Annotated in this window: 116 protein-coding genes, 1 tRNA gene and 2 other RNA genes (2 of these 119 only partly in view); 56 read left to right on the top strand and 63 right to left on the bottom strand. The window is 69.9% G+C overall.

What is annotated here, in order from left to right:
* From CKY28_RS02705 to CKY28_RS02650, 12 genes are all read left to right on the top strand, one after another.
* Positions 1-625 carry the final stretch of an acyl-CoA ligase (AMP-forming), exosortase A system-associated gene (locus tag CKY28_RS02705; protein ID WP_095996770.1) on the top strand. 1,115 nt of this gene lie to the left of the window's left edge, so 625 of the gene's 1,740 nt are visible here — the last part of the coding sequence; its start codon lies off the left edge, out of view; its stop codon occupies positions 623-625.
* 3 nt (positions 626-628) lie between these two features.
* The gene (locus CKY28_RS02700; RefSeq protein WP_095996911.1) at positions 629-1,846 is read left to right on the top strand and encodes a pyridoxal-dependent decarboxylase, exosortase A system-associated; all 1,218 of its coding nucleotides are present in this window, start codon (positions 629-631) and stop codon (positions 1,844-1,846) included.
* A 351-nt stretch (positions 1,847-2,197) separates the two neighbouring features.
* Positions 2,198-2,839, top strand: coding sequence for an XrtA/PEP-CTERM system exopolysaccharide export protein (locus tag CKY28_RS02695; RefSeq protein ID WP_095996769.1), 642 nt, complete (start codon positions 2,198-2,200; stop codon positions 2,837-2,839).
* 1 nt (position 2,840) lies between these two features.
* Positions 2,841-4,373 carry an XrtA system polysaccharide chain length determinant gene (locus CKY28_RS02690; protein WP_095996768.1) on the top strand — a complete coding sequence of 511 codons (1,533 nt, stop codon included), beginning with the start codon at positions 2,841-2,843 and terminating at the stop codon, positions 4,371-4,373.
* Positions 4,374-4,375: 2 nt separating this feature from the next.
* Positions 4,376-5,305: a P-loop NTPase family protein gene (locus CKY28_RS02685; RefSeq protein WP_095996767.1), complete on the top strand. Its 930-nt coding sequence runs from the start codon at positions 4,376-4,378 to the stop codon at positions 5,303-5,305.
* Positions 5,302-6,912, top strand: a complete 1,611-nt coding sequence (locus tag CKY28_RS02680; protein ID WP_245841519.1) for a hypothetical protein — start codon at positions 5,302-5,304, stop codon at positions 6,910-6,912. The genes CKY28_RS02685 and CKY28_RS02680 overlap by 4 nt, the downstream gene beginning before the upstream one ends.
* A 10-nt stretch (positions 6,913-6,922) precedes the next feature.
* Positions 6,923-7,939, top strand: a complete 1,017-nt coding sequence (locus tag CKY28_RS02675) for an ExeA family protein (protein ID WP_095996766.1) — start codon at positions 6,923-6,925, stop codon at positions 7,937-7,939.
* Between the two features lie 12 nt (positions 7,940-7,951).
* A complete protein-coding gene (locus CKY28_RS02670) occupies positions 7,952-8,773 on the top strand; it encodes an XrtA system polysaccharide deacetylase (RefSeq protein WP_095996765.1) in 822 nt (273 codons plus the stop codon).
* Positions 8,770-9,816 carry a FemAB family XrtA/PEP-CTERM system-associated protein gene (locus CKY28_RS02665; RefSeq protein ID WP_095996764.1) on the top strand — a complete coding sequence of 349 codons (1,047 nt, stop codon included), beginning with the start codon at positions 8,770-8,772 and terminating at the stop codon, positions 9,814-9,816. The genes CKY28_RS02670 and CKY28_RS02665 overlap by 4 nt, the downstream gene beginning before the upstream one ends.
* Positions 9,813-10,991: a TIGR03087 family PEP-CTERM/XrtA system glycosyltransferase gene (locus CKY28_RS02660; protein ID WP_245841517.1), complete on the top strand. Its 1,179-nt coding sequence runs from the start codon at positions 9,813-9,815 to the stop codon at positions 10,989-10,991. Before CKY28_RS02665 ends, CKY28_RS02660 begins: the two co-directional genes overlap by 4 nt.
* On the top strand, positions 10,988-12,493 hold the full coding sequence (gene xrtA, locus CKY28_RS02655) for an exosortase A (RefSeq protein WP_245841515.1): 1,506 nt from the start codon (positions 10,988-10,990) through the stop codon (positions 12,491-12,493). Before CKY28_RS02660 ends, xrtA begins: the two co-directional genes overlap by 4 nt.
* Complete coding sequence (locus tag CKY28_RS02650) at positions 12,493-14,379, top strand: XrtA/PEP-CTERM system amidotransferase (RefSeq protein ID WP_095996761.1); 1,887 nt, start codon at positions 12,493-12,495, stop codon at positions 14,377-14,379. The genes xrtA and CKY28_RS02650 overlap by 1 nt, the downstream gene beginning before the upstream one ends.
* Here the strand turns inward: CKY28_RS02650 and CKY28_RS02645 are convergent.
* The 6 genes from CKY28_RS02645 to CKY28_RS02620 all read right to left on the bottom strand — a co-directional run bounded on the left by CKY28_RS02645 (position 14,360) and on the right by CKY28_RS02620 (position 19,226).
* The gene (locus CKY28_RS02645; protein WP_095996760.1) at positions 14,360-15,328 is read right to left on the bottom strand and encodes an alpha/beta hydrolase; all 969 of its coding nucleotides are present in this window, start codon (positions 15,326-15,328) and stop codon (positions 14,360-14,362) included. The two genes, CKY28_RS02650 and CKY28_RS02645, sit on opposite strands and share 20 nt — an antisense overlap.
* 206 nt (positions 15,329-15,534) lie before the next feature.
* A complete protein-coding gene (locus CKY28_RS02640) occupies positions 15,535-15,720 on the bottom strand; it encodes a hypothetical protein (RefSeq protein WP_095996759.1) in 186 nt (61 codons plus the stop codon).
* Entirely contained in the window at positions 15,720-16,145 is a 426-nt protein-coding gene (locus CKY28_RS02635) for an MAPEG family protein (RefSeq protein WP_095996758.1), read from the bottom strand. The genes CKY28_RS02640 and CKY28_RS02635 overlap by 1 nt, the downstream gene beginning before the upstream one ends.
* A 52-nt stretch (positions 16,146-16,197) precedes the next feature.
* The gene (locus CKY28_RS02630) at positions 16,198-16,668 is read right to left on the bottom strand and encodes a GreA/GreB family elongation factor (RefSeq protein WP_095996757.1); all 471 of its coding nucleotides are present in this window, start codon (positions 16,666-16,668) and stop codon (positions 16,198-16,200) included.
* 146 nt (positions 16,669-16,814) lie between these two features.
* Entirely contained in the window at positions 16,815-17,870 is a 1,056-nt protein-coding gene (locus CKY28_RS02625) for a 1,9-bis(guanidino)-5-aza-nonane synthase (RefSeq protein WP_095996756.1), read from the bottom strand.
* Between the two features lie 135 nt (positions 17,871-18,005).
* A complete protein-coding gene (locus tag CKY28_RS02620) occupies positions 18,006-19,226 on the bottom strand; it encodes a type III PLP-dependent enzyme domain-containing protein (protein ID WP_095996755.1) in 1,221 nt (406 codons plus the stop codon).
* 137 nt (positions 19,227-19,363) lie between these two features.
* Here CKY28_RS02620 and CKY28_RS02615 point away from each other — a divergent pair, with 137 nt between their 5' ends.
* Together CKY28_RS02615 and CKY28_RS02610 are read left to right on the top strand one after the other, a co-directional pair.
* Positions 19,364-20,326 carry a threonine ammonia-lyase gene (locus CKY28_RS02615; RefSeq protein ID WP_245841513.1) on the top strand — a complete coding sequence of 321 codons (963 nt, stop codon included), beginning with the start codon at positions 19,364-19,366 and terminating at the stop codon, positions 20,324-20,326.
* Positions 20,323-20,502 (top strand): hypothetical protein, encoded by a 180-nt coding sequence (locus CKY28_RS02610; RefSeq protein WP_095996753.1) that lies wholly within the window; start codon positions 20,323-20,325, stop codon positions 20,500-20,502. The genes CKY28_RS02615 and CKY28_RS02610 overlap by 4 nt, the downstream gene beginning before the upstream one ends.
* Here CKY28_RS02610 and CKY28_RS02605 read toward each other — a convergent pair.
* Both CKY28_RS02605 and CKY28_RS02600 read right to left on the bottom strand, forming a co-directional pair.
* A complete protein-coding gene (locus CKY28_RS02605; protein WP_095996752.1) occupies positions 20,499-20,753 on the bottom strand; it encodes a hypothetical protein in 255 nt (84 codons plus the stop codon). The two genes, CKY28_RS02610 and CKY28_RS02605, sit on opposite strands and share 4 nt — an antisense overlap.
* The gene (locus tag CKY28_RS02600; protein WP_095996751.1) at positions 20,750-21,406 is read right to left on the bottom strand and encodes an alpha/beta hydrolase; all 657 of its coding nucleotides are present in this window, start codon (positions 21,404-21,406) and stop codon (positions 20,750-20,752) included. The genes CKY28_RS02605 and CKY28_RS02600 overlap by 4 nt, the downstream gene beginning before the upstream one ends.
* An 84-nt stretch (positions 21,407-21,490) precedes the next feature.
* Between CKY28_RS02600 and CKY28_RS02595 the strand changes: the two genes are divergently transcribed.
* The 6 genes from CKY28_RS02595 to CKY28_RS02570 all read left to right on the top strand — a co-directional run bounded on the left by CKY28_RS02595 (position 21,491) and on the right by CKY28_RS02570 (position 26,383).
* Positions 21,491-22,579 carry a cysteine desulfurase family protein gene (locus CKY28_RS02595; RefSeq protein WP_095996909.1) on the top strand — a complete coding sequence of 363 codons (1,089 nt, stop codon included), beginning with the start codon at positions 21,491-21,493 and terminating at the stop codon, positions 22,577-22,579.
* Positions 22,576-23,658 carry a cysteine desulfurase family protein gene (locus CKY28_RS02590; protein WP_095996750.1) on the top strand — a complete coding sequence of 361 codons (1,083 nt, stop codon included), beginning with the start codon at positions 22,576-22,578 and terminating at the stop codon, positions 23,656-23,658. The genes CKY28_RS02595 and CKY28_RS02590 overlap by 4 nt, the downstream gene beginning before the upstream one ends.
* The gene (locus CKY28_RS02585) at positions 23,655-23,960 is read left to right on the top strand and encodes a 2Fe-2S iron-sulfur cluster-binding protein (RefSeq protein WP_095996749.1); all 306 of its coding nucleotides are present in this window, start codon (positions 23,655-23,657) and stop codon (positions 23,958-23,960) included. The genes CKY28_RS02590 and CKY28_RS02585 overlap by 4 nt, the downstream gene beginning before the upstream one ends.
* Positions 23,961-23,995: 35 nt before the next feature.
* Positions 23,996-24,093: signal recognition particle sRNA small type (gene ffs / locus CKY28_RS02580), an RNA gene on the top strand.
* 326 nt (positions 24,094-24,419) lie between these two features.
* Positions 24,420-26,063: a DNA polymerase III subunit gamma/tau gene (locus CKY28_RS02575; protein WP_095996748.1), complete on the top strand. Its 1,644-nt coding sequence runs from the start codon at positions 24,420-24,422 to the stop codon at positions 26,061-26,063.
* Positions 26,060-26,383, top strand: coding sequence for a YbaB/EbfC family nucleoid-associated protein (locus tag CKY28_RS02570; protein ID WP_095996747.1), 324 nt, complete (start codon positions 26,060-26,062; stop codon positions 26,381-26,383). The genes CKY28_RS02575 and CKY28_RS02570 overlap by 4 nt, the downstream gene beginning before the upstream one ends.
* A gap of 145 nt (positions 26,384-26,528) precedes the next feature.
* Here CKY28_RS02570 and mtgA read toward each other — a convergent pair whose 3' ends face one another.
* The 4 genes from mtgA to CKY28_RS02550 form a co-directional block, all read right to left on the bottom strand.
* Entirely contained in the window at positions 26,529-27,206 is a 678-nt protein-coding gene (mtgA, locus tag CKY28_RS02565) for a monofunctional biosynthetic peptidoglycan transglycosylase (RefSeq protein WP_095996746.1), read from the bottom strand.
* A 9-nt stretch (positions 27,207-27,215) separates the two neighbouring features.
* Entirely contained in the window at positions 27,216-28,436 is a 1,221-nt protein-coding gene (locus tag CKY28_RS02560; protein WP_095996745.1) for a flavin monoamine oxidase family protein, read from the bottom strand.
* Positions 28,437-28,518: 82 nt separating this feature from the next.
* Complete coding sequence (rpoH, locus tag CKY28_RS02555) at positions 28,519-29,424, bottom strand: RNA polymerase sigma factor RpoH (protein WP_095996744.1); 906 nt, start codon at positions 29,422-29,424, stop codon at positions 28,519-28,521.
* A 59-nt stretch (positions 29,425-29,483) separates the two neighbouring features.
* A complete protein-coding gene (locus tag CKY28_RS02550) occupies positions 29,484-30,431 on the bottom strand; it encodes an RluA family pseudouridine synthase (RefSeq protein WP_095996743.1) in 948 nt (315 codons plus the stop codon).
* Between the two features lie 11 nt (positions 30,432-30,442).
* Between CKY28_RS02550 and CKY28_RS02545 the strand changes: the two genes are divergently transcribed.
* From CKY28_RS02545 to CKY28_RS02500, 10 genes are all read left to right on the top strand, one after another.
* On the top strand, positions 30,443-30,889 hold the full coding sequence (locus CKY28_RS02545; protein ID WP_425442478.1) for a M67 family metallopeptidase: 447 nt from the start codon (positions 30,443-30,445) through the stop codon (positions 30,887-30,889).
* A gap of 9 nt (positions 30,890-30,898) precedes the next feature.
* The gene (locus CKY28_RS02540) at positions 30,899-31,543 is read left to right on the top strand and encodes a histidine phosphotransferase family protein (RefSeq protein ID WP_095996742.1); all 645 of its coding nucleotides are present in this window, start codon (positions 30,899-30,901) and stop codon (positions 31,541-31,543) included.
* 52 nt (positions 31,544-31,595) lie between these two features.
* Positions 31,596-33,890, top strand: coding sequence for a chemotaxis protein CheW (locus CKY28_RS02535; RefSeq protein WP_095996907.1), 2,295 nt, complete (start codon positions 31,596-31,598; stop codon positions 33,888-33,890).
* The gene (locus CKY28_RS02530) at positions 33,887-34,315 is read left to right on the top strand and encodes a chemotaxis protein CheW (RefSeq protein ID WP_095996741.1); all 429 of its coding nucleotides are present in this window, start codon (positions 33,887-33,889) and stop codon (positions 34,313-34,315) included. The genes CKY28_RS02535 and CKY28_RS02530 overlap by 4 nt, the downstream gene beginning before the upstream one ends.
* A gap of 81 nt (positions 34,316-34,396) precedes the next feature.
* Entirely contained in the window at positions 34,397-34,762 is a 366-nt protein-coding gene (locus tag CKY28_RS02525) for a response regulator (protein WP_095996740.1), read from the top strand.
* A 17-nt stretch (positions 34,763-34,779) separates the two neighbouring features.
* Positions 34,780-35,862: a chemotaxis-specific protein-glutamate methyltransferase CheB gene (gene cheB, locus CKY28_RS02520; protein WP_095996739.1), complete on the top strand. Its 1,083-nt coding sequence runs from the start codon at positions 34,780-34,782 to the stop codon at positions 35,860-35,862.
* A complete protein-coding gene (locus tag CKY28_RS02515) occupies positions 35,856-36,692 on the top strand; it encodes a CheR family methyltransferase (protein ID WP_095996738.1) in 837 nt (278 codons plus the stop codon). The genes cheB and CKY28_RS02515 overlap by 7 nt, the downstream gene beginning before the upstream one ends.
* Before the next feature lie 47 nt (positions 36,693-36,739).
* Complete coding sequence (locus CKY28_RS02510; RefSeq protein WP_095996737.1) at positions 36,740-37,429, top strand: N-acetylmuramoyl-L-alanine amidase; 690 nt, start codon at positions 36,740-36,742, stop codon at positions 37,427-37,429.
* 10 nt (positions 37,430-37,439) lie between these two features.
* Positions 37,440-37,846: RNase P RNA component class A (gene rnpB, locus CKY28_RS02505), an RNA gene on the top strand.
* A 46-nt stretch (positions 37,847-37,892) separates the two neighbouring features.
* A complete protein-coding gene (locus tag CKY28_RS02500; protein WP_095996736.1) occupies positions 37,893-39,854 on the top strand; it encodes a hypothetical protein in 1,962 nt (653 codons plus the stop codon).
* Positions 39,855-39,856: 2 nt separating this feature from the next.
* On the opposite strand, the gene CKY28_RS02495 is transcribed toward CKY28_RS02500, so the two are convergent.
* Together CKY28_RS02495 and CKY28_RS02490 are read right to left on the bottom strand one after the other, a co-directional pair.
* Positions 39,857-40,537: a carbonic anhydrase gene (locus tag CKY28_RS02495; protein WP_095996735.1), complete on the bottom strand. Its 681-nt coding sequence runs from the start codon at positions 40,535-40,537 to the stop codon at positions 39,857-39,859.
* A complete protein-coding gene (locus CKY28_RS02490) occupies positions 40,534-42,114 on the bottom strand; it encodes a SulP family inorganic anion transporter (protein WP_095996734.1) in 1,581 nt (526 codons plus the stop codon). Before CKY28_RS02490 ends, CKY28_RS02495 begins: the two co-directional genes overlap by 4 nt.
* A 157-nt stretch (positions 42,115-42,271) precedes the next feature.
* On the opposite strand from CKY28_RS02490, the gene CKY28_RS02485 reads away from it, so the two are divergent.
* Positions 42,272-42,814, top strand: a complete 543-nt coding sequence (locus CKY28_RS02485) for a J domain-containing protein (RefSeq protein ID WP_095996906.1) — start codon at positions 42,272-42,274, stop codon at positions 42,812-42,814.
* A gap of 7 nt (positions 42,815-42,821) precedes the next feature.
* Here CKY28_RS02485 and CKY28_RS02480 read toward each other — a convergent pair whose 3' ends face one another.
* From CKY28_RS02480 to CKY28_RS18490, 9 genes are all read right to left on the bottom strand, one after another.
* Positions 42,822-43,235 (bottom strand): SufE family protein, encoded by a 414-nt coding sequence (locus CKY28_RS02480; protein ID WP_095996733.1) that lies wholly within the window; start codon positions 43,233-43,235, stop codon positions 42,822-42,824.
* A 91-nt stretch (positions 43,236-43,326) separates the two neighbouring features.
* Positions 43,327-43,566 (bottom strand): hypothetical protein, encoded by a 240-nt coding sequence (locus tag CKY28_RS02475; RefSeq protein ID WP_095996732.1) that lies wholly within the window; start codon positions 43,564-43,566, stop codon positions 43,327-43,329.
* A gap of 11 nt (positions 43,567-43,577) precedes the next feature.
* Entirely contained in the window at positions 43,578-43,817 is a 240-nt protein-coding gene (locus CKY28_RS02470; protein ID WP_176472937.1) for a hypothetical protein, read from the bottom strand.
* A 32-nt stretch (positions 43,818-43,849) separates the two neighbouring features.
* Positions 43,850-44,092 (bottom strand): hypothetical protein, encoded by a 243-nt coding sequence (locus CKY28_RS02465; RefSeq protein ID WP_425442479.1) that lies wholly within the window; start codon positions 44,090-44,092, stop codon positions 43,850-43,852.
* 41 nt (positions 44,093-44,133) lie between these two features.
* A complete protein-coding gene (locus tag CKY28_RS02460) occupies positions 44,134-44,457 on the bottom strand; it encodes a hypothetical protein (RefSeq protein WP_095996731.1) in 324 nt (107 codons plus the stop codon).
* Positions 44,458-44,487: 30 nt separating this feature from the next.
* Entirely contained in the window at positions 44,488-44,862 is a 375-nt protein-coding gene (gene pspC / locus CKY28_RS02455) for an envelope stress response membrane protein PspC (protein ID WP_095996730.1), read from the bottom strand.
* Between the two features lies 1 nt (position 44,863).
* Complete coding sequence (pspB, locus tag CKY28_RS02450; RefSeq protein WP_095996729.1) at positions 44,864-45,163, bottom strand: envelope stress response membrane protein PspB; 300 nt, start codon at positions 45,161-45,163, stop codon at positions 44,864-44,866.
* Between the two features lies 1 nt (position 45,164).
* A complete protein-coding gene (pspA, locus tag CKY28_RS02445) occupies positions 45,165-45,842 on the bottom strand; it encodes a phage shock protein PspA (RefSeq protein WP_095996728.1) in 678 nt (225 codons plus the stop codon).
* Between the two features lie 20 nt (positions 45,843-45,862).
* Complete coding sequence (locus CKY28_RS18490; protein ID WP_176472923.1) at positions 45,863-46,003, bottom strand: hypothetical protein; 141 nt, start codon at positions 46,001-46,003, stop codon at positions 45,863-45,865.
* 171 nt (positions 46,004-46,174) lie between these two features.
* On the opposite strand from CKY28_RS18490, the gene pspF reads away from it, so the two are divergent.
* Both pspF and CKY28_RS02435 read left to right on the top strand, forming a co-directional pair.
* Complete coding sequence (gene pspF, locus CKY28_RS02440; protein WP_095996727.1) at positions 46,175-47,224, top strand: phage shock protein operon transcriptional activator; 1,050 nt, start codon at positions 46,175-46,177, stop codon at positions 47,222-47,224.
* Positions 47,225-47,304: 80 nt separating this feature from the next.
* Complete coding sequence (locus CKY28_RS02435) at positions 47,305-47,919, top strand: superoxide dismutase (RefSeq protein ID WP_095996726.1); 615 nt, start codon at positions 47,305-47,307, stop codon at positions 47,917-47,919.
* A 144-nt stretch (positions 47,920-48,063) separates the two neighbouring features.
* On the opposite strand, the gene CKY28_RS02430 is transcribed toward CKY28_RS02435, so the two are convergent.
* The 3 genes from CKY28_RS02430 to CKY28_RS02420 form a co-directional block, all read right to left on the bottom strand.
* Complete coding sequence (locus CKY28_RS02430) at positions 48,064-48,753, bottom strand: inner membrane-spanning protein YciB (RefSeq protein ID WP_095996903.1); 690 nt, start codon at positions 48,751-48,753, stop codon at positions 48,064-48,066.
* A gap of 136 nt (positions 48,754-48,889) precedes the next feature.
* Positions 48,890-49,825 (bottom strand): signal recognition particle-docking protein FtsY, encoded by a 936-nt coding sequence (gene ftsY / locus CKY28_RS02425; protein ID WP_095996725.1) that lies wholly within the window; start codon positions 49,823-49,825, stop codon positions 48,890-48,892.
* Complete coding sequence (locus CKY28_RS02420) at positions 49,822-51,015, bottom strand: MiaB/RimO family radical SAM methylthiotransferase (RefSeq protein ID WP_095996724.1); 1,194 nt, start codon at positions 51,013-51,015, stop codon at positions 49,822-49,824. Before CKY28_RS02420 ends, ftsY begins: the two co-directional genes overlap by 4 nt.
* Here CKY28_RS02420 and CKY28_RS02415 point away from each other — a divergent pair.
* The gene (locus tag CKY28_RS02415) at positions 51,014-51,589 is read left to right on the top strand and encodes a DUF924 family protein (protein WP_095996723.1); all 576 of its coding nucleotides are present in this window, start codon (positions 51,014-51,016) and stop codon (positions 51,587-51,589) included. The genes CKY28_RS02420 and CKY28_RS02415 overlap by 2 nt on opposite strands.
* Here the strand turns inward: CKY28_RS02415 and CKY28_RS02410 are convergent.
* Positions 51,564-53,174, bottom strand: a complete 1,611-nt coding sequence (locus CKY28_RS02410; protein WP_095996722.1) for a putative bifunctional diguanylate cyclase/phosphodiesterase — start codon at positions 53,172-53,174, stop codon at positions 51,564-51,566. The genes CKY28_RS02415 and CKY28_RS02410 overlap by 26 nt on opposite strands.
* 202 nt (positions 53,175-53,376) lie before the next feature.
* Between CKY28_RS02410 and ffh the strand changes: the two genes are divergently transcribed.
* The 5 genes from ffh to CKY28_RS02385 all read left to right on the top strand — a co-directional run bounded on the left by ffh (position 53,377) and on the right by CKY28_RS02385 (position 58,057).
* Positions 53,377-54,861, top strand: coding sequence for a signal recognition particle protein (gene ffh / locus CKY28_RS02405; protein ID WP_095996721.1), 1,485 nt, complete (start codon positions 53,377-53,379; stop codon positions 54,859-54,861).
* A gap of 37 nt (positions 54,862-54,898) precedes the next feature.
* Positions 54,899-55,297, top strand: a complete 399-nt coding sequence (gene rpsP, locus CKY28_RS02400) for a 30S ribosomal protein S16 (protein ID WP_176472922.1) — start codon at positions 54,899-54,901, stop codon at positions 55,295-55,297.
* A gap of 383 nt (positions 55,298-55,680) precedes the next feature.
* Positions 55,681-56,127: a ribosome maturation factor RimM gene (gene rimM, locus CKY28_RS02395; RefSeq protein WP_245841510.1), complete on the top strand. Its 447-nt coding sequence runs from the start codon at positions 55,681-55,683 to the stop codon at positions 56,125-56,127.
* A gap of 84 nt (positions 56,128-56,211) precedes the next feature.
* The gene (locus tag CKY28_RS02390; RefSeq protein WP_095996719.1) at positions 56,212-57,327 is read left to right on the top strand and encodes a sensor histidine kinase; all 1,116 of its coding nucleotides are present in this window, start codon (positions 56,212-56,214) and stop codon (positions 57,325-57,327) included.
* The gene (locus CKY28_RS02385; protein WP_095996718.1) at positions 57,317-58,057 is read left to right on the top strand and encodes a LytR/AlgR family response regulator transcription factor; all 741 of its coding nucleotides are present in this window, start codon (positions 57,317-57,319) and stop codon (positions 58,055-58,057) included. Before CKY28_RS02390 ends, CKY28_RS02385 begins: the two co-directional genes overlap by 11 nt.
* A 32-nt stretch (positions 58,058-58,089) precedes the next feature.
* On the opposite strand, the gene CKY28_RS02380 is transcribed toward CKY28_RS02385, so the two are convergent.
* Positions 58,090-58,428, bottom strand: a complete 339-nt coding sequence (locus tag CKY28_RS02380) for a UrcA family protein (RefSeq protein WP_095996717.1) — start codon at positions 58,426-58,428, stop codon at positions 58,090-58,092.
* 162 nt (positions 58,429-58,590) lie between these two features.
* Positions 58,591-59,508: an NAD(P)/FAD-dependent oxidoreductase gene (locus tag CKY28_RS02375; protein ID WP_095996716.1), complete on the bottom strand. Its 918-nt coding sequence runs from the start codon at positions 59,506-59,508 to the stop codon at positions 58,591-58,593.
* Between the two features lie 73 nt (positions 59,509-59,581).
* Here CKY28_RS02375 and trmD point away from each other — a divergent pair, with 73 nt between their 5' ends.
* Positions 59,582-60,310 (top strand): tRNA (guanosine(37)-N1)-methyltransferase TrmD, encoded by a 729-nt coding sequence (gene trmD, locus CKY28_RS02370; RefSeq protein ID WP_095996715.1) that lies wholly within the window; start codon positions 59,582-59,584, stop codon positions 60,308-60,310.
* 1 nt (position 60,311) lies between these two features.
* Entirely contained in the window at positions 60,312-60,704 is a 393-nt protein-coding gene (rplS, locus tag CKY28_RS02365; protein ID WP_095996714.1) for a 50S ribosomal protein L19, read from the top strand.
* Positions 60,705-60,766: 62 nt separating this feature from the next.
* Here the strand turns inward: rplS and CKY28_RS02360 are convergent, their stop codons facing one another.
* Complete coding sequence (locus tag CKY28_RS02360) at positions 60,767-61,402, bottom strand: carbonic anhydrase (protein ID WP_095996713.1); 636 nt, start codon at positions 61,400-61,402, stop codon at positions 60,767-60,769.
* An 87-nt stretch (positions 61,403-61,489) separates the two neighbouring features.
* On the opposite strand from CKY28_RS02360, the gene lipA reads away from it, so the two are divergent.
* Together lipA and CKY28_RS02350 are read left to right on the top strand one after the other, a co-directional pair.
* Positions 61,490-62,419 (top strand): lipoyl synthase, encoded by a 930-nt coding sequence (lipA, locus tag CKY28_RS02355; RefSeq protein ID WP_176472921.1) that lies wholly within the window; start codon positions 61,490-61,492, stop codon positions 62,417-62,419.
* A gap of 28 nt (positions 62,420-62,447) precedes the next feature.
* Entirely contained in the window at positions 62,448-62,924 is a 477-nt protein-coding gene (locus CKY28_RS02350; RefSeq protein WP_095996712.1) for a type II toxin-antitoxin system RatA family toxin, read from the top strand.
* On the opposite strand, the gene CKY28_RS02345 is transcribed toward CKY28_RS02350, so the two are convergent.
* The 3 genes from CKY28_RS02345 to CKY28_RS02335 are packed head-to-tail and all read right to left on the bottom strand — an operon-like array spanning position 62,867 to position 65,075.
* Entirely contained in the window at positions 62,867-63,397 is a 531-nt protein-coding gene (locus tag CKY28_RS02345; RefSeq protein WP_095996711.1) for a CinA family protein, read from the bottom strand. The two genes, CKY28_RS02350 and CKY28_RS02345, sit on opposite strands and share 58 nt — an antisense overlap.
* On the bottom strand, positions 63,397-63,924 hold the full coding sequence (locus tag CKY28_RS02340) for a hypothetical protein (RefSeq protein ID WP_095996710.1): 528 nt from the start codon (positions 63,922-63,924) through the stop codon (positions 63,397-63,399). Before CKY28_RS02340 ends, CKY28_RS02345 begins: the two co-directional genes overlap by 1 nt.
* A complete protein-coding gene (locus tag CKY28_RS02335; protein ID WP_095996709.1) occupies positions 63,921-65,075 on the bottom strand; it encodes a bifunctional 2-C-methyl-D-erythritol 4-phosphate cytidylyltransferase/2-C-methyl-D-erythritol 2,4-cyclodiphosphate synthase in 1,155 nt (384 codons plus the stop codon). Before CKY28_RS02335 ends, CKY28_RS02340 begins: the two co-directional genes overlap by 4 nt.
* A gap of 80 nt (positions 65,076-65,155) precedes the next feature.
* Here CKY28_RS02335 and dusB point away from each other — a divergent pair, with 80 nt between their 5' ends.
* The 7 genes from dusB to hflX all read left to right on the top strand — a co-directional run bounded on the left by dusB (position 65,156) and on the right by hflX (position 74,251).
* A complete protein-coding gene (dusB, locus tag CKY28_RS02330) occupies positions 65,156-66,154 on the top strand; it encodes a tRNA dihydrouridine synthase DusB (protein ID WP_095996708.1) in 999 nt (332 codons plus the stop codon).
* Positions 66,123-67,190 (top strand): two-component system sensor histidine kinase NtrB, encoded by a 1,068-nt coding sequence (locus CKY28_RS02325; protein WP_095996707.1) that lies wholly within the window; start codon positions 66,123-66,125, stop codon positions 67,188-67,190. Before dusB ends, CKY28_RS02325 begins: the two co-directional genes overlap by 32 nt.
* Positions 67,187-68,611 (top strand): nitrogen regulation protein NR(I), encoded by a 1,425-nt coding sequence (ntrC, locus tag CKY28_RS02320; RefSeq protein WP_095996706.1) that lies wholly within the window; start codon positions 67,187-67,189, stop codon positions 68,609-68,611. The genes CKY28_RS02325 and ntrC overlap by 4 nt, the downstream gene beginning before the upstream one ends.
* Before the next feature lie 54 nt (positions 68,612-68,665).
* On the top strand, positions 68,666-70,897 hold the full coding sequence (locus tag CKY28_RS02315) for a sensor histidine kinase (RefSeq protein ID WP_095996705.1): 2,232 nt from the start codon (positions 68,666-68,668) through the stop codon (positions 70,895-70,897).
* Between the two features lie 7 nt (positions 70,898-70,904).
* Positions 70,905-72,281 carry a nitrogen assimilation response regulator NtrX gene (gene ntrX / locus CKY28_RS02310; protein ID WP_095996704.1) on the top strand — a complete coding sequence of 459 codons (1,377 nt, stop codon included), beginning with the start codon at positions 70,905-70,907 and terminating at the stop codon, positions 72,279-72,281.
* A gap of 180 nt (positions 72,282-72,461) precedes the next feature.
* Complete coding sequence (hfq, locus tag CKY28_RS02305) at positions 72,462-72,956, top strand: RNA chaperone Hfq (protein ID WP_095996703.1); 495 nt, start codon at positions 72,462-72,464, stop codon at positions 72,954-72,956.
* On the top strand, positions 72,953-74,251 hold the full coding sequence (gene hflX, locus CKY28_RS02300; RefSeq protein ID WP_095996702.1) for a GTPase HflX: 1,299 nt from the start codon (positions 72,953-72,955) through the stop codon (positions 74,249-74,251). Before hfq ends, hflX begins: the two co-directional genes overlap by 4 nt.
* Here hflX and mazG read toward each other — a convergent pair.
* Genes mazG through CKY28_RS02255 form a run of 9 tightly spaced genes read right to left on the bottom strand, consistent with a single transcriptional unit; the run spans position 74,226 to position 82,546 of the window.
* A complete protein-coding gene (gene mazG, locus CKY28_RS02295) occupies positions 74,226-74,963 on the bottom strand; it encodes a nucleoside triphosphate pyrophosphohydrolase (protein ID WP_095996701.1) in 738 nt (245 codons plus the stop codon). The two genes, hflX and mazG, sit on opposite strands and share 26 nt — an antisense overlap.
* A gap of 42 nt (positions 74,964-75,005) precedes the next feature.
* Positions 75,006-75,590 carry a retropepsin-like aspartic protease family protein gene (locus tag CKY28_RS02290; protein WP_095996700.1) on the bottom strand — a complete coding sequence of 195 codons (585 nt, stop codon included), beginning with the start codon at positions 75,588-75,590 and terminating at the stop codon, positions 75,006-75,008.
* On the bottom strand, positions 75,587-76,351 hold the full coding sequence (locus CKY28_RS02285; RefSeq protein WP_095996699.1) for an MBL fold metallo-hydrolase: 765 nt from the start codon (positions 76,349-76,351) through the stop codon (positions 75,587-75,589). Before CKY28_RS02285 ends, CKY28_RS02290 begins: the two co-directional genes overlap by 4 nt.
* The gene (locus CKY28_RS02280; protein WP_095996698.1) at positions 76,348-77,124 is read right to left on the bottom strand and encodes a TatD family hydrolase; all 777 of its coding nucleotides are present in this window, start codon (positions 77,122-77,124) and stop codon (positions 76,348-76,350) included. Before CKY28_RS02280 ends, CKY28_RS02285 begins: the two co-directional genes overlap by 4 nt.
* Positions 77,124-78,674, bottom strand: coding sequence for a methionine--tRNA ligase (gene metG / locus CKY28_RS02275; protein ID WP_095996697.1), 1,551 nt, complete (start codon positions 78,672-78,674; stop codon positions 77,124-77,126). Before metG ends, CKY28_RS02280 begins: the two co-directional genes overlap by 1 nt.
* Before the next feature lie 24 nt (positions 78,675-78,698).
* Positions 78,699-79,682, bottom strand: a complete 984-nt coding sequence (locus CKY28_RS02270) for a DNA polymerase III subunit delta' (protein ID WP_095996696.1) — start codon at positions 79,680-79,682, stop codon at positions 78,699-78,701.
* Positions 79,679-80,320: a dTMP kinase gene (gene tmk / locus CKY28_RS02265; protein ID WP_095996695.1), complete on the bottom strand. Its 642-nt coding sequence runs from the start codon at positions 80,318-80,320 to the stop codon at positions 79,679-79,681. The genes CKY28_RS02270 and tmk overlap by 4 nt, the downstream gene beginning before the upstream one ends.
* Positions 80,317-81,483: a D-alanyl-D-alanine carboxypeptidase family protein gene (locus tag CKY28_RS02260; RefSeq protein WP_095996900.1), complete on the bottom strand. Its 1,167-nt coding sequence runs from the start codon at positions 81,481-81,483 to the stop codon at positions 80,317-80,319. Before CKY28_RS02260 ends, tmk begins: the two co-directional genes overlap by 4 nt.
* Before the next feature lie 28 nt (positions 81,484-81,511).
* Positions 81,512-82,546, bottom strand: a complete 1,035-nt coding sequence (locus tag CKY28_RS02255) for a lytic murein transglycosylase (protein ID WP_095996694.1) — start codon at positions 82,544-82,546, stop codon at positions 81,512-81,514.
* Between the two features lie 112 nt (positions 82,547-82,658).
* Between CKY28_RS02255 and CKY28_RS02250 the strand changes: the two genes are divergently transcribed.
* Positions 82,659-82,748: transfer RNA gene (locus CKY28_RS02250), tRNA-Ser, on the top strand.
* A gap of 2 nt (positions 82,749-82,750) precedes the next feature.
* Here CKY28_RS02250 and CKY28_RS02245 read toward each other — a convergent pair.
* The 13 genes from CKY28_RS02245 to rpsB form a co-directional block, all read right to left on the bottom strand.
* The gene (locus tag CKY28_RS02245; RefSeq protein ID WP_095996693.1) at positions 82,751-83,068 is read right to left on the bottom strand and encodes a PilZ domain-containing protein; all 318 of its coding nucleotides are present in this window, start codon (positions 83,066-83,068) and stop codon (positions 82,751-82,753) included.
* 35 nt (positions 83,069-83,103) lie between these two features.
* Positions 83,104-83,334 (bottom strand): 50S ribosomal protein L31, encoded by a 231-nt coding sequence (gene rpmE / locus CKY28_RS02240; protein ID WP_095996692.1) that lies wholly within the window; start codon positions 83,332-83,334, stop codon positions 83,104-83,106.
* 74 nt (positions 83,335-83,408) lie between these two features.
* Positions 83,409-83,879, bottom strand: coding sequence for a 3-hydroxyacyl-ACP dehydratase FabZ (fabZ, locus tag CKY28_RS02235; protein WP_095996691.1), 471 nt, complete (start codon positions 83,877-83,879; stop codon positions 83,409-83,411).
* 2 nt (positions 83,880-83,881) lie between these two features.
* Complete coding sequence (locus CKY28_RS02230; RefSeq protein ID WP_245841507.1) at positions 83,882-84,544, bottom strand: OmpH family outer membrane protein; 663 nt, start codon at positions 84,542-84,544, stop codon at positions 83,882-83,884.
* Positions 84,544-87,234 carry an outer membrane protein assembly factor BamA gene (bamA, locus tag CKY28_RS02225; protein WP_095996898.1) on the bottom strand — a complete coding sequence of 897 codons (2,691 nt, stop codon included), beginning with the start codon at positions 87,232-87,234 and terminating at the stop codon, positions 84,544-84,546. Before bamA ends, CKY28_RS02230 begins: the two co-directional genes overlap by 1 nt.
* 121 nt (positions 87,235-87,355) lie before the next feature.
* Positions 87,356-88,489, bottom strand: coding sequence for a M50 family metallopeptidase (locus tag CKY28_RS02220; protein ID WP_095996690.1), 1,134 nt, complete (start codon positions 88,487-88,489; stop codon positions 87,356-87,358).
* A 13-nt stretch (positions 88,490-88,502) separates the two neighbouring features.
* Positions 88,503-89,657, bottom strand: coding sequence for a 1-deoxy-D-xylulose-5-phosphate reductoisomerase (locus CKY28_RS02215; RefSeq protein WP_095996689.1), 1,155 nt, complete (start codon positions 89,655-89,657; stop codon positions 88,503-88,505).
* On the bottom strand, positions 89,654-90,409 hold the full coding sequence (locus tag CKY28_RS02210; protein WP_095996897.1) for a phosphatidate cytidylyltransferase: 756 nt from the start codon (positions 90,407-90,409) through the stop codon (positions 89,654-89,656). Before CKY28_RS02210 ends, CKY28_RS02215 begins: the two co-directional genes overlap by 4 nt.
* Before the next feature lie 47 nt (positions 90,410-90,456).
* Positions 90,457-91,191 carry a polyprenyl diphosphate synthase gene (uppS, locus tag CKY28_RS02205; RefSeq protein WP_095996688.1) on the bottom strand — a complete coding sequence of 245 codons (735 nt, stop codon included), beginning with the start codon at positions 91,189-91,191 and terminating at the stop codon, positions 90,457-90,459.
* The gene (gene frr, locus CKY28_RS02200; RefSeq protein ID WP_095996687.1) at positions 91,188-91,745 is read right to left on the bottom strand and encodes a ribosome recycling factor; all 558 of its coding nucleotides are present in this window, start codon (positions 91,743-91,745) and stop codon (positions 91,188-91,190) included. Before frr ends, uppS begins: the two co-directional genes overlap by 4 nt.
* Entirely contained in the window at positions 91,732-92,475 is a 744-nt protein-coding gene (gene pyrH, locus CKY28_RS02195) for a UMP kinase (RefSeq protein ID WP_095996686.1), read from the bottom strand. Before pyrH ends, frr begins: the two co-directional genes overlap by 14 nt.
* 134 nt (positions 92,476-92,609) lie before the next feature.
* Entirely contained in the window at positions 92,610-93,563 is a 954-nt protein-coding gene (gene tsf, locus CKY28_RS02190; protein WP_095996685.1) for a translation elongation factor Ts, read from the bottom strand.
* Between the two features lie 94 nt (positions 93,564-93,657).
* Positions 93,658-94,482: a 30S ribosomal protein S2 gene (rpsB, locus tag CKY28_RS02185; RefSeq protein ID WP_095996684.1), complete on the bottom strand. Its 825-nt coding sequence runs from the start codon at positions 94,480-94,482 to the stop codon at positions 93,658-93,660.
* Between the two features lie 328 nt (positions 94,483-94,810).
* On the opposite strand from rpsB, the gene CKY28_RS02180 reads away from it, so the two are divergent.
* The gene (locus CKY28_RS02180) at positions 94,811-95,047 is read left to right on the top strand and encodes a hypothetical protein (protein WP_095996683.1); all 237 of its coding nucleotides are present in this window, start codon (positions 94,811-94,813) and stop codon (positions 95,045-95,047) included.
* Here the strand turns inward: CKY28_RS02180 and CKY28_RS02175 are convergent.
* Complete coding sequence (locus CKY28_RS02175) at positions 94,986-95,804, bottom strand: CDP-alcohol phosphatidyltransferase family protein (RefSeq protein ID WP_095996682.1); 819 nt, start codon at positions 95,802-95,804, stop codon at positions 94,986-94,988. The two genes, CKY28_RS02180 and CKY28_RS02175, sit on opposite strands and share 62 nt — an antisense overlap.
* A complete protein-coding gene (locus CKY28_RS02170) occupies positions 95,801-96,532 on the bottom strand; it encodes a phosphatidylserine decarboxylase (protein WP_095996681.1) in 732 nt (243 codons plus the stop codon). The genes CKY28_RS02175 and CKY28_RS02170 overlap by 4 nt, the downstream gene beginning before the upstream one ends.
* Positions 96,533-96,819: 287 nt before the next feature.
* Between CKY28_RS02170 and CKY28_RS02165 the strand changes: the two genes are divergently transcribed.
* The 3 genes from CKY28_RS02165 (at position 96,820) to CKY28_RS02155 (ending at position 100,672) form a co-directional block, all read left to right on the top strand.
* Positions 96,820-98,040 (top strand): NADP-dependent isocitrate dehydrogenase, encoded by a 1,221-nt coding sequence (locus tag CKY28_RS02165; protein WP_095996680.1) that lies wholly within the window; start codon positions 96,820-96,822, stop codon positions 98,038-98,040.
* Between the two features lie 41 nt (positions 98,041-98,081).
* Positions 98,082-99,851: a cation:proton antiporter domain-containing protein gene (locus CKY28_RS02160; protein ID WP_095996679.1), complete on the top strand. Its 1,770-nt coding sequence runs from the start codon at positions 98,082-98,084 to the stop codon at positions 99,849-99,851.
* Between the two features lie 68 nt (positions 99,852-99,919).
* Positions 99,920-100,672 (top strand): hypothetical protein, encoded by a 753-nt coding sequence (locus CKY28_RS02155; RefSeq protein ID WP_095996678.1) that lies wholly within the window; start codon positions 99,920-99,922, stop codon positions 100,670-100,672.
* A gap of 77 nt (positions 100,673-100,749) precedes the next feature.
* Here CKY28_RS02155 and alaS read toward each other — a convergent pair whose 3' ends face one another.
* Entirely contained in the window at positions 100,750-103,398 is a 2,649-nt protein-coding gene (alaS, locus tag CKY28_RS02150) for an alanine--tRNA ligase (RefSeq protein WP_095996677.1), read from the bottom strand.
* Positions 103,399-103,434: 36 nt separating this feature from the next.
* A complete protein-coding gene (locus CKY28_RS02145) occupies positions 103,435-104,679 on the bottom strand; it encodes a M24 family metallopeptidase (protein WP_095996676.1) in 1,245 nt (414 codons plus the stop codon).
* A gap of 82 nt (positions 104,680-104,761) precedes the next feature.
* Between CKY28_RS02145 and CKY28_RS02140 the strand changes: the two genes are divergently transcribed.
* Positions 104,762-106,081, top strand: coding sequence for a dicarboxylate/amino acid:cation symporter (locus CKY28_RS02140; protein WP_095996675.1), 1,320 nt, complete (start codon positions 104,762-104,764; stop codon positions 106,079-106,081).
* 3 nt (positions 106,082-106,084) lie between these two features.
* Here the strand turns inward: CKY28_RS02140 and CKY28_RS02135 are convergent, their stop codons facing one another.
* From CKY28_RS02135 to CKY28_RS02120, 4 genes are all read right to left on the bottom strand, one after another.
* On the bottom strand, positions 106,085-106,708 hold the full coding sequence (locus tag CKY28_RS02135; RefSeq protein WP_095996674.1) for a glutathione S-transferase family protein: 624 nt from the start codon (positions 106,706-106,708) through the stop codon (positions 106,085-106,087).
* A 106-nt stretch (positions 106,709-106,814) separates the two neighbouring features.
* Positions 106,815-107,636: a class I SAM-dependent methyltransferase gene (locus CKY28_RS02130; protein ID WP_095996673.1), complete on the bottom strand. Its 822-nt coding sequence runs from the start codon at positions 107,634-107,636 to the stop codon at positions 106,815-106,817.
* Between the two features lie 232 nt (positions 107,637-107,868).
* Positions 107,869-108,939: a recombinase RecA gene (gene recA, locus CKY28_RS02125; protein ID WP_095996672.1), complete on the bottom strand. Its 1,071-nt coding sequence runs from the start codon at positions 108,937-108,939 to the stop codon at positions 107,869-107,871.
* Between the two features lie 347 nt (positions 108,940-109,286).
* Positions 109,287-109,966, bottom strand: the 3' portion of a protein-coding gene (locus CKY28_RS02120) for a 4-(cytidine 5'-diphospho)-2-C-methyl-D-erythritol kinase (RefSeq protein ID WP_095996671.1). The gene runs 145 nt beyond the window's last position; the window shows 680 of its 825 coding nt (coding positions 146-825); its start codon lies beyond the right edge, outside the window — the gene reads right to left on this strand; it ends in the stop codon at positions 109,287-109,289.

Raw genomic sequence — 109,966 nt, 5'->3', positions numbered from 1 at the left:
GCCGGGGGAGCTGGTTCATGCGGGGCCGCTGGTGGCGCAGGGTTACTGGCGCGATCCGGCGCGGACGGCGGAGCGGTTCCGGCCGGCGCCGGCCTGGTCGCGCTACGGGGGCACGGCGGTGTGGTCGGGCGATACGGTCGTGGAGGGTGCCGGCGGGCTGTTCCGGTTCGTCGGACGCGACGACGAGATGATCAAATCGGCGGGCAATCGCGTGAGCCCGGCCGAGGTGGAGGAGGCGGTGCTGGCGGGCGGCGAAGCGCGCGAGGCGGTCGCGGTGGGCGTGCCGGACGAGCGGTTGGGGCAGGCGGTCGTGGTGGTGCTGGCGGGGGACGAGGCGGGCGAGGCGGCGCTGCGGGAGCGGCTGCGGCGGGAACTGCCGGCGTGGATGCAGCCGGTGCGGTACGAGTGGCGGGCGGAGCTGCCGCGGAATGCGAATGGGAAGTTGGATCGGGCGGGGGTGAGGGAGGCTGTTCTGGGTTCCTCCCCCGCTTACAGCGGGGGAGGGGGACCGCGCCCGCGGGGCGTGGTGGAGGGGGTGCAGGGCGATGCCGCATCCCGTAGCTCCCCCTCCACCATCGGCGAAGCCGCTGGTCCCCCTCCCCCGCTGAAGCGGGGGAGGAATTAGATGGTGAAGCCGATCGGGCCCTTGCCGCCGGAGTTCGCGGGGCGGTCGGGCGAGCTGGTCGTCGCGGGGCGCACGGCTGGCGAATGGGTCGCGGAGCATGGGTCGCCCGTGTTCGTGTATGATCGCAGCGTCGCGGCGGCGCGGGTGGGGCGGTTTCGGGCGGCGTTTCCGGGAGTCGACCTGCATTATGCGATCAAGGCGAACCCGTTTGCGCCGCTCGTCGAGGCGATGGCGGGGATGGTGGACGGGTTGGACGTCGCGTCCGCGGGCGAGTTGCGGCTGGCGCTCGCGCACAAGCCCGCGGACGCGATCAGTTTCGCCGGGCCGGGCAAGCGCGACGCGGAGCTGGAGGCGGCGGTCGCGGCGGGGGTGACGGTCAACCTGGAGTCGGAGAACGAGGCGGAGCGGGCGCTCGCGATAGCTGAGCGGCTGGGCGACACGCCGCGGCTCGCGGTGCGGGTGAACCCCAGCTTCGAGTTGCGCGGGTCGGGGATGCGGATGGGCGGGCGGCCATCGCCGTTCGGGGTGGACACGGAGCGCGTGCCGGCGCTGGTCCGGCGGATCGTCGCGGCGGGCGCGGACTGGCGCGGGTTCCACGTCTACGCCGGCAGCCAGACGCTCGACGCGCAGGCGGTCGCGGACACGCAGGCGGCGACGGTGGCACTGGCGGCGCGGCTGGCCGAGGAGGCCGGGGCGGAGCCGCCGCTGGTCAATCTGGGCGGCGGGTTCGGCGTGCCGTACTTCGCGGGCGACGCGGCCCTGGACGTCGAGCGGGTCGGGGCGGCGCTCGTCGAAGCGCTCCGCGCCCGGCCGGGAGTGCTGGCGCGGAGCCGGTTCGCGATCGAGCTGGGACGCTGGCTGGTGGCCGAGTGCGGCGTGTACCTGACGCGCGTCGTCGACCGGAAGGAGAGCGGGGGCGAGACGTTCCTGGTCGTGGATGGCGGGTTGCATCATCAACTCGCGGCCTCGGGCAATTTCGGGACGGTGGTCCGGCGCAACTACCCGATCGCGGTTGCGGGGCGGATGGAGACGGAGCCGGAGGAGGTCGTGTCGGTGGTGGGGTGCCTGTGCACGCCGCTGGACCGGTTGGGGGACAGGGTGGCGCTTCCTCGGGCAGACGTGGGGGACGTGATCGCGCTGTTCCTGGCGGGGGCGTATGGGGCGAGCGCGAGTCCGGCGTCGTTCCTGGGGCATCCGCCGGCGGCGGAGGTGTTGGGGTAAGCCCTCCTTCCGCCTAGTCCGTCATGCCGGGCTCGACCCGGCATCCACGCGCGTCCGCTATTTGCGTGCGCACCGCTTGCAAACACGGACGCGCATGGACCCCGGATCGGGCCCCCAGCAAAGTAGTACTTTGCTGGGGTCCCATGTCTGGGGTGACGGAGGGTGGTGCGAAAAGCGCTCCCACGCAGGCGAAACGCCCGGAAATAGGCCAGAAACGGGACACTCCCGATCGTAGCCGAGCCGGTAGCACTAACGCTATCTTCACCTCTCGGGGGCATAGCCGAAGTCGTCGCCGAGCCGTGACCGGGGTGCGCACCCCGCGACGGCGCGCGACCGGAGGAGGTTTGTTCGATGCGTGCCGTTGCCCGTGCCCTAGGCCTGGCGGGATTGTCCGCCGTCACCCTGACCGCCTGCGGGGGCGGGGGTGGAGGACGGCCGGTGCTGCCGCCCGCCTCCTATGTCGCGACGCAGGAGCGGCCGGGCGAGGAGTATGTCATCGGCCCGCTCGACAGCTTGCAGATCTTCGTGTGGCGGAACCCCGAGCTGTCGGCCAAGGTGCAGGTGCGCCCCGACGGCCGCATCACGACGCCGCTGATCAACGACATGCCAGCCGTCGGCAAGACGCCCGCGGTGCTCGCCGACGACATGAAGAAGGCGCTGTCGGAATATATCAGCAACCCGCTGGTGTCCGTGATCGTAGAGGAGTTCTCCGGCACGTTCAGCCAGCAGGTCCGCATCGTCGGCGCGACGGAGAAGCCGGCGTCCATCCCGTTCCGCGCCAACATGACGCTGCTCGACGCGATGATCGCGGTGGGCGGCCTGAGCGAGTTCGCCGCGGGCGACCGGGCGCGGCTCGTCCGCTTCGACCGCGACACGGGCAAGCAGCGCGAATACGCGCTCCAGATCTCGCGACTGCTGAAGAAGGGCGACTCGAACGCGAACGTCCGGCTGGAGCCGGGCGACGTCATCATCATCCCCGAGTCGATGTTCTAGGATGGGCGGGATCTACGACGAGGTCCGCGTCGCGCTGCACGCGATCTGGACCCGGCGCTGGTTGGCGCTGGCGGTCGCGTGGGGCGTGTGCGTGCTCGGCTGGCTGGTGGTGAGCTGGATCCCCAGCCGCTACGAGGCCAAGGCGCGCGTGTTCGTGCAGATGCAGTCGATCCTGCCGCCCGACCTGTCAGGCGGCGCGGGCGAGCAGCAGCGCGCCGTCGACCAGATCCGCCAGACGCTGGTGTCGAACGTGAACCTGCAGAAGGTGGTGCGGGCGACCGACCTGGCGCAGACGGTGTCGAACGACCGCGAAGTCGCGGATCGCGCGGCCGGGCTGGCGCAGTCGATCAAGGTCACCGCGGCGCAGGATAACCTGTTCGAGATCACGACCACGGCCGCGACGCCCAAGCTGGCGCGCGACATCACGCAGAAGCTGATCGACATCTTCGTCGAGCAGAACCTGATCGGCGACCGCACGCAGACGTCGCAATCGATCCGCTTCCTCGACCAGCAACTGGCCGAACAGCAGAAGCAGCTCGCCGAGGCGGAAGCGAAGCGCGTCGAGTTCCAGAACCAGTATCTTGGCGCGCTGCCCGGCACGGGCTCGATGGCCGACCGGGTGAGCGCGGCGCGGACGCAGATGGCGCAGGTCGACGCCGACCTCGCAGCCGCATCGTCCAGCCTGGCCGCCGTGCAGGGGCAGCTCGCGGGCACGCCCGCCACGATCGCGCAGCCGGGCACGGCGGGCGGGGCGGGGCCGGCGCGGGCCAGGCTGAACACGGTGCAGGGCCAGCTCGCAGACGCGCGGGCGCGGGGCTATACGGAGAGCCACCCGGACGTGGTGGCGCTGAAGGGCCAGCTCGCCGCCGCCCAGGCCGCCGCGCGCGGCGAGCCGCTGGTGGGCGGCACGGCGGGCGCCGGCACGCCCAACCCGCTCTACCTGTCGCTCCAGTCGATGCTGGCCGAGCGGCAGGCGCAGGCGGCGGCGCTCCGGATGCGCCGCGCGCAGATCCAGGGCGACCTCGACGCGCTTAACGCCAAGCTGGGCGCGGACCCGGCGGTCGCGGCCGAGCAGGGCGAGGTCGAGCGCCGTTACCAGGTGCTGAAGGACCAGTACGACCAGCTCTTCGCGCAGCGCGAGCAGCTGCGCCTGCGCGGACAGGCGCGCGCCGAGGCGGCGCCGATGACGTTCCGCGTCATCGACCCGCCGCGCGCGCCGAGCACGCCGTCGGCGCCCAACCGCTTCCTGCTGCTGACGGGCGTGCTCGTCCTGGGGCTCGCGGCGGGCGTGGGCGCGGCGTTCGCGATGGGGCAGCTGCGGCAGACCTTCCCGACGGCCGGAGCGCTCGAGCGCGCGGCGGGGATGACGGTGATCGGCTCGATCGGCGAGGTCGTGACGCGCGTCCAGGCGGAGCAGCGCAAGCGCAAGCTCCGGCTGTTCGCGGGCGGGGTCGGCGGGTTGGTGGCGGCATACGTGCTGCTGCTGGGCGTGGAAGTGCTGCAGCGGGGGCTCGCCCAAGGGCTGATGTCATGAGGATGGATCGCGTGACCAAAGCTCCTGCAGGCGGATCGCTGCTCGAACGGGCGGCGGAGCGGTACGGGTTGAACGCAAGGGCGCGGCCCGCGCCGGCCGTAGCCGCGGACGAGCCGACGCTGGCGGCGATCCCGCCCGAGTTCCTGGCGGCGGGCGACCATGACGACTTCACGCCGCCGCCGTTCGTCGACACCGGCCTCGCGACGGTCGATCGGGCGATGCTGGCGGAACGCGGCATGATCGTGCCGGGCGCGCCGATCGGGCCGCTGGCCGAGGAGTTCCGGTTGGTGAAGCGGCACCTGCTCGGGTGCAAGCGGCGGATCGCGGAAGGCGGGGACGAGGCGCGGGCGCGCACGATGCTCGTCTGCTCGGCGCGGCCGGGCGACGGCAAGACCTTCTGTTCGATCAACCTGGCGCTGTCGATCGCGGCGGAGCGCGACACGGAGGTGCTGCTCGTCGACGCCGACTTCGCGAAGCCCGACGTGTGCCGGCAGCTGGGCCTGCCCGACGGTCGCGGGTTCCTCGACGCGTTGGACGACGGCGCGGTCGATCCCGAGACGCTGGTGATCGAGACGGACGTGCCGGGGCTGGCGGTGCTGCCCGCGGGCACGCGGACCACGGCCGACACCGAGCTGCTGGCGAGCGCGCGGACGCGGACCGTCATCGCGCGGCTGCTCGGCGCGAACCCGAAGCGCGTGATCCTGTTCGACTCGCCGCCCGCGCTCGCCGCCTCGCCGGCGTCGGTGCTGGCGACGGTGGTCGGCCAGGTCATGCTGGTGGTGCGCGCCGACCGGACCGCGGAGGCCGAGGTGCGCGAGGCGGTGGGGCTGCTCGACGGGTGCGAGCACATCCAGCTGCTGCTTAACGCGCAATCCTTCGTGTCGGGCGCGCACCGGTTCGGCACCTATTACGGTCAGGAGGACCCGAGGTGAGCCCTCTCATCCCGCTCGGGCTCGGCGCGTCGGCGCTGGCGCTCGCGAGCCCCGCCGCGGCGCAGGAGCGGCCGCGCACCTTCGTCCAGCCTTACGTCGAGGCGTCGCAGACGCTGGCGGCGGACTTGGAGGGCGACGACGTGGTGACCTTCACCACGCTCAGCGCGGGCGTGGACGCCGCCGTCCAGACCAAGCGCGCCGAGGCGCAGGTCAGCTACCGCTACGACCGCTTCTTCTCGTGGGACGAGGACGACGGCGACGGCGACGCGCATACGGGCCTGGCGCGCGGGCTGTACCGCATCACGCCCAATATCGGCATCGAAGGCGGCGCGCTCGCCACCCGCACGCGCGTCGACAATCGCGGCGCCGCGCCCGGCCTGCTGATCGGCGACGACATCGACAACGTGTCGCAGCTCTATTCGCTGTTCGGCGGTGTCGCGATCTCGCAGCCGATCGGCCCGACGCAGCTCGATACGGCGTACCGCATCGGTTATACAAAGGTGGAGGCGCCCGACAGCGTGCTGCTCGCGCCCGGGCTCGGCCGCCGCGATTTCTACGACGACGCGACGAGCCATATCGGCACCGTCCGCCTCAGCACGGCACCCGGCCAGGTCGCGCCCGTGGGGCTGGCGCTGTCGGGCGCATTCGACCGCGAGCGGGCGGGGCAGCTCGACCAGCGCTACGACGGCTGGTTGGTGCGCGGCGACGTGCTCGCGCCCGTGTCGCCCACCGTCGCACTGACGGCGGGCGTCGGCTACGAGGAGATCAGCGTGTCGAGCCGCGACCCGCTGCTGAGCCCGGGCGGCGCGCCCGTGCTGGACGAGGACGGCCGGTTCGTGACCGACCCGGACTCGCCCCGGCGCATCGATTACCTGACGGACGGCGTCTATTACGACGTGGGCGTGATCTGGCGGCCGAACCGCCGCACCCAGGTGACCGCCGCGGTCGGCGAACGGTTCGGCGGGTTCAGCGGCACGGGGTCGATCAGCTACCAGTCGCCCAAGGGCGTCGGCGTCGGCGTCGTGGTGTATGACGGCATCCAGACCTTCGGCCGCCAGCTGCGCCAAGGGCTGGCCAACCTGCCCACCGAGTTCGTCGCGGTGCGCGACCAGCTGACGCAGCAGTTCAACGGCTGCGTGTTCGGTTCGGACGTGCAGACGCCGGGCGGCTGCCTGAACGCGGTGCTCCAGTCAGTGAACGCCACCAGCTTCCGCGCGCGCGGCGTCGACGGGGTGGGCTCGGCCGCGCGCGGGCCGCACCAGTTCGGCGTCGGCGCGGGCTACGCCAACCGGCGGCTCCACACCGACCGCCTGCCGCTGGGCGTCGCGGTGTTCGGCACCGAGGACGAGAGCGCCTATCTGTCCGGCTTCTACTCGCGCTCGCTGACGGAGGTGTCGGGGTACAGCCTCCAGGCGTTCTTCAACTACTTCAACACGATCGGCGTCGGCGACGACGAGGTGTACGCGACGGGCGCGGTGGCGAGCTACTTCCACAGCTTCGGCCGCCTCCAGACGACGGCGTCGGCGGGGCTCTACAGCTTCCAGGTCGGCGACTTCGACGACCGGCTGACGGCGCAGGCGCTGCTCGCGGCGCGGTACAATTTCTGAGGTTCGGCCCATGTACGAAGAGCATTTCGGCCTTTCGGGCCGCCCCTTCCAGCTCACGCCGGACCCGCACTTCTGGTACGAGACGGCGACGCACCGCAAGGCGATGGCGTATCTCGGCTACGGCCTGGCGCAGGGCGAGGGCTTCATCGTCATCACCGGCGACATCGGCGCGGGCAAGACGACGCTCGTCGGGCACCTGCTCGACGAGATCGACCGGACGGCGTTGAATCCGATCACCGTCATGTCGAGCGCGATCGAGGCGGACGACCTGCTCCGCATCGTGGCGACGGGGCTGAATGTCGATCCCGCGGGGCTCGCCAAGGCGCAGCTCCTCCTCGCGATCGAGCGCGGGCTCCACGCGGTGGCGCGGTCGGGGCGGCGCACGCTCCTGATCGTCGACGAGGCGCAGGCGCTGCCCGTCTCCGCGCTGGAGGAGCTCAGGATGCTGAGCAACTTCGGGGCGGGCGGGCACGCGCTGCTGCAGATCGTGCTGCTCGGCCAGCCCGAGTTCCGCGACCGGTTGCAGGGTGAGGAGCGGCTGGAGCAGCTGCGCCAGCGCGTGATCGCGATCCACCATCTCGACCCGATGAACGAGGACGAGGTCGCCGATTACATCGCGCACCGGCTGTCGCTGGTGGGCTGGAACGGGCGGCCGGACTTCGCCGACGACGCGTTCCAGGCGTTGTACGAGGGATCGGCGGGCGTGCCGCGGCGGCTCAACCAGCTAGCCGGGCGCGTGATGCTGCACGCCGCGATGCAGGAGCTGGAGCTGATCGACGCGGGCGCGGTGGCGGCGGTGCTGGCCGACATGCGCGCGGACATGCGCGTCGTCGAGTCGGTCGCGGCCGAGCCGGCGGGCGCGGTGCCGCTCCGCCCCGACGTCGAGCGCAAGATCGCCGCGCTTGAGAAGCGGATCGAGGTGCAGGAAGCCGCGCTCAAGCGCGTGCTGGCGCTGCTGGTCGAGTGGATCGAGGGCGACCTGGAGCCGCCCGCCTCCGCCGAGCCTTTCCGCGGCCGCGCCGCGTAACGGAGCCGCCCCATGCTCAACGGCATGAGCGTCGACGTGGAGGACTGGTTCCAGGTCGGCGCGTTCGAGCGCGTCATCGATAAGGCCGACTGGGACGGGCTGGAGCGGCGCGTCGAGCGCAACACGGACGCGGTGCTGGAGCTGTTCGCGGAAGAAGGCGTGCACGCGACCTTCTTTACGCTGGGTTGGGTCGCGGAGCGGCATCCGGAGCTGATCCGGCGGGTCGTGGGGGCGGGCCATGAGGTGGCGAGCCACGGCTGGGATCATCGGCGCGTCTTCACCATGACGGCGGACGAGTTCCGGGCGGATATCCGTCGCGCGCGGGCGGCGCTGGAGGACGCGGGCGGGATGCGGATCACCGGCTACCGCGCGCCGAGCTTCTCGATCGACGCGCGCACGCCTTGGGCGCACCAGGTGCTAGCGGAGGAGGGCTACGCCTACTCCTCCAGCGTGGCACCTGTCCGGCACGACCATTATGGCTGGCGCGACGCGCCGCGCTATGCGTTCCGGCCGCTCGCCGACGCTTCGCTGGTCGAGGTGCCGGTCACCGTCGCCGAAATCGCCGGGCGCAGGCTGGCGACGGGCGGCGGCTTCTTCCGGCTGCTGCCGGCGGCGATCACCGACTATGCAGTGCGGCAGGTGAACGGGCAGGGGCGGCCGGCGATGTTCTACTTCCACCCGTGGGAGATCGACCCGGACCAGCCGCGCGTGCGCGGTGCGCCGCTTAGGTCGCGAGTGCGGCACTATTCGCGGTTGGGCGCGATGGCGGGCAAGCTGCGCGGGCTCCTGCGGCGGCATCGGTGGGGCCGGGTCGACGCGGCTGTCGCGGCGTGACGTTCCAGTCGGCCATAGCCCGCGCCGCCGTGCGCGAGGCGGACCTGCGCGACGACCGCGAGTGCGCGCGCATCGACGCGTTCGTGAGCGAGCGGGCGGGCTCGCCTTTCCACCTCACCGCCTGGAGCCGCGCGGTCGAGCGCGGGTGCGGGCAGCGGGCGCGGTACCTAGTCGCGGAGCGGCCCGGCGGCGTGATCGCGGGCGTTCTGCCGCTGACCGAGATGCGCTCGGCGCTGTTTGGGCGCGCGCTGGTGTCGGCAGGGTTCGCGGTGGACGGCGGCGTGCTGGGCGACGCGGTCGAGCCGTTCGCGGGCGCGGCGTGGGACTTGGCGCGGCGGCTCGGCGTGCCGGAGGTGGAGCTGCGCGGCGGGCCGGCGCCGGCCGGCTGGACGGTCGACTATGACAGCTATCTCGACTTCGCGCGGCCGCTCGCGGCGGATGAGGAGGCCGAGCTGAAGGCGATCCCGCGCAAGCAGCGCGCCGAGGTGCGGAAGTCGCTCGGGTTCGAGCTGGAGGTGGCGATCGGGCGCGACCGGGCGGCATTGATGGAGCATCACCGCGTCTACGCCGAGTCGGTCCGTAACCTGGGTACGCCCGTCTTCCCCGCCGCGCTGTTCCGCGCCGTCGCGGAGACGATGGACGCCGACGTGCTGACCGTCAGGCACCGGGGCCGGGCAGTCGCGAGCGTGCTGAGCCTGTACGCGAACGGGACCGTTTACCCCTATTGGGGCGGCGGCACGCTGACGGCGCGCGAGCTGCGTGCGAACGACCGCATGTACTTCGCGCTGATGGCGCATGCCCGCGCGCGGGGCTGCACGCGCTTCGACTTCGGCCGCTCCAAGGTCGGCACGGGCGCGGCGGCGTTCAAGAAGAATTGGGGCTTCGAGCCGACGCCGCTGGCCTATGCCAAGCGGAGCGACGGGCCGGCGCGGGCGGTGAACCCGCTCAACCCAAAGTACGCGCTGATGGTGGCGACGTGGAAGCGTCTGCCGCTGCCGATCGCCAATGCGCTGGGGCCGTGGATCGCCCGAGGTCTGGGGTGAGCGACCTCCTGTTCCTGGCGCACCGCGCCCCGTTCCCGCCCGATCGCGGGGACAAGATCAGGAGTTTCCATGTGCTGCGGCACCTGGCCGAGCGGGCGCGGGTGCACCTGGTCGCGTTCGGCGAAGGTGAGACCGATCGGGAGCCGACGCGCGAGCTGGCCGAGCGACTGGCGTCCTGGACCATCGTGCCGCGCGTGAAATCGCGGGGGCGAGCGCTGGCCGAGGCGTTGGCGACGGGCAGGCCCGTGTCGCTGACCGTCTTCGCCGACCGGCGACTCGCGGCGGCGGTGGAGCGGGTACGGCGGGAGCACGCGGTCGCGACGACCTACGCCTTCTCCGGGCAGATGGCGCAGTACGCGTCGGGCCGCATAATCATGGATTTTGTCGACGTCGATTCGGCCAAGTTCGCGCAGATGGCCGAGCGCGCGCGCGGACCGATGCGCTGGGTGCTTCGGCGCGAGGCGCGGCTGCTGGGGGGGTACGAGCGCGCTGTCGCCGAGCGGGCGGAGGCTAGTCTGTTCGTGACCGACGCCGAAGCGGCGCTGTTCCGCGCAGGCGGGGGCGGGGGCAAGGTGCTGGCGGTCGAGAACGGGATCGACTCGCGGCTGTTCGATCCCGCAGCCGTAGAGCCGGTGCGGAGAGCCGGGCCGCTGATCGTGTTCACGGGACAGATGGACTATCCGCCTAATATTGAGGCGGTCGCCTGGTTCGCTGAGCGGGTGCTGCCGACCGTGCGGGCGCGTCACCCTGACGCGACGTTCGCGATCGTCGGTCGCGCGCCGACGACGCGCGTACGGGCGTTGGCGGGCGAGGGCGTGCTCGTGACGGGCGAGGTGCCGGACGTTCGGCCCTGGCTCGCGGCGGCGAACGTCGTCGTCGCGCCGCTCCGGCTCGCGCGCGGGGTGCAGAACAAGGTGCTCGAAGCGATGGCGATGGCGCGGCCCGTCTTGGCCTCGCCCGCCGCGGCGGAGGGGATCGACCACGCGGGCACGCTCCGGTTCGCGGACGAGGATTTCGCGGGAGCGGTATGCGACCTGCTGGGCGACCGCGCCGCCGCGGAAGCGCTCGGGACCCAGGCGCGGGCGCAGGTGATCGCGCGCTACGGCTGGGACGCGCGGCTCGCGCCCCTCGACACATTGCTGGGCCTCGCCGAGCCGGTGCGGTGGGCGGCGTGACGGTCGCCGTCCCTGTAGGGGCGTTCGCGCCGGCGTCGGCGTGGCGGGCGCACGAGGCCGCGCTCGCGTTGGCGGTGCTGGCGATCATAGCGCTGTTCTGGGCCGACGCGGCCGACCTCGCGCGCATCTGGTGGACGAGCACGACCTATGGCCATTGCTTGTTCGTGCCACCGGTGGTGGGGTGGCTCGTCTGGCAGCGGCGGCGCGAGCTGGCGCAGCTGACGCCGATCGCGTGGTGGCCGGGATTGCTGGGCGTCGCCGCGGGCGGGTTCGCGTGGCTGCTGGGCGACGCGGGCGGTGTGGCGCTCCTCCGACATCTCGGGCTGGTTGTGGCGCTGCAGGGCGCGATCGTCGCGCTGCTCGGGCCGAATGTTGCACGCGCGCTGCTTTTCCCGCTCGGCTACGTGCTGTTCGCCGTGCCGTTCGGGCAGGACATGGAACCGCCGCTCCAGCGGGTGACGGTCGCGATCGTCATGCCGCTGCTCGACCTGGTTGGCGTGCCCGCGCGGGTCGACGGCGTGCTGATCCAGGCGGGGCGCTACTGGTTCGAAGTGGCGGAGGCGTGTTCGGGGTCGAAGTTCGTGCTCGCCATGCTGGCGTTCGGGACGCTGGTCGCGGGGACGTGCTTCCACTCGTGGCGGCGACGGGCGGCGTTCATGCTGGCGTGCGTCGTCGTGCCGGTGCTCGCCAACGGGGTGCGGGCGTTCGGGACGATCTGGGCGGCGGAGCTGACCTCGATCGAGGCGGCGGCGGGGTTCGACCACATCGTCTTCGGCTGGGTGTTCTTCGCGCTCGTCATGGCGGGCGTACTGGCGCTGGCCTGGCCCTGGTTCGACCGCGCGCCGGACGAGCCGGCGTTCGATCCGGCGCAGCTGCAGGGCCCCGTGCGCCATAGGCTCGACCTGCTGCCGGCGGCATTGCTCGTCGTCGCGACGGGGGCCGCGGCACCGGCCTGGAGCGTGGCGATCGGCGGGCGGGCGCAGTCGCTCCCGAGCCGCATCTATCTGCCCGACCTGCCCGGCTGGACGCGCGCGTCGCTGAGCCGGACGGCGGCGTGGGAGCCGCGCTATCTGGGTGCGGATCACCGCTTGCTCGGCCGCTACGTCGACGGGCGCGGGCGCGCGGTAGACATGGCGGTCGCTGTGTACGGCGTCCAAGAGGAAGGGCGCGAGCTCGTCGCGTTCGGCGTCGGCATTGACGAGCGCTGGCGGCGCGTGGCGGACGAAGCGCCGGTCGCGGGCGGATCGGTGACGCGCATCACCGCACCGGGCCCGGTGGAGCGCACGGTCGCGACATGGTACCGCGTCGGCGGAGTGACCACCGCCGACCCCGCCCGCGTCAAATTCGAGACCGCCCGCGCCCGCCTCCTCGGCGCTCGCCAGGGCGCGGCCGCGCTGCACCTGTCGGCCGAGGGACGCCAAGCGCGTGAAACGATCGAGGCGTTCGCGCGCGATCTCGGCGACCTCGACCGCGCGATCGACCGGACGGCGGGCCTCGACTGATGTGCGGCATCGCCGGCATTTTCCATCCCGGCGTGGCGAAGCCTGTCGATCCCGCCCGGGTCGGCGCGATGATCGCCGCCATGCCGCACCGCGGGCCGGACGGGGAGGGCGTGTGGACCGCGCCGGGCGTCGGCTTCGGCCACCGACGGCTGTCGATCATCGACCTGGAGGGCTCGCCCCAGCCCATGTCGGACGGGCACCTGACCGTCACCTATAACGGCGAGATCTACAACTTCGCCGAGCTGCGGGCGGAGCTGCAGGCGGGCGGCGCTCGATTCTGGACCGAGGGCGACACCGAGGTGCTGCTCCACGGCTGGCGCGCCTGGGGGCCGGGCATGCTCGATCGGCTCAACGGCATGTTCGCCTTTGCGCTCCACGATGGCCAGGCGCGCACGCTGTTCCTCGCGCGCGACCGGCTGGGCGTGAAGCCGCTCCACTATGCCGAGCTGTCCGACGGATCGCTCGCCTTCGCGAGCGAGCTCAAGGGCCTGCTCGCCCACCCGCTGCTCCGGCGCGAGGCGGACCTGTCGGCGGTCGAGGACTATCTGGGGCTCGGCTACGTCCCGGACGACGCGTGCCTCGTCGCGGGCGTGAAGAAGCTGCCCGCCGGCCACTTCCTGCTCGTCGAGCGCGGCAAGCCCGTGCCGCAGCCCCGGCGCTGGTGGGAGGTCGATTTCTCCAACCGCGCCGCGGGCAAGGCGGACGCGCTGGGCGAGGAGCTGGTCGAGCGCATGCGCGCCGCCGTGCGCAGCCGCATGGTCGCCGACGTGCCGCTCGGCGCGTTCTTATCGGGTGGTGTGGACAGCTCGGCGGTCGTGGCGCTCATGGCGGAGGCGTCGACCGCTGCGGTTAAAACCTGCACCATCGGCTTCGACGAGGCGGGTCACGACGAGCGCGCGCACGCCGACAGCGTGGCGCAGCGCTTCCGCACCGACCACCGCACGCGCGTCGTCCGGCCCGACGACTTCCAGCTGATCGATACGCTGACGCACCACTTCGACGAACCTTTCGCCGATGCGTCCGCGCTCGCGACCTATCAGGTGTCCGCGCTCGCCCGCGAGAACGTCACGGTGGCGCTGTCGGGCGACGGCGCGGACGAGGCGCTGGCGGGCTACCGCCGCTACAGGTTCCACGCCGCCGAGGAGCGCGTCCGCAACCTGCTTCCCGCCGACACGCGCGGGCGGCTGTTCGGGACGCTCGGCCGCTACTATCCCAAGGCCGACTGGGCGCCGCGCCCGCTGCGCGCCAAGTCGACGCTGCTCGCGCTCGCGGCGAGTGGGGAGGAGGGATACGCCCGCGCCGTCGGCGTCACCGCGCCCGAGTTGCGCGGCCGCCTCTTCTCCGACGCGGCGCGCCGTGCGCTCGGCGGCCACCGCGCCGAGGACCGCTACGTCCAGACGATGCGGTCCGCACCCGGCCGCGACGCGCTCGACCGCGCGCAGTACGCCGATCTCAAGCACTGGCTGCCGGGCGACATCCTGACCAAGGTCGACCGCACCAGCATGGCCGTCTCGCTGGAGGCGCGCGAGCCGCTGCTCGACCACCGGCTGATCGAGTTCTGCGCGACGCTCCCCGCCGACCTCCGCCTGCGCCGCGGCGAGGGCAAGTGGCTGATGAAGCGCGGGCTGGAACGCCACCTGCCGCGCGACATCCTGTACCGGCCCAAGATGGGCTTCGTCACCCCGATCAGCGCCTGGTTCCGCGGCCCGCTCGCGGACGCGGCGGCGGGCCTCGGCCGCTCGCGCGTGCTGGAGGGGACCGGCTGGTTCGACATGCCCGCGCTTACCGCCCTCGCCGCCGACCACCGCGCCGGCCGCGCCGAGCACGGGCGCACGCTCTGGCAGTTCTTGATGCTCGAACGGAGCCTCAGCCGCCTGTTCGGCTGACCGCGTCGCGCGTCCAGCGCTCGAACAGCTCGGTCCAGAGCCGGGCGGGCGAGCGCTCGGGGGCGTTGAGCGCGCCGAAGCCGTGCCCGCCGCGGTCGAACAGATGCGTCTCCACCGGCACCTTGGCCGCGCGCGCGGCGGCGACCATGTCGAGCACCTGCTCCACGGGTACGACCGTGTCGTCCATGGCGTGCACCATGAACAGCGGCGGCGTGGCGGCGGTGACGCGGCGCGGCGTGTCGTAGCGCGCGGCGATGGCCGGGTCGGGCGTGGGGCCGATCAGCGAGTCGCTCGACCCGCGATGCGCGGAGAGCGTCGTGAGGCTCGTCACCGGATAGACCAGCCCGGAATAGGCGGGCCGCGCCGATTGACGGTCGGCCGCGTCCAGCGGCCGGTACACGCGGTCGTCGTGCCCGACCGTCAGCGACGCCGCCAAGTGCCCGCCCGCCGAGAAGCCGAGCACGCCGAGCCCCGCGGGATCGACGCCGTACCGGCGCGCATCGGCGCGGATCAGCCGCATGGCGCGCTGCGCGTCCTGGAGCGGCACGTCCGCCCGGTCGGCCCAGCCTTCGCCCGGCAGCCGGTAGGCGAGCGCGAACACCGTGATCCCCGCCGGGTTTAGCGCGCGGGCGACGTTGATCCCTTCGTTCTCGATGGAGACGAATCGGTAGCCGCCGCCGGGGATCGACAGCACGGCGCGGCCGTCGGGGCGGGCGGGTCGGTACACGCCGACGACCGGCTCGGCGACGCCCGTGAGCCACAGCTCGCGCTCGCTGCGGGGATCGCCGGGCCGCGGCGCAGGCAGGCGCGCGCCGGCGCCGGGTGGCCGACCGGGCCAGAGCTTGAAGTGCTCGGCGGGCGGCCAGGCAGGCGACGCGCCCTGCGCGCGGGCGGGGGAGGCGAAGGGCAGGGCGGCCGTGGCCCCGAGCAGCGTGCGACGGTCGATCATGCCGCCAGCTTGGCCCTGTCAGGGCATACCGGGCAAGATCCTGATCACCGTCACCCCGGACTTGTTCCGGGGTCCATCGCTGTCCGAGCGAACTGTTCGCGGTTCAAGGTGCCGACGGTCGTGCGCACTTCCGGGCGTACCATGCGCACGACGATGGACCCCGGAACAAGTCCGGGGTGACGGCAGGAGTGTGGGTAGGGGCAGGTCTACCGCAGCTTCGCGATCGACAGCCCGTCTTGCTTGGCGCGATCCTTGGTGGACTCCTCAGACCGCTTCAGCGCCTTGGCGATCGCCTTTAGCGCCATGCCCTTCTTCGCCATGGTGTGGAGCTTCTGGATCTCGTCGGGCGTCCAGGGCTGGCGGTGGCGCTCGAAACCTTCACCCTTGGCCATCAGAACACCGCCATCGCGGCGTGCAGCGTCAGCGCCGCGAGCGCGAGCGTCGAGAGCACGAAGAACAGGAAGCGCCAGGCGACCCGGTTGACCGTCGTCTGCACAAGGCTGTGCAGGATCCGGAACGCGACATAGGCCCAGGCGAGCGCGACGTTGAACGGATGGGCCGGGCCGACCGCAGTCAGCACCAAGCAGATAGCGTAGAACAGCACCGGCTGCTCGACGAGGTGATTGTAGTTGTGCGCCTTCCACTGCGCCGCAGAAGGCAGGACGCGGTCGGCGTCGGATCCCTTGGAGCCGACCAGCTTGCGAAGGTCGACCCCCGCCGCCTTCATGGCCGGGAGCCGAACGGCGATGGCCCAGGCCAAGATGACCAACGTCCAGCCGATCAGGACCACCATCGGCTGCAGCATCGTGCGGTCCATCAACTCTCCCCCGATCACCCCGGGGAGAGGCTGGCGCATCGCGACGCCGATCTCAAGCCTTCTCGTCGGATGCTACCTCAAGTATCTCCAGCGCTTCGACGACGCCGTTGAAGTCCACGCGCTCGCCCTCGACCGCGCCCAGCAGCACGCGGGCGAGCGGCGCCTGGAAGCCGATCCGGCCCGTCGCCGGGTCGGCCTCGTCGGTCCCGACGATCTCGATGGTGCGGGCCTGCGTGCCCTGTCGGAAGGTCACGCGCGATCCGATGCCGACCTCGCCGGGCGCGGGCGGCTCGGCGAGCTCGGCGGTCGCGCGTCGCGTCCGCCAGTAGCGCAGGTCGCGCTCGAACGACTGGCGGCGCGGCTCGTCCGCCTCGGCCGCGACCGCCGCCTCCAGCTCCTCGACCTTAGCGTCGATGAGCTGCTTACCGCGCGGCGTCACCAAGTTCGGGCCGGGCGGGATCGGCAGCTCGAATTTGGGCTCCAGATGCTCCTCGTCGCTCTCGCGACGGAACGCCACGCTCATTCACACCTCCCGACCTAGGGGGCGTAGGATCATCCCACGCCCGTAGGCCGTCACGGGAGTCAATCCCGTGACGTCGAACGCGAGCGGACGCTCGCGCCGGCCGGCCTTCGCGGCCTCGCGGACAGCTCTCGCTGTCCGCGTGCCGCTCAGGCGAACAGCTTCGCCCAGCGCCGTACCGGGCGATCCTTCCAGAGGCCGCGGTGATACGCGTCGGACGCCAGCAGGGGCATCACCGACCCGGCTTCCGCGAACACCATCTGCTCGAGCGCGGTCGAGACCTTGCCCCAGCTCGCCGCCTCCTTGAGCGTCGAGGACGAGCAAGCGCCGTCGCGCACGTCGGCCACCGTGATCTGCACGGCGTACTTGTGCACTTCCACGTCCTCATGGCCCAGGATCTCGGCGCAGACGACCGTGTCCTGGATGAAGTTCTTCGGCACGCCGCCGCCGATCATCAAGAGGCCCGTCGAGCCCGCCGCGATCTTGATGTCCGTCAGCTCGCGGAAATCGGCGATCGCGTCGATCGTGAGGTAGGGCTTGCCGGCCTTCATGGCGTCGACCTGGTGCTTTACCAGCCCGAAGCCCGCCGAGGAGTCGACGAACGCCGGGCAGAAGATCGGCACGTCATGCTCATAGGCGAGCTTGACGAGGCTGTTCTCCTTCTTGCCGTGCTCGACCAGGTACTTGCCCATCTCGCGGATGAACGCGCGCGAGGAGTACGCCTTAGGCTCCAGCGAGTTCGCGATCGCGTTGATCGTGAAGTCGCAGTCCTGGAGCTGCTCCTCGTCGATATACGTGTCGTAGATGCGGTCGATGTAGAGCGAGCGCAGGACGTTGTCGTCCGGGATCTCGTTCGCCTGGTAATGCTTGTGGCCCAGGCCCTCGAAGAAATCCATGTCGACGACCGTGGCGCCGGTCGCGACGATGCCATCGACCATGTTGTTGCGCACCAGCTCGGCGTACAGGTCCATGCACCCGCCCGCCGAGGTCGAGCCCGCGATGACGAGGAAGATGGAGCAGTCGGGGTCGGCGAGCATCTGATTGTAGATGCCCGTCGCGCGCGCGAGGTCGCGGCTGGTGAAGCTCATCTTGTCCATCGCGTCGATGATCGGACGCGCGTCGAAGGACTTGATATCGATATGCTCCACCTGGCGCGACAGCAGCTCGGCCTTGCGGGTGTCGTTGATCTTGCTGATCTCGTTCATGTCAGTTCCGTTTGCTTCACAAGAACCGCCGTCGTTTTGGGGACGCGGAAACCCAATGCAGGCGGGCGCGCCCGCCGCTATTCTTTCGTCACCCCGGAGCGCGGCCCCGGGTTGACGTCGTTTGGCTGAGCGCCGTTACAGCTTGACGACGTTCGCGGCCACCCGGGGCGCGGCCTCGGTGTACATGCTCACCATCGGCTCGTCCTCGACGACCACCGTCTCGTCCGATCCGAACCCGTTGAACGCGGTCCGCATCGCCGATCCGTAGGCGCCGAGCATCCCGATCTCGAGATAGTCGCCCGCCTGCACGTCGGCCGGTAGGTGGAACGGACCCGCCATGCGGTCGAGATCGTCGCAGGTCGGCCCGTAGAAGGAGAACGCCATCTCTTTCGCCCGGCTGTCCGGTTCGCGGAGCAGGGTGACGGGAAAGCGCCAGCCCAGATGCGCCGCGTCGAACAGCGCGCCGTACGCGCCGTCGTTAATGTACAGCTCGTTGCCCCGACGCTTCTCCACGCGCACCACGACCGAGCTGTACTCGGCGCAGAGCGCACGGCCCGGCTCCGCCCAGAGTTCCGCCGAGTAGGAGATCGGCAGGTTCTCGAACGCGCGGTGGATCGTGTCGAAGTAGCGCTCCAGCGCCGGCGGCTCCATGCCGGGATAGTGCGACGGGAAGCCGCCGCCCACGTCCACGACGTCGACCACCACGCCGGCCTCGACGATCGCCGCGCGCACGCGGTCCATCGCGAAGGCGTAGGCGTCGGGCGTCATCGCCTGGCTGCCGACATGGAAGCAGACGCCGAGGCTGTCCGCCACTTGGCGGGTCGCCATCAGCAGCGGCTTCACGTCAGCACCCGACGCGCCGAACTTCGCGCCCAGCGACAGCTTCGAGTAGTCGCTCGACACCTGCAGACGGACGCAGAGCGTCAGGTCCTCGGCCCCGCCGGTCGCGCGGACGATCTTGTCCAGCTCCTCGAGCGAGTCGAGCGAGAAGACGCGCACGCCGTGCTCGTGATACGCCTCGCGGATGACCTCCTCCGCCTTGACCGGGTGCATGAGGCACAGCGTCGCGCCCGGCAGGGTACGGCTGAGCAGCCGCACCTCGCCGATCGAGGCGACGTCGTAGTGCGTCACGCCCGCATCCCACAGGACGCGGAGCAGGTCGGGCGACGGATTGGCCTTTACCGCATACATTGTACGGCCCGGAAACTTCTCCGTGAAGAAGCGGGCCGCGCGAGCGGCGGCGTGCGGACGAACGAGCGTGACCGCTTGGACCGGGCGTTGCTTAGCGATTTCGTATCCGGTGATACCGGTCGAAAGGGTGGTCGCTAACCCCAGCGCGCTATGATGCTTGTGCAACTCAAGGGACCTCCAATGCCCGTAGGCGACGACAGAAAAAGCTGCCTTGCGGTTGGAAGTCCCATGGGGCAGCGGAGGCGCGATTTATGAGGGGGGACCCCCCATGTAAAGACCCTTGTGCCGGTCGGAGACAGATTGTGACGTTTGTGCGACAGCCTACCCGGGCCGGGGTCCGCGACGCGGCAGACAAGCTCGCGAAAACGCTGCCGCCCGCGCCGCTTTTCACGGCCGACTTCAAGGGCATGACGGTCGCTTTTAAGGCCGAGTCGCTGCAGCCCATGGGTGCCTTCAAGGTACGCGGCGCGTGGCACCGTTTGACGGCGCTCGACGGCGACGCGCGGCGGCGGGGCGTGGTGGCCTTTTCATCCGGCAATCACGCGCAGGGGGTGGCCTGGGCGGCCAAGCGACTCGGCATCGCCGCCACGATCGTGATGCCGCACGACGCGCCCAAGGTGAAACGCGACGCGACCATGGCGTTGGGCGCGGAGGTCGTCGGCTACGACCGCAAGACGGAAAGCCGCGAGCAGATCGCCGCCCGCCTGGCGGAGGCGAGGGGCGCGACTTTGGTGCCGAGCTTCGACGATCCCTGGATCATCGAGGGCCAGGGCTCGGCGGGCGTGGAGGCGGCTTGGCAGATGGAGCGCATAGGCTTGCCCGCGCCCGCCCACGTCGTGGTGCCGTGCGGCGGCGGCGGACTAGCGGCGGGGATCGCGCTGGCGCTGCCCGACGCACGCGTGACGGTGGTCGAGCCGGAGGGCTGGGACGACATGCGCCGCAGCCTGGAGGCGAGCTGGATCGAGCCCGTCGGTGCGAACCCGCCCGCGACCGCCTGCGACTCGCTCCAGACGCTGGAAGTGTCGCCGCTGACGTTCGACGTCCTCTCCCGCCGCGACGCGCAGGGCGTCGCCGTGTCGGAGGCGGAGACGGCGGCCGCGCAACGCTGGGCGGCGGAGCGCCTGCGGCTCGTGATCGAGCCCGGCGGCGCGGTCGCGCTCGCGGCGCTGCTCGCGGGCAAGGTGCGGCCGGAGCCGGGGCTGCTGGTGGTGCTGTCGGGCGGGAACGTCGACCTCGACGCCTATGCGCGGGTGCTGGCCGGGTGAACGGGCCGCTCGGTACGATCGCCAGCGCCGCGCCGGGCGTCGCGATGCTCGGCTTCTTCGCGTGCCTGGCGGGCGGCGGCTACCTCGTCGTGAAACGGCGCGACGTGAAGAAGGGCGCGCTGATGCTGGTGATGGCGGCGGTGCTGCTGACGAACGTCCTTATCTGGACGCTCTAGCCGTCCACGCGCTCGCCCTTGCGCCGGACCAGCGGCACGAGCACGGCCCACGGTGCCGCGATCGCAAGCAACAGCGCCGCGACGCCCAACGCCGGATTAGTGAGCATCAGCTCCCGCACGATCGGCATCGGCAGAAGCGGTAGAACGATCAGAGCAGCGAGCGCGGCCCAGCCTTGCCACCTGACCGGCCAGGCGCGGAAGTAACCCCGGCCGACATAGTAGCGGAACCAGGGCTCGCCCTCGCGGCTCACTTGATCGGCGACTTCGGATCCAGCCGCATATCCAGATACTTATCCACGCTTTCCATCAGCTCCGGCATCTCGTTCTCGAAGAAGTGGTTCGCCTTCGGAATCGTGTCGTGATGAATCGTGATGTGCTTCTGCGTCCGTAACTTGTCGACGAGCTTCTGAATCGCCGGCGGCGTCGCGACCTCGTCGTTCTCGCCCGCGATCAGAATGCCCGACGCGGGGCAAGGGGCGAGGAAGGTGAAGTCGTACATGTTGGCCGGCGGCGCGACCGAGATGAAGCCGCGCACCTCGGGACGGCGCATCAGCAGCTGCATGCCGATCCACGCGCCGAAGCTGACGCCCGCGACCCAGGTCGTCGACGCCTCCGGATGGAAGCTCTGCACCCAGTCGAGCGCGGAGGCCGCGTCCGAGAGCTCGCCCACGCCGTTGTCGAACACGCCCTGGCTCTTGCCCACGCCGCGGAAGTTGAAGCGCAACGTCGCGAAGCCGCGGCGCTGGAACGTCTTGTAGAGCGCCTGCACGATATGGTTGTTCATCGTGCCGCCGGACTGCGGGTGCGGGTGCAGGATCATCGCGACGGGCGCGCGCGGGCGGGCGGCGGGGGCGAAACGCCCTTCGAGTCGGCCCTCGGGGCCGGGGAAGATGACTTCGGGCATGTTGTTTCCTGCAACGGGACGGTCGGGGTGAACCCCCGAGAATGGCGCGCTATATAGGCGCAGCCCGTGTGATTGGAACCTGTGTTGCCGGACCGCATCTACCTAGACCACGCCGCGACCACCCCCGTCCGTCCCGAAGCGGTACGCGCGACCGCCGAGGCGATGGCGCGCTGGGCGAACCCCAGCTCCCCGCATGGCGAGGGCAGGGCGGCGAGGCGCGAGCTGGAGGACACGCGCGCCGCGATCGCGTCGGCGTACGGCTGGACCGGCTCCGTGCTGCTGACGAGCGGCGCGAGCGAGGCGCTGGCGATCGCGCTCGGCCGCGCGCAGGTCGAGCGGCGCGCGATCAACGCCGTCGAGCACGACGCCGTGTTCCGCGCCGCGGACGACGCCGAGGTGCTGCCCGTCGGGGCCGACGGCCTGCTCTCGACTCAAGCGCTCGACGCGTTCCTCGCCCAGCCCGGCCGGGCGCTCGTCGCCGCGCAGTGGGCGAACAGCGAGACGGGCGTGCGCCAGCCGATCGCCGCCATCGCCGATCGCGTACACGCGGCCAGACACCTGCTGCTCGTCGACGCGGCGCAGATGCCCGCGGGCGCGGACCCAGACGTCATGGCGCACGCCGACTTCGTCGCCGTCTGCGCCCACAAGCGCGGCGGCCCGCCGGGCGTCGGCGCGCTGCTGGTCCGTGACCTGGGCGCGCTCGCGCCGACGGGCGGTCAGGAGTTCGGCTACCGCGCCGGCACGGAGAACGCGCCCGCCGCCGCCGGCTACGCCGCCGCGCTTAAGCTTCCCGAGCCGATCGAGCGCTGGACGGCCCTTCGCGAGCGACTGGACGACGCGGTGCGCCGGTCGGACGGGCAGGTGGTCGGCGACGGTTCGCCCCGCCACCCCGCGGTCGGCGCGTACCGCATGCCGGGCACCGCGTCGGCGGCGCAGCTCATCCGCTTCGACCTAGCGGGCTTCGCGGTCTCGGCGGGCAGTGCCTGCGCCAGCGGGAGCATGAAGCCGAGCCACGTGCTGGCCGCTCTGGGCTGGACGGAGAAGGCCGGTCGCGAGGTCGTGCGCGTCAGCTTCGGCCGTGACACGAGCGAGGAAGAGATCGAGGCGTTCATCATCGCCTGGCGCCGCATCGCGCGTGAGACTCGAAGCGTTCTCGGGAACTTCGCCGCGTGACCTATCTCGACTATCAGGCGACCACGCCGCTCGCGCCCGAAGCGTTCGACGCCATGCTGCCCTGGCTCCGCGACCAGCACGCCAACCCGCACTCGCCGCACCGCGAAGGCCGCCGCGCCCGCGCCGCCGTGGAGGTCGCGCGCGGCCAAGTCACGGCGCTGCTCCCGGCGGGCGGCAAGCTCGCCTTCACCAGTGGTGCTACCGAGTCGCTCAATTGGGCGATCAAGGGCACGGCCGGCCCAATCGTCACGCTAGCGACCGAGCACGCGGCGACGCTCGACACGGTCGCCGCGACGGGGCGGCCGGTGACGGTGCTGCCGGTGCGGCCGGACGGGCTCGTCGACCTGAACGTCGCGGTGGAGGCGATCCGGCCCGGCACGGGGCTCGTCGCGGCGCTGCTGGGCAATAATGAGATCGGCGTCATCCAGCCGATCACCGAATTGGCGGACCTCGCGCACGCGGCCGGCGCACTGTTCCTGTGCGACGCCGTCCAGGGCTACGGCCGCGTGCCCATCCCGCATAATGTCGACCTGGTCGCCGTCTCCGCGCACAAGGTGCACGGGCCCAAGGGCGTCGGCGCGCTCTGGATCCGCGACGGCGTCCGACTGGCGTCACTGCTCCACGGCGGCGGGCAGGAGGACCCGGGCCGATCCGGCACGCTCAGCCCCGCGCTCTGCGCCGGCTTCGGCGCGGCGGCGAGGTTGATGCGCGAGCGGGCTAACGAAGACCGCGCCCATGTCGAGCGCCTGTTCGCGGCCGCGCTCGAACGGCTCGGGCCGGACTGGACGGTCAACGGCTCGGTCGAGCGGCGGTACAAGGGCAACCTCAACGTGCGCCGCCCAGGGCTCGACGTGGCGCGGCTCATGTCCGAGCTGCGCGACGTCAGCTTCTCGGCCGGCTCCGCCTGCGCCAGCGGCTCCGGCCGCCCTAGTCACGTGCTCCGCGCAATCGGCCTGTCGGACGCGGAGGCGCGGAACAGCATCCGCCTCGGCTTCGGCCGCTACACGACGGAGGAGGAACTGCTGGACGCGATCGACCGCATCAACGCCGCCGCGGCGGGCCAGCGGATCGCGGCATGATCCACGTGCGGTTCGTGGGTGCCGACGGCTCGGTGCAGGAGGCGGGAGGCGTCGAAGGCGTGCGCCTGCTCGACGTGGCGCAGGCCGCGGGGCAGCCGCTCGAGGGCACGTGCGACGGCGACATGGCCTGCGCGACGTGCCACGTGGTCGTCGATGCGGCCGACTTCGACCGCCTGCCGCCTGCGGGCGAGGAGGAGGAGGAGCTGCTCGACCTCGCCTACAACGCGACGCGGACGAGCCGGCTGGCGTGCCAAATCAGGCTCACGCCCGCGCTGGACGGGCTGACGGTGCGGGTGCCCTGAGCTTGCCTTTCGGGCGCGGTCCCGCCATATGCGGCGGCGGAAGTCGGGCGGACGTGGTCGTCGCCAACCCGGTCAGATCCGGAAGGAAGCAGCCGTAACGATTCCGCCACGGGTCGTTCCGGCTTCCACCGCGCAGCGCGCACGCGGCCAGCAAAGCTGGCCACGAGACGCGCAAGCGCGGCCGGCGGGTCGCCCAGCCGACCCGTCCGACGACGCGGCTTCGCCGCGGCGCTGCTTACCCCTTCCATTTTCCTCCTTCGTCATGCCGGACTTGTTCCGGCATCCATCGTCGTGCGTACGATCCCGCCGGTGTGCGCGTCCGACGATGTACTCCAGAACAAGTCCGGGGTGACGGGTGGGGGCGTGCACAAGTAGGCTCGCCTCCAACAAACCCCTGTCCTACCGCCCTCGCATCCGCCAGAGTCCCCCCGTGCCCCACTCGAATCGCCTTCACACCTGATGGCCACCTCGCTCGGCCTCGACGAACCCCCGCAGCCCCAGACCGCGGCTTACCGCGTCCTCGCGCGTAAATACCGGCCGCAGACCTTCTCGGAGCTGATCGGCCAGGATGCGATGGTCCGCACGCTCGGCAACGCTATCAAGCGCGGTCGGCTCGCCCACGCCTTTTTGATGACCGGCGTCCGCGGCGTCGGCAAGACCTCGACCGCCCGCCTCATCGCCAAGGCGCTGAACTGCATCGGCCCGGACGGGCAGGGCGGCCCGACGATCGACCCGTGCGGGCTTTGCGAGCCCTGCCGCGCCATCGCGGAAGGCCGCCACATCGACGTGATCGAGATGGACGCCGCGTCGCACACCGGCGTCGACGACGTCCGCGAGATCATCGAGGCGTCGCGCTACGCCGCCGTCTCCGCGCGCTACAAGATCTACATCGTGGACGAAGTCCACATGCTCTCCAAGAACGCGTTCAACGCGCTCCTGAAGACGCTGGAGGAGCCGCCCGCGCACGTGAAATTTCTGTTCGCCACGACCGAGGTGAACAAGGTCCCGATCACCGTCCTGTCGCGCTGCCAGCGCTTCGACCTGCGCCGCATCCCGGCAGAGCTGCTGGCCGAGCACTTCGCCGAGGTCTGCCGCAAGGAGGGCGTCTCCGCCGAGCCCGAGGCGCTGATGCTGGTCGCCCGCGCCGCCGAGGGCTCGGCGCGCGACGGCCTGTCGATCCTCGACCAGGCGATCGCGCACGCCGACCTGGAGGGCGGGGGTGTCTCCGCCGACGCCGTGCGGCAGATGCTGGGCCTATCCGACCGCGGCGCGGTGCGCGACCTGTTCGCGCTGCTGCTCGCCGGCGACGGGGCGGGGGCGCTTCAGGCGCTCAGGCGGCAGTATGATTACGGCGTCGACCCGCTCGGCGTGTTCCGCTCGTTGCTCGAGACGGTGCACGGCGTCACGCTCGTCAAAGTCGGCACCGCGCCCGACCTGGCGCAGCCCGACGAGGAACGCGCGGCATACGCCGACTGGGCGGCCAAGCTGTCCTTCCCCGCGCTCCACCGCCTCTGGCAATTGATGCTGAAAGGTCATGAGGAGGTCGCGCGCGCATCCCTGCCGATCGAGGCGGCGGAGATGGCGCTGCTCCGCGTCGTCCACGCCTCGACGCTCCCCGATCCGGGCGAGCTCGCGCGGCGGATGGCGGGCGAAGGTGGGACAGCGATTCAGTCTCACTCCGCGTCAAGCTCGTCAAAGTCGTCACCTTCGGAGCCCGCCGCGGCGCCCCAGCCGACCGCGCCCGCCGAGTTCGCCGGCCTCGTCGCGCTGCTGGAAAACGAGAAGCAACATGCGCTTGCGGAACGGTTGAAAATTTCTGGAAGCGTAATTCGGTATGCGCCGCCTGAACTCGTGCTGTCGAGCACGCGCCCGCTCCCCGCGGACTTTACACGTGTTCTTTCCGAGGCGCTGCGCGGTGCGACTGGTCAGAACTGGCGCGTTGCACTCGAGGATACTTCCGGGCAGCCAACGTTGCGTGAACAAGAGAAGTCAGAGATGGAAGCGGAACGCCGGGCGGTGCTCGATAGTCCTCTCGTCAAGGCCGCGTTCGACGCGTTCCCCGACGCCGAGCTGATCGACTGGAAGAACGGAGTAGCACAGTGAAGAACTTGGACGAGATCATGGCCATGGCGCAGAACGTCCAGGCCCAACTCCAGGAAGCGCAAGCGAACCTTGATAAGATCGAGGTCGAGGGCCAGTCCGGTGGCGGTATGGTGAAGGTCCGGGCATCCGCCAAGGGCCGCATCATCGCCGTCGACATCGACCCGTCGCTGCTCCAGCCGTCCGAGAAGCAGATGCTGGAGGACCTGGTCGCCGCCGCCTTCAACGACGCCCGCGCCAAGGCGGACGCCGCGTCGGGCGAGGAGATGAGTAAGATGTCCGCAGGCATCCCGCTCCCGCCGGGATTTAAGCTTCCTTTTTAACTTCTTACCCCTCTCCTGCTTTCGCGGGAGAGGGTGGCCGAGCGCAGCGAGGTCGGGTGAGGGCCTGTTCATCGGGATGCGCCCTGCTCAGGCCCTCACCCTGCGGCTGCGCCGCTGTCCCTCTCCCGCGAAAGCGGGAGAGGGGCTAGTCGTACAAGCACCGATCCAACCCCTCGCGCCGCACCACGGCCACCTGCCGCGCGAGCCGGTTCCCGTGCCGCCGCGTGAACCCGCTAGGCGAAACAGCCTCTCGCTTCTTCGGCAGCGGCAGCACCGCCGCGATCCGCCCCGCCTCGGTCGGCGACAGCTGCTTGGCCGAGTGCCCGAAGTAACGCTGCGCCCCGGCCTCCGCCCCGTAGGTGCCGATCCCGGTCTCGGCGACATTGAGGTACACCTCCATGATGCGTCGCTTGTCCCAGATGAGCTCGATCAACACCGTGAACCATGCCTCCAGCGCCTTCCGGAAATAGCCACCGCCCTGCCACAGGAACGCATTCTTCGCCGTCTGCTGGCTGATCGTCGACCCGCCACGGATGCGCCCGCCCTTCATGTTGCTCGCCGCCGCCCCGGCGATCGCGCGGAAGTCGAAGCCGTCGTGGGTGCAGAAGCGCGAGTCTTCGCCCGCGATGGCGGCGCGCGCCATGTCGGGGTCGATCCGGTCGAGCGAAGTCCAGTCCTTGGTCACGCCCCGCCCGGCGAACAGGTCGCCCGCCATCGTCGCGGTGAACGGCACGGGCACGAAGCGGTAGATTAGGACCCAGAGCACGGAGATCAGCACGAACCCGATCACGGCCTTGAACAGGATGCGGAAGAACCGGAACATGGCCGCGCTCTAACGCGATCCCGCCAGGATCGCACGCGCCGCCGCGACGCCCGTCGCGTACGCCCCGTGCGCCGTCGAGAAGTCCTGGGTGGAACATGCTTCACCTGCGAAGAAGATGCGATCGTCGACCGGCTCGGCAAGCGTCGCTCGCGACGTAGCGCAGCCGACGCGCGCGTGGCTGTAGCTGCCCCGGATGAACGGCTCTCGCCGCCATCGCGTCGTCGCGATCGGCCGCAGGCGGTCGCGCCACCCGCTCCCGAGCAGCGCGACCAGCTCGTCGATTGCGAACGCCGCCGCGTCGCCGCCCTCCAGTGCCTCCGCGCAGTCGCCGCCGAAGAAGCTCTCGATCACCGGCCAGCCAAACGGCGACAGGCGATGGCTCGCGGTGCAGGCGCTGTGCGGGTTCCCGATCAGGTGCTGGTTCGCGGACCACTCGGCCCTGTCTACGGCCAGGAACACCTTGTCCGCCAGCCCGAGCGGCAGGTCGTCGGCGGCCTGCTGCTTGTCCGGCAACGGCGGATCGAACGCGAGCGCGCCGCTCGCCAGCACAGGCGTCGGCACGGCGACGATCACGCGGTCGGCTTCGATCGTGCCGGCGGGCGTGTCGAGCCGGAGCGCGCGGCTGCAATGGTCGATGCGGGTGACAGGCGTGTTCAGCCTTGTGGGCACGCCCGCGGCATGGGAAGCGACGAGCGTCCCATAGCTCTCTCGCACCGTCCAGTTATCCTCGGTTGCAGCCTCCTCGTACGCCGCCCAGTCGTGGAGCGAGACGCGGGCGAGGGGCGCCCCGTTCACATAGCCGGAGATGGCGTCGATCAGCGGTCGCCAAGGCTCGTCCTCAGCGAGGAAGTCGGACAGCGGTCGGTCGGGCCCGTCCCGCGCGTCGAGCGCCGCCCGCTCAAAATAGTCCCAGGCCGTGCCGAACGCCTCGCGTTCTTCGGGCGAAAAGTCGAGATCGCGCCACTGCTGGTCCCAATTCGCCGGCGAGCGGTCGACGGTGAAGTCGGATGCTTCCGCAATCCCGACCCACGGGTTCCGCCCGCCCGAGTGCAGCCACCCGCACCCGAGATCGACAGTCGCGCCCAGTTCGGGAAGCGGCAGGCTCCGAGCCCGCCCGCCGAGCCGGTCCGACGCCTCGACGAGCAGCACATCGCATCCAGCGACGTGCAGCGTCCGCGCCGCCGCGATCCCGGCCGCACCGCCACCGATGACGACGGTCGAGCCGTTCATCCGAGGCAGCGTCGCGGCGAAGCCGCGTCGTCGGTCGTAGCTCGCGCTACGCCGGCCGGGCTCGCGGGCGCCTGCGGCACCGCTACGCGGCTGCGAGCAGCCGCTTCTCTCCCGCGAGCCGCATCATCGCCTTTTGCAGCTTCTCGAAGGCGCGAACCTCGATCTGCCGCACGCGCTCGCGGCTGACGCCGTAAACCTGCGAAAGCTCCTCAAGCGTCTTCGGGTCATCCGTCAGGCGGCGCTCGGTTAAGATGTGCCGCTCGCGGTCGTTCAGGTCGCCCATCGCGTCCATCAGCATCGCGTGGCGGACGTCCGCCTCCTGCGCCTCGGCGACCGTCTGATCCTGCAACGGCGCGTCATCGGCCAACCAGTCCTGCCATTGACCCTCGCCGTCCTCGCGCATGGAGACGTTGAGCGACGTATCGCCGCCCATCGCCATACGACGGTTCATGGAGACGACGTCCTGCTCGGTCACGCCCAGGTCGGTGGCGATCTTGGTGACGTCCTCCGGCTTGAGGTCGCCATCCTCGAACGCGTCGAGCTTGGATTTCATGCGTCTAAGGTTGAAGAACAGCTTCTTCTGCGCGGCCGTGGTGCCCATCTTCACCAGCGACCAGGATCGCAGGATGTACTCCTGGATCGACGCCCTGATCCACCACATGGCGTAGGTCGCCAGGCGGAAGCCGCGGTCGGGCTCGAACTTCTTCACGCCCTGCATCAGGCCGATATTGCCCTCCGAGATGAGCTCGGACGTGGGCAGGCCGTAGCCGCGATAGCCCATCGCGATCTTCGCGACGAGGCGCAGGTGCGACGTCACGAGCTGCGCCGCGGCCTCCGTGTCGCCATGCTCTTGGAAGCGCTTGGCGAGCATATATTCCTGCTCCGGCGCCAGGATCGGAAACTTTTTGATCTCGGCCAGATAACGGTTCAGGCTCTGCTCGCCGCCGAGCGCCGGGATCGTCGCCGGTACGTTGCTAGCTGCTGCCATGGAAGTATCTCCCGTTATGCTGGAGGTGAACCGCAGGCGACCCGCGCGGTGCACGCATCCTATACGTTAAGACTAATGAACAGTTCCTGCATGTCGCCCGGCCAAGCGCTTTCAAACGCCATAGGACGGCTTGTCACCGGATGGGTGAAGCCCAGATATGCGGCGTGCAGGGCCTGCCGCTGAAACCCAAGTTGCTTCGCGACCGCGCCCACGCTCCCCTTGGCGCGTCCATAGACCGGATCGCCGATAAGCGAGTGGCCGATCGACGCCATGTGGACGCGGACCTGGTGCGTCCGGCCCGTCTCCAGCCGGCATTCGACCAGCGCGGCGTCGCGCAGCTTCCGCACGGTCCGGTAGTGCGTGACCGCCCGCTTGCCGGTCGAGACGATCGCGACCTTCTTGCGATTCTGCGGCGACCGTGCGAGCGGCGCGTCGACCACGCCCTCCGCCGGCCTGGGCACGCCATAGACGATGGCGAGGTAACGCCGGTCGATGCTGTGCGCCGCGAACTGCTTGGCCAAGCCTTCATGCGCCCGGTCCGTCTTGGCCGCGACCATCAGGCCCGACGTGTCCTTGTCGATCCGATGCACGATGCCTGGCCGCGCCACGCCGCCGATGCCGGACAGACTGCCGCCGCAATGGTGCAGCAGCGCGTTGACCAGCGTGCCGTCGAGATTGCCCGCCGCCGGGTGCACCACCAGCCCGGCGGGCTTGTCGACGACGATCAGATGCTCGTCCTCGAACGCGACCGAGAGCGGGATGTCCTGCGCCTCGTTATGCGCCGGCTCGGGCTCCGGCACGGCGACGGCGAAGGTGTCGCCCTTGCGCGCCTTCCGCGCCGGATCGCGCAATTGCTCGCCCGCGCGGGTGACCGCGCCGGCCGAGATCAGCACCTTCAGCCGCTCGCGCGACAAGGTGGGGATCGCGTCCGCCAGCGCGCGGTCCAGACGCCAACCGTCCGCACCTGCGCCGATGCGCGCTTCGATGATGGAAACCCCCCGGTCCATGTGCGACGGATATGGGGATGATCGTGCGGATTACAACGGAAACGCTGGATGCGATCGTGACCGAAACGATTGCGGAAAGCGGTCGCGAGGCGTGCGGCCTACTACTTGGGGCGGACGATCGGATCACCGCGCACCGGCCCGCCCGCAACGTCGCCGACGACCCGCACCGTCGTTTCGAGATCGACCCCGCAACCCTCCTCGCCGCGCACCGCGCCGCTAGGGCGGACGGGCCGGCGATCCTCGGCTGCTACCACTCTCACCCGACCGGCTCGCCCGACCCGTCGGCACGGGACGCCGCCGATGCGGAGCCGAACGGCTGGCTATGGCTGATCGTCGGGGCGGGAGAGGCGAGGCTCTGGCGCGCGGTCCGCGACGGGGCGGTGCACGGCCGCTTCGAGCCCGTGCCGTTCACTTGCGTTAGTGGCCCGCCCGCGCCAGAGAGCGCGCTTTCCGGATAAGGCCCAACGATGACCGTCAGCCCCGTCGACCTCGCGAGCCTGCTCTGTTCGCGTCTGTGCCACGACCTCCTGTCGCCGGTCGGCGCGCTCAACAACGGGCTGGAGCTGCTCGCCGACGAGACCGACCCGGCGATGCGCGAGCGCTGCATGGACCTGCTCGCCGAGAGCGCGCGCGTATCCGCCAATAAGCTGAAATTCTATCGTCTCGCGTTCGGCGCGGGCGGCGGTTACGGCGAGGCGGTGGACGCGCGCGAGACGCAGGCCGCGGTGCGTGGCCTGGTCGCCGACAACAAGCGCGTGGAGCTCGGCTGGTACGTCGAGGAGCCGACGCTGACCAAGCCCGCCACCAAGGTGCTGCTGAACCTCGTCCTCCTCGCCGCCGACGCGCTGGTCCGCGGCGGCAGCCTGGACGTCGGCGCGGAGGAGAATAACGGCGTCACGGAGATCGTGGTGAAGATGGAAGGGCAGCGCATCGTGCTCGACCCCGAGCTGCGCCGCATGCTCGTCGACGGCGAGGCGGAGGGCGGCGTCACCGCCCGCTCGGCCGCCGCTTATGTCACGCACGAGCTCGTCCGAAACAGCGGCGGCCGCATCCAGGTGTCCGAGCCCGCCGACGACGTGATGATACTGGGCGCGGCGCTGCGCGCGGGGTAAACCCGCTGGTAACCGGCTCTCGTCCATGAAGCGCTCCGAATACGGGGAGCCCATGGACGAGCTGCTGCAGGAATTTATCGCGGAGACGCGGGAGACGCTGGAGGCGCTCTCCGGCGAGATCGTCGCGTGGGAGGCCAATCCCACGGACCGCGCGCGCTTGGACGCCATCTTCCGCTTCGTCCACACGGTGAAGGGGAGCTGCGGCTTCCTCGACCTGCCGCGCCTCGCCCGCCTCAGCCACGCGGCGGAGGACGTGCTCGCGGCGGTGCGCGACGGCAAGCGCGCGCCCGACACGCAGCTCGTCAACGCGGTCCTCGCCATCGTCGACCGCATCGGCGAGATCGTGGAGGCGATCGACGCCGGCCACGCGCTGGACGACTCGGCGGAGGACCTGTTGATCGCCGCGCTGGCCGAGGACGCCGCGCCCGCAATCGCCGCCGGCGGGTCCGGCAACCTGCGCGCGCCCACCCGCAGCGTCCGGCTCAACGTCGAGCTGCTCGACCGCATGATGAGCGGCATGTCCGACATGGTGCTCGCCCGCAACGAGCTCGCCCGCCGCATGCGCGAGGGCGACGCCGACCCGCGCACCGAGGCCGCGCTGGAGCGCCTGTCCGCCACCGTCGCCGAGATGCGCGACACGGTGACGCGCACGCGCATGCAGAAGATCGAGGCGCTCTTCTCCGCGCTGCCCCGCATGGTGCGCGACACCGCCGCATCGCTCGGCAAGGCGGTGCAGCTCCAGATCGAGGGCGCGGACGTCGAGCTCGACCGCGAGATGATCGAGATGATGCGCGACCCGCTGGTCCACATTATACGCAATGCGATTGATCACGGCGTCGAGGCTCCCGCCGTCCGGCGCGAGGCCGGCAAGCGCGAAACCGGAAGGCTGCGCGTCTCGGCGCGGCAGTCGGGCAATCGCATCATGATCGAGGTCGCGGACGACGGCGCGGGGATCGATGTCGGCCGCGTTGTCGCCAAGGCCGCCAAGGTGGGCCTTCACGACGTGCAGACGCTCGCCGCCATGCCGGAAGCGGCCAAGCTCGACCTGATCTTCGCGCCCGGCCTGTCCAGCCGCGACGTGGCGTCCGACATCTCCGGCCGAGGTGTCGGGATGGACGTGGTTCGCGCCAACGTCGAGCAGATCGGCGGGCGCGTGTCGCTCGACAACAGGCCCGGCCGCGGTCTCACCGTCGTTATGGAGGTGCCGCTCACGCTCTCCATCCTGTCCACCATCGTCGTGGGCGCGGGCGGGGAGCGCTATGCGCTGCCGCGCCAGACCGTCGAGGAGATCGTGACGGTGCGCGGCGACGCGGTGCGCGTCGACCTGTTGGGCGACACGCCCGTGGTAACGGTGCGCGGGGTGCGGTTGCCGCTGGTCGACCTGGCCGGATTGCTCGACCTCAGAAGCTCGCTCTTTTTCGACCTCAACACCATGATCATCGTCGCCACGCGCGACGGCGCCTTCGCGCTGGCGGTGGACGAGGTGATCGACACGGAGGAACTGGTCGTGAAGCCGGCCGCGCCGGCGATCATGGCGACGGGGCTCTACGCCGGGCAAACCTTGCCCGACTCGGGCCGGCCCATGCTGCTGCTCGACGGGGCAGGGGTCGCGGCCTATGCCGGCCTGCGCTTCGGCTCATACGAGGTCGCCGAAGAGCAGCAGGCCGAGCAGCGCCAGGGCGCAGCCGCGCTCCTGTTCCAGGATCTGGACGGTCGCCGCCGCGCGATTGCGCTCGCCTGCGTCGACCGCGTGGAGACCGTTTCCGCCGACGCCATCTCCCACACCGCCGGACGGCTGCGGCTCGCCGTCGAGGAGCGCCTTCTGCCGCTGCACGCCAACGCGCCGGTCGCCGAGGGACGCGAGGCGACCGTGCTGCGCCTGACGGACGGCGCGATCGAGGTGGGCTACGCCATCGCCGAGCCGATCGACATCGTCGAATTGCCGGCCGAACTCGCACCCGCGCTGGATCCGCGCTTCATGGGCGTGGCGGTCATCGGCGACGAGCAGGTCGAGGTCGTCGACCCGATCACCCTGTTCGTCCACGAGCCGGATGCGGTCGCCAGCGCGCCTTTGTGCCTGCTGCAGCCCGACGAGGGCGGCTGGATGGAGACGTTCCTGCGCGGCACGCTCGAGGCCGCGGGCTACCGCTGCGTCACCAGGCTCGCGCCGGGCGAGCAGGCGGCCGTGGCGCTGACGCTCGACGCCGCGCCGGTGCCGGCCGTGCCGACCGTGCATCTCAGCCGCGACCGCGCGGGCGCCGACGGGGTCGGCACCGTCTACCGCTACGACCGCGACGCGCTCCTCGCCGCGGTATCCGCGCGTATCCAGTCCAAGAGGGCCGCATGACCGAGCTGTTCCTGATCGCGCACGTCGCCGGCCGCGGCGTCGCCATTCCGGCCGACCGCGTCGACTCCGTCGTCGACATCGGCGAGATCGTGAAGGTGCCGCGCGCCGACCCCGCTGTGCGCGGGCTGGCGGCGCTCCGCAGCCGGGTCGTGACGGTGGTCGATACCGGCCTGGCGTTGGGTCTCGCGCCGCTCGGCAAGACGGCGCGCGCGGTCATCACGCGCGTCGACGGCCACTATTACGCCGTGCTGGTCGACTCGTTGGAGGACGTGGCGAGCTTCGAGCGCCGACCTATCGCGTTCGGCGCGGCGCTGGGCGAGGGCTGGCGCGCCGCCGCGACCGGTCTGGTCGAACGCGACGGTGAGCCGCTGCTCGTCATTGATCCCGCCGCACTTGTCCCTGCGCCGCTCGCCCAAGCTGCTTGACGATCTTGCCGTCTCCAGCGGTTTAACGACCTGGTCACTCCTCTCCCGCTAAGCGGTTGTGCGTACAATGGAAGGCTGCCCATGAAGACCTGTCTCGTCGTCGACGACTCCAAGGTGATCCGCAAGGTCGCGCGCCACATCCTCGAAGCGCTGAACTTCAGCGTCAGCGAGGCGGGCGACGGTCGCGAAGCGTTGGAGCGTTGCCGCGAGGCCCAGCCCGACGTGATCCTGCTCGACTGGAACATGCCCGTCATGAGCGGCATGGACTTTCTGCGCGCGCTCCGCGCCTCGGAAGGCGGGTGGAAGCCTAAGGTCGTGTTCTGCACGACGGAGAACGGCATGGCCTATATCCGCGCCGCCATAGAGGCCGGCGCGGACGAGTATGTCATGAAGCCGTTCGATCGCGACACGCTCGAGAGCAAGCTTCAGATTGTCGGCGTCGCCTAAGCGCTCGGCTATTCCCAATGCGCACCAACGCTGCCTCTAAGGCCGAGCCGCGCCCCGGCCGCGTTCTGATCGTCGATGACTCGGCGGTGGCGCGCGCGGTGCTGGCGCGCGTGCTCGCCGGTTCCGACCGGTTGGAGGTGGCGGGCTCCGTCCCGACCGCGGCGGCCGCGCTGTCGTTCCTGGCCGGCGCGAGCGTCGACCTGGTGATCCTCGATATCCAGATGCCCGGCATCGACGGGCTCACCGCGCTTCCCGACCTGATCGCGGCCGGCAGGGGCGCCAAGGTCCTGGTCGTCTCGTCGGCGGCGGGCGAAGGCGCGGCCGCGACGATCCAGGCGCTCGCGCTTGGCGCGGCGGACACGCTCGTGAAGCCGCTACCGGGCGAGCGCGCCCACCGCTTTGAGGCGGGGCTGATCGAGAAGATCGAGCGGCTGCTACTCCCCGACGCGCCGGTCGCCCGCGCGCCGGTCGCCGTGCGGCCCGTGCCCGACGCGAGCGTCGCGCCGGTGGTCGACGACGCGTTCGACATCGTCGCGATCGGCGCCTCCACGGGCGGCATCCACGCCCTGTCGCAGCTGCTGCGCGGGCTCCCGCCGACATTCAGCGTGCCCATCTTGGTGACGCAGCATCTGCCCGCGTCGTTCATGCCCTATTTCGCGGCCCAGCTCGCCGTCCTCGCCGGCAGGCCCTGCGAGGTCGCGACCGACCGGATGCGCATCCGGCCCGGCCGGATCGTCATCGCGCCGGGCGACGCGCACATGCGCTGCGTGCCGCTGGCGGACGGGACGGCGGCGGTGCGCCTGTCGACCGAGCCCCAGGCGAGCGGCTGCACGCCGTCGGTCGACCCGATGTTCGATTCGGTCGCCGAGTGTTTCGGCGCCCGCGCACTCGCCGTCGTGCTGAGCGGCATGGGCCGCGACGGGACGGCGGGCGCGCGGCGGGTCGCGGCGACGGGCGGCTATGTGGTCGTGCAGGACCGCGCCAGCTCCGCGGTGTGGGGCATGCCCGGCTCCGTCGCATCCGCCGGGCTCGCCGCGGCGACGCTCGATCCGCAGGGGATCGGGCGCGTGATCGCGTCGCGTCGGCGTCCGCAATGCTGAGCGCGGCCAAGGCGGCGGGCGCGGGGCAGGGGGCGACCGCGGTGCTCGCCGCCCTGCTCGAAGCGCGCACGGGCCAACAGATCGCGCAGGACCGCGCATGGCGGCTCGACACTGCCCTGAAACCGCTGCTGCGCGAACGCGGCATGGAGAGCCTCGACCAGCTCGTCCGCGAGCTGCTTCTCGGCCAGGACCATCAGCTCGGAGACCGTATCGTGGACGCGCTGCTGAATCAGGAAAGCTCCTTCTTCCGCGATGCCCCCACCTTCGACCTCCTCGGCGAGGCGCTGGGCGAGATCACCGCGGGCCGCCGCGCGCGCATTTGGAGCGCGGGTTGCTCCACGGGCCAGGAGCCGCTGTCGCTGGCCATGCTGCTCGCCGAGCGCGGCGCGGACGCGTTCGAGATCCTCGCCACCGACGTGTCGGAAGGCGCGCTCGCCCGCGCCAAGGCGGGCCGGTTCACGCAATTCGAGATCCAGCGCGGACTGCCGATCCGCCGCATGATGCGCTGGTTCGACGCCGACGGCGCGGACTGGGTCGCGAAGCCCGAGCTCATGCGGTACGTGTCGTTCCGCCGCATCAACATGGTCGCCGACCAGCAGCCGCCCGGCCGCTTCGACCTAGTTATGTGCCGCAACCTGCTCATGTACCTGGCCGCGGACCAGCGTCAGGCCGTGCTCGGCCGCATCGCCGCCGCTCTGCGCCCCGGCGGGCTCCTGGTGCTGGGCGCGGGCGAGACGGTGATCGGGCAGACGAACGCCTTCGCGCCGAGCCCGCGGTGGCGCGGCCTCTACGAAGCGGCGGAGCGGGCCGGAGGACGGGCCGCCGCCTGAGAAGCGGTTTACAAGCGCGCGCGGTGCCGCCAAGCCTCTGCACCGCAATGACGATCATCGACACGCCCTCGCCCAACCACGACGAGCGCTCGCTGCCGATCAGCATGATCGTGCTGCATTACACGGGCATGCAGGACGCCGACGCCGCGATCCAGCGCCTCTGCGATCCGGAAGCCAAGGTGTCGTGCCATTATCTCGTCGCGGAAGACGGCTCGGTGTTGCGCATGGTGCCCGAGGAGCGCCGCGCGTGGCACGCGGGTCGATCGCACTGGCGCGGGGTGACGGACGTCAACTCGGCGAGCATCGGCATCGAGATCGTCAACCCAGGCCACGAGTTCGGCTATCGTTCTTATCCGGACGAGCAGATGTCGGCGCTGATCCCGCTCGTCGCGGAGATCAAGGACCGCTACGCGATCACGCGCGGCAACGTCGTCGGCCATTCCGACATCGCGCCCGCGCGCAAGCGCGATCCGGGCGAGCTCTTCCCGTGGCACAGCCTCGCGCGCCTGCGCCTCGCGCTTCCCCGGCCGACCAAGAACCTGATGGACCCGCACTGGACGGAAGGCGGCTTCCTGCTCGCGCTGGAGCGGTTCGGCTACGACGTGACCGAGCCCATGGCGGCGATCATGGCGTTCCAGCGCCGTTTCCGCCCCGAGCTGATCGACGGGGAGATCGACGCGGAGTGCCGGATGATCCTGCTGGCCTTGCTGCTTCCCAAGCCGCAAGGGGACGACTAAAGGGATCCCGCCAGAGGGTCGGGCGACCGCGTCACACGAGTTGTGCCGAGGAAAGTCCGGGCTCCGCGGAACGACGGTGCCGGGTAACGCCCGGCGGGGGTGACCCCAGGGAAAGTGCCACAGAAAACAAACCGCCCAGGCTTCGGCCGGGCAAGGTCGAAACGGTGCGGTAAGAGCGCACCGCGCTTCCGGTAACGGCGGCGGCACGGCAAACCCCACCGGGAGCAACACCGAATAGGGGCGGCATATGGGCGTGTTCCCGCCCGTCGCCCGGGTTGGTGGCTAGAAGCGGCGCGCGAGCGTCGCCCGAGAGGAATGGTCGCCCATCCCTCCTTCGCCACGGCTTCGCAGGGCCAGCCCTGCAAGGCTCAAGCGGAGCGGGGAGGACAGAACCCGGCTTACAGACCCTCTGGCCTTTTCCCGCCGCCCGTCGCAAACCTTCGCGAAACAGGGGGATCGTAACATGGGCCTACAACTCACGATCGGTGCGGCGTTGCTCGCTGTCGGCGCCGCTCAGCAGCCCGCGTCCCCCTCCGCCCGCCAGAGCGCGCAACAACTGTTCGACGCCGCCGCCGCGCACGAGGCGAAGAAGGATTGGGCCGGCGCCGCGGCCGCGTGGGAGCGTTTGGAGCGGGCGGCGGGCAACAACAAGCGCACGCGGGCGATCGCGGGCGTGCGCAAGGGGAATGCGCTCTACAACCTCGATCAGGACGACGCCGCGGTCGCCGCGCTTCGCTCGTCGCTGGCGGGGCTGCCCACCGGCGATCCGACGCTGCGGGAAGATCGCTACCAAGCGCATCTTATCCTCGGTCGTGTGGCGGAGAGGTCGCTCGACTACGCCACCGCGGCGAAGGAGTACGCCGCTGCCGAGACGCTCGGAGATGCGCCGTCGCTGAAGCTGGGCGCTATGGTCAGGCTCGCCGCGACGCAGACCTTCCTGGATCCCGTCGCCGCCGCAGCGACGTTGGATCGCGCGGACGCGATCATGGCGCCGATCCAGGTCGCGCCGGAGACCAAGGCAGTGTTCGCGCGCCGACGCGCGATCCTGCAATTGAATCGAGGCGATTTCGCGGGTGCACGAGACCATGCGACACGTGCCGTCCGGCTGCTCGGCGGTCTCACGACCAGGGTGAACCTGGAGGATGTGGCCGCACGCGGCGACGCCGCGCTCGCCTTTCTGCTCGGCGGTCAAGCGGAGAAGGCACGCGAGTACATGGCCTATACGGGAGCAGGGCGCGTGCCTGGCGGCTTCGGACCTGGGGCCGAGATGAAGCCTCCTCCTTGCGGCGGCGAGGCCGGCCTCAAGCCGACGGACGTCGCCGTGATCGAGTTCTCGATCGGCGACCGAGGGGAGGTCACGCTGGCCACGCCGATCTACGCCGCGGGCGGGCCGAGCGTCGCACTGGAATTCGCACGCGTCGCCCGCGAGTGGTCGTGGTCGCCCGAAGGGGTGAAGAAGCTGCCGGCCTTCTTCCGCAACAACGCGCGTGTCGAGATGCGCTGCTCCACGGCGTTCGAACGCCCCTCGGTCGGCGACTTGCTGGAAGCCGACCTCGGCGCGTGGCTCACGACCAAGGACGCCTCGATGCCGGACGAGGACGGCGCCGCGGCGGCGTTGGCGGAGCGGGATCGCGCGACCTATGCCGCGGCGCAGGCGCGCGGCGGCACGGACGTGGCGTTGATCGGCCCGGCTTACCGGCTCGTCTACAATCGCGTCGTGCCACGTGAGGAGTCTCACGACGCGGCCCGCCGAGCGCTGGCGGCGGCGGTCGCGAACGGCGCGCCGCCCACGGCTAGGCTCGCGCTCGAACTCGCCGTTCGCGGGACGGAAGGCGCGCAGACATGGCACGGCGTCCGCTGGCGCAACCGGTTGCACGAGACCCTGGCCGACCCCGTTTATGCGGCAGACCCCCGCGCGCGGGCCGTCACGCGGCTGATGCTCGCCGACGCGGAAGGAGGCGACGATGCCCGGCCGCATCTGACGGCCGTGGCGGACGACGCGGCGCTTGCCGCGGCCGACCCGCTAAAGGTCGGCGCGCTGATCCGTCTGGCGTCGCTGGAGCATGCCGAAGGGCGTCCTGACGCCGCGCGCGCCGCCTTCGCCCGGTCGGGTTTGGCGGCCGATCAGTGCGCGCTGGTCGACAAGACGCCCGACATGCTGAGCTCGGGCGCCGGCTCGGATGACTTCCCGATGGAAGCGGCTCGCTGGGGCTTCGAAGGCTGGGTCAGCACGGAGTACGACATCGCCGCGAACGGCCGGACGCAGGGCGTGCGCGCGGTGCTCTCGTATCCGCCCTTCGTCTTTTCGCCGGCGGGCGAAGGGGTCTTCCGCTCCGCGCGCTTCGAAAAGACGTTCCGCCCCGACGGCGGGCTCGGCTGCGGCGCGCAGGGCGGGCGGGTCAGGTTCGAAATGCCGGGCGGCTGACCCTAGAGACCCTCGGACGCCCCCGCCGCCTCCAGCTCCGCCGTCGGCACCAGCACCCGACCCGGCCGGGGCACGCCGTCGAGCGGCGTGTCGCGGTCGATCTCCATGAGCGGCTTCAGCAGGCCGTCGCGGATGTCGTAGACCCAGCCGAACAGCGTCAGGTCCTGCCCGCGCCGGAACGCGCCCTGGACGGTGTCGGTGCGCGCGAGGTTCAGGAGCTGGTCGCGGACGTTCACTTCGACGAAGCGGTTCACCCGCGCCTCGTGGTCGGCGAGCCCGTCGATCTCGTCGGCATGCTCGCGCCGCACGCGCCGCGCCTCTTCCAGCCACTTGTCGACCGGCCCCTCCACGCCGCCGTCGAGCGCCGCGGTGATGCCGCCGCAGCCGTGATGGCCGCACAGCACGATGTTGGGCACCTTCAGCACGTCGACCGCGTATTGCAGCACGGACAGGAGGTTCAGGTCGTCCGCATGGACCAGGTTGGCGATGTTCCGATGGAGGAACATGCCGCCCGGCTGCGTGTCGGTGATCTGCTCGGGGCTGACGCGGCTGTCGGAGCAGCCGATCCAGAGGAACCTGGGCGACTGGCCGGCGGACTGGCGACGGAAGAAGTCGGCGTCCTCGTCCAGGATCTCGCGCGCCCACGCCTTGTTGGCGAGTAGGACCTGCTTATGCTCCCTCATGCGAACTGCACCTCGGCCTTGGGCGCCCGGATCAGCGGGGCGGTACGCTTGGCGAGGTCGCCCTTCACCTTGACGGTGATGCCGCGATACTCCGCGCCTTTGATGAACGAATTGATGATCTCGACATTGTCGAGGTCGACGTAGTTGGTCGCGGAGAGGTCGATCAGCAGGTCGGCCCCGTCCGGCACGCGGGCCAGCTCGCGCTGCAGCTCGTACTTGTGGATGAAGTACAGGTTGCGGCGCGCGCGCACGAGGCAGTCGGTGCCGTCGCAGGCGAAGGTGATCGCGGTACGGAAGTTGCGCGCGACCACGAACACGAACCCGACCGCGAGGCCGATCGCGATGCCGACCAAGAGATCGGTGAACAGGATCGCCACGACCGTGATCACGAAGGGCGCGAACTGCGTCCAGCCCTGACGGAAGCGCTGGATGAACAGCGCGGGCTTGGTGAGCTTGTAGCCCGTCTGGATCAGCACCGCGGCGAGCGCGGCGAGCGGGATCAGGTTCAGCATCGCCGGGATCAAGGCCACCGAGAGCAGCAGCCAGAGGCCGTGCAGTATGGTCGACAGCTTGCTGTCGGCACCCGACGCGACGTTAGCGGAGGAGCGTACGATCACCGACGTGACGGGCAGGCCGCCGATCAGGCCGGAGACGAAGTTGCCGCCGCCCTGCGCGAACAGCTCCCAATTCTTGTCGGTCGTGCGGCGCTTGGGGTCGAGCTCGTCGATCGCCTTGACGCTGAGCAGCGATTCGAGGCTGGCGACGATCGCCAGCGTGATCGCCGCGGTCCACACCGCGCCGTTGCCGATCTGGCTGAAGTCGGGAAGCGAGAGGAACCCGATGAACTCGGCCGGGCTGTTCGCGATCGGCACCTGCACCAGGTGCTCGCGCCCGATCTGGAGCGAGGGCGCGACGACGCCGAGCAGCGCGTTGATGAGGACGCCCAGTACCACCACGACCAGCGGGCCCGGCAGAAAGGCGAGCGCGCCCTTCTTGGGTTTGTTCGCGTCCCACCAGAACAGGAAAGCGAGGCCGATCAGCGCGATCAGCACGGCGCCGGGCGAGACGGCCGAGGTGAGCGCGTTCCAGATGGCCGAGAAGGTGTTCTCGCCGTCGCGCTCGAAGAAGCTGAAATCGCCTTCGAAGTCGCCGTCATAGCCGACCGCGTGCGGGATCTGCTTGAGGATCAGGATGAGGCCGATCGCGGCGAGCATGCCGGTAATGACCGACGACGGCACGAACTCCGCCAGCACGCCCGACCGCGTCAGCCCCAGCGCGACCTGCATCGCGCCTGCCAGCAGCACGGCGAGCGTGAACGCCTGGTAGCTCGGCACGGAACCGATCGCGGCGAGCACGATGGTGGTCAGGCCGGCCGCCGGCCCGGCGACGGAGAGCGGCGACTTGGAGAGCGCGCCCACCACGATGCCGCCGACGATGCCGGCGACCAGGCCTGAGAAGGCGGGTGCGCCGGAGGCGACCGCGATGCCGAGGCAGAGCGGCAAAGCGACGAGCGCCACCACGATCGACGCGGGTAGGTCCGCGCGCCAGGTGCTCAACAGCGAACGGGATGTCTGCATGCGGGCTCCCGATATGTGATTACGTGTCGTTAGGCGGCCGAACACCGCCGGGACGGGGGGCGCTTACGCAAATCGTTTGCGCATGCCAAGCTTGCGCGTCGATGAACCGACGCCGCGATCGGTTGCGCGGATCGCCTGCGGGCTTATGTCGGGGGCGATGGCGCGCGCGAACGGCAGATCGAACGACTGGGGCTTCCCGCGCTGGCGCGGTTACGGCTCGGAGCGGGGCGCGACGCACGTGCGGCTCTGCGACCGGCACGGCTGCGACGCGCCCGGCGACCGGCCCGCGCCCAAGTCGCCCAACAGCCCTGACCGCTGGATGTTCTGCGAAGCGCACGCGGCCGAGTACAACAAGGGTTGGAACTACTTCGAAGGGCTCGACGCCGAGGAGGCCGCCGCGCGCGAGCGGCGCGAGCGCGGGGAAGGGGCGGCGTACAGCCAGGCCGGCCACTATGCTTGGGGCGGGCCGGGCAACGGCACCCGCTCGCGCGACGAGATGCGCGCGCTGGACGTGCTCGGGCTGGAGGCGGACGCGGCGTTCGAGGAGGTCCGCTCCACCTGGCGCCGGCTCGCCAAGGCCAACCATCCGGACGTCAAGCCGGGCGACGCCGCGGCCGCCGAGCGCTTCCGGGCGGTGCAGGCGGCGTACGAGGTGCTCCGCGCCGCCGAGGAGCGCCGCCAGGCCCGTCCCGCCGCGTGAGGGCGGATCAGGCCTCCGCCACGTAGCGGCCCGCCGTTTCGCGGATCAACCCGATCATGTTCGGGATACCTTGCGTCCGGTTGGAGCTGAGCTGGCGCCTCAGGTCGAAGGGCTCAAGCGAAGCGTCGATGTCCGTCGCCAGGATCTCGCCCGGTGCGCGGTCCTGCACCGCCAGCAGCACGAGCGCGATGATGCCCTTGGTGATCGCCGCGTTGGAATCCGCCAGGAAGTGCAGGGTGCCGTCCTCGCGGCGGGTAGGATAGACCCAGACCGACGCCGAGCAGCCCCTGACCAGGGTCGCGTCCGTCTTAAGCGCCGCCGGCATCGGCTCGAGCTGGCGGCCCAGATCAATCAGTAGGCGGTAACGGTCGTCGGCGTCGAGGAACTCATACTCGTCGCGGACATCTTCGAGGGTCGGCATGGCCCGGCGTTACCCGTTCCGCCCTGGCCGGGCAACGTCCGCGTCGCGGGCGCCGCGTCGCGCGGGACCCAGCCGGGGCGGAACAGCGGGATCACAGGTCCACGCCCGCCGCGATCGCCTCGAGCTTGCGGATGCGCTCGCGCAGGTCGGCGATCTCGATCCGAGCGCCCGTGTTGGACGTCGGCGCGGCCTCCGGCGCGGTCCGCACGTCCAGCTCGCGCCGCTTCAGCGCGACCCACTCGCGCCAGCCCGACAGGCCGGCGGTGACCACCATGCCCAGGCCCGCCAGGCCCGACACGGCGACCGTCACGTATAGGTTCAACTCGTTCATCGCCGCCTCCTTCAGCGGTCGCGCAGCTGCTCGATCTCGCGGTCGAGATCGACGCTGCTCCGGTTGTCGGTGATCACTCGCTCGAGGACGTGGATGCGCTCCTTCAGCTGCTTCACCTCGTCGCGCAGCTGCGCGTTCTCGACCTGCTCGGGCTCGCCCCATTGGCGCCCGCGGTGACGCGGCCTCTTCAGAACGCTCCCGATGACCGCGATCAGCACGATCAGGACGACCATCAATTGTGCGCCGGTCATCATGCGCCGTTACTCCCTTGTTCTTCTTGTTCTCAGTTCAGCGGCCGCTCGTCGCGGAGCATCTCGATCTCTTGCGCCAGATCATGGCCGCGGTCGGTCAGGATGCGCTCCAGCACGCGGACCCGCTGCTCCAACCGTTCGGTCTGCGCGGCGTACTGCGCCGCCTTCTCCGCCACCATGCTGGCCTCCAGTTCGAGGCGGCGCTGACGATAGGCGAGCCAGGGCTTCACGAACACGCCGCCGAAGATGGCGAGCAGTCCGCACGAGATGCCCATGATCGGGACAATGAAGGGGCTGATCTCCACGCTGCTTCTCCTCAGTTCGCCGGGCCGCGCAGTGCGCTGATCTCGCGATCCAGCAGCATCGGCGCGTCCGTCACGATCCGCTCCACGTTCGCCAGCCGGTCCTTGATCGACCCCAGCTCGGCGCGGAGCTGCGCGTTCTCCTGGCTGAGCAGCTTGACGCGCTCGACCGTCTCCTCATTCCGCTGCGGGTAGATCGCCTTGCCCCAGCTGTTCTCCAGCGGATAGCCGTGCTTGATCCGGAGGTGGGTGGTGTAGATCCAACCCACGACCCCCATCATGCCGACCAGCAGGCCCAGCGTGATGATCAGCGGCAGATAATCCTGTATCAGTCCCATCGGACGGAACTCCCCTGTTCCCGGCTGCGCCTAGCGCAGGCTCTCGATCTCGCTGGCGAGCCGCGTGTTGCGGCTGGTGTAGAAGGTCTCCATGTCGGCCAGGCGACGGTCGATGTCGCGAAGCTTGGACCGGACCTCGGCGGTCGAGCGCCGCGGGTTGGTGCGCACGCCCTGCCAGAACTTCGCGTCCTCCGGCGTCCCGTACAGGCCCGCCGGCTTCTTGGGCGCGATCAGCGCGGCGGCCACGTAGAGGAAGAAGAACCATCCCGTCGCGAACAGCAGGACCACCGATGCGACCCGGACGATCGTGGGATCGATCCCCGTATAATCGGCGATCCCGGCGCACACGCCCGCGACCTTGCCGTTCTGCTTGTCGCGGTAGAATTTGGTGCGGCTGGCGGACATCTCAGTTCCTCCGATCGAGCTGGTATTGTGATTGCGGGGCGTTCAGGCTCGGCTTCCACTCGGGCGTGGGGCCCGTGATGCCAGCCTTGAAGTCGGGGTTGTCCGCGGCGACGATCCGCTCGACGGTGTTGAGCCGCTCCTCGAGCCGGCGGGCGAGCGTGTACATCTCGTCCAGCAGCCGCTCGTCTTCGTCGGTGATGCGCGGCGCCTGCTTCCACTTGGTCACATAGTGCAGGATGACCCAGGGCAGTCCGACGAACAGGATGCCGACGATGACGATCGGCAGGAAAACGTCCTCCATCTCAGCCCTCCCCGTGGTTCCTGGCGCCCAAGCGGCGCTTCATCTCTTCGAGCTCGGCGTCGACGCGGTCGGACGAGCGCAGCTCGGCGATCTCCTCCTCCAGCGTCTTCTGCACGCCCAATCCCAGCGCCTCGGCGCGGCCCTCCGCGTCGTCCACGCGGCGCTCCAGCACGTCGAAGCGGCTGAACGCGTCGTGCGTCTTCGGCCCGTTGTACATCTCGCGGAGGCGGGCGCGGTTGTTCGCGCTCTCCAGCCGCGTCTGCACCGACGTTTGCTTGGCGCGCGCCTCGCGGAGACGGGACTGCAGCTTGGCGATGTCCTCCTCCGACGCGCGGAGCGCGTCGTCGAGCACCGACACCTCGGCCTTGAGCTGGTCGGCCATGTCGGCCGCCTTTTGGCGCTCGACCAGCGCCGCCTTGGCCAGGTCCTCGCGATCCTTGGAGAGCGCCAGCTCCGCCTTCTCGGTCCAGCTGTTCTGCAGGTCTTCGAGCTTGGCGATGTGCCGACGCATCTCCTTCTGGTCGGCGATGGTGCGCGCGGCGGACGCGCGGACCTCGACCAGCGTCTCCTCCATCTCCAGGATGATCATGCGGATCATCTTGGCGGGGTCCTCCGCCTTCTCGATGAGGTCGGCGAAGTTGGCGGCGACGATGTCGCGGGTGCGGGAGAAGATGCCCATCTAACAGATACTCCTTGGGGTCAGGCGATGCGCGCCGCGGCGACCGGGGCCTTGGAGCCCAGGGCGTGCGCCGGGCCGACCGCGCCGATGACGCAGGTCGCGCTCATCACCACCGTGCAGACGATGGCGGCGAAGCGGCGGGTGAAGTCGTTGTTCAGCATGTCGGCCTCCGTGATCTCGTTCGTGCGTCCGCTTGATGCGGTATGCCAAGGACGTTGCACGGGACGTGCCAAGTTTCAGAAGAACACTATCACAATGACTTAGACGCCTGCTTGGCGCATCCCGCCACTCGCGACTTGCCAGCTAGTGGGATTCTACGCCAATCATCGGCGATGGAGCGCACTACCCAGGTTATCGGCCAGTCCGGCGTCTTTCTCGACGCGTTGGAGCGCGCCAGCCGCGCCGCCGCGCTCGACAGGCCCGTGCTCGTCATCGGCGAGCGGGGCACGGGCAAGGAGCTCGTCGCCGAACGCCTCCACCGCTTGTCCCCGCGCTGGGACCAGCCGCTCGTCGTCATGAACTGCGCCGCGCTGCCGGAGACGCTGATCGAGGCGGAGCTGTTCGGTCATGAGGCGGGCGCGTTCACCGGCGCGACCAAGGTGAGGGCGGGGCGGTTCGAGGAGGCGGACGGCGGCACGCTGTTCCTCGACGAGCTCGGCACTCTATCGATGGCCGCGCAGGATCGGCTCCTGCGCGCGGTCGAATATGGCGAGATCACGCGCATCGGCTCGTCGCGGCCGATCCGCGTCGACGTGCGCATCGTCGCCGCCACCAACGAGCACCTCCCCGATAAGGTCGACGCGCACGAGTTCCGCGCCGACCTGCTCGACCGGCTGTCTTTCGAAGTCGTGACGCTGCCCCCGCTACGCGCGCGATCGGGCGACATTCCCGTCCTCGCTGATCACTTCGGCCGCCGCATGGCCGCGGAGCTCGGCTGGACGCGCTGGCCCGGCTTCGGTCCGCAAGCGCTCGACCAGCTGCTCGAGCATAAATGGCCTGGCAACGTCCGCGAGCTGCGCAACGTGGTGGAGCGTGCCGTCTACCGGTGGGAGCAGGAAGGGCCTGTCGACCGGATCGAGATCGACCCGTTCCAGTCGCCCTACCGCCCGCGTGGCCAGGCGCCCGCACCCACCACGTCGAACGGGGCCGCGGCCCCGCCGGCCGGGCCTGCGCCGCAGGCGGGCGAGGACACGGTCGTCGCCGCCTGCGACGCCGGGCCTAGCGACTTTAAATCCCGCGTCGCCCGTTTCGAGCGCGAGCTGCTGGCCAAGGCGCTCGCCGAGCATCGCTTCAACCAGCGCGCGACCGCCGAGGCGCTTGGTCTCACCTACGACCAGCTCCGCCACGCGCTCCGCCGCCACGACCTGATCGCGGCCGGCTGAGTACGCTTGCGCAACGACCCCGGCGGGACCATTTGGCGCGCGACCGCGTTAGCCGACGCGAGCCGAATGGGAGGAACGACATGGCTTTCGAACTGCCCCCGCTGCCCTACGATTACGACGCGCTGGAGCCGACCATCGACCAGGAGACGATGCGGTTCCACCACGACAAGCACCACAAGGCGTACACGGACAACCTCAACAAGGGCGTCGACGCCGACTCCAATCTGCAGGGCAAGTCGATCGAGGACATCCTCGCCAACATCTCGTCGCAGCCGCCGCTCGTCCGCAACAATGGCGGCGGCTATTGGAACCACGACTTCTTCTGGAAGACGATGAAGAAGGGTGGCGGCCAGCCGTCGGGCAAGCTGGCGGAGGCGATCGAGCGCGACTTCGGCGGCCTCGACAAGCTTAAGGAGGAGTTCAACACCAAGGGCGCGGGCCAGTTCGGCTCGGGCTGGGCGTGGCTGATCGCCGACGAGAGCGGCAAGCTGAAGGTCACCAGCACGCCCAACCAAGACAATCCGCTGATGGACGTGGTGTCCGACCGCGGCACGCCGCTGCTAGGCAACGACGTGTGGGAGCACGCCTATTATCTGACCTACCGCAACGACCGCGGCGCGTACCTCAAGGCGTGGTGGGACGTGGTGGATTGGGACACGGTGGGCCGCCGCTACGAGGCGGTGGCGAACGCCTAGGCTGCTTACGTCCGTTCACTTCTCCGGCGGAGGCCGGGGTCCAGTCACGGTGCGCTGCGTGGGTGCGCCCTCCCCACGGCGATCGTTACTGGACCCCGGCCTTCGCCGGGGAGGCGGGAGTGGCGCGCAGACGCAGAGCTCGCCTCACCCCTCCGGCGGCTTCGCCGCGACCGCCTCGTCCGCCAGCGTGAGCCCGTGCCGCATCAGCATCGGCACGTTCGCGAACGCGAACAACAGCGTCAGCGGGATCGCGCCCCACAGCTTGTAGATTACCCACACGTCCCAGCCGAGCGAGCGCCAGACGAGCTCGTTCAGGACGGCCATGACGACGAAGAACAGCGCCCAGTTGCGCGTCAGCTTGCGCCAGCCTTCCGCGTTCAGCCCCGGATAGGCGGTGCCCAGCAACCCCTCCAGCAACGGCCGCCCGGTCGCGAGCCCGAACGCCAGCACCGCCGCGAACGCCGCATAGACGATGGTCGGCTTCATCTGAATGAAGCGGGGATCGCGCAGGTAGATGGTCAGGCCGCCGAACACGACGACGAGACCGCCGGACAGCCACAGCATCGGCGAGATGCGGCCCGTCTTGACGCGGCTCAGCACCATCGCCGCGATCGTGACCAGCACGAACGCCGCCGTCGCGACGATCACGCGCGCGATGACGAGCGCGGAGATGCGGTCGAGGTCTGACAGGAAACCCGTCATCGCCGCGACCAGCCGCATCGACACGGACGCGGGCACGAGGAAGTTGACCGCGAAGAACGCGACCAGCGGCGCGTAGTCGATGAACAGGCGCGTGCCCGGCGAGAGCTCGGCGGATTGAGCGGACGCGGCCATCAGCTGCACCCCCCAACCGTCACCCCGGACTCGTTCCGGGGTCCATCGTAGTACGCGCGCTCCGCCGGGGTCGTACGCACGACTATGGACCCCGGAACAAGTCCGGGGTGACGTGAGAGAGTGAGGACGGGGGCACTCACTTCCGCACACCCTCCACGCCCGCGATGATGCGGGCGACTTCGTTGGGGTCGAACGGGCGCAGGTCGTCCATCTGCTCGCCCACGCCGATCGCGTGGATTGGCAGTCCGTAGCGCTCCGCCGCCGCGACGAGCACGCCGCCGCGCGCGGTGCCGTCGAGCTTGGTCATCACCATGCCCGTCACGCCCGCCACGTCGCGGAACACCTCGATCTGGTTCAACGCATTCTGGCCGGTGGTGGCGTCGAGCACGAGCACCACGTCGTGCGGCGCCTCCGGGTTGAGCCGCCCCAGCACGCGCCGGATCTTGGCGAGCTCGTCCATCAGCTCGCGCTTGTTCTGGAGCCGGCCGGCGGTGTCGACAATGAGCACGTCGATGCCGGTGGCGGTCGCCTGCTTCACCGCCTCGTAGACGATGCCGGCCGCGTCGCCGCCCTCCTTGCCCGACACGATCGGCACGCCTACGCGCTCGGCCCAGGTGGCGAGCTGGCCGATGGCGGCGGCGCGGAACGTGTCGCCGGCCGCGAGCATCACACCGTAATCCTGCTCCATGAACAGGTGCGCGAGCTTGGCGATGGTGGTCGTCTTGCCAGAGCCGTTGACGCCGATCACCAGGATTACCTGCGGCCGCGGGAACGCCTCGATCTCCAACGGCTTGGCGACCTTGGCCAACGCGCGCTCGACCTCCTCGGCGACGACGAGGCGGATACCGAGCTCCTCCATGTTCCGCTCGAACGTGCCCTCCGCCAGTCGCTGGCGCACGCGCGCCGCCGTCTCGGGGCCGAGGTCGGAGGCGATCAGCGATTCCTCGATATCGTCCAGCGTGTTCTCGTCCAGCCGCGCGCCGCCCAGGCCGGCCAAATTGCCGACCAGCCGGTCCGACGTGCGCCGGAAGCCGCCGAGCAGCTTGTCGTGCCAGGATGGTTGAGTGCTCATGCAGGTACGCCTTCGAGGTGGGTGTCGGTCGCGCCCGTCACGCGGACGCGCTGGAGGGAGCCGGGCGGGGAGGGCGGCAGCCGCACCTCGGCGAAATTGGCGGCATGGCCCCGGTCGCCCGATCGCTCGACGAGCACCGTCTGCTCGCTCCCGACCAGCGTACTGAGCCACCCGCGCCGCCGCGCCACCCCGCGCTCGCGCAGGCGCGCAGCCCGCTCGCGCCGAACTTCCGGCTCGACCTGCGGCATGCGCGCCGCCGACGTGCCAGCGCGGGGCGAGTAGGGGAAGATGTGCGCGTGGACCACATCGCAGTCGTCGAGCAGCGCCAGCGTGTTCGCGAACATCGCCTCGTCTTCGGTCGGAAAGCCCGCGATCAGGTCCGCGCCGATCGCGATCTCCGGCCGCTTCGCCTTCAGCCGCTCTACGGTGGCGACCGCGTCACCACGCGAGTGCCGCCGCCTCATCCGCTTCAGCACCATGTCGTCGCCGGCCTGCAGCGATAGGTGAAGGTGCGGCATGACGCGCTTTTCGCCCGTAACGAGCTCGAACAGCCGGTTGTCGATCTCGACCGAATCGAGCGACGACAACCGCAGCCGCTCCAACCCCGGCACGAAGCGCAGCACGCGCTCGACGAGCATGCCCAGCGTCGGCGCGCCCGGCAGGTCGTGGCCGTAGCTCGTCACGTCCACGCCCGTCAGCACCACCTCGCGATGCCCCGCCGCGACCAGTCCGGCGATCCGCTCCACCATCGCGCCGGCGGGCACCGACCGGCTCGGCCCGCGGCCGAACGGGATCGCGCAGAAGGTGCAGCGGTGGTCGCAGCCGTTCTGCACCTCGACGAACGCACGGGCATGGCCTTCGAACGCCTGCACGGGCGCGGCGGTCGCGCCCCAGTGTTCCGGCTTGAGCTTGTCGAGATTGCCGACGACGCGGTCCACCTCGGGCATCTCGGCGAAGCCCGCCGGGTCGATCTCCGCCGCGCAGCCCGTCACGACCAGCTCCGCGCCCGGCCGCGCCCGGCGCAGGCGTCGGATCGCCGCGCGCGTCTGCTTGACGGCCTCGTTGGTGACCGCGCAGCTGTTGACGACCGCCACGTCCCGGTCGCCCAGGAGCGCCCGGATCGTCTCGCTTTCCGCGATGTTGAGGCGGCAGCCCAGGCTCAGCACCTCGGGCCCGGAAGGAGAAAGCATGGCGCGCGATTTAAGGGCGGGCGGGAGCGAAGTCCACGAGGAGGCGACGCAGGTGCTGGACTACTGGTTCGCGCTGTCGAGCGACGAGCAGTTCGGGAAGGACGCGGAGCGCGACAGGGAGATCGCGAGCCGCTTCGGCTCCCTTCGCGAGCGCCTGCTGTCCACGCGGGCGGAGGGATGGCGCGACGATCCGGACACGCTACTCGCCGCGATCGTCGCGCTCGACCAGTTCTCGCGCAATATCCACCGCGGCACGGCCCGCGCCTACGAGGCCGACCCGCTCGCCCTCGAGCTGACGCTGGAGGCGATCGGAAAGGGGTGGGAGGACAGCTATCCGCCCGAGCGTCGCGTCTTCCTCTACATGCCGTTGATGCACGCGGAAGACGCCGAGATGCAGCGCCTCAGCGTCGACCGCTTCGCTGCCTCGAGCGACGAAGAAAGCCTGAAGTACGCGCGTGAGCACGCCGACGTCATCAAGGAGTACGGCCGCTTCCCGTCGCGAAACGCCGCGCTCGGCCGCGAGTCGACGCCCGCGGAAGCCGAGTATCTCAGCCGGCCAGACGCTGGCTGGTGACCTCGGGCGCGGGCTCGTCGGCTTGCGCGATCAGCAGCCGCTTCTCCGCCAGCATGCGGCGCACCTGCGCGATGCTCATCGGCCGGCCGTACAGGTAACCTTGACCGCGCGCGCAGCCCATCTGGCGCAGCCGCGCCTCGATCCCGGCATCCTCGATGCCTTCGGCGGTGACGGGCAGGTTGAGGCTGTCGCCGAGGCGGGCGATCGCGTTGACGATCGCCGCCGACTCTGGGTTCTCGACCGCGGACGCGACGAAGCTCTTGTCGATCTTGATACGGTCGAACGGCAGCGCCCGCAGATGCGCCAGCGACGAATATCCTGTCCCGAAGTCGTCGAGCGCCAGCTTGATCCCCTGGTTCTTGAGGCTGGCGACGATCGACTGCGACAGCGCCAGGTTCTCGAACAGCGAGCTCTCGGTGATCTCCACCTCCAGCCGGTTCGCGGGGAAGCCCGTCTCCGTCAGCGTCTTGATGATCTTCTGCGCCAGCCACGCGTCCTTCAGCTGCGCAGGCGAGATGTTGACCGACAGCGTCAGCGCCGGGTTCCAGTCCCGCGCGGCGGTGAAGGCCTGGCGCATGATCGCGACCGACAATTCGCCGATCAGCCCCGCCTCCTCGGCGACGCGGATGAACTGATCCGGCGAGACCAACCCGCGCGTCGGGTGCTCCCAGCGCGCCAGCACCTCGAAGCCGGCGAGCCGTCCCGTGACGAGGTCGATCTGCGATTCGAAGTAGGGGACGATCTGGTGCGCCGGCACCGCGGCGCGCAGGCCGCGCTCGGTCTCGTTCCTCGCCTGGAGCTCGCGCTCCATCGACTGGTCGAACCAGGCGTGCCGGTTTCGCCCGGCGTTCTTGGCCGCGTACATGGCGATGTCCGCCGAGCGCAGCAGCGCGTCGAAGCTCTGGCATTCCTGATCGGACCGGGCGATGCCGACCGACCCGCTGATATGCAGCTGCGCGCCTTCGGCCTGGAAGGGCCGGGCCATGCGCGTCACGATCTGCTCGGCCACGCGGTCGACCACGTCCGGGTGCTCGGGATCGAAGAACATGGCGCAGGCGAACTCGTCTCCGCCCAGCCGCGCCGCGAGCGATCCGCCGGGCAGCGCGACCTGGATCTCGGACGCGACCTGCTTCAGCAGCGCGTCGCCGACGGCATGGCCGTGCAGGTCGTTCACCGTCTTGAAGTGGTCGAGGTCGAGCATCAGCACGGCCAACGCCTTGCGCCGCTTGGCCGCGAGCATGAACATGCCGGCGCCGTCCTCCGCCAGGCTGCGGCGGTTGAGGAACCCGGTCAGCGCGTCGCGCGAGGCGAGCAGCTTGGCATGCTCACCCGCTTCCGTCAGCGCGAGCACCTCCCGGCTGAGCCGCCGATGCCGGAACCAGCCGAACAGGATCAGCGCGATGTTGAGCAGCAGCGCCGCCGCCATCGTGTCGTCGACGCCCGCCTGCTCGCCCCGCCACTGCCGGACCATGTCCGACAGCACCGCGCTGGCGGTGACCACGAACAGGAGGATCGCCGCCCCGGTGACCAGGCCGCTCACGAAGTCGGTGTTCGCCCCGGCCGGGCGGACGCGCTCTCGAATCATCCCTGTTCCTTGCTCCCACCCCTGCGACGGTCGCCTTGGCACGAGCACGGTGTAGAAAAGGTAAATGGCGGGCCGGCTTGCGCTCGGCAGACGCAGCAGGTACAGGCGCATCCGAGCTTTCGCCCACGGGCGCACGCCGGCCGACGAGGTTTCGTCCGCCGGCGCTTTTGCGCTTGGGCGTTAGGGCAAGTGGAGTGAGCTAATGTTCGAGAGCCTGAGCGATCGTCTCGGCGGCGTCTTCGACCGCCTACGCGGCCGCGGCGCGCTGACGGAGGCGGACGTCCGCACCGCCATGCGCGAGGTGCGCGTGGCGCTGCTCGAGGCGGACGTGGCGCTCCCCGTCGCACGCGACTTCGTGGAGCGCGCCACCGAGCGCGCGATCGGCCAGGACGTGCTCCGCTCGGTCACGCCGGGCCAGCAGGTCGTCAAGATCGTCCACGACACGCTGGTCGAGACGCTGGGCGCCGACGAGAGCGCGCTGACGCTGGACGTGACGCCACCCGCGATCGTGATGATGGTCGGCCTCCAGGGCTCGGGCAAGACGACCACCACCGCCAAGATCGCCAAGCGCCTGAAGGGCCGCGAGGGCAAGAAGATCCTGATGGCGTCCTTGGACGTCAACCGCCCGGCGGCGCAGGAGCAGCTCGCCACGCTCGGCGTCCAGACCGAGGTCGCGACGCTGCCGATCGTGCCGGGCCAGCAGCCCGTCGACATCGCGCGGCGTGCGCTCCAGGCCGCGAAGCTGCAGGGCTTCGACGTCCTCATGCTTGACACCGCCGGCCGACTCCACGTCGACCAGGCGCTGATGGACGAGATGAAGGCCGTCGCCGAGGTCGCGCGGCCGCAGGAGATCCTGCTCGTCGTCGACAGCTTGACCGGCCAGGACGCGGTCAACGTCGCGCGCAACTTCTCCGACCAGGTGCCGCTCACCGGCGTGGTGCTGACGCGCATGGACGGCGACGCCCGCGGCGGCGCCGCGCTATCGATGCGCGCCGTCACCGGCAAGCCGATCAAGTTCGCGGGCACCGGCGAGAAGCTGGACGCGCTCGAGGCCTTTCATCCGGAGCGCGTCGCCGGCCGCATCCTCGGCATGGGCGACGTCGTGTCGCTCGTCGAGCGCGCGGCGGAGACGATCCAGCAGGAAGACGCCGAGCGGATGGCGGCCAAGCTCGCCAAGGGTCAGTTCGACATGAACGACCTGCGCTCGCAACTTGCGCAGATGCGCCGCATGGGCGGGCTCGGCGCGCTGGCGGGCATGATGCCCGGCATGAAGGGCGCGCAGAACGCGTTGCAGCAGGCCGGCGGCGACAAGATGCTGATCCGCATGGACGCGATGATCGGCTCCATGACGCCCAAGGAGCGCGCCAAGCCCGAGCTCCTGAACGCCAAGCGCAAGATCCGCGTCGCCAAGGGCTCCGGCACCACGGTGCAGGAGGTCAACAAGCTCCTGAAGATGCACCAGGAGATGTCGACCGCCATGAAGAAGATCAAGAAGATGGGCGGCGTGAAGGGCATGCTGTCCATGCTCGGCAAGGGCGGGCTGGGCGGGCTCGGCAACGCGATCGGCGGCCAGCAGCTCGGCGACGTCATGGGCAAGATGGGCGGCTCCGGCGGGCTACCCGGTCTGCCGGGCGGCTCAGGCGCCCCTCAGCTTCCACCCGGCTTTCCGGGTTTCGGCAAGAAATAACCTCAACTTCGAACACTGAACAAAGGAACGGACATCAATGGCACTCAGCATTCGCCTGTCGCGCGGCGGCTCCAAGAAGCGGCCCTACTACCGCATCGTCGTCGCCGACGCGCGTTCCCCCCGCGACGGCAAATATGTCGAGAAGATCGGCACCTATAATCCGCTCCTCGCCAAGGACTCGCCCGAGCGTGTGAAGCTCGACGCGGACCGCGCCAAGCACTGGCTGGGCGTCGGCGCGCAGCCGACCGACCGCGTCGCCCGCTTCCTCGACGCCGCCGGCGTGAAGGAGCGCGCCCAGCGCAACAACCCCAAGAAGGGCGAGCCGGGCGACAAGGCCAAGGAGCGCGCCGCCGAGCGCGCCGAGCGCGAGCAGGCCGCCGCCGAGGCCGCGGCCGCCCCGGCCGAAGAGGCCGCGCCCGAGACCGCCGAGGCCTAAAGGCCTGCTTCCTTTACCCTCCGTCACCCCGGACTTGTTCCGGGGTCCATCGTCGTCCGCGCACTCCGGCCGGATCGCCCGCACCACGATGGATGCCGGAACAGGGCGCCCAGCAAAGTACTACTTTGCTGGGGTCCCATGTCCGGCATGACGAAGGGGGTGGGGCAGGGCACCGGACCCGCATCGACGCGTTAGTCGTGCGAGAGGAGCCCCGCCGATGCCGACCGATCCCAAGCATGACCAAACCCCCGGGCAGCAGCAGGACGACGCCACGAACCAAGGCGTCCCCCCGACCGAGCCGGCCGAAGGCTCGGACGAGTCCTCCCAGCCCACCCCCGACAGCCCCGGACAGTGACGGGCCGAGCTCCACCGCCGAAAAGGCGGTGACGCTCGCCGTCATCACCGGCCCGCACGGCGTGACGGGCGAGGTCCGGCTCAAGCTCTTCACCGAGGACCTGAGCCGCTACCGCAGCTTCAACGCGGGCGCGCTCACGCTCAAGTCGCTGCGCACCGGCGGCGCGGCGCCGATCGCGCGTTTCGCCGAGATCCCCGACCGCACCGCCGCCGAACGCTGGCGGAGCACGGAGCTGACGGTGCCCCGCGCGGAGCTCCCGCCGCTCGAGGAGGGCGAATATTACCACGCCGACCTGATCGGCCTCCCTTGCGACATCGACGCGGGCGAGCCGCTCGGCCACGTCGCCGCCGTCGAGAACTTCGGCGCGGGCGACATCTTGGAGATCGAGCGCCCGGACGGCCGGCGCTTCATGGTCCCGATCGCCGCGACCCGGATCGGCGAGCGCATCACCGTCGACCGCGAGTTCGTGGAGTAAGCCCTTTCGACCAACGTCCCAAAACGGTCGACAAGCGTCCGATCAGGCAAGACTTTCGCGGGCCGCCGCGTGTTACGCGGGGACATGCAGAACGGGTCCGGTAACAACCGATACAATGTCCGACCCCGAACGGCGGCGATCTCGATCCTGCTGTTCTGGGGCTTCTATTATCTCAGCCTGAGCGTGCGGTCGGTGATGATGGACTATCCCGGCTACCGCGAGATGTTCGAAGAACGCGCGGCGGTGGCGGTGACCGGGATGGGGCTGACCTGGCTCCTGTACCTCGTTCTTCGGAGCCTCCAGGGAAGGCGGCTGGGCGTGCAGGTCGCTGCGGCCTTCCTCGCGTCCGTGCCGGTGTCAGCCGCCTATGCGGCCGCGAACTACTATTTTCTCTACGTTCACGACCCCCAACTCAGGGCGTTGCACGAGGGGAACGCCGTAAACGCCCGCGCGGAAAAGCGGCGCAAGCCCTCGCACACCATCGCACAGAACGCGCTGCACTGGTATTTCTTCGTCGCCTGCTGGGCCGCGCTCTACCTCGCTTTATCCTACGCATCGCAAGTCGCCGGCGCGGAGCGTGAGACGGCACGGCTTCGGGCGGCGACGCGGGAGGCTGAACTGCGCGCCCTGCGGTATCAGGTGAACCCGCATTTCCTGTTCAATACGCTGAATTCCATCTCCTCGCTCGTCATGGCCCGCCGCGGCGAACAGGCGGAGAGCATGATCCTCAATCTGTCGCGCTTCTTCCGCACCAGCCTGGCGGCTGACCTGACGGGCGACGTCCGTCTGGAGGACGAGATCGCGCTCCAGCGGCTCTACCTCGAGATCGAGGCGATCCGCTTCCCCGAGCGCCTGCGGACCGAGGTGACGCTCGAGCCCGGCCTGGAGGACGCCTGCGTACCGGTCATGATCCTGCAGCCCCTGGTCGAGAACGCGATCAAGCACGGCGTTTCGCCTTCGCGCGAGCCGGTCACGATCCGCATCGACGCCCGCCGCGCACGCGGCGGGCTGCGCATCGAGGTGGCGGACGACGGACGGGCGCTCGCGCCCGCACTCGGCGGCACGGGCCTGGGCTTGCGCAACGTCTCCGACCGGCTGAAGCTGCGCTTCGGCGAGGAGGCGGAGATGATGAGCGGCGTCAGGAACGAGGGCGGGTTTAGCGTCGTCTTATCAGTTCCCTTGGTGTTCCGTGGCTGCTGACGCGCCGCTCCGCACGCTGATCGTCGACGACGAGCCGTTGGCGGCCGAGCGCATGCAGATCCTCTGCGCGCAGCTGCCCGGCGTCGCGCTGGTGGGGACGGCGCATGACGGCGAGGCGGCGCTGCGGCTGATCGAGGCTCTGTCGCCCGATCTGCTCTTCCTCGACATCGCGATGCCGGGTCTGGACGGGATGGAGGTGGCGCGCGTGCTGGAGGGGCGGGGGACGCGTCCGGCGGTGGTGTTCTGCACTGCCTACGACCAGCATGCGGTCGCCGCGTTCGACGTCGCCGCCGTGGATTATGTGCTGAAGCCGGTGGCGGCGGATCGACTGGCCAAGGCGGTGGCGCGCGTCCAGGAGATGCGGCGCGACGGCTCTGCGGTCGCGGCGGGCGGGTCGCGCTGGGCGGAGGAGTTCTGGGTCCCACACCGGTCGGAGATGATCCGGGTGGCCGCGGCGGATATTGAGCGGATCGACGCGGAGCGCGACTATATGCGCCTGACCGTCGCCGGGCGCAGCCTGTTGCTGCACCAGACGATCTCGGAGCTGGAGCGGCGCCTCGATCCCGACAGGTTCGTGCGCCTACACCGCTCCACGATCGTCAGGCGCGACATGATCGCCAGCCTGCGCCACGACGGCCTGGGCTCGTGGCGCGCGGAGCTGAAGGACGGGTCCACCGTGCGGATCGGCCGCACCTACCAGGCCGTGGCGCGGGCGATCGCCGGTCGCTGACGAACGACGCGGCGACCGCGGACGGGGCGGCATCACCGCGCCGCCAAGTCCATCCCCGCGGCGTTTTGGGCCAGCGCCACGCCCGCCCGACGCTCCAGCGCGGCGATGTCGGTACGCGCCCGGGTCCGCGCGTCGGCCATGCAGCGCAGCTCGCGCATCGCCGATCCGAGGTCGCGGTTCTGGCCCGCCCCGCAGACGCGCTTGATCGCGCCGTTCACGCGGCGCTCCAGAGCGGCGCGGCCCTTCGCGGAGGCGAGGTTGAGGTCGGCGTGGCTGACGCTGGCGGTCCGGACGTCGGACGCGGCTAGCGCGGGGGTGGGGGCGACCACCGCCGCGGCGATCGCGAGGGCTTGGATCAGGGAAGCACGCATCGATGTGTCCTTTGCTGAAGTTGCGCCTCCCGATCGGAGGCGGCTTCGGCTTGCACCTTGCGTGATCTCCCTGCGAGCGCGCTTCGGCGGATGGCTTGCGCGCTTCAACCGGAGCCGTTCGGCCGGCCGAACGCCGTTCGTCTTCGACCAACGGCATGAACGTCAGCGCGCCAGCACCATCTTCTCCGCCAAATCGTTGCGGATCGTCGTCGCCGCGACGCCACCTTCGCCCATGGCGTGGCTGATCTGGTCGAGACCCTTCACCACGTCGCCCGCCGCGTAGAGGCCGGGCACGCTGGTGCGCTGGTGGTCGTCAACGACCAGGCATCCGTCCTCCGACCCTTCCGCGCCCAAAGCGATCGCCAGCTCGGACCGGATCACCGATCCCAGCGCCGGATACACGCTGTCGAAGCTCATCTCGCCCTTGGGTGTCGGTACGACGATGCACTCGCCCTCGATCCGAAGCGACGCGCATGGCCCGCCCACGCGTTCGACGCCCAACTCGTCCAGCTTGGCGTGCTCCTCGTCCGACAACTCGATGTCGGTGTCGGGCGCGATCAGCGTCACGTCGCGCGTGTAGGTGCGCAGAAACACCGCCTCCTTGTAGCCGTGCGTGCGGTTGCCGATCACGCCCACGCGCTTATCGGTCACCTCATACCCGTCGCAAATCGGGCAGTAACGGATCAGTCCGCGTCGCATCGCCACGTCGTGGAGCTCGGGCGAGATGGGCGGCCCCTTGTTCACGACCCCCGTCGCCAGCAGCACGGAGCGCGCGCGGATCACATCGCCCTCGGCCGTGCGCGCCTCGAACTCATCGCCCTGCTTCTCGATATGCTCCACAAGACCATGCTCGACCTCGATGCCGAACTCCGCCGCCTGTTCGCGCATCTTGTCGAGCAGCTCCGTGCCCGGGATGCCGCCGGGATAGCCGGCATGATTATGTGTGCGCGGTATCCACGTCACGCGGCTGTGCCCTGCGTCGATGACGCGAACCTTCAAATGGAAGCGGGCTAGGTAGATGGCGGCGGTCATTCCGGCCGGCCCGCCGCCTATGACCAGGCAGTCGATAGAGTCGCTCATAGCTTGCGGTAGCGCAGGTGGTGCCGCTTCGTTCCGCTTGCAACGCCGCGCGGGCGCGAACAGGGGAGGGGCGATGACCTTCGCCGCCACCGTGCTCACCCTTTACCCGGACATGTTCCCGGGCCCGCTCGGGGCTTCGCTGGCGGGCAGGGCGCTGCGCGAGGGTCGCTGGTCCTTGGACGCCGTCAACATTCGCGACTTCACGACCGACAAGCACCGCTCGGTCGACGACACGCCGGCGGGCGGAGGGGCGGGGATGGTGCTGCGCGCCGACGTGGTCGCGAGCGCGCTCGACGCGCACAGGGACGAGCGCCCCATCCTCGCCATGACGCCGCGGGGTGCGCCGCTGACCCAAGCCCGCGTGCGCGAGCTCGCTACCGGTCCGGGCGCGGTGATCCTGTGCGGCCGTTTCGAAGGCTTCGACGAACGCCTGTTCGAGGCGCGGCGGATCGAGCAGGTCTCGATCGGCGACTATGTCCTGTCCGGCGGCGAGATGGGCGCGCTGGTCTTGCTCGACGCTTGCGTCCGGTTGCTACCCGGCGTAATGGGCGCGCCTTCCAGCGGGGAAGAGGAGAGCTTCGAAAGCGGCCTTCTCGAGTACCCGCACTACACCCGACCACTGGAGTGGGAAGGGCGCACGATCCCCGAAGTGCTGCGATCGGGGGATCATGCGAGGATCGCCGCCTGGCGGAGACAAAAGGCGGAGGCCGATACACGGCTAAGGCGGCCGGACCTGTGGGAGCGCCATGTCGGCGCTCGGGACCGACCGCCCTCTGGCGCGCAGCGACAGAAGGACGATTGAGATGAACATCATCCAGCAGATCGAGGCGGAGCAGATCGCCAAGCTCACCGCCGCCCGCGCCATCCCCGACTTCCGCCCCGGCGATACGCTGCGCGTGGGCGTCAAGGTGGTCGAGGGCGACCGCACCCGTGTTCAGGCCTATGAAGGCGTGTGCATCGCGCGGTCGAACAAGGGCATGGGCTCGAACTTCACCGTGCGCAAGATCAGCTTCGGCGAGGGCGTGGAGCGCGTCTTCCCGCTCTACTCGCCCAACATCGATTCCATTGACGTGGTCCGCAAGGGCGCCGTCCGTCGCGCGAAGCTCTATTATCTGCGTGGCCGCACCGGCAAGTCGGCTCGCATCGCCGAGCGCCGCGACAATCGGCCTGCGAAGGAAATCGCCGCGGCCGAGTGATCGGCCCGGCCTCCGGGCTTTCGGAAGGGCGCGGCGGCTCAGGCCACCGCGCCCTTTCTCGTTCAGGCAGGCTGGAACTCGCCCTGTTCGTTCGCGACGTGCAGCCGCGCGTCGCCGATCCCGAACCACGCCCCGCGAAGCTTGAGCGTGCCATCCTCGACCCGCTCGCGCACGAACGGATAGGTCATGAGGTTGCCGAGCGACTCGCGCACGCCCTCCAGCTCCAGCGCGTGCTGCGCTTCCGGCCCCGTGTCCGTGCCAAGCTTCGCGACGACCCGCTCGCGCGCGGGGTCGAGCGTCTTGACCCAGGCGTTCACCAATCCGCCGTCGCCCGGCTCCGCATTCGCGAACACCCGGCTCAGGCACGCGCCCACGCCGCCGCACGCCTGATGGCCGATCACGACCAGCTCCTCGACGTTGAGCTTCGTCACCGCGAACTCCAGCGCCGACGACACGCTGTGCGGTCGCCCGTCGGGCGCGTAAGGCGGCACGATGTTCGCGACGTTGCGCATCACGAACAGCTCGCCGGGCTTGGTGTCGAGCAGCTGTTCGGGCGCTACGCGGCTGTCGACGCAGGAGATCACCATCACCTTGGGCTGCTGGCCCTTGGGCTGCTCGCGCCAGTTGGCAATGTCCGCGTCGCTCAGGCGCTCGCGGAACCGCGCATGGCCCTCCATCATGTCGGAAAACGACGTCATGCTTCCTCCTGCAGATTGTCGACGCCGAGCCCCTAGCGCCCCGCGCGCGAGTTGTGGAGACGCCCGCGCATCGCTATCTCGCGCGCCATGAACGACATGACGCCGCTCGCCCGGCCCGAACGCCAGCGCAAGCCCGACTGGATTCGCGTAAAGGCTCCGACCTCCGTGGGCTTCGCGGAGACCAAGCAGCTCATGCGCCGTCTCAACCTCGCCACCGTATGCGAGGAGGCGGCGTGCCCGAACATCGGCGAGTGCTGGACCAAGAAGCACGCCACCGTCATGATCTTAGGGGACACGTGCACGCGCGCCTGCGCCTTCTGCAACGTGAAGACCGGCATGCCGCGCGCCGTTGACCCGCTCGAGCCCGAGCATGTGGCCGTCGCCGCCGCCGAGCTCGGCCTTGAGCACATCGTCATCACGTCCGTCGACCGCGACGACCTGCCCGATGGCGGGGCCAAGCAGTTCGTGCGCGTAATCGAGGCGCTCCGCCGCAACACGCCGTCTACCACGATCGAGATCCTCACACCGGACTTCCGCAACAAGGCGCAAGCCGCTGTGGAATCGATCGTCGAGGCGCGCCCGGACGTCTACAACCACAATCTCGAGACCGTCCCCAGGCTCTACCCGACGATCCGCCCCGGCGCGCGCTACTACGCCTCGCTCCGCCTGCTGGAGAGCGTGAAGCGCCACGATCCGTCCATCTTTACCAAGTCCGGCCTGATGACCGGCCTGGGCGAGGAGCGGATGGAGGTGCACCAGGTCATGGACGACATGCGCTCCGCCGACATCGATTTCCTGACCATGGGCCAGTATCTTCAGCCCACGCCGCGTCACGCTAAGGTGCAGGAGTTCACCGCGCCCAAGGCGTTCGAGGCCTATGCCGCGATCGCGCGGGCCAAAGGTTTCCTGCTCGTCGCCGCCAGCCCGCTGACGCGCTCAAGCTACCATGCCGGCGCGGACTTCGGGAAGCTCAAGGCCGCGCGCGAGGCTAAGCTGGGCAGGGCGCCCGCCCTTTGATCCGGTCCGACTGACCGGGGAGGGCAGAGTGCCCGCGCATCGCGAGACCCGCGTCCTCCCCTACACCCCCGAACAGATGTTCGACCTCGTCGCCGACGTCCGGCGCTACCCCGACTTCCTCCCCTGGGTCGTGGCGTTACGCGTGCGCCAGGACGGCGAGACGGAAACGCTCGCCGACATGATCGTCGGTTTCAAGGGCTTGCGCGAGACTTTCACGTCCCGTGTGAAGAAGCGCCGCCCGGACCACATCCGCGTCGACTATGTCGAGGGCCCGCTCAAGCACCTCACCAACGAGTGGCGCTTCCGCCCAGACTCGCGGGGCTGCGCGGTCGACTTTTCCGTCGACTTCGCCTTCCGCAACCGCGTGTTCGAGAAGCTGGCGGGCAGCGTCTTCGACGGCGCGCTCCGCCGCATGATCGGCGCGTTCGAGGCGCGCGCGGCCGAGCTTTATGGCGCGTCCGACGCCGGTGGCAGCAGCAGCTCCAGCGCGCACAGCGCCGCCTGAAGACGTACGCCGCCGCGGCCCAGATCGCCGAACTCGCGTTTCAGCGCGTGTACGTCGGCCGGATCCTGCCCCTTCAGCGCGCGCGCGAAGACGACGGTGCCGACCGGTTTCTTCGCCGACCCGCCGCCCGGTCCCGCGACGCCCGTGACTGAAACCGCCACGTCGGCCCCGCTCTTCGCCAGCGCGCCCTGCGCCATGTTCCAGGCGACCGCGATCGACACCGCGCCGAACGTGTCGATCAGGTCGCCGCTCACGTCCAACGCCGCCACCTTCGCCTCGTTCGAGTAGGTGACATAGCCTGCCTCGACCACGTCGCTCGACCCGGCGATCTCGGTCAGCGCCGCCGCGACGAGCCCGCCCGTGCAACTCTCCGCCAGCGCCAAGCGCCGACCCGCCGCCCGGTTCTCCTCGACTACGCGCCGCGCGAGCTCAACCAGCTCGGCCGGCAGGATGCTGTCCCTCGCGTCTGCCATCACCGCGCCTCCGCCGGGCAGAGCGGCAGGTCGGGCACGTCGACCCGCTGGCCCTTGGCCCGCTGCGCCTTGAGATAGGAGAGTGACGTCACGATCACAGAGGCGGTGTTGCGCGGCGGCAGCGGCTCCAGCTGGGTGACGAGCCGGTCGATCGTGCCGCAGTCGCTCTGCTGGATGCGCCCCACCAGCTGGGGGGCGATCAGCGACACCAGCACCGGCCGCGCGAAGTCGCTGTCGAGCAGCCCGTCGGCCAGTCCCAGCGCGAGCTTGCCCACCGCCGCCTTCGCCTGAGGCCAGGCTTGGTCGGCGGCGGCGTCGTACTTGGCGATGAACGGCCCCGCACTCCGCCGGACGAGGCTCGTCGCCGGCAGACGCGTCGCGCAGACCCGGCCCGTCTCGCGGATGATCGTCGGCATGGCCACAAGCGCCAGCGCCTCGGCCTCAGGCGTGGTCACGCAAGCTTGGCGTTGCGCCTGGGCGGGGGAGGCGAGGAGGACGGCCAATGCCGCCAAGCCGGCCAGCCTCACAGTTCAGGCACCCGAACCGTTGCAGCCGCCTGCGCAGCTATACCCTCGCCACGGCCCGTGAAGCCCAGCTTCTCGGTCGTCGTCGCCTTCACGCTCACCCGATCCGCCGGCACATCTAGCATCTGCGCGATGCGCGCCGTCATGGCACCGCGGTACGGGCCGACTTTGGGCGCTTCGCAGATGATCGTCAGGTCGGCGAACACCACCTCGCCGCCGCGCGCCCGGATCAGCTCGACCGCGTGCCGCAGGAACTGCCCCGACTCCGCGCCGCGCCATTGCGGGTCGCTGGGCGGGAAATGCGTCCCGATATCGCCCGCGCCGATCGTGCCGAGCAGCGCGTCGGTTAGCGCGTGCAGCGCTACGTCGGCGTCGCTGTGGCCGGACAGTCCGCGATCATGCGGGATCAGCACGCCGCCCAGCCACAGCTCCTCCCCGACCTCCAGCCGGTGGACGTCGAAGCCGGTCGCCATGCGGTACTGCCACTGCATTCCGGCGCGCGCCTCGGCGAGCGCGAAGTCGGACGGTTGGGTCACCTTCTCGAGCATCGGATCGCCCTGCACCACCGCCACCTCAACGCCAAGCCGCCGTACCATCTGCGCGTCGTCGGTCGCCTCCTCGCCCACCGGCCACTCGGCGTGCGCCCGCAGGATCGCGTCGAGCCGGAAGCCCTGCGGCGTTTGCACGCGGACGAGCCCGTCGCGTGGCACGACCTCGCCCAGCACCGCGCCCCCGTGCGCGAGCGTGTCGGCGACGGGCAGGGCAGGGAGGGCGCCCTCGTACGTGTGGAGCGCGTCCACCACCGCCGAGATCACCGTCGCCGGCGAAAACGGCCGCGCCGCGTCGTGGATCAGCACGCGCGTCGCCCGTGTCGCCGCCGCGGCCGCGAGCCCGTGCGCGACCGACTCGCGCCGGCTCGAGCCGCCGGTGACCAGCTTCATTTTCCCGCCGATCGCATCGCGCGCCAGCTGCTCCGTACCCGGTGCGACCACCACCATGACGTCATGCACCGCCGGATGTGCGGCGAAGGCCGCGTGCGCGTGCGCCACGAGCGCGCGCCCGCCGACCTTTCGATACTGTTTCGGCGCGCCGCCCCCGGCTCGCACCCCGCTGCCGCCCGCGACGATGATCGCGACCACATGCTCCTCGCTCATACCCGCGCGCCTAGCCGAGGGCCGCACCGCTTGCCAGCGAGCATCGGGGGGACTACCTGCCCGTTTTTCAGGCACCCACCATGCGCACGCTCGAGCCTCTCCAGATCGGCCCCGTCCGGATCGACGCGCCCGTCGTGCTCGCGCCCATGACGGGCGTGACCGACCGGCCGTTCCGCACTTTGGTGCGGCGCTACGGCTCGGGCCTCAACGTGACGGAGATGATCGCCAGCCAGGCGATGATCCGAGAGACGCGCCAGTCGCTGCAGAAGGCGGCGTGGGACCCGGTCGAGGAGCCCGTCTCAATGCAGCTCGCCGGCTGCTGCCCGCACGAGATGGCGGAGGCCGCCAAGCTCAACGAGGACCGCGGCGCGGCGATCATCGACATCAACATGGGCTGCCCGGTCAAGAAGATCGTCAATGGGCATGCGGGCTCGGCGCTGATGCGCGACCTGAAGCTCGCGGCCTCGCTGATTGAGGCCACCGTCAACGCGGTATCCGTCCCCGTGACGGTCAAGATGCGCATGGGCTGGTGCCACGACAGCCTCAACGCCCCCGAGCTCGCCCGCATCGCCGAGGATCTCGGCGCGAAGATGATCACCGTTCATGGCCGCACCCGCAACCAGATGTACAAGGGTTCGGCTGACTGGGCTTTCGTTCGCCGGGTTAAGGAGGCGGTTTCGCTGCCTGTCATCGTCAACGGCGACATCTGCTCGGTCGAGGACGCGGAGGCGGCGCTGGAGCAGTCGGGCGCGGACGGGGTGATGATCGGACGCGGGGCTTATGGAAGGCCGTGGCTGCTGGGCCAGGTCATGGCGGCGCTCGGCACCGGACGGCGCGTGCCCGACCCGTCGCTTGACGAGCAATATCGGGTGATTTCCGAACATTACGACGCGATGCTCGATCATTACGGCATCGAGACCGGCGTCAACATGGCGCGCAAGCACATCGGCTGGTACACGCGCGGACTGCACGGCTCGGCCGAGTTCCGCAACCGCGTCAATCAGGAGCCCGACCCCAAGGTGGTGCAGGCGTTGCTCGCCGACTTCTATGCTCCCTACCGCCAGCGCGAAGCCGCTTAACAAGAACGCTAACCGGAACGCGGGCCGGCCCGGCTGGCCCGAGCTGTTTTTTGCGCTGCCCGTCGCCGTCCTGCTGGTCGACCCCGAGGATCGCGTCGCGCAGGCCAACGCGCTGGCCGAACAGCTGCTGAATCTGTCCGAGCGGTTGATGATCGGCCGTCCCGTCGCAGACCTGCTCCGCTCCCCGCGCGAACGGGCGGCCGCCGACGGACAGGACCTCGCGATATACGATGCGGAGGTGGAGACGCGTGGCGGCGTGTTGCGCGTCGACTTCACCGAGTCGCACGTCTCCGACCACCCCGGCTGGCGTGCGATCACGCTCCATAGCACGACGCCGCGCCTGTCGCCCTCTGCGCCCGGAGCGGGGCGCGCCGCGATCGGCGCGGCGGCGATGCTCGCCCACGAGATCAAGAACCCGCTGTCCGGCATTCGCGGCGCGGCGCAGCTGCTCGGCCCCGGCGAACTGACAGGCCTGATCGTGTCGGAGGTCGACCGCATCGCCGCGCTGATCGACCGGATGCAGGGCTTTACCGACACGCGCCCGCTGCCGCTCGGGCCGGAGAACATCTACCCGCTGCTCGCCCACGCCCGCCAGGTCGCGCTCGCCGGCTTCGCATCGGATGTGGTAATCGAGAGCCGCTACGACCCGTCGCTTCCGCCAGCGCAGATCAACCGCGACGCGTTCACGCAGGTGCTGCTGAACCTCCTCAAGAACGCGGCCGAAGCGGTTGCGAGCTCGCCGGAACCGCGCATCACGATCACCACCGCCTACCGTCACGGCATGGCGCGCATGCGCCAGGACGGCGAGCGTGTCGCGCTCCCCATCGAGGTCTGCGTCGTCGACAACGGCCCCGGCGCGCCGAACGACATCGCCGGCCAGCTGTTCGAGCCGTTCGTCTCCGGCCGCCGCGAGGGCACCGGGCTGGGCCTGGCGCTGGTCGACAAGCTCGTCCGCGACATGGGCGGCCTCGTCCAGTACGCACGCGAGGCGGACCGGACCGTCCTGCGTCTCCTGCTGCCCAGGGCCGCCGCGTGAGCCGCGTCCTCGTTATCGACGACGATGCCGCGATCCGCACAGTCGTCGCGGAAGCGCTCCGCCGCTCAGGCCATCAGGTCGCGCTCGCCGCCTCGCTCGCGGAGGCCGAGGCCGCGCTCGCGGCAGGAGCGCCCGACGTGCTCGTGACGGATGTGATGCTACCCGACGGCGACGGGCTGGATCATCTCGCCCGCGTATCGCATCGCCATCCGGCGCTCCCCGTCATCGTCCTCTCCGCCCAGAACACGCTGTCGACCGCTGTCCGTGCGGCGGAGGCCGGGGCGTACGAGTACTTGCCCAAGCCGTTCGACCTCGACGCGCTCGCCCGCGCCGTGAATGGCGCGCTCGCCCGTGGTGGGGCCGAGCCGCTGACGGGGGTGGGGGAGGAGGACCGTGCGCTTCCACTGCTCGGCCGGTCGCCAGCGATGCAGGAGGTGTACCGCGTCATCGCCCGCGTCGTCGCGACCGACCTGACCGTGCTCGTCTCCGGCGAGTCCGGCACCGGCAAGGAGCTCGTCGCGCGCGCCATCCACGACCTGGGCCCTCGCCGCGCCGGCCCGTTCGTCGCGATCAACATGGCCGCAATTCCGCGCGACCTGATCGAGGCGGAGCTGTTCGGTCACGAGCGCGGCGCGTTCACCGGCGCCGCGGCGCGCCAGGCAGGCCGCTTCGAGCAGGCGGCGGGCGGCACGTTGTTCCTCGACGAGATTGGCGACATGCCGCTCGACGCGCAGACTCGCCTGCTCCGCGTGTTGCAATCGGGCGAGTTCAGCACGGTCGGCGGCGCGCGCCCGCTCCGCGCCGACGTGCGCATCGTCGCTGCCACGAACCGCGACCTCTCGGACGCGGTCGCGATCGGGCGCTTCCGCGAGGACCTGTTCTATCGCCTGAACGTCGTTCCCGTCGCCCTGCCGCCGTTGCGTGAGCGGGGGAGCGATGTCGGCCTGCTCGCCCGTCACTTCCTCGACCAGGCCGCGGCGCAAGGGTTGCCCCGCCGCGCGCTCGACGCCGGCGCACTCGACGTGCTGGAGGCGCATGACTGGCCCGGCAACGTCCGCGAGCTGGAGAACCTAATGCGCCGCCTGGCCGTGCTCGCGCGCGACGAGGTGATCGACGCTCCCGCCGTCCGCGCAATGCTTGGCGCGCCCGCTGAGCTCCCGACCGGCGGAACCGACCTGGCGCAGGCCGTGCGAGACCTACTCGAGCGCATCGCTCGCGAGCGCCCCGACGCGCTCGATGACGGCACGCTCTACGACCGCGTGCTCGCCGAGGTGGAGCGCCCGCTGATCGAGGCGATGCTACGGCGCCATGGCGGCAATCAGCTCCGCGCCGCCCGCGCTCTCGGCCTCAATCGCAACACGCTGCGCAAGCGTCTGGACTCGCTCGGCCTGGATCCGGAACGCCGTACCGACCTGCGTTAGCTTCTTCGCACATTGTGGTTTCCCGGCAACACAGGACCCTGTAGGGCGGGGGGGATGAACGCCGCCGCGGTGCCCGCCATCGATCAAGAAGACCCGCCCTGGCGCTTCAGCGTAACGCCCGCGATCGAGTTCGCGGTGCTCGCCGCGGTCATCATCGTCGCCGCGGTCAGCTACTCGGTCGTGTCCGCATCGGCGGCGCCCCAACGACTGCTGACGCCGCTGCTCGTGGCGAGCCTGCTCGTCGCCAACCTCGTGCCGGGCGTGCTCCTCATGATGCTGCTCGGCCGGCGCATCGCGCGCCGCCGGGCCGCCGCGTCGCCGGTGGGCGGCACCGGCCGTCTCCACGTCCGCCTCGTCGCGCTGTTCTCCACGATGGCGGCGGTGCCGATGCTGCTCGTCACGATCGTCGCCTCGCTCCTTTTCCAGTACGGCGTCCAGTTCTGGTACTCCGACCGGGCGCGTGGGATGCTGGAGAACGCGACCGACCTGGCGCGGACTTCCTACCAGCAGCAGCTCCAGCGCTGGCGCGAAGCCACGCTGACCATGGCCGACGACATGAGCATGCAGCTGCGCGCCGAGCCAATCGACAGCCCGAACTTCCCGACCTTCTTCGTCCAGCAGGTCTATTACCGCAGCCTATCCGAAGCCGCGCTCCTCAACGTGCCCGCGAGCGGCGAAGTGCGGACGCTGGCGGTCGTGAATCCCTACGAGGTTGAACTGGCCGGTCGGATCACGCCCGACGCTGTCCGCCGTCTCCGCGCTGGCGAGGGGAGCGTAGTTCTCGTCACCGGCGACCGCATCCAGACGATCACCACCGTCCCCGGCGCGGCCGACCTGTTCCTCTACGCCGCGCGCGTGGGCGACACCAAGGTGATGACGGAGCAGAACGCGCGCGCCGAGGCCGTCGTCGCCGATTATCGCTCGCTGCTCGCCCGCGCGCGCAGCCTGCAGCTTCAATTCAACGCCGCGCTCCTCCTCATCTCGCTGCTAATCGTCGGCATCGCCGTCTGGATCGCGCTTAAGGTCGCCGATCGCCTCGTCGCGCCGGTCGGCGAGCTCGTCGGCGCCGCCCGCCGCGTCGCCGGCGGCGATCTCAGCGCCCGCGTTTCCGACCCGAAGAGCCGCGATGAGGTCGGTACGCTCGCGCGCGTGTTCAATCAGATGACGGGGCAGCTCGAGCAGCAGAACGCCGCGCTCGTCTCCGCCAACCTCCAGCTCGAGAACCGCCGCGCGCTGATCGAGGCAGTGATGGCGGGCGTTTCGGCGGGCGTGATCGCGACGTCGCCCGGCCGCTTGGTTCAGATCGCCAACCGCTCGGCTGCGGCGCTGCTCGGCGTCGAGGATCCGCCCGGCAAGCCGTTGGCCCAGGTCTCGCCCGAGCTGGACGCGCTGGTCGAGAGCGGGCAGCGCGAGGGCGTCGTCCAGATCGGCCACGGCCTCGATGCGCGCACGCTGGCGGTGCGCATCGCCCGTGCGCCCGCCGGCCCGATCCTGACGTTCGACGACATCACGCGCGAGCTCGCCGACCAGCGCCGCGCCGCCTGGTCCGACGTCGCGCGCCGCATCGCGCACGAGATCAAGAACCCGCTCACCCCCATCCAGCTCGCCGCCGAGCGCCTGCAACGCCGCTACGGCGCCAAAGTGGGGGAGGGCGACGAGACGTTCGGCCGCTTGACCGACACGATCGTCCGCCAGGTCGGCGACCTTCGCCGCATGGTGGACGAGTTCTCCGCCTTCGCGCGTATGCCCAAGCCCGTGTTCCGCGACGAGGCGATCTGCGAGGTCGCGCGCGACGCGCTGTTCCTCCACGAGGTCGCGCACCCGGACATCCGCTTTCAGCTCGGCTGCGACGACCCGCAGCTCCGGCTCGTCTGCGATCGTCGCCAGATCGGCCAGGCGCTTACGAACATCGTGAAGAACGCCGCCGAAGCCATCGAAGCGAAAGGCGAGGGTGTCGGCGCGATCACGATGCAGGTGCGGCACGCGGACAGTCGCGTCTCGATAGAGGTCGCCGACACGGGCGTGGGCCTACCCGCCGACCGCGAGCGCATCGTCGAGCCGTACATGACGACCCGCGCGCGCGGCACGGGACTGGGCCTCGCCATCGTCAAGAAGATTGTCGAGGAGCATCTGGGGGCGATCGGCTTCGCCGACCGGGAGGAAGGGGGGACCGTCGTCACCATGACCTTCGACGCGACGGCGCTCGCCGCGCTCGACCAGCACGCCGTCGACCGACCCGCCGAGCAGGCGGACGACGAACGACCAATCGAAACCGAACGGACCTGAGACTAGAATGGCGCTCGACATCCTCGTCGTCGACGACGAACTCGACATCCGCGAACTGGTCGCCGGCGTGCTGGAGGACGAGGGCTATCAGACGCGCGCCGCCGCCGACAGCGACGCCGCGCTCGACGCCATCGCCGCGCGCCGCCCGTCGCTAGTGCTGCTCGACGTGTGGCTACAGGGCTCGCGGCTCGACGGCCTCGAACTGCTCGACGAGATCAAGCGTCGCGACCCGTCCATTCCCGTGCTCGTCATCTCCGGCCATGGCAGCCTCGACACCGCCGTCGCGGCGATCCGCAAGGGCGCCGCCGACTTCATCGAGAAGCCGTTCGAGGCCGAGCGCCTGCTGCTCCTCGTCGCGCGCGCGACCGAGACCGAGCGGCTGAAGCGCGAGGTCGCGTCCTTGCGCGCCTCCGCCGGCCGCGAGACCGACCTGACGGGCAGCTCGGCAGCGATCAACACCGTCCGCGCGACGCTGAAGCGTGTCGCGGGCACGGGCAGCCGCGTGCTCATCATGGGGCCCGCCGGCGTAGGCAAGGAGGTCGCCGCCCGCCTGTTGCACGGCTGGAGCCAGCGCGCCGCCGCGCCCTTCGTCATCGTCTCCGCCGCCCGGATGACGCCCGAACGCGTCGAGGAGGAGCTGTTCGGCGTGGAAGAGGGGGGCGATCTCGTCCGCCCCGGCCTGCTCGAACAGGCGCACGGGGGTACGTTGTTCCTGGACGAGGTCGCCGACATGCCAGTGGCGACTCAGGCGCGCATCCTGCGCGTCCTCACCGACCAGAGCTTCACCCGCGTCGGCGGCACGCGCGTGGTCAAAGTCGACGTCCGCGTCGTGTCCGCCACGGCGCGCGACCTGACGCAGGAGATCGCGGAGGGCCGCTTCCGCGAGGATCTCTATTACCGCCTCAACGTCGTCCCCGTCGTCATCCCCGCGCTGACCGAGCGCCGCGAGGACATCCCCGCGCTCGTGCAGCACTTCCTCGCCCACTACGCCTCCGAACGCCGCGTCCCCACGCCGGAGATCGCGCCGGATGCCATGGTCGCGCTGCAGAGCTACGACTGGCCCGGCAATGTCCGCCAGCTCCGCAACGTCGTCGAACGCACCGTCATCCTCACGCCCGGCGACCGCATCGGTCGAATCGACCTCGACCTGCTGCCGGCCGAGGTGCTGGGCGATCAGGCGGAGCTGGCGGGCGCCGGCTCGGGTTCTATGATGGGCGCGCCGCTCCGCGAGGCGCGCGAATCGTTCGAGCGCGAATATCTGCGCGTCCAGATCCGCCGCTTTTCCGGCAACATCTCGCGCACGGCCAGCTTCATCGGCATGGAACGCTCCGCGCTGCACCGGAAGCTCAAGCTGCTGGGCATCACCGAGACGAAGGACGATTAGGCGCGGGCCGCGCGAAGAAGTTGCGCCCGCGTCCGGAACGTCTCGCCGCCTGCGGACTTGTGCACGCGGATGTGGTAAGGGCATGGCCGAACCGCCGGGCCGACCGCCCGGCCTTCCGACGCCGGCGAACGGCGCGACACAAGCGGGATTATGACCCGCCAAGAATAAGGGGACCACGAGATGGCCGATAAGCAGAGCTCGCTGCAGGACCTGTTCCTGAACGCGCTGCGCCGCTCCAAGACGCCGGTGACCATGTTCCTGGTCAAGGGCGTGAAGCTCCAGGGCATCGTGACCTGGTTCGACAACTTTTCCGTGCTGCTCCGCCGCGACGGCCAGTCGCAGCTCATCTACAAGCACGCCATCTCCACCATCATGCCGACCGGCCAGGTGGACGTGGCCGGCATCGTCGAGCAGGTGGGCGACGGGCCCAAGAAGCAGCAACTCCTCCAGGAGATCTTTCTCTCCGCCGTCCGCCGGTCGGAGGACAACGTCACCATGTTCCTGGTGAACGGCGTCATGCTCCAGGGCCAGATCGCGGCGTTCGACCTGTTCTGCATGCTGCTCCAGCGCGAGGGGCTGACGCAGCTCGTTTACAAGCACGCGGTGTCCACCATCCAGCCGGCTCGCCCGCTCAACTTGCAGGAAGAGCAGCAGGCCGGCGAGGAAGACGCTTGACGCAGGGCTTCGAGCGCGACCGCGGCGAGTTCGCCCGCGGCGCGCGCTGCATCGTCGTGCTGCCCGACCAGGGCGGGTCCAACCGCGACTCGGACGCGCGGCTGGATGAGACGGCGGGCTTGGCGCTCGCGATCGGGGTGGAGGTGGTCGATCGCGTCCACCTCCGCGTCCGCGCGCCTAAGCCGGCAACGCTGATCGGCTCGGGCCAGGTAGAGCAGCTGGCGACGAGCGTCCGCCAGCACGAGGCGCAGCTCGCCGTGTTCGACGCCGCGCTCACGCCCGTGCAGCAGCGCAATCTGGAGACGGCGCTCGAGGCCAAGGTGATCGACCGCACGGGCCTGATCCTGGAGATCTTCGGCGAACGCGCCGCAACCGCGGAGGGTCGGCTCCAGGTGGAGCTCGCGCACCTCGACTACCAAGCCGGCCGCCTGGTGCGGAGTTGGACGCACCTGGAACGCCAGCGCGGCGGCTTCGGCTTCCTGGGCGGTCCGGGCGAGACGCAGATCGAGGCCGACCGCCGCCTGATCCGCGACCGTATGGCGCGCCTGCGCCGTGAGCTGGAGCAGGTGAGCCGCACGCGCGGGCTCCACCGCGAGCGGCGGCAGCGCGCGCCGTGGCCGGTGATCGCGCTCGTCGGCTATACTAACGCCGGAAAGTCGACGCTGTTCAACAAGTTGACGGGTGCCGACGTCATGGCGGAGGACCTGCTCTTCGCCACGCTCGACCCGACGCTCAGGCGCATCGACCTGCCCGGCATCGACCAGGCGATCCTGTCCGACACGGTGGGCTTCGTGTCCGACCTGCCGACCCAGCTCGTCGCCGCGTTCAAGGCGACGCTGGAAGAGGTGGTCTCCGCCGACCTGCTGATCCACGTCCGCGACATCGCGCACCCGGATAGCGAGGCGCAGCGCGCGGACGTAGAGCAGGTGCTGGAGGAGCTGGGAGTGGGGGAGGGCACCCCCAGGTTCGAGGCGTGGAACAAGCTCGACCTGCTCGACGCCGAGCGGCGCGACGAGCTGCTCGCCGAGGCCGAGCGGCGCGACGACGTGGTCGCCATCTCGGCTCTGACCGGAGAGGGGGTCGACGGCCTCATGGAGCAGGTCGCGACTAAGCTGACCGCGGGTCATCGCCGCTACCGGATCGAGCTCGACGCGGCCGACGGGGCGGGGGCCGCTTGGCTCCACGCGCACGGCGAGGTGGTCGAGCAGACGGTCGAGGACAGCCGCGCCGTATACGAAGTCCGGCTCGCGCCCGCCGACTATGACCGCTTTATGCAGCGTCAGGCTGCGACTTGACGCGGCCCCACAGGGCTTCCTTTTCGTCCAGCGACAGCGCCGCGAAGCTTGGTCCGGCGAGCGCCTCCATCGCGGCGAACCGCCGCTCGAATTTGCCGTTCGCGCGGCGTAGCGCGGCCTCGGGATCGACGCCCAGGTGCCGCGCCCAGTTCACGACGGCGAAGAGCAGGTCGCCGATCTCGCCCTCGATCTCGTCCGAGCCGGCGGCAACAACCTCGCGTAACTCCTCATCAATCTTCTCGCGCGGGCCGCTCGCGTCGGGCCAGTCGAATCCGACCCGCGCCGCGCGCTTCTGCAGCTTCTCCGCCCGCGACAGCGCCGGCATGCCTAGCGCTACGCCCGATAGAGCGCCGCCCGGCTTAGCCGTGCGCTCGGCGGCTTTGATCGCCTCCCAGCCAGGCGTGTCGGCAGCGTCACCGAAAATGTGCGGATGACGGCGCTCCATCTTGTCGCTGATGGAGGTCACCACGTCCGGCAGCGCGAACAGTTCGGCTTCCTGGGCTATACGCGTGTGGAACACGACCTGGAGCAGCAGGTCGCCGAGCTCGTCGCGTATGTCGTCCGCGTCGTCGCGCGCGATCGCATCCGCGACCTCGTAGGCCTCTTCGATAGTGTACGGCGCAATCGTCTCGAACGTTTGCGCGCGATCCCACTCGCAGCCGTGCTCGGGGTCGCGGAGGCGGGCCATGATCGCCACCAACCGCTCGATCACGCCGGCACACCCGTAAGCACGATAATATACATTATGTAAAACTCACTCCTGGTTGGACGGGGTCAGGATCAGGCTGCGCCGCTCCACCCGCCACGACCCCAGCCGCGACAGGAAGTTCATGCCGAGCACGTCCGTCTCGCCGAACGCCGGCGAGACGACCACGCCCAGGTCGCGCGTGGAGATCGAGCCGACGCGCACCGTCTCCGCGCGCCCGCGCTTCGCCTCGACTACGCCGTTGGCGGTGTCGAGCGCGACCGGGAACATCGCGCTCTCCGTATCGATGCCGGCCGCCCGCGCCGTTTCCTGCGACAGCGCCGTGATCGTCGCGCCGCTGTCGATCAGCATCCGGCGCTCGACGCCGTTGATCGACACGTCGGCGTAGAAGTGCCCGTCCTCGCTCATTCGGATGCGCGTCTCCTGACCGACGACCTGCTGGTCGTAGAGCAGCGTCCTGAGGCTCGGCAGCCGGTCGAACTGGCTGACCAGCAGCAGCCCGACCGCGAACACCGCGATCCAGGCGAGCGCGAACTTGACTGTCTGCCCGAGCGGCGGCCGCCGTGCGATCAGCGCCGACAGCGGCAGGAGCAGCATCAGCGCCAGAGCCAAGAACTGGGCGGTGTCGTTCATGCGTGGACCTCCAGCCCGTCATAGCCCGGTTCGACGCCGGGCGGCAGCTCCGCGACGAGCGAGGCGTAGTCCATCGATTGGTCCATGTGGATCAGGATGGTGCGCTTGGGCCGCAGCTCCTCGACCCAGCCGAGCACGGTCGGCAAGTCGGCGTGGCTCGGGTGCGGCTTCTTGCGCAGCGCATCCACGATCCAGACGTCCAGCCCGGCATAGTGCTCGCGCAGCTCGTCCGTCATCGCGCTGATGTCGGTCGCGTAGCCGATCGCGAACCCGTCCGCCTCCATCCGCAGCCCCTCCGAGCGCGACCAGCCGTGCGGCTGCTCGCGGACGCCGATCGTCAGGCCGTTCAGTTCCAAGCTGTCCGGCAAGGCGCGCGGTTCGACGGTCGCCGGGTAGCCCGTCTTGCCCTCGAAGACGTAGCCGAACCGCGACCGCAGCACGTCGAGCACCTCACGCCGCGCATAACCGATCACCGGGCGACCCAGCGCGTGGAACACTTGACGCAGGTCATCGATGCCGTGGCAGTGGTCGGCGTGATCGTGAGTCCAAATTACCGCGTCGAGCTCGGCCACGTCGGCCGCCAGCAGCTGCTCGCGCATGTCCGGGCTCGTGTCGACCAGCACGCGCACGCCGTCATGCTCGATCAGCAGCGACGCGCGCGTGCGACGGTTCTTCGGCTCGTTCGGATCGCACGCGCCCCAGTCGTTGCCGATGCGCGGCACGCCCGACGACGTGCCGGAGCCGAGGATGCGCGCCCTCACCTGCCCGTCTTGGAGAACAGATCGTGAAAGTTTCGCGCGGTCCGCTCGCGCAGCTCCGTTTCGTCCTGCCCACGCAATCGGGCAAGGAAGGCGGCGGTGTCGGCGACGAAGCTCGGCTCGCCCGTCTTGCCCCGGTGCGGCACGGGGGCGAGGAACGGCGCATCGGTTTCGATCAGCAGCCGCTCAATCGGGATCCGCGCCGCCGTCTCCTGCAGCTCGCGCGCGTTCTTGAACGTCACGATGCCGGAGATGGAGATGTAGAAGCCGAGGTCCAGACACGTGTCGGCGAACGCGCCCGTGCCGGTGAAGCAGTGGATGACGCCGGGGTAACTCCCCTTCCCCAGCTCGTCGGCTAAGATCGCCGCCGTGTCCTCCTCCGCGTCGCGCGTGTGGACGACGAGCGGCAGCCCCGTCTCGCGCGCGGCGGCGATATGGGCGCGAAAGCTCGCCTGTTGCTGTTCCCGGTCGGAGCGGTCGTAATAGTAGTCGAGCCCGCTCTCGCCCAGGCCGACGACTCGCGGGTGTTGCGCGCGCTCGACGAGCTTGGCCGTATCGACGTCCGGGTGCTTGTCCGCCTCGTGCGGGTGGATGCCGACCGTGGCCCACACGTCCGGCTCGCGCTCGGCGACGCCGATCACGTCGTCCCACTCGCTCCGGCGCGTCGAGATGTTGAGCATGGCGGTGACGCCGCGCACGCGGGCGCGCTCGAGCACCGCCTGCTGCTCCTCGACTAGTCCCTTGTAGTTCAGGTGGCAGTGGCTGTCGGCGAGCATCAGCCCTCCCCTGCCGGCAGCTCGAGCCGCGGGAAGACGGGTGTCGGCGGAGCGATGCGGAAGCCGGTCGCGGTGTGGGTATCGTACCAGCTCTCGTCGTCGATCGCGGCATGGTCGCGTTCGGTCGCGCCAATCTGGTCGAGCACCTTGCCAGCAGCCTCCGGAATGACGGGCAGGATGGCGATGGCAAGCATGCGAATCGCGCGCACCAGCGTGCGCAGCACCGCGTGCATGCGCTCGGGATCAGTCTTGCGCAACGCCCAGGGCGCCTGAAGGTCGATATATTGGTTGCAGGCGAACACGCCGCGCAGCCAGGCCTCGACGCCTTGACTCAGCAGCAGGTCCTCGAACGCGGTCTTAAGGCCCGCGCAGGCGACGATCACCTCCTCGATCAGCAGCGCGTCGACTGGACCGACCTTGCCAACACCGGGAAGCTCGCCGTCCAAGTTCTTGGCGATGAACGACAAGGTGCGCTGCGCCAGATTGCCGAAGCTGTTGGCGAGCTCCGCGTTGACGCGCGTGACGATCGCCTCGGCCGAGTAGCTGCCGTCCTGCCCGAAGCTGACCTCGCGCAGCAGGAAGTAGCGGAGCGCGTCCACGCCGAACGCGTTCGCGAGGTCCGCCGGATCGACGACGTTGCCGAGCGACTTCGACATCTTCTCGCCGCGGTGGAGCAGGAAGCCGTGGCCGAAAACCGATTTGGGCGTCGGCACGCCCGCGGACATCAGGAACGCGGGCCAATAGACGGTGTGGAAGCGGACGATGTCCTTGCCGATCAGGTGGAGGTCGGCGGGCCAGTAGCGCCAGTCGCCTCCCTGCTCCGGATAGCCCGCGCCGGTGATGTAGTTGGTCAGCGCGTCGACCCAGACATACATGACGTGCCCCGGCGAGCCCGGCACCGGCACGCCCCAGTCGAAGCTGGTCCGCGATACGGACAGGTCGGACAGCCCGCCCTCGACGAAACGCATCACCTCGTTGCGGCGGCTCTCCGGCCGAACGAAGTCGGGGTTGCTGCTGTACAGGTCGAGCAGCGGCTGCTGGTACTTGGAGAGGCGGAAGAACCAGCTCTCCTCGACGGTCCACTCGACGGGCGTGCCTTGAGACGACAGCTTCTCGCCGCCCTCACCCTCGATCAGTTCCTTCTCGTCGTAGAAGGCCTCGTCGCGGACCGAGTACCAGCCTTCGTAGCGGTCGAGGTACAGGTCGCCGCGCTCCTCCATCGCGCGCCAGAGCGCCTGACTGGCGGCGTGGTGCTCCGGCTCGGTAGTGCGGATGAAGCGATCGTACGAGACATTCAAATCGTCGCACATTGCCTTGAACAGGCCCGACATTTCGCTCGCCAGCTCGGCGACCGGTTTGTCCGCGGCGCGCGCGGCCTGAACCATCTTGAGCCCGTGCTCGTCGGTGCCCGTCTGAAAACGCACGTCGCAGCCCGCCTGGCGCTGAAAGCGCGCGATCGCGTCGGCCGCGATCGCTTCATAGGCGTGGCCGATGTGCGGGCGGCCGTTGGGGTAGCTGATCGCGGTGGTGATGTAGAAAGGGTCGGCCATCGGTCATGCCCCTAACGGAGAGCGTCAGGCGGGGGAAGCCAGCCGGGCGAGGATGGTCCCCATCTCGAACACCGTCGCCTGCGCGTCCAGCGAGAGGCCGAGCGCGGAGCCGGCGAGGTCTCGGGCGTCGCGGTGCGCGTCGAGCGCGGCGCGGAGCGCGGGGCCGGTGCGAGTGCGCGCCTCGGCGGCGATGGCGGCGGGCGCGCGGTCGAGGAACGCCTCGTAGCGGGCCTGCGCCGACTTGCCCGACAGCGCCTGGGCGAGCTTCACCCGCTCGGCGTTGCTCGGGTCGCCTTGGCGCATCAGCCGCTCGATCGCGGCGTCCAGTCCGGCGACATCGAGGCCGGCGAAGCGGAGCGCGCGGCCCGGTGCGCCTTCCCCGGCGCGCGCGGTCGCGGCGAGCTCCTCCTCGCCCGCTTCGGGCAGCGCGCTGCGGAGGACCTGCCGCACCTCGGCCTCGGGCAACGGCGAGAAGCGCACGGTGCGACAGCGCGATCGGATCGTGGGCAGCAGCCGACCGGGCGCGTGGCTGACGAGCAGGAACACGGTGCCAGCGGGCGGCTCCTCCAAGCTCTTGAGCAGCGCGTTCGCCCCGGCGCGCTCCAGGTCGTCGATCGCGTCGATGACGACCACACGGCGGGCGCCGAGCGACGGCGTCGTCGCGAACATCGGCAGAAGGCCGCGGACCTGATCGATCGTGATCGAGCGCGCCACGGTCTCCGCACCCGTGTCGCTCGTCTTGGTCAGGCGCGTGAGCACGCGGAGGTCCGGATGCGAGCCCGCCTCGGCCAAGCTGCGCGTCGGGTGGTTGGCGGGCACGTCCAGACCCGGGGGCAGCTCCGGACCGCCGCTCGCCTCCGCCAGCAGACGGAGCGCGGCGGCGTGCGCGAAGGTCGCCTTGCCCACGCCCTCGGGTCCGGCGAGCAGCCAGGCGTGGTGCAGCGTCCCGCTACGCAGCGCCGAGAGGAAAGCGAGCTGCGCGGCGGCATGCCCGACCAATGACGTCATGGCAGCAGGTCGGCGAGCTCGGTCAGGATCGCCTCGGTGACGCGCTCAGCGCCGTAGTCGGCGTCGACGCGGCGGACGCGCTCGGGCTCGTGCTCGGCGATGTGATCGAAGCAGGCGGCGACGCGGCCGTGGAACGCAGCGTCGCGCGCGATGAACCGGTCGGCGCGCTCGCCGTCGCGCAACGTCGCGCGAGCGACGCCGCGCTCGGGCGGCAGCGTCAGCAGGATCGTGCGGTCGGGCAGCAGCGCTTTGGACCCGAAAGCGTGCAGCGCCAGGATCGCGGCGTCCTCGATCCCGCTCGCGCCCTGGTACGCGCGGGTCGAGTCGATGAAGCGGTCGCAGATCACCCACGCGCCGTCCTTCAGCGCGGGCCTGATCAGCTTCTCGACATGGTCGGCGCGCGCCGCGGCGAACAGCAGCGCTTCGGCGCGCGGGCCCCAGCGGCGCTCGTCGCCCTGCATCAGCAGCTCGCGCACGGCCTCGGCGCCCTCGCTGCCGCCCGGCTCGCGCGTAAGGACCACGCGCAGGCCGCGCTCCTCCAGCGCGGCGGCGAGACGGCGGGCCTGGGTCGACTTGCCTGCCCCTTCCCCGCCCTCCAGCGTGATGAACTTGCCGACGATGTCTGCCGGGCTCGTCACCCGAAGAAAGAGAAGAGGCCGTTCCAGGCACGGCGGAAGAAGCCGGCCTCCTCCACATCGTTCGCCGCGACGAGCGGCAGGCGCTGCGCGGGCACGTCGGGCGAGGTAACGACGAGGTCGGCGACGTGTTGGCCGGCCTTGATCGGCGCCTTGATCGGGCCCTGGTACACGACGCGGGCCGCCATTTCCGGCGCGGCGCCGGCGGGCAGCGTGACGGTGAGCTGCTTCGGCGCGACGAGGCCGACCTCGCTCGAGTCGCCGCCCTGCACGTCGGCGGTCGTGACCTCGCGTCCCTTAGCGACGACCGGCTTGGCCTGCCAGGCGCGGAAGCCCCAATCCATGAAGCGGATCGACTCCTCGCGGCGCTGATTGAAGCTCGTCAGCCCGGCCATGACCATGACCAGCCGGCGGCCGTTCTGCTCGGCCGACCCGGTGAAGCCGTAACCGGCCTCCTCGGTGTGGCCGGTCTTGAGACCATCCGCGCCCGCGACCGCGCCGAGCAGCGGGTCGCGGTTCTGCTGGGTAATGGCGGCGCCGCTGCCGAGCGTCTTGCCCCAGGTGAACTCGCGGCGGGAGTAGAACTGCTTGTAGAGTTGCGGGTGGTCCTGAATCGTCGCCTTGGCGAGCTTGGCGAGATCGCGCGCGGTGACGAAGGTGCGGCCCTGGTCGGGCCAGCCGTTGGACGTGCCGAACTGACTATTGGTGAGACCCAGCTCCTGCGCCTTGCGGTTCATACGCTCGACGAACGCCTGCTCGGAACCGGAGATGCCCTCGGCGAGCACGACGCAGGCGTCGTTGCCCGACAGCACGACGATGCCGTTCAGGAGGTCGCCGACGCTGACCTGCTCGTTGGCGGACAGGAACATGGTCGAGCCCGCCTGCGGCCCGTGCCACTGGCGCCAGGTCTCCGGCCGCACGGTGAACTTCTGGTCGAGCTTGAGTTCGCCTTTCTTGAGAAGATCGAAGGCGACGTAGACCGTCATCATCTTCGCCATGGACGCGGGCGGCATGCGGCGGTCGGCGTCGCGCTCGAACAGCACCGCGCCCGAGGACAGGTCCTCGAGATAGGCGACGGGCGCCACCGTCTGGAATTGCGGCGCGACGGCAACCGTCGGGTAAGCGAAAGCGACGGCGAAGACGGGAGCGGCGAGAAGCGATCTCATGGACGTGTCCGTGGGCAAGGGTTGAAGGTCAGCGCGCGATCGCGTCGGCGAGCAGGCCCACCGACAGCGCGTAATGGTTGGAGCAGTTATAGTCGAGGATGACGCGATAGTTGCCGGTCAGGAGGTACGCGGTCTCGCCCGGACCGTCGGGCTCGACCAGCGTAGCGAGCACGGTGTCGTTAGGCCACGGCTTGTCCTGCGGCGTGATCCCGAGCGCGCGCCATTCGGCCATGGTGCGCCAGCCGCTGTGCCGCTCGAAGACGCGGGGGCAGCGGGGCGAGACGAGACGGTTGCGGATGCCGGACCGGTCGAAGCCGGTCGGAACGGTGACCGCCAAACCCCAGGGCTGGCCGGGACGCCAGCCGGCGTTGACGAAGTAGTTGCCGATCGAAGCGAGCGTGTCGGCGGAGCTGCCCCAAATATCCGCGCGCCCGTCGCCGTCGCCGTCCCGCGCGAGGCGAAGGTAGACGGATGGCAGGAACTGGGGGTTGCCGGTCGCGCCCGCCCAGCTGCCCTTGAGCTGATCGCGCGACACGCCGCGATCCATCATCTTGAGCGCGGCGATGAACTCGCCCTCGAACAGCTGGCGGCGGCGACCCTCATAGCCGAGGCTCGCCAGGCTGCGCAGCAGGTCGAAGTTGCCGGTATAGCTCCCGTAATTCGTCTCGTGGCCCCAAATGGCCATCATGATCGAGCCAGGTACGCCCGTCTCGCGCTCGATCTGCGCCAGGCGAGAGCGTTGCGCGGCGTAGTTGGTTCGTCCGCGACCGATGCGCGCCGCGTCGACGTGGCTCGCGCGATAGGGCGCGAAGCGCGACGGCGGGCTGTTGGACGACGTGCTCTGACCGGGCTGCGCGCGGTCGAGCTCGACGACGCGCGGATTGAAGGTGAGGCCGGCGGTGCCGGCGTACACCGTCTGCGGGCGCACGCCCTGCGCGATCGCGCGCTGGCCGACGCTCTGGAGATAGCTCTGGAACCCACTCTCGTCCTGCGCACGGGCAGGACCGGCGCTCAGGACGATCGGCAGAGCCGCCCAGGCGAAATGACGAAAACGACGCGACATGTACTACGAGCCCCCACAGCCGCGATCACAGTGCCACAGCGCGAGTCGCAGGTGAACGGCGGCTCGTCGCGGCGCTTGCACATACCGTCGCCGCCGCTAAGTCGCGTCGCGAGGACAGGTGGCCGAGTGGTTTAAGGCAGCGGTCTTGAAAACCGCCGTGCGCAGAAGCGTACCGTGGGTTCGAATCCCACCCTGTCCGCCAGCTTAGGCCGGGTTCTCCGCGGCGAGCGTGTCGACCTGCTCCTGCGTCAGCGGCTCGCGAAATTGGCAGCCGGCGGTGAAGTCGTCGGCCCAGATCACGTCCGCCGCACGCTGGCCCAGGCCGGGCAGCGTAAGCCAGATCGTCCTACCGCGGCGGAGCGCCGAGTAGGTCTGGAGCTTGACGCCTAGCGTCGAGATGTTGAGCACGCGGCAGAGCGCGCGTTCCAGCCCTCCCCGCCCGAGCTGCGTATCGAGCGAGACCGGCGCGCGAGGAGCGCGGCGGCGATCGAGTTGGGCGAGTTCCCATTCGGCGGCGAACATGGTGCAGATGCTACACCGCCGTGGTTATCTCCGGGTTAACCGCGCTTGAGCGTCAGTCCGCCGAAGCGCTTGTTGAAGCGCGCCACCTGGCCGCCCGTGTCGAGCATCTGGCCGCGGCCGCCGGTCCAGGCCGGGTGCGCGAGCGGGTCGATGTCGAGCTGCATCGTGTCGCCCTCCTTGCCCCAGGTGGAGCGGGTCTCGAACACGGTGCCGTCGGTCATCTGCACCTTGATCATGTGATAGTCGGGGTGCGTGTCTTTCTTCATTTTCTAGCTCCTGTGATCGGCTGGTTTCCGACCAGCCAAAGGACGCGCCGCCCTAGACGCGGGCGGCTTCCGAGTCAAAGCGCGGCGGGCGGATCGGCGATCATCGCGGTGAACTGCGCTTCCGCAACGACTTGGCCGTCGATCTTAGCGCGGCCCGCGAACTTGCAGACCTTGGCGCGCTTCTGCACGAACTCGGCTTCGAGGCGGAGCAGCACGCCCGGCTCGACGGGTTTCCTGAACTTTGCCTCGTCGATCGCCATGAAGTAGACGAGCTTGCCCGTGCCGGAGAGCTCCAGCGATTCGACCGCGAGCACGCCCGCGGCCTGCGCGAGCGCCTCGACGATCAGCACGCCCGGCATGATCGGCCGGCCGGGGAAGTGCCCCTGGAAAAAGCCCTCGTTGATCGTGACCGCCTTAATCGCGGCGATGCGCTCGTCGAGCACCAGCTCCTCGACCCGGTCGACGAGGAGCATGGGGTAGCGGTGCGGGAGCGCCGCCATGACGGCGCGTATGTCGAGCGCGCGCGCTCCTGCCTCGCCGTCCATCCTCAGCGGCCCTGGTTACGACGCTGATTGCTAGCGGGCTGGGCCGGCGCGGGCGTCGTCGCGGCGGGAGCGGCGGCCTGCTGGCCCGCCTGACCCGGCTGCCAGCCCGCGGGCGGCGTGATGCCGACCGAGGGCACGAGGCGGTCGAGCTCGGTCACGATGGCCGGCGTGAGGTCGGCGGCGGGCTGCGCGAACAGCGCGGCCTGCGGCGTGAGGAGCAGCTGCACGTTGCGCGTCTTCACCGCGTTCTGCACGGCGGTGTTCAGCTGCCGCGCGATCTGCTCGACGACATAGGCCTGGGCGCGCTGCGCCGGCTCGGTCAGGCGGGCGAGCTCCTGCTGCGCGGCGCGCTCGCGCGTCTGCAGCGCCTGGGCGGCGGGGGCGACGCTCGCCTGCGTCGCGTTGGGCGCGCGCGTCGCGTTCTGATAAGCCGTGATCAGCGGCTGGAGCTCGTTCTGGAGCGCCTGGCGGCGCGTGTTCGCCTGGTCCAGCTGCGTCTTGTACTGCGTCTGGATCTGCTGGACGGCGGTCTGGAACGCGCGCGAGCGCTGGATCGCGCCCTCCGCGTCGGCGATGGCGATGCCGGCGACCTGCGCCTGGGCGGGCGCGGCGACGGCGGCCGGCGCGACGAACGCGGCGGCGAGCATGAGGTTCTTGGAGGTCATCAGAACTGCGTTCCCACGTTGAAGGTGATGAGCTTGTCGTCGTCGCCCTCCTGCTTGAGGAGGGCCCTGGCGATGTCGATACGTAGCGGACCGAAGGGCGAATTCCAGTTCACGCCGAAGCCGACAGACAGGCGCGGCTTGGCGGAATTGCCGAGGAAGCGCTCGGCGAAGGGTGGGATGGGCTGCGTCGTCGCGACCGTGTTCGGCGTGCTTCCGACGCAAGCGCCCGAGGCGTCCGGGACACCGACGGCGCAGAGCGTCGTCGTCGCGGCGCTCGAGCCGGCAGGCGTGTAGAGGTAGAGCTGCCTGCCCGACGCGTCCAGCAACGGAAAGGTCAGCGGCTGCACGATCGTGTTGCCGTTCGCGTCGGTCGTGGTCGGGAAAACGACGGTGGGCAGCGGCCGCGTGATCTTGAACAGGCTGCCGGCCTGCACGTAAACGCTCGGACGAAGGCCGAGCTCGCGCGCGCCGGAGCCCAGCGGGATCTCCAACTCGGCGCGGGCGAGATAGTAAGCGCGGCCGCCGAGCGCGTCGTCGACGATCTGGTCGCGGTCTGTCACCAGGACCTGCTGACCCGTATCCGGGTCTTCCGTGTACGGGATGCGCAGCACGCGCGGGCCGACGCCGCGAATGTCGAAGCCGCGGAAGTTAGGCTCGCCCAGGTAGAAGCGGTCGATGATACGCACGCGGTCGATGCCCGGCCCGCGGCTGTCCTCGAACGAGTGGATGTAACCACCCTCGCCCAGCACCGAGAAGATGAAGCCGCGGCCCACGTTCCAGAACTTGGACGCGTTCACCGTGCCGCGGATGTACTTCACGTCGCCGCCCAGGCCCGCGAAGTCCGCGTTGAGCACGAGCCGCTCGCCCGCGGTCGGACGCAGGCGCGAGTTAAGGCTATCGCGGATCAGCGAGAAGCCGATAGACGAGGTCAGGCGCTCGCCGAGCTGCTCGCAAATGTAGCGGCCCGCGCGCAGCGGATCGCACCGGCCATTGGTGAAGAACTGATCCTGGTCGAGGCTCACCTCGTCATAAGACAGGCCGTAGCGCCCCGCGAGCGACCAGTATTCCGTCAGCGGCACGCCCGTGCGCAGCTGAAAGCCGGTGCGCGTCTGCTCATAGGTCGTCTGGCGATCGTTGCCGATGAAGTTGAACGAATTGAAGTCCTGGCGGAAAACATCGACGCCGACCGCGATGTTCTTGTCGAACAGGTACGGCTCCTGGAAGCCGAGCTCGACCGACTTCGAATAGGTGGAGTAGTTGACGCTCGCGCGCAGCTCCTGGCCCTTGCCGCGGAAGTTGCGCTGGGCGATCGCCGCCTGGATGATGAACCGCTCCAGGCTCGAGAAGCCGGCGGAGAGCTGGAGCTCACCGGTCGAGCGCTCCTCGACGGGCGCCTCCAGGATGATGCGGTCGGGCGTGTCGCCCGGCGTCTGCTTGATCTCGAACTTGTCCTGGAAAAAGCCGAGCGAGTTGATGCGGTCCTGGGTGCGCTTGACCTGGAAGCTGTTGAACGCGTCGCCCTCCGCCACGCGGAACTCGCGGCGGATCACCTTGTCCTGCGTCTGCGTGTTGCCCGTGATGTCGATGCGCTCGACATAGGTGCGCTGCTGGGGCGCGATGTTGAAGTTGATCGACATCGTGAGGTTCTCACGATCGCGCTGGAATTCGGGATTCACCTCCGTGAAGGCGTAACCGAACAGGCCCGCCGATTGGCTGAGCTGGTCGATCGAGTCCTCGATGAACTTGGCGTTGTACCAGTCGCCCTTCTTCATCGGCAGCGCGCGCGCGAGCGCTTCGTTGTTGAAGTCGCGGATGTCGCTGTCGACGGTCACGTCGCCGAACTTGTAGCGCGGCCCCTCCTCGACGACGTAGGTGATGATGAAATCGCGCTTGTCGGGCGTCAGCTCCGCGACCGCGGAGGTCACGCGGAAGTCGGCGTAACCCTCCGTCAGGTAGAACTGGCGGAGCTTTTGCTGGTCATAGGCCAGCCGATCCTGATCATAGGACGTGTTGGACGAGAAGAAGCGGAACAGGCGCGCCTGCTTGGTCGCCATCTGCCCGCGCAGGTCGTCGTCGGAGAACTGCTCGTTGCCGATGATGTTGATCTGGCGGACCTTGGACTTCGGCCCTTCGCTGATCTCGAAGACGATGTCGACGCGGTTCTGGTCGAGCGAGACGAGCTGCGGCTCGACCGTGGCGGCGAAGCGGCCCTGGCGACGATAGAGCTCGACGATGCGCGCGACGTCCTGGCGCACCGCGGTGCGGCTGAACACCTGACGCGGCGCGAGCTTGATCTCCTTGGTGATCTTGTCCGACTTCAGCCGGCGATTGCCCTCCAGGATCACGCGGTTGATGATCGGGTTCTCGCGCGTACGGATGACGAGGTCGCCCGTCTCGACGCCCGCGATCGTCACGTCCGCGAACAGGTCGGAGCCGAGCAGGTCGGTGATCGCCTGGTCGACGATCTCGTTGGTGTAGGGCTGGCCGATGCGCAGCTTGGTATAGGAGAGCGTCGTCTCCGGCTCGATGCGCTGCGACCCCTCCACCCGGATCGACTTGACGATCCGCTGCTCCGCCTGCGCGGGCGCGGCTTGCGTGGCTTGGGGCTGAGCAGGCGCGGTCTGGGCCTGTACGGGCGCGGCCGGCTGGGCGGGTGCGGTCTGGGCGAACGCGGGAACGCCCGACAGCATCGTGCCCGCCAGCAGCAGACCGCCCGCGCGCGCGAAAAGGGAATCGGAAATCACGGCCACTAAACCCACCCCGCCAAACAAACCTGAATTACGCCCCGCGGGGCGCCCTGCCCCACTAAGTTCAGCCGATCAAGTCGGCTAGGTTCCTCCACAGCCCGAAGCTGCCCAAATCGTTGAACGTGACCAGCACCATCAACGCGAGCAGCGCGGCCAATCCGCCGCGGAACGCCCATTCCTGCACCTGCGGCTCCAGCGGGCGGCGGCGCACCGCCTCGACCGCGTAGAAGAGCAGGTGACCGCCATCCAGCATGGGGACTGGCAGCAGGTTGATGAACCCCAGATTGATGGACACGAGCGCGAGCAGGAACACGAACGCCTCCGGCCCGAGCGCGAGCTGCTCGCCCGAGACCTTGGCGATCTGGAGCGGGCCGCCAAGTTCGCTGATCGGACGGCGGCCGGAGATGATCTGACCTAGCGTCTCGACCATCAGCTGCACGATCTCGCCCGTGCGGCGCACGGCGACGACGGGCGCTTCGGCGAGCCCAACGGGGACGATCACGGGCCGGGACGGCCCGACGCCGAGCCGTCCGAACCGGTATTCGTTGCCGAACCGGTCGCGCTCGCGCCGCGTGCCGAGCACGGCCTCCGTGCTCCCGGCCGCGCCGTCGCGCACGAAATCGACGCGGACGCGCTCGCCGGGATGGATCTTGGCGAAGCTCGCCAGATCCTCGAAATATTCGACCTCGCGGCCGTTCAGCGCGACGACGCGGTCGCCCGGCCGCAGACCGGCCGCCGCGGCGGCGCTGCCCTGCTCGACCACACCCACGGTCGCGGGCGTGCGCGCGTCGCCATAGGCCACCGCGAAGCCGCCCAGGATCAGCATGGCGAGCAGGAAGTTCACGACCGGGCCGGCGGCGACGATAATCGCGCGCTGCCACACGGGCTTAGCCTGGAAGGTGCGCGCGCGCTGCTCCGGCGGAAGCGCGAGCCACGCCGCGTCGGGCTGGCTGGCCGGGTTCATGTCGCCCGCGAACCTGACGTAGCCGCCCAAGGGCAGCCAGCCGAACTTCCAGCGCGTGCCGCGCTTGTCGGTGAAGCCCGCGACCTCGCGGCCGAAACCGATCGAGAACGCCTCCGCATGGACGCCGAACCAGCGGCCGGCGAGGTAGTGACCCATCTCGTGCACGAAGACGAGCGGGCCGATCACGAGGACGAAGGCGAGGACCGTGAACAGGACGCCGGGGGACTGAAGCAAAGACGAGAGTCCTTTACGCGGAGACGGCCACCCTGGCCTCGGCGATCGTCCTCGCCCGCGCATCGACGGCGAGAACGGCTTCGAGCGTCTGAGGCGCGGGCGGGTCGTACCGTTCCAGCGTATCATTTACGATTGCGGCAATTTCTAGGAAATTAACGCGGTTAGCGAGAAATGCCGACACCGCGACTTCGTTGGCGGCGTTGAGGATGGCGGGCCGGGCGCCGCCCGCCGCGAGCGCCTCGCGCGCGAGCCGGAGCGCGGGGAAGCGCTCGAGGTCCGGCGCTTCGAAGTCGAGCCGGCCTATCCGCACCAGGTCGAGCGGCTCCATCGGCGTCGCCATGCGGTCGGGCCAGGCGAGGCAATAGGCGAGCGGCGTCCGCATGTCCGACGGCCCGAGCTGCGCGAGTACGGAGCCGTCGACGTAATCGACGAGGCTGTGGATGATCGACTGGCGATGGACGACGACCTCGATCCGCTCGTGCGCGATCGGGAACAGGCGCGCGGCCTCGATCAGCTCCAGGCCCTTGTTCATGAGCGTGGCGCTGTCGATGGAGATCTTGGCGCCCATGGACCAGTTGGGGTGCGCCACCGCCTGTTGGGGCGTGACGGCGGCCATGCGGTCGAGCGGCCAGTCGCGGAACGGCCCGCCGCTCGCGGTCAGGATGACGCGGCGGACGCGCTCGGGGCGTTGGAAGTCGAAGCACTGGAAGATGGCGTTGTGCTCGGAGTCCGCCGGGAGCAACGTCGCGCCGCCGCGCCGGGCGGCGTCGAGGATGACGTCGCCCGCGGAGACGAGCGGCTCCTTGTTGGCGAGCACCACCGTGCCGCCGTTCTCGACCGCGGCGAGCACGGGCTCCAGCCCGGCGCAGCCGACGATGGCGGCGACGGTGAGGTCGACCGGCAGGCGCGCGGCGTCGGCGAGCGCGGCAGGTCCGCCCGCCGCCTCGACGCCGGTGCCGGCGAGCGCTTCGCGGAGCGCGGGCAGGCACGCCTCGTCGGCGACGACGGCGAGCTCGGCGCGCGTACGGATCGCGGCGGCGGCGAGCGCCCGGGCGTCGCGATTGGCGGTGAGCGCGCGGACGCGGAACCGGTCGGGCGCGCGTTCGATCAGGTCGAGCGCGGACGTGCCGATCGACCCGGTCGCACCCAGAATGCTGACGGTCCTCACCCGGCCAGCCCGGGGAGGAGGACCAGAAGCATCGCGACGGGCGCGACGGGCACGACGCCGTCCAGCCGGTCGAGCACGCCGCCGTGGCCGGGCAGGATGTGGCCGCTGTCCTTGACGCCGGCGCGGCGCTTGAGGCTGCTCTCGAACAGGTCGCCGAGCTGCGCCAGCACGGCCAGCAGCGGGGTAGCGGCGGCGAGGCGGAACGGCAGGCCGGCGCGCATGTGCAGCAACGCCCCCAGCGCCGCCGCGAGCGCGACGCCGCCCAGCAAGCCCGACCAGGTTTTGGACGGACTGATGCGCGGGGCGAGCTTGGGGCCGCCGAGCGTGCGGCCGGCGAAGAACGCGCCGATGTCGGTCGCCCAGACGAGCGCGAGCGACCAGAGCGCGAGCACCAGCCCCGCCTCCTCCCGGCGCAGGATCACGAGGGCGAGCACGGGCAGGCCGCAATAGATCACGCCGCTCGCGAGCTGCGTCCGGCGGGTGACGATGGCGACGAAGAAGCCCGCGCCGATCAGGAGGCCGAGCGTGAAGAAGTAGCGGCTCTCCAGGATCAGCGACGCGGGCGCCATGAGCGCGAGCGGGACCGAGAGCGCGAACTGCGCGGTCCGCTTCTCGCGCTGGGTCGCGCCCGACAGGTCGGCCCACTCCGCCATCATCAGGAGCGAGATGACGACGCAGAGCAGCCAGAAGGGGACGCCGCCGAGGAGGAGCGCCAGGGTCGCCACGGCGATCATCGCGACGCTCGCGACCATCCTGAGGCGCAGGTTGGACGGCGTGCGGAACTTCTGGTCGGGTTCGGTCACAGGCCTCCATAGCGGCGCTGGCGCCCGCCGAACGCCGCGACCGCCTCGCGCAGCGCCGCCTCGTCGAAGTCGGGCCAGAGCGTGTCGACGAAGAGCAGTTCGGCATAGGCCGCCTGCCAGAGGAGGAAGTTGGACAGCCGTTGCTCCCCGCTCGTGCGGATGAGGAGGTCGAGCGGCGGCAGGTCGCGCGTCTGGAGCTCGGCCTCGATCGCGGCCTCGTCGATCCGGTCGGGCGGAAGCTTGGCGGCGCAGCGGCGGGCGGCGGCGGCGAGCTCGGCCTGCGCACCGTAGTTCAAGGCGATGGCGAGGATCGGGCCGTCATTGCCGCCGGTGCGCGCGACCGCGTCGTCGATCATCTCCACCACGTCTGGCGCGAAGCGGCGATAGTCGCCGATGACACGGAGGCGCACATTCTCGCGCACCAGCTCGTCGAGGTCGGAGCGGATGAAATGGCGGAGCAGGCCCATGAGGTCGCTGACCTCCTCCTCGGGCCGGCGCCAGTTCTCGGAGGAAAAGGCGTAGAGCGTCAGCGCCTCGATGCCGATCGCGCGGGCTTCGCGGGTGACGCGGCGCACCGCCTCCACGCCCGCCTTGTGGCCGGCGAAACGGGGCAGGAAGCGCTTCTTCGCCCAGCGCCCGTTGCCGTCCATGATGATGGCGACGTGGCGCGGGATCGTGCCCGTGGCGGGCGCGGCGAGCGCACCCGCGGCCTGGGCGGCCGTCGAGCTCACCGCCCCAGGATTTCCTTCTCCTTGGCCTGCGCGGCCGCGTCGATGTCGGCGATGGTCTTGTCGGTCAGCTTCTGGATGTCGTTCTCGTGCCGCTTGCGCTCGTCCTCGCCGAACACGCCCTTCTTCTCGTCGACTTTAAGGCTGTCCATGCCGTCGCGCCGCACGTTGCGGACCGCGATCTTGGCCTTTTCCGAATATTGGCCCGCGATCTTGGCGAGCTCCTTGCGGCGCTCCTCCGTCAAATCCGGGATAGGCAAGCGCAGGCTCTGGCCGTCGTTGATCGGGTTGAGGCCGAGCCCCGCGCTTCGGATCGCCTTCTCGACGGGACCGACGTTCGACTTGTCCCAGACCTGCACCGACAACATGCGCGGCTCCGGCGCGGAGACAGTGGCGACCTGGTTCAAGGGCATATGCGAGCCGTAAACCTCGACGGTTACGGGATCGAGCAGCGCGGTCGATGCGCGGCCGGTGCGAAGCCCGCCCAGATCGTGCTTCAGCGCCTCCACGGCGCCCGCCATGCGGCGTTCGAGGTCGGCCTTGTCATACGCCGGCATCGGCTAGCTCCTGTTGGTTCTGAATGATGGTGGAGGTGCCGCCGCCGCTGAGCACGCTCGCGAGCGCGCCGTGGTCGCGGATGTTGAACACCACTATTGGAATGCGGTTCTCGCGGCACAGCGCCACGGCGGCGGCGTCCATGACCTGGAGCTCGTCCGCCAGCACCCGGCCGAAGGTCAGCGTCTCGTAGCGCTTGGCATTGGCGACCTTCTTGGGATCGGCGTCGTACACGCCGTCGACGCTGGTGCCCTTGAACAGCGCGTCGCAGTTCATCTCGGCGGCGCGGAGCGCGGCGGCGGTGTCGGTGGTGAAGAAGGGATTGCCGGTGCCGGCCGCGAAGATGACCACGCGGCCCTTCTCCATGTGCCGCTCGGCGCGGCGGCGGATATAGGGCTCGCAAACGCTGGCCATGGGAATGGCGGACTGGACGCGCGTGTCGACGCCGATCTTCTCCAGCGCGTTCTGCACGGCGAGCGCGTTCATCACGGTCGCGAGCATGCCCATATAGTCGGCGCTCGCGCGATCGAAGCCCTTGGCCGCGCCCGCCAGCCCGCGGAAGATGTTGCCGCCGCCGACGACGACGCAGAGCTCATGCCCGGCCTGCTTCGCCTCCGCGATCTCGCCCGCGACGCGGTCAACGGTGGCGGGGTCGATGCCGAACTGGCCGGGGCCCATCAGGACCTCGCCCGAGAGTTTCAGGAGGATGCGTTTGAAGCGGCGGTGGGACATGTGAACTCAGGCTGCGGGGCAGGAAGCGGCGCGGACCTTAGGCGGGGGGTGTGCCCGTATCAACCGTTACATGCGGGACGCGAAAAGGGCCGCCCCGGATCGTTCCGGGACGGCCCTTCCCTGGCCCGATCAGCTTAAGCAGTCGGCTCGGGCTGCTTGCTCTGCGACACGCCCGACGCGGCGGCGACCTCGGCGGCGAAGTCAGACTGCTCGCGCTCGATGCCCTCGCCCAGCTGGAAGCGGACGTAATCCTTAAGCGTGATGGTCGAGCCCGCGTCCTTGCCGGCCTTGGCGACGACGTCGGAGATCTTGGTTTTGCCGTCCATCACGAACAGCTGGCTGACGAGCGCGTGCTCCTTGCGGAACTTGGCCACGCTGCCCTCGACCATCTTGGCGATGATGTCGGCGGGCTTGCCGGACTCGGCCGCCTTCTCCTGCGCGATGGCGCGCTCGCGCTCGATCAGGTCGGCGGGCAGGTCCTCCTCGTTCAGCGCCTGCGGGAAGGCGGCGGCGATGTGCATCGCCAGCTGCTTGCCGAGGTCCTGGAGCGCGGCCTCCGGCGCCTCGGACTCGAGCGCGACGAGCACGCCAATCTTGCCCAGGCCCGGCGCGGTGGCATTGTGGACGTAGGACACGACCGCGCCCTTCGACACTTGGAGCTGCTTGGCGCGGCGAAGCGTCTGGTTCTCGCCGATCGTGGCGATGTTGTTGGTCAGCACGTCGGCGACCGAGGTGCCCGACGGCATGGACGCGCCCTTCAGCGCTTCCAGATCGTCGCCCTGCGCCAGCGCGATCTGGGTGACCTCACGGACGAAGTTCTGGAACTGCTCGTTCTTGGCGACGAAGTCGGTCTCGGAGTTGACCTCGACGGCCGCGCCGCGCGTGCCGGAGACGGCGACGCCGACCAGGCCCTCGGCCGCAGTGCGGCTCGACTTCTTGGCGGCGGCGGCGAGGCCCTTGGTGCGCAGCCAGTCCATCGCGGCGTCCATGTCGCCCGCGGTCTCGTTCAGCGCCTTTTTGCAATCCATCATGCCCGCGCCGCTCTTCTCGCGCAGGTCCTTGACCATCGCTGCCGTGATCTCGGCCATGTTCGTGATCCTTCTATGGGTAATGTGAGTGCGGGCGGAGTCGGCCGCTCTGAAAGCGCCCTGCCCCGCCCGCGTGTCAGTTCAGCGACAGGGTTTAGGCGTCGATCTGACGCTCGCCTTCCATCGCCATCTCGGGCTCGGTCACCGCGGCCGGGGCCTCCGGCTCGGCGGAGAGGGCCTCCTCGGCGGGCGGGGCGTCCATCGCGCCGATGTCGACACCGCGACGCTGCTGCTGCTCCTGGCCGCCGCGGGTGGCGGCGATGGCGATCGCCTCGCAGTAGAGGCGGATCGCGCGGCTCGCGTCGTCGTTGGCGGGCACCGGGAAAGCGATGCCGTCGGGCGAGACGTTCGAGTCGAGGATGGCGACGACGGGAATGCCCAGCGTGTTCGCTTCCTTGATCGCCAGCTCCTCCTTGTTCGCGTCGATCACGAACATGACGTCGGGGACGCCGCCCATGTCGCGGATGCCGCCGAGCGACAGCTCGAGCTTGTCGCGCTCGCGGGTGAGCTGGAGCACCTCCTTCTTGGTGAGGCCGGCGGTGGCGCCGCCCAGCTGCTCCTCGAGCGACTTCAGGCGCTTGATCGAGCCGGAGATCGTCTTCCAGTTGGTGAGCATGCCGCCCAGCCAGCGGTGGTTGACGAAGTGCTGGCCCGCGCGGCGCGCGGCGTCGGCGACGGGCTCCTGCGCCTGGCGCTTGGTGCCGACGAACAGGACCTTGCCGCCGGACGCGACAGTCTGGCTGACAAATTCGAGGGCGCGCGCGAAGAGCGGCACGGTCTGCGACAGGTCGAGGATGTGGACGCCGTTACGGTCGCCGAAGATGTAGGGCTTCATCTTCGGGTTCCAGCGATGCGTCTGGTGGCCGAAGTGCGCGCCGGTCTCGATAAGCTGCTGCATGGTGACGACGGGTGCCGCCATTGGGATAACTCCTTCCGGTTAAGCCTCTGGGAAGCGGATGACGCGAGCCGTAAACGGCCGGCGCACCGGGCTATGTTGCTTCCCATGCGGGGTTGAGGGCCGCGCGCCTAGACGAAAACCGGCGGCCGGGCAAGCGGAACGAATCGCTTGACGCCAGGAACGTTCCTGGAACATACCAGCACCAGAACAGGATCAGACCACGGTGATTCGAGGTTCCGGGCCTAAGTCGCTCGGAACAGCGGAAATTTTTGGTCCGGTACGGGAACAGCGCGCGGGTTCAGCCGTTTAGGGCTTCAGAACAAGTTCGCGACATGCAGGGAGTGCGGACATGGTTGCGGTTTTGGGGGTCGTGATTTTCTCGGGCGCTTTCATCTTCTCCGTCGCGGTGATCGCGGCGATGATCGTGCCGCAATGGCGTCGTATCGCGCGCCTCGCCGCCGGCAACGTGGAGCCGGGCTTTACCCCGCTCGCCGAGCTGGCCCGCGCCGAGCGCCGCATCCGCGTCAACCGCTGGGCGTCGGCTCCGGTGCCGCAGCCGATCCGCCGCCTGCGCGAAGTCGCCTGACCTTCGCATAAGCCGCGACGCTGAAGGGCAGCGTTGCGAGATAGGTGAGCGCCACCGCGCTCAGCGTCACCCAGGGCGCGGTCACCAGCGCGGCGAAGATAACCACCACGAGCGCCAGCGCCTCGAACCTCACGTTCCGTCTCAGGCGGAACGAGTTCCACGAGAAGGTCGCCAAGCTCGACACCATCAGCAGCGCGATCAGCGCCGTCCAGGGCGCGACGAGATAGGGCGAGCGCAACGTGTCCTCGCCCGTCACCAGCCACAGGAACAATGGCGTCAGCGCCAGCCCCGCCCCCGCGGGCGCGGGAATGCCGGTGTTGAAGCCGGCGGACTTGTGCGGCTGGTCCTGCTCGTCGATGCGCGCGTTGAACCGCGCGAGGCGGAGCGCGCAGAACACCGCGAAGATGAGCGCGCATAGCCAGCCGATCGGCTGGATCAGCGATAGCGACCAGAGATAAAGGATCAGCGCGGGCGCGACCCCGAACGAGATCGCGTCCGCGAGCGAATCGAGCTCCGCGCCGAAACGGCTCTCGCCGCGCAGCAGCCGCGCGATGCGGCCGTCGATGCCGTCGAGCGCGCCCGCCAGCACCACCATCGTCGCCGCGAGTTCCCAACGCCCGCCGATCGCGAAGCGCACGCCCGATAGGCCGGCGCACAAAGCGAGTGCGGTGATGGCGTTGGGCGCGACAGCCCGGAGCGGCAGGCCGCGGGGGCTACGCCGGGGCGGGCGTAGGTTGGAGGATCTGGGCGGGATCATTGGCTGATGCCGCCGATGGGCGCGCCGCCGCGCCGCCCGATCACCGTCTCGCCGGCGATGGAGCGCTGGCCCAGCGTCACCTGCGGGGCGTAGTCGTCGGGCAGGTACACGTCCACGCGGCTGCCGAAGCGGATCAGGCCGACGCGCTGGCCGGCCGCGACCATGTCGCCCGGCTTGACGAAGCCGAGGATGCGCCGCGCGACCAGCCCCGCGATCTGCGTGAAGCCGACGCGCTCGCCGTCCAGCCCCTCGACGACGAAGAGCTGGCGCTCATTCTCGTCCGACGCCTTGTCGAGGTCCGCGTTCACGAACTTGCCGGAGATGTAGACGACCTGCCGGATCGTGCCCGCGACGGGGCTGCGGTTGATGTGGACGTCGAACACGCTCATGAAGATCGACACGCGCACCCGCGTCGGGTCGGCGATGCCGTTCGGCCCGTCCATCTCGCGCGGCACGGGGACGCGCGCGATCATGGTGATCAGCCCGTCGGCGGGCGCGACGATCAGCCCCTCCCCCGTCGGCGTGGTGCGCACGGGATCGCGGAAGAACGCCGCGACCCAGATCGTCACGCCGACCAGCGGCCAGAACAGGACGTGGCTGACCAGCCAGGTCAGGAGAAGCGTGATCCCGGCGGAGATGCCGACGAACTTCAGGCCTTCGGGATGGACGGCGGGGAAGCGCCACTTCACGGTGGACGTGACCACCGGAGGCTTTTCGGTTGATGCCATTCGTCGCGGTCTATCGGGGGTTAGCCGGCGGCACAACCTCGGGGTGGGGGCTGTCCTACAGGCGCCGGTACTGCTCCGATCGGCGCATGACCTGCGCCCGCGCCCGCTCCGCCGCCCAGCTTCCCTCCGGTTCGAAACGCGTGGGGCGAATAGCGCGATGACGTAGCCTGAACTTACTGAACTTTGGAACGTGCGGTACGGCGGCCCCGAGTCGGGCCGGGCTGCCGGTTGATCCCCGCCCCCTTCCCTCCTACAGCCCGCGCGAACGCCCACAAGGACGAGAGAATATGGCCAAGATCAAGGTGAAGACGCCCGTCGTGGAGATGGACGGCGACGAAATGACGCGGATCATCTGGGAGTGGATCCGCGAGCGCCTGATCAAGCCCTACCTCGACATCGAGCTCGATTACTACGACCTCGGCATCGAGCACCGCGACGGCACCGAGGACAAGGTGACCGTCGACGCCGCCAAGGCGACGCAGCGCTACGGCGTGGCGGTGAAGTGCGCCACCATCACCCCCGACGAGGCGCGTGTGCAGGAGTTCGGCCTCAAGAAGATGTGGAAGTCGCCCAACGGCACGATCCGCAACATCCTAGGCGGCGTGATCTTCCGCGAGCCGATCGTGATCAAGAACGTGCCCCGCCTGATCCCCGGCTGGACGCAGCCGATCGTCGTCGGCCGCCACGCCTTCGGCGACCAGTATCGCGCGACCGACTTCCGCGTGCCCGGTCCCGGCAAGCTCACCATGAAGTTCGAGGGCGCGGACGGCCAGGTGATCGAGCACGAGGTGTACGACTTCCCCGCCGCGGGCGTCGCGATGGGCATGTACAACCTCGACGACTCGATCCGCGACTTCGCGCGCGCGTCGATGCACTATGCGCTCGGCCGCGGCTGGCCGCTCTACCTTTCGACCAAGAACACGATCCTCAAGGCCTATGACGGCCGCTTCAAGGACATCTTCCAGGAGATCTTCGACGCGGAGTTCGCGCCCCAGTTTAAGGAGAAAGGCGCGGTCTACGAGCACCGCCTCATCGACGACATGGTCGCCTCCGCGCTGAAGTGGTCGGGCGAGTTCGTCTGGGCCTGCAAGAACTATGACGGCGACGTGCAGTCGGATCAGGTGGCTCAAGGGTTCGGCAGCCTCGGCCTCATGACCTCCGTGCTGCTGACGCCGGACGGCAAGACCGTCGAGGCGGAGGCCGCGCACGGCACCGTCACCCGCCACTACCGCCAGCACCAGCAGGGCAAGGCGACCTCCACCAACCCGATCGCGTCGATCTTCGCCTGGACGGGCGGCCTGAAGTATCGCGGCAAGTTCGACGGCACTCCGGACGTGACCCGCTTCGCCGAAACGCTGGAGCGCGTCTGCGTCCAGACGGTCGAGCAGGGCCAGATGACCAAGGACCTCGCCATCCTGATCGGCCCCGACCAGCCCTGGATGACGACCGAGCAGTTCTTCGAGGCGGTGCGGGTGAACCTCGAAGCCAAGATGGCGAGCTGGCAATAAGCGGCTGACTTGCCGGGGGCCGAGCGGCTAGGCTCGGCCCCGTGGCGATCGAGATCAACAACCAAGGCGTCAGCGACGCGCTCGTGATACTGGGCGCGGCGGGGCTGGTGATCCCCGCCTTCGCGCGCTTCCGCATCAGCCCGGTGATCGGGTTCATCCTGGTGGGCATCGCGGTCGGGCCAGCGGGGCTCGGGGCCTGGGTCGCGGACTACCCGTGGCTCTACTACGTCACCATCTCGAACCAGCCGGCGATCGAGCCGTTCGCCGAGTTCGGGATCATCCTGCTCCTCTTCTCCATCGGCCTGGAGCTCAGCTTCCGGCGGCTGTGGACGATGCGGCGGCTCGTCTTCGCGCTGGGCGCGGCCGAACTGCTGGGCGCGGCCGCCATCGTCGCGGTGGGGCTGCACACAATCGGGCAGGACTGGCCCGGCGCGATCGGGCTGGGGCTGGCGCTGGCGCTGTCGTCGACCGCGTTGGTGCTGCCGCTCGCGGGCACGACGAGCGCGGTCGGGCGCGGCGCCTTCTCCATGCTGCTCTTCGAGGACGTGGCGCTGGTGCCGATCATCTTCGCGCTCGGCGTCATGTCGCCGCGCGGCGGGGCGGGCCTGGACGAGGCGGCGATGGTGGCGGTGCGCGGCGTGCTGGCGGTGGGAGCGCTGTTCATGGCGGGCCGCTTCGTCCTACCGCGCCTGTTCGCGCAAGCCGCGCGAACCAAGAGCCCCGAGCTGTTCCTCGCGGCGTCGCTGATGGTGGTGATCGTCGCAAGCGTGGTCACGGTCGCGGCGGGCCTGTCGCCGATCGTGGGCGCGCTGATCGCCGGACTGCTGATTGCGGAGACCGAGTATCGGGCCGAGGTGGAGGCGATCACCGCGCCGTTCCGCGGCCTAGCGCTCGGCGTTTTCCTGATTACAGTCGGCATGAGCCTCGACCTCAGGCTCGTCGCGGCGAATTGGCCGAGTCTGCTCACCGCGCTCGTGTTCGTCGTCGCGGTGAAGACGGTGGTCACCTTCCTGCTCCTGCGCGTCGCCAACGCCCGGCGCGGCGTGGCGGCGGAGACGGGGCTGCTGATGGGCTCGCCGTCCGAAACGACGCTGATCGTACTCGCCGCCGCGCTCGGCGCGGGGCTGATCCAGCCGTCGACGGCGTCGTTCTGGCAGACGGTCACCGCGATCGGCCTGACGCTCACGCCGCTGCTCGCCAAGGGCGGGCGGCTCGCGGCGCGGTGGATCGAGCGGCGGGGCGAGCCCGTCGAGATGGCGATCGGGCCGGAGGGGCCGGGCACCGTCGTCATCGGCTTCGGCCGCGTCGGGCGCATGGTGGCCGACATGCTGACCGTTCATCGCCAACCATACGTCGCGATCGAGGCAGATATCGACGCGGTCGCGGCGGGCAAGCGCAAGGGGTACAAACTCATCTTCGGCGACGCGTCACGGACGGAGCTGATCGAGCGGCTCGACCTCGCCCACGCCCGCGCGCTGATCCTGACGATGGACGATCCGGTGCTGACCGTGCACTTGGCGCGGCGCGTCCGGGCGCTCGCGCCCAACCTGCCGATCATCGCGCGCGCTCGCGACCCGGAGCACGCGACCGAGCTGTACCGCGCGGGCGTGACGGACGCGGTGCCGGAAACGCTGGAGAGCTCGCTCCAGCTCTCGGAAGCGGTGCTGGTCGATCTGGGCGTGGCGATGGGACCGGTGATCGCGTCGATCCACGAGAAGCGCGACGAGCTGCGCCAGGCGATCCGGCGCGACGCCGCGCTGGAGCGGGAGCCCAGGATCCGGCGGCTGCGCGGCCGGGAGGAAGTGGGCTGAGGTAAGCCGCGGGAACCTCCCTCCGGCGCGGCACGTTTTCATTCCGGGACAGTAAGGAGTATTCCCGCATGAAATTCCTGACCGGCACCGCATTCGGCGCCCTCACCTTCGTCGCCGCCGCGGCGAGCGCGCAGACCGCTCCGACTGCGGGCGCGCAGACCACGCCGGCTCCCGCCCCCGCCGCCGGAGCGCAGGCGACCGCCACCCCGACCGTCGGCGCGACCGTGTACGACTCGACGGGCGCGGTGCTCGGCCAAATCAAGCAGGTCACGCCGCAGGCCGTCGTCGTCGACGTCGGCGGCACGCCCGCGGCTCTGCCGCCGACCTCGATCAGCGCGGGTCCACGCGGGTTGCAGGCGACGGTCTCGCGCGCCGACGTGGAGGCGCAAGCCCGACAGGCGCAAGGCCAGGCGCTCCAGCAACAGCTGACCGCCGGCGCGCAGGTGCGCGGCGCGGCGGGCGCTACGATCGGGACCATTAAGTCGGTCGACGGGACCAACGTCACCGTGACCACGCCCAAGGGCGACGTTGTTCTGCCGGTGAGCGGCTTCGCGGCGGGCCCGAACGGCCCCGTCGTCGGCCTGACGCAAGCGCAGCTCGACGCGGCGATCACGGCGGCGGGCGGCGGATCGGCCTCGACCGGCGCCAGCAGCACCGCCGCGGAGACGACGGGTGCGGCCGACACCGGCGCGGCGACCACTACACCTGAGGCCGGCGCAGGCGCGGCCGCGGGTGCGGCGACGGGCGCTGCGGCGACGCGCGCGACCACGCGCACGCAGACGCGGACCCGCACGCGGCGGACGACTCGGTCGAACCGCTAAGCCACACTGTCAGAACGTTAACGGGCCGGAGCGGCGACGCTCCGGCCCGTTTCGTATTCCACTCGTTCCAGCATCCGTCAGGCCGCGGCCCGGGACTCCTCGACAGCCGCCCGGACGGCCGCGACGGCTTCGGCGGCCTTGGCCGCGTCGGGCCCACCGCCCTGGGCCATGTCGGGCCGCCCTCCCCCGCCCTGGCCGCCGAGCACGGCGACGGCGCGGCGGAGCAGGTCGACGGCGTTGTGGGTCCCGATCAGGTCATCGGTCACGCCGACCGCGACCGAAGCGCGGCCTTCGTTGGTGGCGACGAGCACCGCGACACCCGAGCCGACGCGCTTCTTAGCGTCGTCCACCGCGCCGCGTAGACCTTTGGCGTCGAAACCGTCGAGCACCTGGCCGATGAAGCCGACGCCGTTCACCCGCTCGGGACCGGCGGCCTCGCTCGACCCGCCGCCGAGCGCGAGAGCGCGCTTGGCGTCGGCGAGTTCGCGCTCGAGGCGGCGGCGCTCCTCGATGAGCTGAGCCACGCGGGCGGGCACCTCGTCGGGGCTCGATTTAAGCGCGGCGGCGGCCTCGCGCAGCTTCTCGTCACGCGCGTTCAGATAGGCGCGCGCTGCTTCGCCGGTCAGCGCCTCGACCCGCCGGACACCCGAGCTGACCGCACCCTCGCCGACGACTTTGAACAGGCCGATGTCGCCCAGCGCCGACACATGCGTGCCGCCGCACAGCTCGACCGAGTAGCGGCCGCCGTCCGTGCCCATGCTGACGACGCGCACCTCGTCGCCGTACTTCTCGCCAAACAGCGCCATCGCGCCCTCGGCGATCGCCTCGTCGGGAGTCATCAGACGCGTGGTGACGGGAGTGTTGGCGCGTACCTGCTCATTCACGTCGGCCTCCACCTGGGCGAGTTCGGCCGCGCTCATCGCGTTCGGGTGCGAGACGTCGAAGCGCAGCCGCTCGGGCGCGACGAGCGAGCCCTTCTGCGCGACATGCTTGCCGAGCCGCTCGCGGAGCGCGGCGTGGAGGAGGTGCGTGGCGGAGTGGTTGGCGCGGATCGCGGCGCGGCGGGCGCGGTCGATCCGGAGGCGAACGGGATCACCAACGCCGAGCTCGCCCTGCTCCACGCGCGCGTGGTGGACGTGGAGGCGGCCGAGCTGCTTCGACGTGTCGGTCACTTGCGCGCGCAACCCGTTCTCGCTGCCGATCTCGCCCGTATCGCCGACCTGACCGCCGGACTCGGCGTAGAAGGGCGTCTGGTTGGTGACGACCATCACCTCGTCGCCAGCTCCGGCCCGCTCCACACGCGCGCCGTCCCTGACGATCGCGACCACCGCGCCCTCGCCTTCCTCTGCCGCGTAGCCGACGAACTCTGTGCCGCCCGCCTCTTCGGCGATGTCGAACCAAAGGTCGTCAGACGCCTTCGCTCCCGATCCCTTCCAGGCGGCGCGGGCGGCGCGCTTCTGCTCGGCCATGGCCGCGTCGAAGCCGGCGCGGTCGGCGGCGAAGCCCTGCGCTCGCAGCGCGTCCTCCGTCAGGTCGTAGGGGAAGCCGTAGGTGTCGTAGAGCTTGAACGCCGTCTCGCCGGACAGCGTGCCGCCGGCCGACATGGACGCAGTCGCATCGTCGAGCAGGCGCAGGCCCTTGTCGAGCGTCTGCCGGAAGCGGGTCTCCTCCTGGCGCAGCGTCGCCTCGATCAGCGGCTGGGCGCGGACGAGCTCGGGATAGGCCGCGCCCATCTCGGCGACCAGCGACGGCACGAGCCGGTGCATCAGCGGCTCCTTGGCGCCGAGCAGGTGCGCGTGGCGCATCGCGCGGCGCATGATGCGGCGGAGGACGTAACCGCGGCCCTCGTTGGCGGGCAGCACGCCGTCGGCGACCAGGAAGCCGGCCGAGCGGAGATGGTCGGCGATGACGCGATGCGACGCCTTGTGCTCGCCGGTCGCGTGGGTGTGCGTCAACTCGGAGGAGGCGGCGATCAGCGCCTTGAACGTGTCCGTGTCGTAGTTGTCGTGGACGCCCTGCATCACCGCGGCGACGCGCTCCAGGCCCATGCCGGTGTCGATCGACTTCTTGGGCAGCTCGGCGACGATCTCGTTCGCCTCCTGCTCATACTGCATGAAGACGAGGTTCCAGATCTCGACGAAGCGGTCGCCGTCCTCGTCCGGGCTGCCCGGAGGGCCGCCGGGAATGTGCTCGCCATGATCGAAGAAAATTTCGGAACAGGGGCCGCAGGGGCCGCTGTCGCCCATGGCCCAGAAATTGTCCTTGGTGGCGATGCGGATGATCCGGCTCTCGGGTAGGAAACGCGTCCAGAGCGCGAACGCCTCGTCGTCGGTGTGGTACACCGTCGCGGTCAGCTTCTCGGCCGGCAGGCCCCAGTCGCGCGTCAGCAGCGTCCAGGCGTGCAGGATCGCCTGCTCCTTGAAATAGTCGCCGAACGAGAAGTTGCCGAGCATCTCGAAGAAAGTGTGGTGGCGCGCGGTGTAGCCGACATTGTCGAGGTCGTTATGCTTGCCGCCCGCGCGGACGCACTTCTGCGACGAGACCGCGGTCGAATAGGGGCGCGACTCCAGGCCGGTGAACACGTTCTTGAACGGCACCATGCCAGCGTTGACGAACATCAGCGTCGGGTCGTTCTGCGGCACCAGCGGCGCGGAGGGTACGGCCTGGTGGCCGGCGCCGGCGAAATAATCGAGGAAGCCGCGGCGGATGTCGTTCGTGGAGGTCATGCGCGCGGCTTAGGGGAGACGCGCCCGGCCCTCAAGCTAGACCGGCTGCTCGATCGAGGCAGGTGGCTGGCTGAAGTAGCGCGGGCCCGTGTCGGTCATGTAGAAGCAGTCCTCCAGGCGGACGCCGAACTTGCCGGGCAGGTAGATACCGGGCTCGTTGGAGAAGCACATGCCGGGCACGAGGCGCGTCGTCTCGCCGCGGACGAGGTTGACGGGCTCATGGCCGTCGAGGCCGATGCCGTGGCCCGTGCGATGCGACAGGCCGGGGAGCTTGTAGTCGGGGCCGTAGCCGAGGCTCACGTAGTAGCGGCGCACAGCGTCGTCGACCTGACCGGCGGGCGTGCCAAGCTTGGCTGCGGCGAACGCGATGCGCTGACCCTCGGCCATGTGGTTCCAGACGCGCGCGACCTCAGCGGTGGGGCGGCCGAAGACGCCGGTGCGCGAGACATCGGATTGGTAGCCCTGGACGGTGCAGCCGCAGTCCATGAGCACGACCTGGCCGGGGGCGACGCGGTGCACCGCCTTCATGCCGTGCGGGTAAGCCGACGCTTCGCCGACCAGCACCAGCGCGAACTGAGGATCCCCGCCGAGCTTGCGGGTGGCGGCGTTCATCAATGCGCCGATCTCCGCACCGGTCATGCCGGCGTCGATGCGCGGCCAGGTCCAGCGATAGGCGGCGATCGTCACGTCGGTCGCGGCCTGCATCAGCGCGATCTCGGCGGGCGACTTGATCATGCGGCAGGCGCGTACGACGGGGTTGGCCGAGACGAGCCGCGCGCTGGGGAGCGCGCGGCGGAGGCCGTCGACGGCGAAAAAGCGCGCGGTCTCCTCGATGCCGATCGGGCGTGCGGCGAGCTTGCGGTCGCGTAGGAAGCCCGCGACCACCTGCGCCGGATCCTCATGCTCCTGCCACACGCGGATCTCGGCGGGGATGGCGAGCGACTCGCGGACGCTCGGCTCCTCGAAGAAGGGCGTCACGATCATCGGCTCGCCCTCGGCCGGGAGCACGGCGGCGGTCAGGCGCTCCGAACGGCCCCAGCGGACGCCGGTGAAGTAGACGAGGCTCGCGCCCGGCTCGATCAGGACGGCGCCGATGCCGTTCTCCCGCATCAGCGCCTGCGCCTTCGCGAGACGCGCGGCGCGCTCGGCGGGGGTGATCGGCCGGACGCCGGTTGTGAGGTCGGTGAGCGCGCTCAGGTCGGGCTCGGCGGCGCGGAGGATGGCGGGGACGAAGGGCGTCGACAGCGCGGCTCCGAGCGCCTGGCGGCGGGTGGTCAGCATGGTTTCAAGCGATACGGCGCTTGACCGCGCCCTCGCAATCCCGTTCCGTGCCTGCGACTCCTCCCCTGTTCGAAAGCGTGTGATGGGCAAGCGGCTCACCTACCAAATCTTGATCGGCCTGGTGCTGGGCCTCGTCGTCGGCATCGCGCTCAACCTGTCGATCGGCGACGGCTCGCCCGCGGCGACCGCTCGGCTGACGGAGATCGCGGGCTATTTCTCGATCGTGACGACCTTGTTCCTGCGGCTCATCAAGATGATCATCGCGCCGCTGGTCTTCTCGACGTTGGTGGTCGGTATCGCGCATATGGGCGATACGCAGGCGCTGGGACGCGTCGGCTTCCGCGCGGTCTCGTGGTTCATCGGTGCGAGCTTGGTGTCGCTCAGCCTGGGGCTGCTGCTCGTCAACCTGTTCCAGCCGGGCGTGGGGCTCGGCATCCCGATCCCGCCCGCGGAGGCGGCGAGCGGCGTCGACCGGGCGGCGTTCAACCTTAAGGACTTCATCACGCACATCGTGCCCGCGTCGATGATCGACGCGATGGCGAAGAACGAGATCCTGCAGATCGTCGTCTTCTCCATCTTCGTAGGCGTGGGTATCACGGCGGTCGGCGAACGCGCGGCGCCGCTTGTGCGTGGCGTGGACGGGCTGGCGCAGGTGATGCTGCAGGTCACCAACTACGTCATGCGGTTCGCCCCGTTTGCGGTGTTCGCGGCGGTGGCGGGGACGCTGGCGGAACGCGGGCCGGCGATCCTGGGCAGCCTCGCCTACTTCATGGGCACCTTCTACGTCGGCATGGCGATCCTGTGGGCGCTGCTGATCGGGGTATGTTTCCTGATCGTGGGCGCGCGGACGGGGCTGCTGGTGCGCTACATCCGCGAGCCGCTGATCCTGGCCTTCTCGACGGCGTCGTCGGAGGCGGCGTATCCGCGGACGCTGGAGGCGCTGGACCGGTTCGGCGTGCCGCCGCGCATCGCCAGCTTCGTGCTGCCGCTGGGCTACTCGTTCAACCTGGACGGGTCGATGATCTACATGACCTTCGCGACGATGTTCATTGCGCAGGCCTATGGCATCGAGCTCAGCGTCGCGCAGCAGATCACCATGCTGCTCGTGCTGATGGTCACGTCCAAGGGCGTGGCGGGCGTGCCGCGCGCGAGCCTGGTGGTGATCGCGGCGACGCTCGCCTTCTTCGACATACCGGAAGCGGGGCTGCTGCTGATCCTGGCGGTGGATCACTTCCTCGACATGGGGCGGTCGGCGACCAACGTCGTCGGCAACGCGGTGGCGAGCGCGGTGGTGGCGAAGTGGGAGGGTCAGCTCGACGTGTTGGAGCCCGCCGATATCGACCCGCTGCCCGCGCCCTCGGGCCACGGGCCGGCGGTGGACCGGGACAGCTTCCGCGAGTAGCGCTCAGGCATAGGCGTACGGCCCGCCCTTGGCGAGCGCCGCCTTGTAGGCGGGGCGGGCGTGGACCTTGTCGAGCCAGGCGATCGTGTGCGGGCGGCTCCCGTCCAGGCCGCCGCGGGACCGGGCGGCCTCGAGCGGGAAGTTCATCATCACGTCCGCCGCGGAGAGCTGATCGCCCGCAAACCAGGGACGGGTCGCCAACTCGGATTCGATGAAGTCGAGGTGCGTGTCGATCATCGGTTGGATGCGCTTGATCGCCTGCTTGCCGAGCAGGGGCACGCGGCTCAGCACGAGCTTGACGAGCAGCGGCGGCATGACCGAGCCCTCGGCGTAGTGGAGGAAGAAGCGGTAACGGAGCGCCGCGTCGCGGTGCGGCGGGGGGCCGAGCTTCCCGTCGGCGAGCTCGACCAGATACTCGACGATCGCGCCGGTCTCGGCGACGACGCGGCCCTCATGCTCGATGACGGGCGACTTGCCGAGCGGGTGCACCGCCTTGAGCTCGGGCGGGGCGAGCATCGTCTTCCGGTTCCGCTCGTAGCGACGGATCTCATACGGGAGCCCCAGCTCCTCCAGCATCCAGAGCACGCGTTGCGAGCGGGAGTTCTCGAGATGGTGGACGGTGATCATGGGCAAGGTTCCTGAGCCGGTGCATCTCCCTAGACCAGCTAGTCGGCCCCGCGGAAGTCCGGGCCCGGGCACCGGGACGACGATGGCGTGCCCGGCGTTGCGAAGCTCAACCGCGAGGGCGTGCGAACCGACCCCATAGTTCGGGCATCAGCAGCGGAACCAAAGCCTTGCCTTTCCGACGCCTGCTCCAGTCAGGAACGATGAAGGACTGGTATATGGGGACTTCGCAACCCTGCATGACGGCGCGCTTCGTCAGGAACCGACGCAGGAAGACGTTGCGCTGCAGGGCCGCGGCGTAGGTGGAAACCCACCGATCCTCGCACAGATACAATTTGTTGAAACCGATCGCGAAGGGGACCAGGGGCCGTTCGCGCGTCGCGAACCAGCCGAAGTAACCGGCCGAGACGTCGGGCCATTCCGTACGAAGAAAGTCGTCGAGCGCGATCACCCCATGCGGAGCGAGCACGGCTTCGGCCAGTCGCAAATCGCTCCGCACGATTTCCAGCCAGTGCCCGCCGTCGACGCTGAAAAGGCGGACCGGCCCCACGGCGTCCATGATGTCCGACGGCTTCACCTCCTGGGACGATCTGGAGTCGATGACTACGCGGTCGGCGGCTACGCCGAAGCGGGTCAGGTTCGCTTCGAGCATCCGCCGATCGCCCTTGCCCGACCGATCCTGGTTCATGTGCTGGGCGTCGAAGATGTCTATACCATAGGCCCGCTCTTCGGGTCGCAGCCCCAGGCAAAGTTCGATCAGGCATTTGCCGTGGTGGATCCCGATCTCGGCGACGGCGCCGCCCAGCTCCGCCTCGACCTGGGCCAGGAGCATCGTCATGATGATCTCGGCATCGACGCGGGCCAGCCAACCCTGGACGCGCTTACGCTCTCTGGCCGCATAGCTTCTCAGCCCGGCGTTCTGCTGAAGCATAGCACCCCCTGCCGATTCCTGCCGACGCAAAAAGTAGCATAGGTTTACTTACGACAGAACCCCGCACGCGAGAACCGACGCACGGGTGAGTGATCGCGGGCAAAGGCGAGTGGGAGGTAACGGAAGGTCGGCGCAAAAAGAAAGAGCCCTCCGTCACCGGCGGGCCCTCACCCTGCTCGCCTGCAGCGAGCTGTCCCTCTCCCGCGAAAGCGGGAGAGGGTCTTAGGCTGACTTAAAGGTCGTCGCCCTCGCTCGGACCGACCATCAGCTCCTCCGACACCTCGTCGGTGCGGCCGCGGATGGCCTTTTCCAGGCGCTCGGCGACCTCCGGATTGTCGCGAAGGAACGTCTTGGCGTTCTCGCGGCCCTGGCCGATGCGCATCGAGTCGTAGGAGAACCACGAGCCCGACTTCTCGACCAGCCCGGCCTTGACGCCGATGTCGATTAGCTCGCCGAGCTTGCTGACGCCCTCGCCGTACATGATGTCGAACTCGACCTGCTTGAACGGCGGCGCGACCTTGTTCTTGACGACCTTGACGCGGGTCGTGTTGCCGATGACCTCGTCGCGATCCTTGACGGCGCCCGTGCGACGAATGTCGAGACGGACCGACGCGTAGAACTTGAGCGCGTTGCCGCCCGTGGTCGTCTCCGGCGAGCCGTACATGACGCCGATCTTCATGCGGATCTGGTTGATGAAGATCACCAGGCACCGCGAACGGCTGATCGTGCCGGTCAGCTTGCGGAGCGCCTGGCTCATGAGGCGCGCCTGCAGGCCGACATGGCTGTCGCCCATCTCGCCCTCGATCTCCGCGCGCGGAACGAGCGCGGCGACCGAGTCGACCACCAGCACGTCGATCGCGTTGGAGCGGACCAGCGTGTCCGTGATCTCCAGCGCCTGCTCGCCCGTGTCGGGCTGGCTGACGATGAGGTCGTCGATGTTGACGCCCAGCTTCTTGGCGTAGACGGGGTCGAGCGCGTGCTCCGCGTCGACGAAGGCGGCGGTGCCGCCCATCTTCTGCGCCTCGGCGATGGCGTGGAGCGCGAGCGTGGTCTTGCCCGAGCTCTCCGGCCCGAAGATCTCCACGATGCGGCCGCGCGGCAGGCCGCCGACGCCCAGCGCGATGTCGAGGCCGAGCGAGCCGGTCGAGACCGCCTCCACCTTCATCGCCTCGCGCTGGCCGAGCTTCATCGCCGAGCCCTTGCCGAAAGCGCGGTCGATCTGAGCCAGCGCCGCGTCGAGCGCCTTTTGCCGGTCTGCGTTCGCGGTCGCCATGCCGTCGATTACCTTTAGAGAGGTTGCCATGTCCTGTTCGTCCTCGTGGCTATAGCAATCACGCGAAACCATCAACGCGCGTGCTGTCATTTACACTCTGTCGTAAGCAGGAACAAGATAGGAACAGAGCAGCACGATACAAGGAATTTTCCTTCCCGTAGGGGAGGAAAAAGCGCGCGACCGAAAGCAGAAACGAGAAAGGGCGGCCGCGCGGACGGCCGCCCTTTCGTGCAATGGCGCGCGGGGACCGCGGACCACCGACGGATGCGCGAGGTTTCCCCTCCTCGGACCCGTCTCGAAACACATTGCAAGCAGGATGCCACCTCGAACGCCAGCGCTAATTGGGCGCGACCGTCCCGGCGCGGCACGGCCGCGTGTCAGGCCAGTGCCGTTTCGAGACGCCACCAGCCCCGCTCGGCGACCGCATCGCGTGCCACGGCGCGTGCGCGCTCGTCCTCGAACAGCGCGAAGCAGGTCGCGCCGGAACCGGACATGCGGGCGAGCAGCACGCCGGGCTGCGCGGAGAGCAGCGCGAGCACCTCGTCGATCTCGGGCGCGAGTGCGCGGGCTGCGGGCTCCAGGTCGTTGCGGCCGGCGCGCGCGACCGAAAGCGGATCGCCCCCGCCCAGCGGTCCGCGGTCGGCGCCGTCCCAGCGTGCGAACACGGCGGCGGTGGAGACGGGCACGCCTGGATTGACGAGGAGGACGGGCAGGCTCGGCAGCCCGGGGACAGGCCGAAGCGCGTCCCCCCTCCCCCGCCCGATCGCGGTGCGGCCGAGCAGGCAGGCGGGAACGTCGGCGCCGAGTTCCGCGGCGAGGGCGTGAAGGTCGGGACGGTCGAGCGGCACCCCGTGCAGCCTGGCGAGCGCGCGCAGCGTGGCCGCCGCGTCGGCCGAGCCGCCGCCGATGCCCGACGCGACCGGCAGGTTCTTGGTGAGCGTGATCGCGTGGGGGCGGGTCACGCCGAACGCGGTCGCGAAGGCTTGGGCGGCTCGGGTGACGAGGTTGTCGGTCGACTCCTCCAGGGCGGCGGCGAAGGGTCCGGCGATGGCGAAGC

The organism is Sphingomonas lenta (assembly GCF_002288825.1).
GTDB classification, from domain to species: Bacteria; Pseudomonadota; Alphaproteobacteria; order Sphingomonadales; family Sphingomonadaceae; genus Sphingomonas; species Sphingomonas lenta.
This window is presented reverse-complemented; position numbering and strand designations above follow the sequence as displayed.

Coding starts and splice junctions, on each gene's coding strand:
- CKY28_RS02695 (WP_095996769.1), top strand. CDS start 2,198: ATGCGTGCCGTTGCCCGTGCCCTAGGCCTGGCGGGATTGTCCGCCGTC.
- CKY28_RS02690 (WP_095996768.1), top strand. CDS start 2,841: ATGGGCGGGATCTACGACGAGGTCCGCGTCGCGCTGCACGCGATCTGG.
- CKY28_RS02685 (WP_095996767.1), top strand. CDS start 4,376: ATGGATCGCGTGACCAAAGCTCCTGCAGGCGGATCGCTGCTCGAACGG.
- CKY28_RS02675 (WP_095996766.1), top strand. CDS start 6,923: ATGTACGAAGAGCATTTCGGCCTTTCGGGCCGCCCCTTCCAGCTCACG.
- CKY28_RS02670 (WP_095996765.1), top strand. CDS start 7,952: ATGCTCAACGGCATGAGCGTCGACGTGGAGGACTGGTTCCAGGTCGGC.
- CKY28_RS02650 (WP_095996761.1), top strand. CDS start 12,493: ATGTGCGGCATCGCCGGCATTTTCCATCCCGGCGTGGCGAAGCCTGTC.
- CKY28_RS02645 (WP_095996760.1), bottom strand. CDS start 15,328: ATGATCGACCGTCGCACGCTGCTCGGGGCCACGGCCGCCCTGCCCTTC.
- CKY28_RS02640 (WP_095996759.1), bottom strand. CDS start 15,720: ATGGCCAAGGGTGAAGGTTTCGAGCGCCACCGCCAGCCCTGGACGCCC.
- CKY28_RS02635 (WP_095996758.1), bottom strand. CDS start 16,145: ATGGACCGCACGATGCTGCAGCCGATGGTGGTCCTGATCGGCTGGACG.
- CKY28_RS02630 (WP_095996757.1), bottom strand. CDS start 16,668: ATGAGCGTGGCGTTCCGTCGCGAGAGCGACGAGGAGCATCTGGAGCCC.
- CKY28_RS02625 (WP_095996756.1), bottom strand. CDS start 17,870: ATGAACGAGATCAGCAAGATCAACGACACCCGCAAGGCCGAGCTGCTG.
- CKY28_RS02600 (WP_095996751.1), bottom strand. CDS start 21,406: ATGCCCGAAGTCATCTTCCCCGGCCCCGAGGGCCGACTCGAAGGGCGT.
- CKY28_RS02585 (WP_095996749.1), top strand. CDS start 23,655: ATGATCCACGTGCGGTTCGTGGGTGCCGACGGCTCGGTGCAGGAGGCG.
- CKY28_RS02575 (WP_095996748.1), top strand. CDS start 24,420: ATGGCCACCTCGCTCGGCCTCGACGAACCCCCGCAGCCCCAGACCGCG.
- mtgA (WP_095996746.1), bottom strand. CDS start 27,206: ATGTTCCGGTTCTTCCGCATCCTGTTCAAGGCCGTGATCGGGTTCGTG.
- CKY28_RS02560 (WP_095996745.1), bottom strand. CDS start 28,436: ATGAACGGCTCGACCGTCGTCATCGGTGGCGGTGCGGCCGGGATCGCG.
- rpoH (WP_095996744.1), bottom strand. CDS start 29,424: ATGGCAGCAGCTAGCAACGTACCGGCGACGATCCCGGCGCTCGGCGGC.
- CKY28_RS02550 (WP_095996743.1), bottom strand. CDS start 30,431: ATGGACCGGGGGGTTTCCATCATCGAAGCGCGCATCGGCGCAGGTGCG.
- CKY28_RS02545 (WP_425442478.1), top strand. CDS start 30,443: ATGGGGATGATCGTGCGGATTACAACGGAAACGCTGGATGCGATCGTG.
- CKY28_RS02540 (WP_095996742.1), top strand. CDS start 30,899: ATGACCGTCAGCCCCGTCGACCTCGCGAGCCTGCTCTGTTCGCGTCTG.
- CKY28_RS02535 (WP_095996907.1), top strand. CDS start 31,596: ATGGACGAGCTGCTGCAGGAATTTATCGCGGAGACGCGGGAGACGCTG.
- CKY28_RS02530 (WP_095996741.1), top strand. CDS start 33,887: ATGACCGAGCTGTTCCTGATCGCGCACGTCGCCGGCCGCGGCGTCGCC.
- CKY28_RS02525 (WP_095996740.1), top strand. CDS start 34,397: ATGAAGACCTGTCTCGTCGTCGACGACTCCAAGGTGATCCGCAAGGTC.
- cheB (WP_095996739.1), top strand. CDS start 34,780: ATGCGCACCAACGCTGCCTCTAAGGCCGAGCCGCGCCCCGGCCGCGTT.
- CKY28_RS02515 (WP_095996738.1), top strand. CDS start 35,856: ATGCTGAGCGCGGCCAAGGCGGCGGGCGCGGGGCAGGGGGCGACCGCG.
- CKY28_RS02510 (WP_095996737.1), top strand. CDS start 36,740: ATGACGATCATCGACACGCCCTCGCCCAACCACGACGAGCGCTCGCTG.
- CKY28_RS02500 (WP_095996736.1), top strand. CDS start 37,893: ATGGGCCTACAACTCACGATCGGTGCGGCGTTGCTCGCTGTCGGCGCC.
- CKY28_RS02495 (WP_095996735.1), bottom strand. CDS start 40,537: ATGAGGGAGCATAAGCAGGTCCTACTCGCCAACAAGGCGTGGGCGCGC.
- CKY28_RS02490 (WP_095996734.1), bottom strand. CDS start 42,114: ATGCAGACATCCCGTTCGCTGTTGAGCACCTGGCGCGCGGACCTACCC.
- CKY28_RS02485 (WP_095996906.1), top strand. CDS start 42,272: ATGGCGCGCGCGAACGGCAGATCGAACGACTGGGGCTTCCCGCGCTGG.
- CKY28_RS02480 (WP_095996733.1), bottom strand. CDS start 43,235: ATGCCGACCCTCGAAGATGTCCGCGACGAGTATGAGTTCCTCGACGCC.
- CKY28_RS02475 (WP_095996732.1), bottom strand. CDS start 43,566: ATGAACGAGTTGAACCTATACGTGACGGTCGCCGTGTCGGGCCTGGCG.
- CKY28_RS02470 (WP_176472937.1), bottom strand. CDS start 43,817: ATGACCGGCGCACAATTGATGGTCGTCCTGATCGTGCTGATCGCGGTC.
- CKY28_RS02465 (WP_425442479.1), bottom strand. CDS start 44,092: ATGGGCATCTCGTGCGGACTGCTCGCCATCTTCGGCGGCGTGTTCGTG.
- CKY28_RS02460 (WP_095996731.1), bottom strand. CDS start 44,457: ATGGGACTGATACAGGATTATCTGCCGCTGATCATCACGCTGGGCCTG.
- pspC (WP_095996730.1), bottom strand. CDS start 44,862: ATGTCCGCCAGCCGCACCAAATTCTACCGCGACAAGCAGAACGGCAAG.
- pspB (WP_095996729.1), bottom strand. CDS start 45,163: ATGGAGGACGTTTTCCTGCCGATCGTCATCGTCGGCATCCTGTTCGTC.
- pspA (WP_095996728.1), bottom strand. CDS start 45,842: ATGGGCATCTTCTCCCGCACCCGCGACATCGTCGCCGCCAACTTCGCC.
- CKY28_RS18490 (WP_176472923.1), bottom strand. CDS start 46,003: ATGCTGAACAACGACTTCACCCGCCGCTTCGCCGCCATCGTCTGCACG.
- pspF (WP_095996727.1), top strand. CDS start 46,175: ATGGAGCGCACTACCCAGGTTATCGGCCAGTCCGGCGTCTTTCTCGAC.
- CKY28_RS02435 (WP_095996726.1), top strand. CDS start 47,305: ATGGCTTTCGAACTGCCCCCGCTGCCCTACGATTACGACGCGCTGGAG.
- CKY28_RS02430 (WP_095996903.1), bottom strand. CDS start 48,753: ATGGCCGCGTCCGCTCAATCCGCCGAGCTCTCGCCGGGCACGCGCCTG.
- ftsY (WP_095996725.1), bottom strand. CDS start 49,825: ATGAGCACTCAACCATCCTGGCACGACAAGCTGCTCGGCGGCTTCCGG.
- CKY28_RS02415 (WP_095996723.1), top strand. CDS start 51,014: ATGGCGCGCGATTTAAGGGCGGGCGGGAGCGAAGTCCACGAGGAGGCG.
- CKY28_RS02420 (WP_095996724.1), bottom strand. CDS start 51,015: ATGCTTTCTCCTTCCGGGCCCGAGGTGCTGAGCCTGGGCTGCCGCCTC.
- CKY28_RS02410 (WP_095996722.1), bottom strand. CDS start 53,174: ATGATTCGAGAGCGCGTCCGCCCGGCCGGGGCGAACACCGACTTCGTG.
- ffh (WP_095996721.1), top strand. CDS start 53,377: ATGTTCGAGAGCCTGAGCGATCGTCTCGGCGGCGTCTTCGACCGCCTA.
- rpsP (WP_176472922.1), top strand. CDS start 54,899: ATGGCACTCAGCATTCGCCTGTCGCGCGGCGGCTCCAAGAAGCGGCCC.
- CKY28_RS02390 (WP_095996719.1), top strand. CDS start 56,212: ATGCAGAACGGGTCCGGTAACAACCGATACAATGTCCGACCCCGAACG.
- CKY28_RS02380 (WP_095996717.1), bottom strand. CDS start 58,428: ATGCGTGCTTCCCTGATCCAAGCCCTCGCGATCGCCGCGGCGGTGGTC.
- CKY28_RS02375 (WP_095996716.1), bottom strand. CDS start 59,508: ATGAGCGACTCTATCGACTGCCTGGTCATAGGCGGCGGGCCGGCCGGA.
- trmD (WP_095996715.1), top strand. CDS start 59,582: ATGACCTTCGCCGCCACCGTGCTCACCCTTTACCCGGACATGTTCCCG.
- rplS (WP_095996714.1), top strand. CDS start 60,312: ATGAACATCATCCAGCAGATCGAGGCGGAGCAGATCGCCAAGCTCACC.
- CKY28_RS02360 (WP_095996713.1), bottom strand. CDS start 61,402: ATGACGTCGTTTTCCGACATGATGGAGGGCCATGCGCGGTTCCGCGAG.
- lipA (WP_176472921.1), top strand. CDS start 61,490: ATGAACGACATGACGCCGCTCGCCCGGCCCGAACGCCAGCGCAAGCCC.
- CKY28_RS02345 (WP_095996711.1), bottom strand. CDS start 63,397: ATGGCAGACGCGAGGGACAGCATCCTGCCGGCCGAGCTGGTTGAGCTC.
- CKY28_RS02335 (WP_095996709.1), bottom strand. CDS start 65,075: ATGAGCGAGGAGCATGTGGTCGCGATCATCGTCGCGGGCGGCAGCGGG.
- dusB (WP_095996708.1), top strand. CDS start 65,156: ATGCGCACGCTCGAGCCTCTCCAGATCGGCCCCGTCCGGATCGACGCG.
- CKY28_RS02325 (WP_095996707.1), top strand. CDS start 66,123: ATGCTCCCTACCGCCAGCGCGAAGCCGCTTAACAAGAACGCTAACCGG.
- CKY28_RS02315 (WP_095996705.1), top strand. CDS start 68,666: ATGAACGCCGCCGCGGTGCCCGCCATCGATCAAGAAGACCCGCCCTGG.
- ntrX (WP_095996704.1), top strand. CDS start 70,905: ATGGCGCTCGACATCCTCGTCGTCGACGACGAACTCGACATCCGCGAA.
- hfq (WP_095996703.1), top strand. CDS start 72,462: ATGGCCGATAAGCAGAGCTCGCTGCAGGACCTGTTCCTGAACGCGCTG.
- CKY28_RS02290 (WP_095996700.1), bottom strand. CDS start 75,590: ATGAACGACACCGCCCAGTTCTTGGCTCTGGCGCTGATGCTGCTCCTG.
- CKY28_RS02280 (WP_095996698.1), bottom strand. CDS start 77,124: ATGCTCGCCGACAGCCACTGCCACCTGAACTACAAGGGACTAGTCGAG.
- metG (WP_095996697.1), bottom strand. CDS start 78,674: ATGGCCGACCCTTTCTACATCACCACCGCGATCAGCTACCCCAACGGC.
- CKY28_RS02270 (WP_095996696.1), bottom strand. CDS start 79,682: ATGACGTCATTGGTCGGGCATGCCGCCGCGCAGCTCGCTTTCCTCTCG.
- CKY28_RS02260 (WP_095996900.1), bottom strand. CDS start 81,483: ATGAGATCGCTTCTCGCCGCTCCCGTCTTCGCCGTCGCTTTCGCTTAC.
- CKY28_RS02255 (WP_095996694.1), bottom strand. CDS start 82,546: ATGTCGCGTCGTTTTCGTCATTTCGCCTGGGCGGCTCTGCCGATCGTC.
- CKY28_RS02245 (WP_095996693.1), bottom strand. CDS start 83,068: ATGTTCGCCGCCGAATGGGAACTCGCCCAACTCGATCGCCGCCGCGCT.
- rpmE (WP_095996692.1), bottom strand. CDS start 83,334: ATGAAGAAAGACACGCACCCCGACTATCACATGATCAAGGTGCAGATG.
- fabZ (WP_095996691.1), bottom strand. CDS start 83,879: ATGGACGGCGAGGCAGGAGCGCGCGCGCTCGACATACGCGCCGTCATG.
- CKY28_RS02230 (WP_245841507.1), bottom strand. CDS start 84,544: ATGACCTCCAAGAACCTCATGCTCGCCGCCGCGTTCGTCGCGCCGGCC.
- bamA (WP_095996898.1), bottom strand. CDS start 87,234: ATGCTGTCGGGCGTTCCCGCGTTCGCCCAGACCGCACCCGCCCAGCCG.
- CKY28_RS02210 (WP_095996897.1), bottom strand. CDS start 90,409: ATGGTCGCGAGCGTCGCGATGATCGCCGTGGCGACCCTGGCGCTCCTC.
- frr (WP_095996687.1), bottom strand. CDS start 91,745: ATGCCGGCGTATGACAAGGCCGACCTCGAACGCCGCATGGCGGGCGCC.
- pyrH (WP_095996686.1), bottom strand. CDS start 92,475: ATGTCCCACCGCCGCTTCAAACGCATCCTCCTGAAACTCTCGGGCGAG.
- tsf (WP_095996685.1), bottom strand. CDS start 93,563: ATGGCCGAGATCACGGCAGCGATGGTCAAGGACCTGCGCGAGAAGAGC.
- rpsB (WP_095996684.1), bottom strand. CDS start 94,482: ATGGCGGCACCCGTCGTCACCATGCAGCAGCTTATCGAGACCGGCGCG.
- CKY28_RS02180 (WP_095996683.1), top strand. CDS start 94,811: ATGGTTGCGGTTTTGGGGGTCGTGATTTTCTCGGGCGCTTTCATCTTC.
- CKY28_RS02175 (WP_095996682.1), bottom strand. CDS start 95,804: ATGATCCCGCCCAGATCCTCCAACCTACGCCCGCCCCGGCGTAGCCCC.
- CKY28_RS02170 (WP_095996681.1), bottom strand. CDS start 96,532: ATGGCATCAACCGAAAAGCCTCCGGTGGTCACGTCCACCGTGAAGTGG.
- CKY28_RS02165 (WP_095996680.1), top strand. CDS start 96,820: ATGGCCAAGATCAAGGTGAAGACGCCCGTCGTGGAGATGGACGGCGAC.
- CKY28_RS02155 (WP_095996678.1), top strand. CDS start 99,920: ATGAAATTCCTGACCGGCACCGCATTCGGCGCCCTCACCTTCGTCGCC.
- alaS (WP_095996677.1), bottom strand. CDS start 103,398: ATGACCTCCACGAACGACATCCGCCGCGGCTTCCTCGATTATTTCGCC.
- CKY28_RS02145 (WP_095996676.1), bottom strand. CDS start 104,679: ATGCTGACCACCCGCCGCCAGGCGCTCGGAGCCGCGCTGTCGACGCCC.
- CKY28_RS02140 (WP_095996675.1), top strand. CDS start 104,762: ATGGGCAAGCGGCTCACCTACCAAATCTTGATCGGCCTGGTGCTGGGC.
- CKY28_RS02135 (WP_095996674.1), bottom strand. CDS start 106,708: ATGATCACCGTCCACCATCTCGAGAACTCCCGCTCGCAACGCGTGCTC.
- CKY28_RS02130 (WP_095996673.1), bottom strand. CDS start 107,636: ATGCTTCAGCAGAACGCCGGGCTGAGAAGCTATGCGGCCAGAGAGCGT.
- recA (WP_095996672.1), bottom strand. CDS start 108,939: ATGGCAACCTCTCTAAAGGTAATCGACGGCATGGCGACCGCGAACGCA.